At 45.5% G+C, this 108,144-nt stretch carries 74 protein-coding genes, 1 tRNA gene and 1 other RNA gene (1 of these 76 cut by a window edge); 33 read left to right on the forward strand and 43 right to left on the reverse strand.

The window, feature by feature from the left end:
• From P2W76_RS03585 to P2W76_RS03595, 3 genes are all read left to right on the forward strand, one after another.
• On the forward strand, window positions 1-191 hold the end of the coding sequence (locus P2W76_RS03585) for a hypothetical protein (protein WP_276346124.1). 340 nt of this gene lie to the left of the window's left edge; the window shows 191 of its 531 coding nt (coding positions 341-531); its start codon lies beyond the left edge, outside the window; its stop codon occupies window positions 189-191.
• A gap of 464 nt (window positions 192-655) precedes the next feature.
• Window positions 656-1,297, forward strand: a complete 642-nt coding sequence (locus tag P2W76_RS03590; protein ID WP_276346125.1) for a carbonic anhydrase — start codon at window positions 656-658, stop codon at window positions 1,295-1,297.
• Between the two features lie 121 nt (window positions 1,298-1,418).
• Window positions 1,419-3,353, forward strand: a complete 1,935-nt coding sequence (locus tag P2W76_RS03595) for a chloride channel protein (protein ID WP_276346126.1) — start codon at window positions 1,419-1,421, stop codon at window positions 3,351-3,353.
• Here P2W76_RS03595 and P2W76_RS03600 read toward each other — a convergent pair.
• From P2W76_RS03600 to P2W76_RS03620, 5 genes are all read right to left on the reverse strand, one after another.
• Entirely contained in the window at window positions 3,343-4,473 is a 1,131-nt protein-coding gene (locus P2W76_RS03600) for a DUF5009 domain-containing protein (protein WP_276346127.1), read from the reverse strand. The genes P2W76_RS03595 and P2W76_RS03600 overlap by 11 nt on opposite strands.
• Before the next feature lie 31 nt (window positions 4,474-4,504).
• Window positions 4,505-6,913, reverse strand: coding sequence for a hypothetical protein (locus P2W76_RS03605; protein WP_276346128.1), 2,409 nt, complete (start codon window positions 6,911-6,913; stop codon window positions 4,505-4,507).
• Between the two features lie 92 nt (window positions 6,914-7,005).
• Window positions 7,006-9,300 carry a c-type cytochrome gene (locus P2W76_RS03610; RefSeq protein WP_276346129.1) on the reverse strand — a complete coding sequence of 765 codons (2,295 nt, stop codon included), beginning with the start codon at window positions 9,298-9,300 and terminating at the stop codon, window positions 7,006-7,008.
• Between the two features lie 58 nt (window positions 9,301-9,358).
• Complete coding sequence (locus P2W76_RS03615) at window positions 9,359-10,750, reverse strand: Gfo/Idh/MocA family oxidoreductase (RefSeq protein WP_276346130.1); 1,392 nt, start codon at window positions 10,748-10,750, stop codon at window positions 9,359-9,361.
• Between the two features lie 132 nt (window positions 10,751-10,882).
• Window positions 10,883-11,938 carry a LacI family DNA-binding transcriptional regulator gene (locus tag P2W76_RS03620; protein WP_276346131.1) on the reverse strand — a complete coding sequence of 352 codons (1,056 nt, stop codon included), beginning with the start codon at window positions 11,936-11,938 and terminating at the stop codon, window positions 10,883-10,885.
• Window positions 11,939-12,266: 328 nt separating this feature from the next.
• Here P2W76_RS03620 and P2W76_RS03625 point away from each other — a divergent pair, with 328 nt between their 5' ends.
• The gene (locus P2W76_RS03625) at window positions 12,267-12,791 is read left to right on the forward strand and encodes a pyridoxamine 5'-phosphate oxidase family protein (RefSeq protein ID WP_276346132.1); all 525 of its coding nucleotides are present in this window, start codon (window positions 12,267-12,269) and stop codon (window positions 12,789-12,791) included.
• A gap of 155 nt (window positions 12,792-12,946) precedes the next feature.
• On the opposite strand, the gene P2W76_RS03630 is transcribed toward P2W76_RS03625, so the two are convergent.
• A complete protein-coding gene (locus P2W76_RS03630; RefSeq protein WP_276346133.1) occupies window positions 12,947-13,339 on the reverse strand; it encodes a hypothetical protein in 393 nt (130 codons plus the stop codon).
• Between the two features lie 134 nt (window positions 13,340-13,473).
• Here P2W76_RS03630 and P2W76_RS03635 point away from each other — a divergent pair, with 134 nt between their 5' ends.
• Together P2W76_RS03635 and P2W76_RS03640 are read left to right on the forward strand one after the other, a co-directional pair.
• A complete protein-coding gene (locus tag P2W76_RS03635) occupies window positions 13,474-14,121 on the forward strand; it encodes a sigma-70 family RNA polymerase sigma factor (RefSeq protein WP_276346134.1) in 648 nt (215 codons plus the stop codon).
• 250 nt (window positions 14,122-14,371) lie between these two features.
• Window positions 14,372-16,774: an ABC transporter permease gene (locus tag P2W76_RS03640; protein WP_276346135.1), complete on the forward strand. Its 2,403-nt coding sequence runs from the start codon at window positions 14,372-14,374 to the stop codon at window positions 16,772-16,774.
• A gap of 98 nt (window positions 16,775-16,872) precedes the next feature.
• On the opposite strand, the gene P2W76_RS03645 is transcribed toward P2W76_RS03640, so the two are convergent.
• A complete protein-coding gene (locus P2W76_RS03645; RefSeq protein WP_276346136.1) occupies window positions 16,873-17,796 on the reverse strand; it encodes an AraC family transcriptional regulator in 924 nt (307 codons plus the stop codon).
• A gap of 156 nt (window positions 17,797-17,952) precedes the next feature.
• Between P2W76_RS03645 and P2W76_RS03650 the strand changes: the two genes are divergently transcribed.
• Complete coding sequence (locus P2W76_RS03650) at window positions 17,953-19,008, forward strand: NAD(P)/FAD-dependent oxidoreductase (protein WP_276346137.1); 1,056 nt, start codon at window positions 17,953-17,955, stop codon at window positions 19,006-19,008.
• Between the two features lie 152 nt (window positions 19,009-19,160).
• Here the strand turns inward: P2W76_RS03650 and P2W76_RS03655 are convergent, their stop codons facing one another.
• Complete coding sequence (locus tag P2W76_RS03655; protein WP_276346138.1) at window positions 19,161-20,288, reverse strand: trypsin-like peptidase domain-containing protein; 1,128 nt, start codon at window positions 20,286-20,288, stop codon at window positions 19,161-19,163.
• Between the two features lie 248 nt (window positions 20,289-20,536).
• Window positions 20,537-20,610, reverse strand: a tRNA-His gene (locus P2W76_RS03660).
• 164 nt (window positions 20,611-20,774) lie between these two features.
• Between P2W76_RS03660 and rnhA the strand changes: the two genes are divergently transcribed.
• Window positions 20,775-21,242 (forward strand): ribonuclease HI, encoded by a 468-nt coding sequence (gene rnhA / locus P2W76_RS03665; RefSeq protein WP_276346139.1) that lies wholly within the window; start codon window positions 20,775-20,777, stop codon window positions 21,240-21,242.
• Window positions 21,243-21,565: 323 nt separating this feature from the next.
• Here the strand turns inward: rnhA and fbp are convergent, their stop codons facing one another.
• The 4 genes from fbp to purL all read right to left on the reverse strand — a co-directional run bounded on the left by fbp (window position 21,566) and on the right by purL (window position 26,179).
• A complete protein-coding gene (gene fbp, locus P2W76_RS03670; RefSeq protein WP_276346140.1) occupies window positions 21,566-22,636 on the reverse strand; it encodes a class 1 fructose-bisphosphatase in 1,071 nt (356 codons plus the stop codon).
• 21 nt (window positions 22,637-22,657) lie between these two features.
• Complete coding sequence (locus P2W76_RS03675; protein ID WP_276346141.1) at window positions 22,658-23,152, reverse strand: metallophosphoesterase family protein; 495 nt, start codon at window positions 23,150-23,152, stop codon at window positions 22,658-22,660.
• Between the two features lie 6 nt (window positions 23,153-23,158).
• Complete coding sequence (locus P2W76_RS03680) at window positions 23,159-23,872, reverse strand: methyltransferase (protein ID WP_276346142.1); 714 nt, start codon at window positions 23,870-23,872, stop codon at window positions 23,159-23,161.
• A gap of 84 nt (window positions 23,873-23,956) precedes the next feature.
• On the reverse strand, window positions 23,957-26,179 hold the full coding sequence (gene purL / locus P2W76_RS03685; RefSeq protein WP_276346143.1) for a phosphoribosylformylglycinamidine synthase subunit PurL: 2,223 nt from the start codon (window positions 26,177-26,179) through the stop codon (window positions 23,957-23,959).
• 325 nt (window positions 26,180-26,504) lie between these two features.
• On the opposite strand from purL, the gene P2W76_RS03690 reads away from it, so the two are divergent.
• Both P2W76_RS03690 and P2W76_RS03695 read left to right on the forward strand, forming a co-directional pair.
• Window positions 26,505-28,679: a glutamine synthetase III gene (locus tag P2W76_RS03690; protein ID WP_276346144.1), complete on the forward strand. Its 2,175-nt coding sequence runs from the start codon at window positions 26,505-26,507 to the stop codon at window positions 28,677-28,679.
• Between the two features lie 578 nt (window positions 28,680-29,257).
• Entirely contained in the window at window positions 29,258-30,439 is a 1,182-nt protein-coding gene (locus P2W76_RS03695) for an AIR synthase related protein (RefSeq protein ID WP_276346146.1), read from the forward strand.
• A gap of 77 nt (window positions 30,440-30,516) precedes the next feature.
• Here the strand turns inward: P2W76_RS03695 and P2W76_RS03700 are convergent, their stop codons facing one another.
• Entirely contained in the window at window positions 30,517-32,727 is a 2,211-nt protein-coding gene (locus tag P2W76_RS03700; protein WP_276346147.1) for a S46 family peptidase, read from the reverse strand.
• Between the two features lie 135 nt (window positions 32,728-32,862).
• Window positions 32,863-36,168 (reverse strand): carboxypeptidase regulatory-like domain-containing protein, encoded by a 3,306-nt coding sequence (locus P2W76_RS03705; RefSeq protein WP_276346148.1) that lies wholly within the window; start codon window positions 36,166-36,168, stop codon window positions 32,863-32,865.
• Window positions 36,169-36,522: 354 nt separating this feature from the next.
• Here P2W76_RS03705 and lpdA point away from each other — a divergent pair, with 354 nt between their 5' ends.
• From lpdA to P2W76_RS03720, 3 genes are all read left to right on the forward strand, one after another.
• Window positions 36,523-37,911: a dihydrolipoyl dehydrogenase gene (gene lpdA, locus P2W76_RS03710; protein ID WP_276346150.1), complete on the forward strand. Its 1,389-nt coding sequence runs from the start codon at window positions 36,523-36,525 to the stop codon at window positions 37,909-37,911.
• A 92-nt stretch (window positions 37,912-38,003) separates the two neighbouring features.
• Entirely contained in the window at window positions 38,004-38,333 is a 330-nt protein-coding gene (locus tag P2W76_RS03715) for a multidrug efflux SMR transporter (protein WP_276346151.1), read from the forward strand.
• A 1-nt stretch (window position 38,334) separates the two neighbouring features.
• Window positions 38,335-39,177, forward strand: coding sequence for an MBL fold metallo-hydrolase (locus P2W76_RS03720; protein ID WP_276346153.1), 843 nt, complete (start codon window positions 38,335-38,337; stop codon window positions 39,175-39,177).
• Between the two features lie 130 nt (window positions 39,178-39,307).
• On the opposite strand, the gene P2W76_RS03725 is transcribed toward P2W76_RS03720, so the two are convergent.
• Window positions 39,308-40,291 carry an aldo/keto reductase gene (locus P2W76_RS03725; RefSeq protein WP_276346155.1) on the reverse strand — a complete coding sequence of 328 codons (984 nt, stop codon included), beginning with the start codon at window positions 40,289-40,291 and terminating at the stop codon, window positions 39,308-39,310.
• Window positions 40,292-40,461: 170 nt separating this feature from the next.
• On the opposite strand from P2W76_RS03725, the gene smc reads away from it, so the two are divergent.
• From smc to P2W76_RS03740, 3 genes are all read left to right on the forward strand, one after another.
• On the forward strand, window positions 40,462-44,013 hold the full coding sequence (smc, locus tag P2W76_RS03730; RefSeq protein WP_276346156.1) for a chromosome segregation protein SMC: 3,552 nt from the start codon (window positions 40,462-40,464) through the stop codon (window positions 44,011-44,013).
• Window positions 44,014-44,148: 135 nt separating this feature from the next.
• Window positions 44,149-44,545, forward strand: an RNA gene (gene rnpB / locus P2W76_RS03735) — RNase P RNA component class A.
• 114 nt (window positions 44,546-44,659) lie between these two features.
• Window positions 44,660-46,039 (forward strand): sigma-54 dependent transcriptional regulator, encoded by a 1,380-nt coding sequence (locus P2W76_RS03740; protein WP_276346157.1) that lies wholly within the window; start codon window positions 44,660-44,662, stop codon window positions 46,037-46,039.
• Window positions 46,040-46,206: 167 nt separating this feature from the next.
• On the opposite strand, the gene P2W76_RS03745 is transcribed toward P2W76_RS03740, so the two are convergent.
• The 3 genes from P2W76_RS03745 to P2W76_RS03755 are packed head-to-tail and all read right to left on the reverse strand — an operon-like array spanning window position 46,207 to window position 49,110.
• On the reverse strand, window positions 46,207-47,616 hold the full coding sequence (locus P2W76_RS03745; protein ID WP_276346159.1) for an NAD(P)(+) transhydrogenase (Re/Si-specific) subunit beta: 1,410 nt from the start codon (window positions 47,614-47,616) through the stop codon (window positions 46,207-46,209).
• Window positions 47,617-47,652: 36 nt separating this feature from the next.
• Complete coding sequence (locus P2W76_RS03750; RefSeq protein WP_276346161.1) at window positions 47,653-47,961, reverse strand: NAD(P) transhydrogenase subunit alpha; 309 nt, start codon at window positions 47,959-47,961, stop codon at window positions 47,653-47,655.
• Window positions 47,962-47,973: 12 nt separating this feature from the next.
• Complete coding sequence (locus P2W76_RS03755) at window positions 47,974-49,110, reverse strand: NAD(P) transhydrogenase subunit alpha (RefSeq protein ID WP_276346163.1); 1,137 nt, start codon at window positions 49,108-49,110, stop codon at window positions 47,974-47,976.
• Between the two features lie 241 nt (window positions 49,111-49,351).
• Here P2W76_RS03755 and lepA point away from each other — a divergent pair, with 241 nt between their 5' ends.
• The gene (lepA, locus tag P2W76_RS03760) at window positions 49,352-51,139 is read left to right on the forward strand and encodes a translation elongation factor 4 (protein ID WP_276346166.1); all 1,788 of its coding nucleotides are present in this window, start codon (window positions 49,352-49,354) and stop codon (window positions 51,137-51,139) included.
• 83 nt (window positions 51,140-51,222) lie between these two features.
• The gene (locus P2W76_RS03765; protein ID WP_276346167.1) at window positions 51,223-52,101 is read left to right on the forward strand and encodes a tetrahydrofolate dehydrogenase/cyclohydrolase catalytic domain-containing protein; all 879 of its coding nucleotides are present in this window, start codon (window positions 51,223-51,225) and stop codon (window positions 52,099-52,101) included.
• Here P2W76_RS03765 and P2W76_RS03770 read toward each other — a convergent pair whose 3' ends face one another.
• A complete protein-coding gene (locus P2W76_RS03770; RefSeq protein ID WP_276346168.1) occupies window positions 52,102-52,434 on the reverse strand; it encodes a Rieske 2Fe-2S domain-containing protein in 333 nt (110 codons plus the stop codon).
• Window positions 52,435-52,515: 81 nt separating this feature from the next.
• On the opposite strand from P2W76_RS03770, the gene P2W76_RS03775 reads away from it, so the two are divergent.
• From P2W76_RS03775 to P2W76_RS03790, 4 genes are all read left to right on the forward strand, one after another.
• The gene (locus tag P2W76_RS03775; protein WP_276346169.1) at window positions 52,516-53,139 is read left to right on the forward strand and encodes a 7-carboxy-7-deazaguanine synthase QueE; all 624 of its coding nucleotides are present in this window, start codon (window positions 52,516-52,518) and stop codon (window positions 53,137-53,139) included.
• A gap of 168 nt (window positions 53,140-53,307) precedes the next feature.
• Window positions 53,308-55,203, forward strand: coding sequence for an OmpA family protein (locus tag P2W76_RS03780; protein ID WP_276346170.1), 1,896 nt, complete (start codon window positions 53,308-53,310; stop codon window positions 55,201-55,203).
• A gap of 44 nt (window positions 55,204-55,247) precedes the next feature.
• Window positions 55,248-56,207, forward strand: a complete 960-nt coding sequence (locus P2W76_RS03785) for a hypothetical protein (RefSeq protein ID WP_276346171.1) — start codon at window positions 55,248-55,250, stop codon at window positions 56,205-56,207.
• 4 nt (window positions 56,208-56,211) lie between these two features.
• Window positions 56,212-57,114: a TIM barrel protein gene (locus P2W76_RS03790; protein WP_276346172.1), complete on the forward strand. Its 903-nt coding sequence runs from the start codon at window positions 56,212-56,214 to the stop codon at window positions 57,112-57,114.
• A gap of 48 nt (window positions 57,115-57,162) precedes the next feature.
• Here P2W76_RS03790 and kdsA read toward each other — a convergent pair whose 3' ends face one another.
• Together kdsA and recQ are read right to left on the reverse strand one after the other, a co-directional pair.
• Entirely contained in the window at window positions 57,163-57,975 is an 813-nt protein-coding gene (gene kdsA / locus P2W76_RS03795; RefSeq protein WP_276346173.1) for a 3-deoxy-8-phosphooctulonate synthase, read from the reverse strand.
• Window positions 57,975-60,161, reverse strand: coding sequence for a DNA helicase RecQ (gene recQ / locus P2W76_RS03800; protein ID WP_276346175.1), 2,187 nt, complete (start codon window positions 60,159-60,161; stop codon window positions 57,975-57,977). Before recQ ends, kdsA begins: the two co-directional genes overlap by 1 nt.
• 92 nt (window positions 60,162-60,253) lie before the next feature.
• Here recQ and P2W76_RS03805 point away from each other — a divergent pair, with 92 nt between their 5' ends.
• The gene (locus tag P2W76_RS03805; protein ID WP_276346177.1) at window positions 60,254-61,219 is read left to right on the forward strand and encodes a KpsF/GutQ family sugar-phosphate isomerase; all 966 of its coding nucleotides are present in this window, start codon (window positions 60,254-60,256) and stop codon (window positions 61,217-61,219) included.
• A 106-nt stretch (window positions 61,220-61,325) separates the two neighbouring features.
• The gene (locus P2W76_RS03810; protein ID WP_276346178.1) at window positions 61,326-62,408 is read left to right on the forward strand and encodes a mannose-1-phosphate guanylyltransferase; all 1,083 of its coding nucleotides are present in this window, start codon (window positions 61,326-61,328) and stop codon (window positions 62,406-62,408) included.
• On the opposite strand, the gene rlmB is transcribed toward P2W76_RS03810, so the two are convergent.
• On the reverse strand, window positions 62,401-63,186 hold the full coding sequence (rlmB, locus tag P2W76_RS03815) for a 23S rRNA (guanosine(2251)-2'-O)-methyltransferase RlmB (RefSeq protein ID WP_276346179.1): 786 nt from the start codon (window positions 63,184-63,186) through the stop codon (window positions 62,401-62,403). The two genes, P2W76_RS03810 and rlmB, sit on opposite strands and share 8 nt — an antisense overlap.
• A 288-nt stretch (window positions 63,187-63,474) precedes the next feature.
• Between rlmB and dnaB the strand changes: the two genes are divergently transcribed.
• Window positions 63,475-65,034: a replicative DNA helicase gene (gene dnaB / locus P2W76_RS03820; RefSeq protein WP_276346180.1), complete on the forward strand. Its 1,560-nt coding sequence runs from the start codon at window positions 63,475-63,477 to the stop codon at window positions 65,032-65,034.
• Window positions 65,035-65,057: 23 nt separating this feature from the next.
• On the opposite strand, the gene chrA is transcribed toward dnaB, so the two are convergent.
• A complete protein-coding gene (gene chrA, locus P2W76_RS03825; protein ID WP_276346181.1) occupies window positions 65,058-66,260 on the reverse strand; it encodes a chromate efflux transporter in 1,203 nt (400 codons plus the stop codon).
• A 3-nt stretch (window positions 66,261-66,263) separates the two neighbouring features.
• Window positions 66,264-66,599, reverse strand: coding sequence for a tetratricopeptide repeat protein (locus tag P2W76_RS03830; protein ID WP_276346182.1), 336 nt, complete (start codon window positions 66,597-66,599; stop codon window positions 66,264-66,266).
• 44 nt (window positions 66,600-66,643) lie between these two features.
• Between P2W76_RS03830 and P2W76_RS03835 the strand changes: the two genes are divergently transcribed.
• From P2W76_RS03835 to P2W76_RS03850, 4 genes are all read left to right on the forward strand, one after another.
• On the forward strand, window positions 66,644-67,381 hold the full coding sequence (locus P2W76_RS03835) for an electron transfer flavoprotein subunit beta/FixA family protein (RefSeq protein ID WP_276346183.1): 738 nt from the start codon (window positions 66,644-66,646) through the stop codon (window positions 67,379-67,381).
• Window positions 67,382-67,418: 37 nt separating this feature from the next.
• The gene (locus P2W76_RS03840; RefSeq protein ID WP_276346184.1) at window positions 67,419-68,396 is read left to right on the forward strand and encodes an electron transfer flavoprotein subunit alpha/FixB family protein; all 978 of its coding nucleotides are present in this window, start codon (window positions 67,419-67,421) and stop codon (window positions 68,394-68,396) included.
• Between the two features lie 37 nt (window positions 68,397-68,433).
• Window positions 68,434-69,030, forward strand: coding sequence for a bifunctional nuclease family protein (locus P2W76_RS03845; protein WP_276346185.1), 597 nt, complete (start codon window positions 68,434-68,436; stop codon window positions 69,028-69,030).
• A gap of 81 nt (window positions 69,031-69,111) precedes the next feature.
• A complete protein-coding gene (locus P2W76_RS03850; protein ID WP_276346186.1) occupies window positions 69,112-70,359 on the forward strand; it encodes a nucleoside permease in 1,248 nt (415 codons plus the stop codon).
• A gap of 67 nt (window positions 70,360-70,426) precedes the next feature.
• Here the strand turns inward: P2W76_RS03850 and P2W76_RS03855 are convergent, their stop codons facing one another.
• From P2W76_RS03855 to P2W76_RS03875, 5 genes are all read right to left on the reverse strand, one after another.
• The gene (locus P2W76_RS03855; RefSeq protein ID WP_276346187.1) at window positions 70,427-71,713 is read right to left on the reverse strand and encodes a citrate synthase; all 1,287 of its coding nucleotides are present in this window, start codon (window positions 71,711-71,713) and stop codon (window positions 70,427-70,429) included.
• A gap of 181 nt (window positions 71,714-71,894) precedes the next feature.
• On the reverse strand, window positions 71,895-72,431 hold the full coding sequence (locus tag P2W76_RS03860) for a DUF3347 domain-containing protein (RefSeq protein WP_276346189.1): 537 nt from the start codon (window positions 72,429-72,431) through the stop codon (window positions 71,895-71,897).
• Between the two features lie 94 nt (window positions 72,432-72,525).
• Window positions 72,526-73,098, reverse strand: a complete 573-nt coding sequence (locus tag P2W76_RS03865) for a hypothetical protein (protein WP_276346190.1) — start codon at window positions 73,096-73,098, stop codon at window positions 72,526-72,528.
• Between the two features lie 105 nt (window positions 73,099-73,203).
• Window positions 73,204-81,762: a cadherin-like domain-containing protein gene (locus P2W76_RS03870; RefSeq protein WP_276346192.1), complete on the reverse strand. Its 8,559-nt coding sequence runs from the start codon at window positions 81,760-81,762 to the stop codon at window positions 73,204-73,206.
• A gap of 133 nt (window positions 81,763-81,895) precedes the next feature.
• On the reverse strand, window positions 81,896-82,117 hold the full coding sequence (locus tag P2W76_RS03875; RefSeq protein WP_276346194.1) for a VF530 family protein: 222 nt from the start codon (window positions 82,115-82,117) through the stop codon (window positions 81,896-81,898).
• An 85-nt stretch (window positions 82,118-82,202) separates the two neighbouring features.
• Between P2W76_RS03875 and P2W76_RS03880 the strand changes: the two genes are divergently transcribed.
• Window positions 82,203-83,144 carry a DUF2027 domain-containing protein gene (locus P2W76_RS03880; protein ID WP_276346196.1) on the forward strand — a complete coding sequence of 314 codons (942 nt, stop codon included), beginning with the start codon at window positions 82,203-82,205 and terminating at the stop codon, window positions 83,142-83,144.
• Between the two features lie 146 nt (window positions 83,145-83,290).
• On the forward strand, window positions 83,291-84,880 hold the full coding sequence (locus tag P2W76_RS03885; RefSeq protein WP_276346198.1) for a peptide chain release factor 3: 1,590 nt from the start codon (window positions 83,291-83,293) through the stop codon (window positions 84,878-84,880).
• Between the two features lie 36 nt (window positions 84,881-84,916).
• On the opposite strand, the gene P2W76_RS03890 is transcribed toward P2W76_RS03885, so the two are convergent.
• Window positions 84,917-86,680, reverse strand: a complete 1,764-nt coding sequence (locus tag P2W76_RS03890; RefSeq protein WP_276346200.1) for a L,D-transpeptidase family protein — start codon at window positions 86,678-86,680, stop codon at window positions 84,917-84,919.
• Between the two features lie 380 nt (window positions 86,681-87,060).
• Here P2W76_RS03890 and htpG point away from each other — a divergent pair, with 380 nt between their 5' ends.
• A complete protein-coding gene (gene htpG / locus P2W76_RS03895; protein ID WP_276346202.1) occupies window positions 87,061-88,947 on the forward strand; it encodes a molecular chaperone HtpG in 1,887 nt (628 codons plus the stop codon).
• Window positions 88,948-89,143: 196 nt separating this feature from the next.
• Here htpG and P2W76_RS03900 read toward each other — a convergent pair whose 3' ends face one another.
• Window positions 89,144-89,554, reverse strand: a complete 411-nt coding sequence (locus P2W76_RS03900) for a hypothetical protein (RefSeq protein ID WP_276346204.1) — start codon at window positions 89,552-89,554, stop codon at window positions 89,144-89,146.
• Window positions 89,555-89,815: 261 nt separating this feature from the next.
• Here P2W76_RS03900 and P2W76_RS03905 point away from each other — a divergent pair, with 261 nt between their 5' ends.
• The gene (locus tag P2W76_RS03905) at window positions 89,816-90,190 is read left to right on the forward strand and encodes a DoxX family membrane protein (RefSeq protein WP_276346206.1); all 375 of its coding nucleotides are present in this window, start codon (window positions 89,816-89,818) and stop codon (window positions 90,188-90,190) included.
• Between the two features lie 54 nt (window positions 90,191-90,244).
• Here P2W76_RS03905 and P2W76_RS03910 read toward each other — a convergent pair whose 3' ends face one another.
• From P2W76_RS03910 to P2W76_RS03960, 11 genes are all read right to left on the reverse strand, one after another.
• Complete coding sequence (locus P2W76_RS03910; RefSeq protein WP_276346208.1) at window positions 90,245-92,419, reverse strand: PQQ-binding-like beta-propeller repeat protein; 2,175 nt, start codon at window positions 92,417-92,419, stop codon at window positions 90,245-90,247.
• A gap of 34 nt (window positions 92,420-92,453) precedes the next feature.
• Entirely contained in the window at window positions 92,454-93,422 is a 969-nt protein-coding gene (locus tag P2W76_RS03915; RefSeq protein WP_276346210.1) for an amidohydrolase family protein, read from the reverse strand.
• Window positions 93,423-93,485: 63 nt separating this feature from the next.
• Window positions 93,486-94,061, reverse strand: a complete 576-nt coding sequence (locus P2W76_RS03920; RefSeq protein ID WP_276346213.1) for an RNA polymerase sigma-70 factor — start codon at window positions 94,059-94,061, stop codon at window positions 93,486-93,488.
• Window positions 94,062-94,372: 311 nt separating this feature from the next.
• Window positions 94,373-95,308, reverse strand: coding sequence for an RraA family protein (locus P2W76_RS03925; protein WP_276346215.1), 936 nt, complete (start codon window positions 95,306-95,308; stop codon window positions 94,373-94,375).
• Window positions 95,309-95,360: 52 nt separating this feature from the next.
• On the reverse strand, window positions 95,361-98,357 hold the full coding sequence (locus P2W76_RS03930; RefSeq protein ID WP_276346217.1) for an amidohydrolase family protein: 2,997 nt from the start codon (window positions 98,355-98,357) through the stop codon (window positions 95,361-95,363).
• 62 nt (window positions 98,358-98,419) lie between these two features.
• Window positions 98,420-99,472, reverse strand: coding sequence for a Gfo/Idh/MocA family oxidoreductase (locus P2W76_RS03935; protein ID WP_276346219.1), 1,053 nt, complete (start codon window positions 99,470-99,472; stop codon window positions 98,420-98,422).
• A 65-nt stretch (window positions 99,473-99,537) separates the two neighbouring features.
• A complete protein-coding gene (locus tag P2W76_RS03940) occupies window positions 99,538-100,821 on the reverse strand; it encodes an aminotransferase class V-fold PLP-dependent enzyme (protein ID WP_276346221.1) in 1,284 nt (427 codons plus the stop codon).
• 109 nt (window positions 100,822-100,930) lie between these two features.
• Window positions 100,931-102,505: a RagB/SusD family nutrient uptake outer membrane protein gene (locus P2W76_RS03945; RefSeq protein ID WP_276346223.1), complete on the reverse strand. Its 1,575-nt coding sequence runs from the start codon at window positions 102,503-102,505 to the stop codon at window positions 100,931-100,933.
• A gap of 46 nt (window positions 102,506-102,551) precedes the next feature.
• Entirely contained in the window at window positions 102,552-105,890 is a 3,339-nt protein-coding gene (locus P2W76_RS03950; RefSeq protein ID WP_276346224.1) for a TonB-dependent receptor, read from the reverse strand.
• Between the two features lie 209 nt (window positions 105,891-106,099).
• A complete protein-coding gene (locus P2W76_RS03955) occupies window positions 106,100-107,233 on the reverse strand; it encodes a FecR family protein (protein ID WP_276346225.1) in 1,134 nt (377 codons plus the stop codon).
• An 88-nt stretch (window positions 107,234-107,321) separates the two neighbouring features.
• Complete coding sequence (locus P2W76_RS03960; protein WP_276346226.1) at window positions 107,322-108,071, reverse strand: SDR family NAD(P)-dependent oxidoreductase; 750 nt, start codon at window positions 108,069-108,071, stop codon at window positions 107,322-107,324.
• Between the last annotated feature and the right edge of the window lie 73 nt (window positions 108,072-108,144).

Here is a 108,144-nt window from a genome sequence, read left to right on the forward strand (position 1 = left end):
CAGCAGTTACCCTGCCAGCTTCGGGTGGTACAGCAGCGACCATCGTTACAGCAACGTCATCCTCATGGAGCGGTGCTAACTCAACTAACAAGTTCAACGTTTCTTACCTGATCGGGGAAAACGGCGCATACGCCGGTAAAGCAACAGGTGTGAATGTTATCCCGGTTGTTTATACGGTAACGCAGCCTTAAATAAGTTGAAAGTGGAAAGGTGAAAGGTGAAAGCTGAAAACGGAAAACTGAAAACTGAAAGGAAGGTGGAAGGTGGATAAAGCAAACGTGAAAGAAACGTCAGGCGGAATAAGAATTAATTAAGGATTTCATAGGTAGGTTTCATAGGTTTAGAGGAAAGGGGTTCGGAAGGAGCCCTTTTTTGTTGGGGAGCGGAAACGGGAGATGGGAAATGGGAAATGGGAAATGGGATTCTTTCGGGGCGGATAGAAAGGCGAGATCCCTGCACAGCGTCTAGTTCACTTTCAGTTTTCCGTTTTCCGTTTTCAGTTTTCAGTTTTCCGTTCAGTTTGAGATCCCCGATTAAATCGGGGACGAGTCTCTCCGCCCGACTCATACATCCGACCTCACACCCCCGATCTCAAATTCCTCGCTCAAATTCCGCATAATTCACCTATTTTTATGGCGAAGGAAACAAACATCCCATGACATCTTATGAAGAACTTTTCGAGAATAACAAGAAATGGATCCAAAAGAAGACCGGCACTGACGCCGATTTCTTTAAGGAACTGGCGGGCAACCAGAACCCGGATTACTTATACATCGGTTGCAGCGACAGCCGTGTCACGGCTGAAGAAATGATGGGGCTCGGGCCCGGCGAAGCTTTTGTTCACCGTAATATTGCCAACCTGGTCAATAATGTCGACCTGAACGTGATGTCGGTGATTAACTATGCGATTAAGAATCTGGGCGTAAAACACATTATTGTTTGCGGTCACTATAATTGCGGAGGCGTAAAAGCGGCTTTGCAGCCTAAAGACATGGGGATCCTTAATCCCTGGCTCCGTGGCATAAGGGACGTCTACAGGCTCCACCAGGCGGAATTGAACGCGATCACAGATGAGCACAAGCGGTACGACCGCCTGGTTGAACTGAACGTGTATGAACAGTGTGTGAACGTGATCAAGACGGCTGTGCTGCAGCTGGCTTACATGCGTTCAGGTTACCCGATAGTTCACGGCTGGGTCTTCGATATTCGCAGCGGCAGGATTGTCGACCTGAATATAGATTTTGAAAATATCCTGAAAAATATTAAAGATATCTACAACCTTACAGGAGAACAGTAGTATCACACTTTAAACAAGGTCTCGTCTGATGCGCCTGAAAATGAGACGGGATCTTGTCATTTATCCATACTTTTGTGCTGAGGATAATTCGCATATCTTTATTTATGTCCTTACATTTTCAATGAAAATTTTCAAACAGGGAATACCAATTTCACCCTCTTTAAATTATTTAAATGAACCTGAGGAGGATGAAAAAAATGCTTACGGAGTAAAAAAACGTCTTTTACACATTTCAGCTATATCGGTGTTGGTGGCCATTGCTATCAGTTTGATAGCAAAAGTTTTGGTTCATCTTATCGATCTGGTTACAAATATCGCGTTTTTCGGACGCTTCGGTTTTCACTTCCAAAGCCCGGCGGAAAATCAGTTGGGCCTATGGGTCATAATCATTCCGTCTATTGGAGGCCTGATCATTGGGATCATGGCCTTATATGGTTCCAAGGCTATCAGGGGACATGGGATCCCCGAAGCTATGGAACAGATATTGGTTAACGAGAGTAAAATAAAACCGGCAATTACCTTTTTGAAACCTGTTTCTTCAGCTATTGCTATTGGTACAGGCGGCCCGTTCGGCGCGGAAGGGCCAATTATCGCAACGGGGGGTGCCCTGGGGTCCACGCTTGGGCAGCTATTAAAGATAACCCCTAACGAACGGAAAATTATTCTGGCCGCCGGAGCGACCGCTGGTATGTCGGCTATATTCGGGACACCCATTGCTGCTATCTTTTTAGCGATAGAATTATTATTATTTGAGTTTTCACCAAAGGCAATCCTTCCGGTTGCCCTTGCCTGTATAACAGGCGCCGCCGGGCATCATCTGCTGTTTGAATCAGGCTCTGTATTTCCGATGCCGGACCTAAGCACACCCGGCAACCTGGCTTTGAGTATTTATAGTTTTATCGGGCTTATTATTGGATTTCTATCCATGGGCCTCACTAAGGCAGTCTACTTTGTTGAAGATACTTTTGAAAAGCTACCCATACATTGGGCCTGGTGGCCTGCAATCGGCGGGTTGGCGGTGGGGTTAATAGGCTATTTTGTCCCGAATACCCTCGGCGTCGGATATGATAATATTGTAACCATACTTTCCGGAGATCTTTCCCTGACCTTGCTTCTTAGTTTGTGCTTTTTTAAATTCCTTTCCTGGGCAATTGCTTTAGGAAGCGGTACTTCAGGAGGAACGCTTGCACCCTTGCTAACCATAGGCGGCGCTTGTGGTGCGATAGCAGGAAGTCTTATACTCGCATTCTTCCCCGAATCTGAATTGAGCCTGCCGATGGCCGCGTTGGTCGGTATGTCGGCCATGTTTGCCGGTGCCTCCCGTGCCTATCTCACAAGCATTACATTTGCCCTTGAAGCTACCATGCAGTCCCACGCGCTGCTGCCGCTGTTAGGTGCTTGTACAGCATCGTATCTTGTCTCTGTTATCCTGATGGAGAACACTATAATGACTGAAAAAATCGCCAGAAGAGGGATATATACCCCGGATTCTTACGAACCGGACATTCTTAGAAAGTTATCGGTCTCGCAGGTAATTAAAAATGAGTCTTTGATCTTAGGATCCGAAAATACAGTTGGCGAGGTTAAGTCGTTCCTGGAGAATAACCCGATATCTGAAGGACATTTACTGGCAGTGGATGAAAATGGATTCTTTGAAGGTACTCTTGCGGTAGCAGATCTGTATAAAGCTAACCTGGATCAGGACTTATTAGTAACATCACTTATAAAGAAATCGTCTCTGTTTGTACGAAGCAATGACAGCCTGTCTAAAGCAGTTGAAATAATGGCGCAGGAAAATCAGGAACTTATTCCCGTGCTCTCGTCGACTAAAGAACGTACGCTTACGGGCGTACTGACCTACAAGGATATTCTGGCAGCCTATACTTACGCGCGAAAACGAAGCAGGAACAAATCTTTCGTTAAGGTGGCAAAGGCTAAAAATTATAATCAGGGGCAGGGCGCTGGTGAGAAAGAACAAGAAAAGCGCAACCTGAGTAATTTTAGTTGTATGAATTTTCTCATGGCATGTGCCAGCGAGTACATTATCAGATCTTAACGAATATCTTGTGCCGGTACAGAAAATAGAGAAGCAGCCATACCAGTGTTACTGCTCCCAGTGCTTCAAACACCTCGTGCCAGGGTTCAGGTGCAGGAGCATACAGTCCTGAAAACAAACGCTTTGATGTTTCCCCAAAATCAATGAAGCGGTATGCCAGGTAGACTGTCAGTGAGTTAAGGCCGATAACCTGGAAGAAGAAGGCCCACTTCTGATATTTTAATACATCGATGACCCAATAAAACAGGGTCATGAACAGAAATGCCATCCCTGCTGTAAGCATAATGAACGAACTGGTCCACAAGCGCTTTCCTATCGGGAAATGAAGGCTCCATAACAAGGCGATACCAATACAGGCTATGCCGGCCAGAGACATGATCCGGATCTTTTTGTTTTCCTTTTTATCTGAACGGAGGACATCGCCGGCAAGGGTGCCGAATACTGCAAGACATAGCGCCGGTAACTGAGTAAGCAGTCCAAGTTCATCATAGGTTTTTTGTAATAACCTTCCCGGGAGGACGGTACGGTCTATCCAGCCGACCAGGTTGCCCTCAAAGCTGAGGTTACCGGCCCCGTAGCCAGGCACCGGAACCAGGAACAAGAGAGCATAATAAGCCAGCAGTATCCCTCCTATCCATGCCAGGAGCCCCTTCCAGGGGAAATTAAGATAGAGCACCGTGGCCAGGAAGCCGGCAATACCAATACGGCCCAGGACACTTCCCAGCCTGATCTGGGCAGGATCGAAAAACGTGAACGGTACGTTCTTATCCAGTATCCCCAGGATGATCAGGATGATCATGCGCCAGAATGCCTTCCGGTACATTACCGCCTTTTCGACACCATTACGGATATCCCGGTTCAGTGAAAAAGCGATTGACACCCCCGATATGAAAAGGAAAAGCGGGAAAATAAAATCATAAAAAGTAAAGCCTATCCACGCGGGGTGCTCGAGCTGCCGGGCCAGGGTATCGACCCATGGCCAGCTGGTCTTGCCCTCCATCAGGACTATAAAGGTTCCCCCTCCGGAGATGAGGAGCATGTCGAAACCGCGCAGGGCATCGACTGACAGAAGACGGTTGGACTTGACAGCCCGCCCTTCAGATAGGTCTGTTTTACTCATAATGAATAGTATATCAGGTATGAATATACAATTAAATTACAACCGGTTCTAATTCGTGGTGTGCCTTCAGCATAGCAATAAAGGCCGGTGCGATCCTGACGCCCCTGGCCTTATAATGATTGAGAATATCGTTTCCTAAACGGGTGTTGATATGATTATAATAAACCGCTTTATTAAGCTGTAAAAAGCCGATCCTATCCAGGAGATCGGGCCGGGCCTTAGTGCCGACCCGCGGGGCCAGTACCAGGCAGTTTATAAAGCTGGTTCCCAGCTCCGCTGCCAGAAGGTAAAATGGCTTCCCAATGTCATTTACTAGTGCCTCAAACTTGCAATTGGTAAACGTAAGGGATCCCGGGAGTGTTCCTGTTTCGGCACCGGTAAAACGTACCACCTTGCAATGGTCGACCGTGATCTCTGCGATACTGCCGCCGATATGCGCGGCAAAGCCGTTACAGCGCGAAACTATGATCTCAGGGTACAGGGCGTGGTCGTCCTTATAAGCGGCGCCCTGTGCTTTTTTCAGCACCAGGTGCACATGCCCGGCAGACTGCGGGTCGTCTTCGTTAAGTGATTCGAGCTGGATATCTTCAAGGATGATCTTGCAGTTCGACTTCACCTGTACGCCATCATATGAACCCGTCTTTGCAAGGAGGTAATTCTGCGGGTCTGGAATATTAAGAAGACGCATTCCCTGTTCCCGCCCTTCCACAACAATGTTCCGGAACTCCACGTGCGAAGGGAAAAACACGCGGCCGCCATACGCTGCCTGAGAGAAGGTGGACATGCGCATTAACCAGGAAGTGCCCTTAGAATCGGGGACGGTGTTAAAATCGACCACCATATCCTCGATCTTTACCGTAGGGCCATAGCCCACAGGATATTTATAGTCGATATCGTCTGCAGCCATGCTTAAGAGGTACGTTTCGCCACGGCCTGTAGGGGCGTGCCTGCAATTGCGTATACGGATATCCCCGTCCCACTTAGCGCCAAAATCACGGCGGAAGCTGATAAAGCTATTGCTGCGGCAGATTGTATTTTCAACGAACAGGTCGCCGCCGCCGGTCACAGTTATGCCATTGGTACCCACCTTTGAATCTTTGATATACAGGTTCCAGCAATAAAAATGAACGTCTATTCGGTTTAGCATGCATTGCTCTACCCTGAAATTCTTAAAAAGATTGGTACCGAATACACCCCAATGAACAGGGCTTCCCTCAGCTGTCACGTTACGGAAGGTCGCATTAAGCGCATAATTGCCACCGATGCCATAAGTTCCGTTCGGGACGTCTTTATCTGTACCCGGGCGGTCCTTCTCCCATGGGATAAGCGTTACATTTTCAAGCAGTACATCATACACGTAGGAAAAGGAATAAAATCCGCTTCTGGGTGCCATGGCCACATCTGCCTTGCCTTTCTCCAGTCCCACCCACTGGTTCCTGATGACCGTCCGGCTCCGTGTAACCCTGAAGCCAATATTTACATAGCCTCCGCCCCCTGCATTTATACTTTCGCCGGAAAAATAAAAGGTGCCGCCCTCGATGATCAGGTAGCTATTGCTTCCGGGATATGCCATAATCTTTGTATAATCCTTAAAGCCCCATGCCAGATCGCCGAGGATACGACCGTGCTCCTCTACAAAGAAAAATTCCTCCCGTGCTTTCGTAGAACGCCCGCCGTAAACGGCACCGCTCCTTACCCCAATGCGGTCTTCATTATCAGTGACCACGATCAGGAAGTTTTTATAAGGAGCGAGTTCAGGAATGATAGTAACCCCCGGCTTCAATTGGTTAAGCAGGCTGGCTTTCGCAGCTCCGTCAAATTCCAGTGTAAGCGGCTCCTCGTGAGGCAGGACCAGAAAACGGTTCAGGGTCCGGGTATTGAATTTTTCATCGATGTGGAAGGCGGTATGACCCCATTGCACGCTGGTCAATATTTCAATGCCCACAGTTTCTTTGATCCAGAAATCGCCGTGCTGGTTGATCACCGGTATATTCATCCGGTTGGCATAGGCGTGTGCGGCCTTCATCTGCACACCATCATCATTCTGGCCGTCGCCGACTGCTCCGAACATCTTATAATTTACACTGGATACGTTGAAGAGCCTGGCGCTGAGCCCGCCGCCCACTTCGATATGGCCGGTCTGCAGTTCAGGCTCCTGCTTTACGATCATGTATTCGGCGCCCCCGCCATCCCCGGGCGTATAATAACCCAGAACACGCGCCAGGGTGCCTTCCTTCAGGGAGCCGTCCTGTTTCATCCCGGCGACGTTGTTATAGATCGTATACGAGGTCTTTTTTGGCGCAGCCGGCTCTTCCCGGGCAGCAAAAGCCGGGATTGAAGCCGCCGACATGGCGAGGCTTGCGAAGCTAAAGGCCTTGATGGCGTTTCTCCTGTTGAGGTTAAGGCTGTCGCCAGCTCCGGGATTTTGATCTTCGATCATGATAATATTGTTAAAGCCTGTTTCAAAAAAGCCCTTACACAAATACAAGCCGGGTCAGGAGCCTTCCCTAAACTACGGCAGGCACTGCCGTTTTAATTGCCCAGTTCCGACGCGGTAAAGGGAGTTTTGCGGTCAGCGAATTTCTTCCTGATGGCCATCACTTCCTCCCTGCTGATCTTTTCAGCGTCATTGCTCCATGATTTGCGAAGAAAGCTCGACAGCTGTGCGATATCCTCATCCACAATATCCTTATTGCTCCCGATGCCGGGCATATCACCATTAATTTCCGGCGCCTGGTACAATTTACCGTTCACTGTTACCGGCCCGGTCAGTCCGTGAAGAATAATCGCGATCAGCCTCGTTTTATCGCCCGTAACCCATTCCGACTTATTCAGTGGCGGGGCCAGTGAACGAACGCCATTTCCGTCAGCTCCATGACAAGGCTGGCAGGTAGTACGGAACAGGTTAGCACCTCTTGGGAACTGCTTGCGCAGCAGGTTTGCATCCGCATTGGCAGCATTACTCTTTATATCGTCTATAACCTTCCTGACCTGCTTATAGACCGGAAGATTGGTGTTGTGCTTAAGAGCTATAGCCTGATCTAAGAACAGCGATTCGCGGCCCTTTAGATTGCTGATCACAGCGTCGGCAACAAATTGATTTGATGGGTATTTGTCAGCCAATCCAAGGAGGATATTGCTTGCTGCGGCCTGGTCAAAGGCCTGAATGGTACGCACCTGGAATGCGACATACGGCGCGGTCAGCGTGTCGGCCTGCTTCGCCATTTTCTGTAAAACCGGAAGGTATTGCATGTAGGTATTTGAATTGACCACAGACGGGAAAGTACTCAGCGCCTGCGCCTTGATATTCCAGTCACTATGGTCCAGCATCGCCAGAACTTCCTCTGCGCGGAGCAGTCCCAGCCCCTCAAGGGTCCACAATGCATGAATGCTTGCCAGGCTTCCTGCAGAGTCTTTAACAATTGCCCGCAGCTGGGCAGCTGTATTTGTATGCTTGCCATCGATCAGCATCTGCTGCGCTTTATCACGCATCCAGCCGTTGGGGCTGCTGAGTAAGCCAACCAGCTTTTGCGGATCAGAAGGAATTGCCGTTTGCCGCGACGAGGCCCCTTTTGGAACGATCTTATAAATGCGGCCGCAGTTCACAAATTCCTCCAGGTTGCGCTTTTTGATCTCGCCCTTTAAATAATCGGTAAGAAAAGACTTATGCTGAATGATACCACGATACATATCCAGTATGTAAAGAGCGCCGTCAGGACCATTATAAAGGCTCACCGGGCGGAAGCGCTCATCCATACTCACCAGGAATTCCCTGCCTTCATAAGCCTGCTGACCTGATGTATAAAAGCCATTAGTTTTCAGCACATTGCGCTTAATCAGATTAGCTGCCGGTTCAGCAACAAAAACGTTGTTATAGTAGCTTTTCCCAAAGAGGTCGCTGCGGTACAGGGCCGGACCGCAGGCAGCGGTAAAGCTAGCGAGCTTCTTATTCGCGTCCAGCACATTATCCTTGTACCCGCGGTTCACACCCGGCGTGGGCCTGCCCGGGTAAACCCGGTTATCAGAAATGATCCTTTCATTAAAGCCCCTCACACGCTGCATATTGGCGTTGAAAGCACCGAGGCCCGGCAGAAAGTAGTCGCCAAGCAGGTTCTGCGAGTTATTATTGTAGAACAGCCTCCCCTGGTCGTCCTGCGTGATACCCCACTGCCCCCGTAAATGCGTGCGCTCCGTGATCCACTTATCGCCAGCCTTGCGGTAGCGCTTTTCAGAACCTCCGCTGTAGATCCAGTTGTCCATCGCACGGAACAAGCCATTGGCCTGGGCTTCTACATTGCCTCCCTCAGTATAAGCTTCGTCAATAAGCACCTTCTTACCCGGCTTATCGTTATTGATCTCGATATACCATAAGCGCGGCGGCTCTGCCACCAGGATACCGTTCTCTATCAGGCAAATAGCCCGCGGTAATACCAGAGAGTCCAGAAATACCTTCCCGCGTTCGACCTTCCCATCCATATTCCTGTCTTCCAGGATGACAATCTTGCCGTTCCGGTCGTTTTCTTCGGTACCGTCGATATTGGTCATGTAGCCATCCATCTCCACAACCCACATCCTGCCCCTGTTATCGAAATTCATTGCAACCGGGGTGCTGACCTGCGGCTCCGATGCAACCAACTTTACCTCGAAGCCATCCTCAACAATCATTTTGTTCAATGATTCCTGCGGGGAAACAAGCGGCGCTATGTCAAAATTCTCGTTTGCAGGATCTGGTTTAACATAAGCCTGATCCGCCACGGAACCCTTGCGGGGACGACAGCTGATCAGCAGACATGCAGATAATAATAAGAAGGAAAAAACTCTATTCATTTTGTGCAAGATATCAGCACTGGCTGATGATTTATTTAGTGAATTGATTATTAAGACCCTAAACTTTGAGCTCCCAGCCTGGCTGGTACTCCCGGGTCCATAATTTCATTGCCTTCTTATCATTAAGGATACGGCCATTTTCAGGATTGATATTCAGCACACGGCCTGAACGCAGCGCTATATTTCCCAACTGCATCAACAGGGTACTCTTATGTCCCTCAGCTATCTCTGAGTTTAGCTTTGCCCCGGTACGGATGCCGTCAAAGAAATTGCGGATGTGTATGGCATCCAGCTTTTGCGAGGGTGTCGACAGGCTGCGGACATCGTTCTCAACCGCTTCGCCTTTTACATGGCGCAGTAATTTCCCGGTGATATCAAATACTTTATACGAGGTACTGTCGCCGATAAGTACAGAGCCTTTTTCACCGTGGAACATCACCCCCGCGCCTGCCCCTTCTATTGGCTGGCGGTTGGCACTCCGTCCTTCCCAGCTGATCATCGTATTATTGCCGAATTCCATATTCATGATCTGTGTGTCCGGGGTTTCCCAATCGTCGGTAAAGTGATACCGCCCGCCGGAAGAACTTACCCTGACGGGGAAATCAACTCCCAGACCCCAGCGGGCCAGGTCCACTGTATGCGTTCCGTTATTAGGGCCCTCACCGGTGCCCCAGTTCCACATCCAATGCCAGTTATAGTGAATCAGGTTATCCTTATAAGGGCGGCGAGGTGCAGGTCCCTGCCATAACTCATAGTCGAGCCATGAAGGCACCTCTACAATCTTACCCACTCCTATCGGAGCGCGGTTATTTGTATACCAGGCTTTGGCCATGTAAGGTTTGCCTATAACACCATTTCTAATTTCTGCTATGGCACCTACAGAATTGGGCCAGGAGCGTCGCTGGTTTCCCATCTGGATCAGCTTATTGTATTTCCGGGAAGCCTCAACCACCATTTCCCCTTCCCGCGGACTGTGGCTAGCCGGCTTTTCCAGGTAGACATGCTTTCCGGCCTGAACTCCCAAGATAGCCGCTGTTGCATGCCAGTGATCCGGCGCGGCAACCATCAGGATATCCAGGTCCTTATCTTCGAGAGCCTTACGGAAGTCGGGCGCTTCTTTTGGCGCTTTGCTCTGTATTTTTCCTACCTCCGCCGTAAACTTGTCCGCGGCCCGCTTATCAACCTCACAGGTATATAATACTTCACAATCAGGCTGGTTGGCAAAATTCGTTCCCACGGCAAAGCCGCGGGCATTAACACCCATACAAGCTACCGTGAGCCGCTCGTTCGAGCCTATAATGCGTGAATAGCTTTTAGCGCTGAATCCTGGCAGAATACCGCCCGGCTGATCTTTAGTTAATCCTAAAAGCTCTACAGGCCCGAGCAAACTAACACCGGCACCGGCGAGGGCCGCAGATCTTATAAAGTCTCTTCTTTTATACTTTTCCATGAACCTCGTTTATATTATTTAGCAATTATGACGGTTGCGCACCCGAAACTATGTAAAATATTCACGTATCCAAATTTACGCGGTTATAAAACGCGCAGGTACAGGAAATTGTGACAAAGCCGGGGCGCGCTGTTAATTCTTATAGAACTTATAGTTCTCCCTGGTGATAATATCGATGGGCATAAACTGGATCTTTTCCGGCTGGGCGAAATTAACCAGGGTTTGATACAGCTGCATAATTCCTTTATAGGCTCCCTCCTGCGGTTTTTGACAGATCAGGAAATGTATAATATCCATTTCCAAATATTTAATATTCTGCTCCAGCAGATCATAACCGATCAGCATGACATTCTCTATCCCTGCCTCTTTAAAGTAGCGCGCAACAAATGAAACCCGGGAATTAGTCACGAAAACAACCCGGATATTTTCCTTCAGTACCCCGGAAAGCATTTTCCTGATCGAGGGATAGTCAGTTTTTGTCATATCCCTCTTTATTATGTTATTGGTCTTTTTATTATCTTTTAAATATGCACGGAATCCATCCTCTTTCCTGAGTAAGTGATGATGATTGCTCATTTCCCGCGAAATATTGAGGATCAGTATATCATCCCCGGGGCGAACGAGAAAACTAATCAGATGTGCGGCCAGATAACCGCTCTGGAACAGATCCGGGCCTATATATGACAGGCTTTGATTATCGGGAATATCTGAGTTGATGAAAACGTAAGGGATATTCAGGCTGTCGCATGCTTTTACAAATGTGACCGATTCCTGGATGAACGAGGGCGCGAGCAATACCCCATTATAATTACCCTTCAGTATCCGGTCAGCGCTTAGCACGAAGGATTGGGTGTCACTAAGATCAAAAAAGAACTTGTCGAGTTTAATTCCATACTTGGCTATAGTCTGTTCTGCTTCCTGGATGCCGTTCAAAGGCGCGGCCCAAAAGCTCGTTTCATCAGAGACCCTGGGAATGAGGGACGCGAAACGCATCGGTTTTAATGTTGCCAGCCTGCGGGCGTATATGTTAGGCTGGTAATTAACCTCCTTCAATATTTCCAGGATCTTCTCCCGGGTTTTTTTTGCTACACCCGTTCTGTTATGAATCACACGATCGACCGTAGCCATAGAAACATTAGCCTTGATGGCTACTTCCTTGATTCCAAATATCTGGGTATTCGCGTCCATACTGATCAGTTTGCGATTGCAATATAATTAATCTGTTAAAATTATTTCAGGTTTCGAATGGCTGGAGTGGCCGAATAAAAAAGGGCCGAATACAAGTATTCGACCCTACATCTACCTATGAAAAACATGCCCTTGGAGGGCATGTATATATATTCAAACGATATGCCAGAGCAAAAAACTTGCAAATAGTTATGGATTTGGCCTTATGTTAGCAATAGAATTCCCGATTTGTGGATTAAATACCCCAATGAGAGTTAAAATTTCTACAGCTGGTTAAATCTTATAAAACAACCTATCCTGCTAATGGTTATCATTGAAATATTTTACTATGGAAAACGCAGAAGACCACCTTAAGAACCTGGATGGTGCTGAGGCTAAAGCAAAGCTTAAAGAACTAGTGGAAAGGGCCGAGAATTGTTTTTTCTGCTCGGGTATAAAAACAGGATTGCCATTTTCAACACGGCCAATGTCTGAACAGCTGGTTGACGATAACGGAGGCATCTGGTTCCTGAGCCGCAAGGACAGCGCGAAGAACGCAGAAATAGCGCAGGATCCTCTCGTGCAGCTCCTGTTCCAGGCCGATAAACACTCCGGGTTCGTCAGCATTTACGGGATTGCGCAGATCATTGACGATCAGCAAAAAATAGACGAGCTGTGGCAGCCTATGTTCAAAGTCTGGTTCGAAAAAGGCAAGAATGACCCGATGATCAGCCTGATAAAGGTAGACCCTACGCAAGGCTATTACTGGGATACCAAGCATGGGAAAGCTGTCGCATTTCTTAAAATAGCGGCCTCGTTAATCACTGGGAAGGCAATGGATGACAGTATTGAGGGAAAACTAAGTATCAGCTGAGCGCTAAACGAAAAGAGGCTGTCTCAGCCTCTTTTTTATTTCTAAGGAAGAAACTACCGCGCAGCTCCAGTTGCGAACGAAGTGCTTCACCAACGGTTTGGGCACTCTGTGGCAACTTTCTTAACCTGTTTCCAATGCCCTGGCTATGTGACTGCTCACAGATGTTTTCCGGCCTTAACAATCTTTGAAATTCCCGCTAAAGAATATGCTCCTATTGCCATCACGATATCCCGTACAGCAACATCCAGGTATCTTCCTGAAGCGATTAATGTTAATGCTATGAGAACCAGCCAGACAGATACAAGATAGGCTCCTTTTTCAACATTAATTAATACTAATAAACCAGCGGCGATCTCAATTACTCCAACAATCATCATAAACGTTGCTGCACTAAATGGCAACATCCCCGCGACCGCAGGATTCAGGTAATCAGACCAGTTTGTCAGTAAATTTGTAAATTTATCTGCCCCGGCTACAATCGGAACCAGGCCGTATGTAAACTTTAAGATTGTTTGGATCTGACTTAATCCTGTTGACGTTTTTTCCATAATTGTATATTTTTTTGATTAAGTATACATCTTAGAGAGAGCCTGATAAAAAAGGGTTACAATATTTATTCCAGTATTATCTGTAACCTTTTATAAGCGAGACTACTCCATTATGTATGATCTTATAACAGACTATGACATCAAAAACCACAACTGATATCAGATTGAGCGACGAGGAGATCGTTGAACGCATTATCCATGGAGAGACCGTATTATATGAACTCTTAATGCGGAAATATAATCTCCGAATGTACAGAATCAGTATGTCGATCATCAATGATGACATGGAAGCAGAGGACATAATGCAAACTGCTTACCTGAATGCTTATCTGCAATTACAAAAATTTCAAAACAGGTCGAGTTTCGGAACCTGGCTAACGCGTATAGTTATTAATGAGAGCCTGCTGCATAAGAAAGAGAAAATAAAGATAGAGCAACTGGTCTCAAACAAGGATGAAGACATTACACATGACGAAACGCCATTAAAAGATCTTATGAATAAAGAATTGAAAGCCATACTTGAGAAAGCAGTTTCTGAACTTCCCGAAAAGTATAGAATGGTATTTGTTATGCGGGAAATTCAGGAAATGAGCACCAGGGAAACAATGGAAGTCCTTGACTTGGGCGAATCCAATGTAAAAGTCCGTCTTAACCGCGCCAAAGAAATACTGCGTGAAGAATTAAGCAGCTATTACAGATCAAATCAACTTATGGAATTTAACCTTATCCGCTGTGATAGAGTCGTAAATTTTGTGATGAACAGAATCAACTACTCCGGATGACCGGGATTGGGCGTTATCGGAGTGCCTGATCCTCACCTGCAGTTGGGACGACCCTTGGCACTGCGAAACTCAAGATGAGGAAAGACGTACGACACGGGTGATGATCTTTCAAACCTGTTCTAATACGCACAGTGACTGTTCGAATCTGAACACACGCACTCAGCAATCTAACGTAAGTATCTAAAAATCTGTATATTGAAGAATCGGCATAGATTTTATTTCCTATGTCCTTATATCTAATTTACACAGGATGGTAAAGAGCTACTTTAAGATTGCGTGGCGGAACCTTTCGAAAAACCGTCAATTTACGATGTTAAATGTATTAGGTCTGGCTACGGGCTTAGCATGTACACTATTAATCTATTTGTGGGTAGTTAGTGAGCTGCGTATTGATAAATTCAACACCAATGATGCACAGCTTTTCCAGGTGCTACAAAATATTCCACAGGGAGATGGCACGTTTACAACGATCGATGCTACGCCGGCATTACTGTCATCGGCGCTGGCAGAAAAAATGCCGGAGGTTGAGTCCGCTGCTTCAGTTATCCCCTCCTCATGGTTCTCCAGTAAAGGCATTATTTCTGTTGGAAACAAGCAGGTAAAGGCAAGTGAGCAATACGCAACGCGAAACTTCTTCACGATATTCTCCTATGATCTGATAGCGGGAAATAAGGAGTATGTGCTTGATGATAAATCGTCAGCTGTTATCTCTGACGAGACTGCGATTAAATTATTTCAGACCACTCAGAATGTCGTCGGAAAAACCATAACATGGAACCATAAAGATTCAGGTACCGATTTTAACGGCATCTACACCATATCAGGGATTTTCAAAAGACCTGTGAATTCTACAGCTCAATTTGATATTATTTTACCCTACCAGGCATTTATTGATAAACGCCCTAATGTCTTAAACTGGGGTAACAGTGATCCAAGCACGTATATAGTATTGAAACACGGCGTCGACGAAAAAGTATTTGGACAAAAGATCCGCGATTTCAACAAAGAAACTAACAGAACTCTTTATAAGGGTAAAAACATCGAATGGATCGGAACATTACAGCTTCAACGTTTCTCAGACAGATACCTATATAATCATTTTGAAAATGGAGTACAGGCGGGAGGCAGAATAGAATATGTAAAGTTATTCTCCATCATTGCCTTTTTTATACTGATCATTGCCTGTATTAACTTCATGAACTTATCAACGGCGAAAGCTTCAGGACGATTCAAAGATGTAGGAATAAGAAAATGTATTGGTGCGAGCAGAATAAGTCTCGTCATCCATTACCTGTCTGAGTCAATACTCACTACTTTCTTGTCGCTGATATTGGCATTTTTTATCGTACTTATATCTTTGGGGCCGTTCAATACCCTTACCGGCAAACATCTTGAATTTAATTTCGGTGCTGGTCTTATTTTCCCTGTTTTGGGGATCACTCTCCTTACTGCACTGATAGCGGGAAGTTATCCAGCCTTATACCTTTCAGGATTTAAGCCTGTCGTAGTACTAAAAGGAAAGCTTCATACTTCTGTTGCCCAAGTATTTATCCGTAGGGGTTTGGTCATATTTCAATTTGTTCTGTCAGCAGTGTTTATCGTCTCAGTTCTGGTCGTGCATCAGCAGATAAAGTTCGTGCAAACGACGAACCTGGGTTATAACAAAGACAATATCATTTCAATCAAAAAAGAAGGCAATCTGAATAAAGGCTTACAAACCTTCTTAGATGAAGTAAAAAAGATGCCCGGAGTGGTAGATGCGTCAAGCTTTGCACACAATCTTACGGGCGATCACGGCAGCTACTCCCTTGATTGGACGGGAAAGCAAGCAGATCAGGGAATTGAATTTGTAAATCTTGAAGTGGATTACGGTTTAATGGAAATGCTTGACCTTGAAATGAAAGAGGGCCGGGTATTTTCGGATGAGTATGGTTCTGATGCATCCAAAGTAATTTTAAATGAGTCTGCAATTGCTGCTATGGGCCTTAAAGATCCGGTGGGTCAAACTGTGAGCATTATGGGCGATAAGAAACAGATCATTGGAGTAGTGAAGGATTTTCATTTCGAGTCGCTTTATGAAAAGATAAAACCCTGTCTTCTGCAATATTATCCGAATGGTAATAACATCTTAATCAAGCTTGAGTCTCGTGCCCAAAAGGAGGCTTTGTTAAACATTGAGGCATTTTACAGGAGTTATAATTCCGGGCTTCCCTTTGAATATTCTTTCCTTGATGATGATTACCGTAAAATCTATGCTTCCGAGGAGCGTATTTCAACTTTATCGCGATATTTTGCGGGGATTGCGATTGTTATTTCATGCCTGGGCTTATTTGGCCTGGCTGCCTTTACGGCGCAAAGACGACAGAAGGAAATTGGCATACGCAAAATTACCGGCGCCTCGGTGAGTAATATTGCCATCATGCTGTCAACAGATTTTCTCAAAGTAATTGTGATCGCCTTGCTGGTAGCCACACCCCTAGCCTGGTGGGCTATTAACCAATGGCTTCAACGTTTTGCTTTTCGTGTCGATATAGGGCCTGGCATATTTCTTATCGCATCAGGTTCAATCATTCTAATCACGATAGTTACGATAAGTGTGCAAACAATACGAGCTTCGATTACTAACCCCGTGAAAAGTCTGAGGACGGAATAGTGAACGACCGCCTGATTGAATTTGCCGACTTTGGAAGATCGCATTTCACTATACAGCAAAGGTCTAACAATGGGCAGAGAGGAAAACAAATGGTACTTTCAGGAAACCGATTTTTTGAACTCCGACGGAGAAACGCCTGTGTATTTCTTAAAATACTTAACAAAATAAGAAGCATCGTCAAATCCCAAACGATACCCGACCTGATTGATGTTGAGATCGGAATACAGTAACAAACGTTGTGCCTCCAATATAATCCGCTCTTGTATCATTTGCGAGGGCGTTTTGTTCAGTTGCTGTTGCGTGAGATCTGACAAACTTCTGGAAGATATATGGAGTAAGCGGGCATATTCGGTTATACTGTAACCTTTTTTGTAGTTCTCATCTATGAGGTTTATAAACTTGACAAGCTGCATTCTTTTTTCATCCAATAACGGGGAAAGGTGGTTGGCAGATTTTTCAAATTCATTCCTTCTTCGTTCTATCTGGATAAGAAATGATTTCAGGTAGTTTCTTAATATCAGTTCTTTACCAAAGTTTTCCCTATTCTCCAACTCCTGTCTTACCTGCGAGATATATTCATCCAAAATATCGTCAATACCAGTACCTATACAGCAAGAGGGTTGTTGATAGGGATTATTAAATAAATTACAATTGAGGAAAAATTCTACCGGGGTTTGGTCCTGGACCAAAAACAGTTCGTTGAAATGAAGGAGAACGCCTTTATAATCGGTGTTCCCGTCAAAATAGTGTACCTGATTGGGAGCCACAAAAAAAATCGCGTTATCAAAAACATCATAGGTCTTGAAATCAACTGAATGTTTCCCCGTTCCTTTTTTAAACCATATCACTTGATAGAAGCTGTGTATGTGTGGTTTGACAGCCTGACACTGGTTAGTTTTCAGGTATTCGTTCAAATCATGAAGGGCAAATTGTGGTCTGTCGGGCTTGTGTCTGTTGAGATGATATTCGTTGATTATATTTGTTTTTTCCTTAACCATATTCACTACCAGAAACGTTGGCAATCGGCTAATTTACGAAAATTAGTAGTGTTGGATCATAGCTTTGGCTTCTGTGCCGCTTGTTTTGCGTATAAGTACCATAATCATTCCGATTTGTCCACTAAAAAGAAAATGGTAAAGGGGAAATTCGCAGAATAAAAAACAAGACATTAATAACAGATGAGGGATAACCAACGTATCATTATTATAGGCGGTGGATTAAGCGGATTGACTTCCGCTTATTTGCTGTCCAAAAGAAATATTCATGCTACCATCCTGGAGGCCTCGCCAAGATTGGGTGGACGAATACAGACCATAAAAGGAACTTTGCAGACACCTTTGGAATTGGGCGCAACCTGGTTCTCGGATATGCACCCGAATTTGCTGGCTCTGATTGACGAATTGGAATTGAAGAAGTACCCGCAGTTTTCCAAAGGCACATCGTTATTTCAGACCAAGTCGTTTGAACCGCCGCAAAAATTCTTTGTTCCCGAAGCTGAAAAACCCTCTTACCGGTTGGCGGGCGGAACGCAAATGCTGATAGATACACTGGCGGAAAAGTTACCCAAAGAAACTATTCTACTGAACACCAAAATTACGGCGATAAACGAAACCGCAGACGGGCTCTCAATAAAAACCGATGCAGGGGGAACGAAGGAAGCGGATAAGGTCATCATCTGCATACCCCCGCAATTAGCATCAAACAATATTACATTCTCACCTGAATTACCAGATTCGTTCACGGCCCTTTTACCCGCTGTACAAACATGGATGGCTGGCTCTTTAAAGTTTACATTGGAATATGACAGACCTTTTTGGCGAAACGAAGGCTATTCGGGAATGCTGTTCAGCCACGCCGGTATCATCACTGAAATGTATGATCATACCAACTTTGAAGAAAATAAGTTTGGCCTTACAGGTTTCCTTAATGCTGGCGCGGCCGCTTACACGCCGGACGTAAGAAAGGAATTAGTACTTAGTCAATTAGAAGAACTACTGGGTACACAGGCATTAAACCCCGCCGCCTATTTTGATAAGGTTTGGACAGACGAATTTGTCTTGTCGGGCAATCAGATTATCCAACGACCGCACCAAAATAACGGACATCCGCTGTTGCAGAAAAGTTATATGGACGGCAAACTATTTTTTGCTGCAACGGAAACCGCTGACGAGCATTCAGGCTATATGGAGGGCGCGATTATCGCCGCTCAATCCATCGCAGATAAGCTAGCATAGATAATTTTAGCCTCTCTATACCATTAGCTGGCTCGAACCAATAGGCGGCTTCTACTCCCACTAATCAATGCTTTAAAAATCAGTTAAAATAAAAAGGTCCCAGTTGAATTAAGAAAGTCCAGCAAGTATTTCAAAATAATGAATACAGCTCCCTACTTAATTTTTTCGAGTTCATCGTAAGCCTCATTTTCCTCGCTGTCATAGCTCTGAATAGACATCCTGTAAGATTTTAATGCTTCCTGTTTATTGCCGGCTAGCAATTGAGCCTTAGCTAATAGGTTGTAATGTCGATAAAATCTGCCTCTGGCTTTTATATTAAACTTTAAAATCTTAATCGCGTCCCGGTAACGTTTCATGTCAAGTAATCTTTGGCCTGTTTCAAAGAGGCCGTTTCTATTAGCGCTTCGCAAGTTATAGATATAGTAGTTGTCAGGGTTCTTAGTCAGCGACTTATATTGCAGTATGGCCCTTGCCGCACCATGTTCCATAGTTGTGTTAAAAATCAGTTCTCCATAGTCTTTCTTTGGCCTATTCAGCGCAGGTTTCTTATCCAGCACATCTTTTAAATACTCTGTAGAGATCGCTACTGCAACCTCGCCCACATCAATTGTTGTTCCGCTTGAGATAATTCCGATCAGATAACCATTCGCATCGATCACCGGAGAGCCACTGGAGCCAGGTTTCTGATGTCCCATGTTGTGGCGAATCAGGATATCCATTCCCAACTTGCGGTAAACGGTGCCATTATATACCGTAGACGCGCTGTCTTCATAAGCATTCGACAGAATATATACTTTTTCACCTGGTTTGACTGGCGTGTAGCGAGGTTTTAATGGGTAGAGCTTTGGTGAGCTTTTTTTCAGGCTAAAGATAAGCCAGTCGCGTTCCAGAATTGTAGAGGTGTTGCCTTCCAATCGTTCAGCAGTATCCTCATTTAAAAGCTTGTCGACCAGGGCGGAATCAGTGTGATTTCCCTTAGGAGTCATCACCCACCGATTAAGTTCGGCATTTACCTCGGTGCCGTTAACCTTCTTGTTTTTAGCTATCCATAAAATGTGCTTGGCTGTGGCTGCAAGTGTATCTTTTCCGTTTTCTATCAAAAAGCCGGTGCCGGCATACTTAAACGAAGGGTCGACATAGCGGTCACCATTTTTATATAAAACCTGGTTAATTAATGCTATCGGCGGCCAATCAGAAAGCGGTTTATTTATCCAGGGCTCTTTTACCTGGGCAAAAGTAATTAATGGGCACAGAAATAATAATGAAAGAGATTTATGCATATATACGGGGTATATGAATGAATAACTTATGACGAAGTTAGCACGTTATACTTCCGAAAACCGGTGATCAGTTGTAAATAAATGTAAAATGAAATGTAAAATCTACAATATGCCCGTTAAAAGGGGCGGATTAGCAGCGGGAAGCACATCAGGAGTAATTCTTACGAGTGCCGACTTCATTTGAAGACGCTTGAACTTCCAAATAAAAAAAAAGCAGCTCATCTCTGAGCTGCTCTTATCATTAACGGGGTGGCTGATGGGGCTCGAACCCACGACCCTCGGCACCACAAACCAATACTCTAACCAACTGAGCTACAGCCACCGTTTTTTGTGTATGCAAAAGTAAGAATTTAAGGATACTCTGCAAATTTTTTTCACGTTACCAATCGATAATTTCTGATCCTTTTAAAAAATACAGAATCCGCCGTCCCGCCCTGCATTGCTTAAAACAAAATCAGTATTATTGCCACTTATTACGACCAGGGAATGATTGAACTTTATACTGATGGTGCTTCAAGCGGTAACCCCGGACCCGGCGGTTACGGGGTAATCCTCCGTTCGGGGCAGCATTATAAAGAAATTTCAGAGGGTTTCCGCAAAACAACCAATAACCGCATGGAGCTCCTGGCGGTGATAAAGGGCCTGGAAAGCATTAAGAAGCCGGGCCAGGAGGTGATGATCTATTGCGATTCCAAATATGTGATTGATTCTGTAGAAAAGAAATGGGTCTTCGGCTGGTTAAAAACCGGGTTCAAAGGAAAGAAAAATAAAGACCTCTGGCTGCGCTTTCTTGACGTTTATAAATTACATAAAGTAAAGTTCACCTGGATACGCGGCCATAACGGTCATCCGGAAAATGAGCGATGTGATGAACTTGCCGTGCTGGCCGGGAAACAGAAGGAACTATTGGTTGATAAGGTCTTCGAGACGGAAGAATTGAAATTGGGAATTTAAGCAGGAAATCAGGAGCAAAGAGTAAGGAGTAAGGATGGACCGGCCTCGAATTCGATCCTGCTCCGGGGAGGAGATCCCCGATCAAGTCGGGGAAGAGCAGCTCCTACTTCATTACGATAATGACACAGTTAATCGAGTACTACCTGCTCTGGAGGAAATCCCCAGTCAAGTCGGGGAAGAGCCGCTCCTACTTCAGTACGATAATGACACAGTTAATCGAGCACTATCTGCTCTGGAGGAAATCCCCAGTCAAGTCGGGGAAGAGCCGCTCCTAACTCATTTCCGACCTCATACCTCATACCTCATACCTCATACTTCATACCTCAGTCAATCCCACCAATAACCCCCATTTGCTCCAGTTTCTTTTCAGCTTTCTCATCGGGGGTTAGCGCAGAATATTGCCGCATGAACTCTTCAGCTTTTAGCACCATATTCTCGGACCCTATAAAGATGGCAGAGCGCTGATGCAATGAACTGACTTCCTTTTCGCATATCCTGTTATAACCGTCTGTGGCCCGTCCGCCCGCCTGCTCTATGATAAAGGCCATGGGATTGCATTCGTACACAAGACGGAGCTTCCCGTTTGGCGCCCCCGACGTTGTCGGATAAATAAATATACCACCCTTGATCATGTTACGGTGAACATCAGCCACCATCGAGCCGATATAGCGGGAAGTGTAAGGCCGGGAGGTCTGCTGATCCTCAACCTGGCAATACTTCAGATATTTCTTAACACCGTCAGGAAAATGCACATAGTTGCCCTCGTTCAGGGAATAAATGGTGCCATCCTTTGGTATGGTCATGTTGGGATGCGACAGGCAGAACTCTCCTATGGATGGATCTAACGTGAACCCATTCACCCCCTTTCCGGTGGTATAGACGAGCATGGTAGAAGATCCGTAGATCACGTACCCCGCGGCTACCTGTTCGGTACCGTTTTGAAGAACATCTTCCAGCGTAGCCTTCCCGTCTGTAGACTTCCGGCGGTAAATGGAAAAGATCGTACCCACTGCCACATTTACATCTATATTGGATGAGCCGTCGAGCGGATCGATCGCAACGATATACTTAGCATTTTTAGAGACCTCGGCGTCGATAGGAACAAAGTCATCATTTTCCTCGGAAGCTACAATACAGCATTCTCCCCCGCTTGTCAGAGCCGAGATGAACTGCTCATTGGCAAACACATCCAGCTTTTTCTGGTTTTCACCCTGAATATTAACCGTGCCTACATCACCCAGGATATCCATCAGACCAGCTTTATTCACCTCGCGGTTCACAATCTTTGCGGCGATACCGATATCTCTGAGCAATCTTGACAGCTCCCCTTTTGCGTAAGGAAAATCACTCTGTTTTTCTATTATAAATTGGCCTAAGGTTAGAAGTCCCTGCATATACTTAGTGTACTTATTACATTATATCTTCGCTAATTCGATGACGTCTAAGTTATGTATTTTTTCGTCAGAAATGCAAAATCGAAGCAATGTACGGACTTTATGCCAACCGTATTTCCCGGCTGCGCCAGGATTTAAGTGTAAACAAGCAATATTTTTGTCGTACATAACCTTTAAGATATGGGAGTGCCCGCAAATAAATAAACCGGGCGGATCCTGATGGATCTCCTTCCTGATCTTCAGATCATATTTCCCGGGATAACCACCGATATGCGTCATCCATACTTTAACTTCTTCGCACCTGAATTTCAGGTGTTGGGGGTAGACTCTCCTGATATCCTGCCCGTCGATATTTCCATACACACCTTTAAACGGTTTAAAGCCGGCAAGTGCATCAGCCACCCTGATGTCGCCAAAGTCGCCTGCATGCCAGATCTCATCACAGCTTTCAAAATGTTTAAATACAGCATCGTCAAGGTAACCATGAGTATCTGAGATCAAACCAATTTTGGTCATACCGAATTAGAATATGGTCAGATAATCCTTTAACAAGCTGCGATATTCCCCGCTGTAGTTATTCTGGCTTTCATAAATAACGAATTTCTCGTCGATAGTTTCACCAGGCTCCGGACTTATAACCAAAATACAGCGGTAAGGTTTTGATTCAGGGAATGAATGAATGAAGATGTTCTTACTTACCTGCAGTTTCGTTTCTAACAGGAGCCGCTTTACCAGGTCGGCCGTATCCAATGGCAGGATCAGATACAGTTGCCCCCCTGTTTTTAAATGGCCGGATGCGCCCGAAATAAGACTGGAGAAAAAATCCTCGTTAGTATGCCTGGCCAATAGCTTCGATGGTTCCGCAGACTTCAGCGAATTAATAAAATACGGAGGATTCGAAACGATAAGGTCATACTTTTTATCAGCATTGGCCGACAAATGATCTTCAAAAGACGACTGTATGAGCTTCACCCGGTTTGAAAAGGGAGAATTGCTAATGTTTAAAGCAGCGGTTAAACCGGCACCTTCGTCTATCTCAACGGCATCAATGCGCGCGGCAGGGCTTCGCTGAGCAAGCATCAGTGCTATTACTCCAGTGCCCGTACCTATTTCAAGAATATCCAGGGCATTGCGCGTATCGGCCATCGCACCAAGTAATGCAGCATCGGTATTGACCTTCATTCCGCAATTGGTCTGATCAATGCTAAACTGCTTGAATTGAAATACCTTGCTCATCAAATTTCTGAAAGTTCAACCGGCAAGCTGCCAGACAATTCCCTAATACTTAGCCGACTTAAGCAGGACTTGCAGCAGGCGGCTTTAGTCGCCGAGGATATTATGCAATACGTTGTTGTATACTGACTGCGATCCGTTCACTTGTCCGAAGCTTGCCTGATCGACAAAAAGTTCTCCGGAGCTGACAGTTCCAAGAAGGCTGAATTCAGTCTCTGATGTCGCTAAAAGCTCGATAAACTCTTCCTGCTTCTCAGCTTTCACAGACACAACAACCCGGCCCTGCGCCTCTCCGAAAAGGAATGCGTCTTTGCGAAGGCTTGAATCAGTTTCGATATCGAAACCGAGGTTATTAGGCATCGATGACTCCAGCAAAGCGATATAGAGCCCGCCGTCAGACACATCATGAGCAGACTCAATCAGCTTTTGTCTGATAAGCTGTTTGATAACCTGGTGCATCGCATATTCCTTGTCCAGGTCGAAATGCGGCGCCGGACAGGCGGTTATATTATGGAACGAGGCAAGATATTGTGAAGAAGCGATATCGTTCACGCTCTCTCCTATCAGATAGATAAGATCGCCGGCTTGTTTAAAGTCGGAAGTCATAAACGTATCCAGGTTATCAAGCACTCCCAGCATGCCTATTGTTGGTGTAGGAAATACTGGTCCTTCGTCTGACGACTGGTTATAAAAACTCACGTTACCGCCGGTTACCGGGGTTTCGAATTTTGTACAGGCTGCGCCCATTCCTTTTATGGCACCCACAAACTGCCAGTAAACTTCCGGAACGTATGGATTTCCAAAATTCAGGCAATTGGTAATTGCTACCGGCTCGCCTCCGGCGCAGGTAATGTTACGCGCCGCCTCAGCTACTGCAATTGCGCAGCCTTTTTCCGGATCTGCATACACATAGCGCGAATTACAGTCTACAGTTAACGCTATAGCCTTATCAGTGCCCTTAACACTTACTACGGCAGCATCGCTTGGCCTGTTTGTCGTCATAGTAGCCGTACCAACCATTGAATCGTACTGATCGGTAACCCATCGTTTCGAAGCTATATTAGGATGAGCAACCAGGTGTTCGGCAACAGCTTTAAGATCTGAAGGTTCTTTAACATCGTCAATATTGAATTTAAGGTTCTCCTGGAAATATGCGGGTTCCTTAAATTCCCTTTTGTACACCGGTGCACCACCTCCAAGAACAAGGTCGTCAGCCGGTACGTCAGCTACAAGTTCGCCGTTCATAAAGTATTGGAGACGTTTGGTGTCAGTCACCTCGCCGATGATCACACAATTCAGGTCCCAGCGGTCGAATACTGCCTCCACATCTTTTTCCCTTCCCTTTTCAACAACGATAAGCATCCGCTCCTGTGATTCTGACAACAAGATCTCGAAAGGCTTCATGTTCTCCTGGCGCATCGGCACCAGGTCAAGATCTATTCTCATCCCATGCTCGCCCTTGGCCGACATTTCAGAATTGGAGCAAATAATGCCCGCAGCTCCCATGTCCTGCATACCTACTACTGCGCCTGTTTTGATCACATCCAGGGTTGCTTCCAGGAGAAGTTTTTCCTGAAAAGGATCTCCAACCTGAACGGCCGGCAGGTCATTTATTGAATCTTCAGTTATATTCTTAGAAGCAAATGCTGCACCGTGGATTCCATCTTTACCTGTTGAAGACCCTACGATATATACCGGGTTACCCACTCCGTATGAGGTTGCGGATACGGTTTCGCCTGGTTTAACGATCCCGGCCGACATCGCATTAACCAGGGGATTTACATTATAGCACTCGTCAAAGAACAATTCGCCGCCAACCGTCGGGATACCAAAGGCATTTCCGTAATCGCCAATGCCTTTAACAACACCTTTAATTAGCCATTTGGTACGGTCCTGCTCCGGATCACCGAAACGCAGGGAATTAAGCTGGGCAATGGGACGTGCTCCCATAGTAAATATATCACGGTTAATGCCCCCAACCCCTGTTGCAGCACCTTGATAAGGTTCCAATGCCGAAGGGTGATTATGGGACTCTATTTTGAATACACAGGCAATATTATCACCGAGGTCGACCATACCTGCGTTCTCTTCACCCGCTTTTGCCAGCATGCGCGGACCATCTTTAGGCAGTGTTTTAAGCCACGTAATTGAATTCTTATATGAGCAATGCTCGCTCCACATCACTGAGAAAATAGAGAGTTCAGTAAAATTCGGCGTGCGCCCTAAAATTTCTTTTATTCTGTCAAACTCGTCAGGAAGAAGGCCAAGATCTTTTGCGGTTTCTAAGGTAGTTAATTGCTGATTTTCCAAAGTATCGGTTTTTTGTTGGGAAGGTCAAAAGTAGGAAAAAGGAAGGAAAGTTATACGTTTTACGTTGTACGTTTTACGTTGGGGCACGGAAAGTCAAACGTGGTTAAGTTCTGAGCCCTGAGTTTTGGTGAGCAGCCTCGTTTTAAATCTCCCGTTATTGCTAAGCTTAGCAAACGTAAAACGTTACAACCTATAACTTACAGCTAGAAAATTATGTTTTTTTAACCAAAAAAGTTAAAACTTAACGAAAATTTCAATAATTAGCTTTCATTTTCACAGCAAAACACTATTTTTATCGAAAATTTAATTAAAACTGAGCAAAACGATGTCATCTTTAAGATTTCAAGCACTAAATGCAGTTCTTTCCAGAACAACTCCTGAAGTAAAGTGTCCTTCAGGCAAACCGTCTGATTATTTTAATGTAAACGTCTTTAATCTAAAGAAGATGAAAGACAGCTTATCGAAAGAAGCGTTCAATAGCATTGAGCACTCTATCGAATCTGGCACACCCATAGACAGGGCCATCTCAGAACAGGTTGCTACAGCTATGAAGTCATGGGCTATGTCTAAAGGAGCTTCGCATTATACGCATTGGTTTCAGCCCCTTACAGGATCGACTGCCGAGAAACACGATTCGTTTTTTGAGCCAGGATCTGACGGCCAAGGTTTAGATAAATTTTCCGGTGAGGCTTTATCTCAGCAAGAGCCGGATGCATCAAGTTTTCCTAATGGAGGTATCCGCAGTACATTCGAGGCTCGTGGTTATACAGCCTGGGATCCGTCATCTCCTGCTTTCATTATGGGAAGTACCTTATGTATCCCAACAGTTTTCGTTTCTTATACAGGCGAAGCACTCGATTTTAAAGCTCCTTTATTAAAGGCCTTAAGCGTGATGGACAAGGCAGCAGTTGGTGTTGCACAGTACTTCGACAAAGCTATTGAGAAAGTAAATGCATCCTTAGGTATTGAGCAAGAGTATTTCCTTGTTGATCTGGCCTTATTTAATGCCCGTCCGGATCTTTACCTGACAGGCAGAACCTTATTTGGTCACATGTCTGCTAAAAACCAGCAGCTGGATGATCATTACTTCGGTTCTATTCCTGACCGTGTTCTTGCTTATATGCAGGAGCTTGAGATCGAATCTATCAAATTGGGCATTCCTTTAAAAACCCGTCATAATGAAGTTGCACCATCTCAATTTGAGTGTGCTCCTATCTATGAAGAAATAAACCTTGCGATCGACCACAATTCATTGTTAATGGATCTGATGGATAAAGTTGCGCGCCGTCATAACTTTAAAGTGCTATTGCATGAGAAGCCGTATGCAGGCATCAATGGATCGGGTAAGCATAATAACTGGTCATTAATTACTAATACAGGTAAAAACCTTCTTGCACCGGGTAAAACTCCAAAAAACAACCTGATGTTCCTTACGTTTTTTGTAAATACCATCAGGGCAGTTTATGAGTATTCAGACCTGCTGAGGGCATCAATTGCGTCTGTCAATAATGATCACCGGCTCGGCGCTAACGAAGCTCCGCCGGCAATTATTTCCATGTTCCTGGGAAGCCAGCTGAACGACCTGTTAGATGAGATCGAAAGTTCAAGAGTAACTTCGAAGATGAAGCAGGAACCGGCATTATGGACCAGCATTCCAAAAGTTCCTCAGATCCTTTTAGATAATACCGACCGTAACCGTACGTCGCCCCTTGCCTTCACCGGCAACAAATTCGAGCTCCGCGCTGTTGGATCGTCAGCAAACTCTGCCAATCCAATGACCGTTTTGAATCTTATCGTTGCTGATCAGTTGAACAAGTTCAAAACTGAGGTGGATAAGCTTATCAAAAAAGGCGATAAAAAAGATGTTGCTTTAATGACGGTTATCAAACGCTATATTAAGGAATCTAAAGCCATCAGGTTTGAAGGAAACGGATATAGTGATGAGTGGGCACAGGAAGCAGAAAAGAGAGGATTGAGCAATATCAAAACTACTCCGAAAGCTTTAGACGTTCTGCTGGATCCTAAAACTGATAAATTATTTGAAGAAACAGGTGTATTCACTAAACGTGAGTCACATGCACGCCACGAGATCTTGCTTGAAAGCTATTTCAAGAAACTTCAGATCGAAGCAAGGGTTATGGGTGAGCTGGTTGATAACGTGATCATCCCGACCGCTATCAGATATCAGACCTCTCTTATCGAGAACGTAAAAGGTCTAAAAGATATCGGCCTCAGCGCAGACACTTACGAAGCACAGATGGGTATTATCAAGAAGATATCTGAGCACGTTAACTTTATTAAAACCAACAATAGAAAGATGATCGATGAGCGTAAGAAAGCCAACAACATCGAAGATGTCAGGGATAAGGCTATCGCTTACGATGAAAACGTAAAATCTTATTTCGACCCTATCCGTTACCACGTTGACAAACTGGAGCAATTGGTAGATGATGCTAAATGGCCGTTACCGAAGTTCAGAGAGCTGTTGTTTATTAAATAGTATCAAGAGTCAAGAATCAAGACAGGCCCCGCTTCAAAGCGGGGCTTTTTTGTTGGCTAACTATGTTTCCAGCCTGTGTTAAGTATATACTTATCAGAGATAAAAATTTATTCTATTTTCTAAAACGATAAAATTTGATTACTTTCGTTTAACGAAACTCAGGAAGAGTCCTCTTCCTCATTTTACCAAAAAATCAATCTTAATTTTCCAGGCACGGGCTTCGAGACTCGGGGCAGAATCGTTCGTATCTGGTTCTATAAGGATCAGCGAAAGATCCGGGAAAGATCCGGGACACATTCGATGATTTCCCGAAGCCTTCCCGGAACTGTCTCGGAACTTTCCCGGAACTGTGTCGAACCAAATACGAAGGAATCTCCTAGCGTTCCCGAAGCATTGGTAAAGAAGCTAAAGTTAAAATAAGGGATGGATTAAAACCAACAAATGATTGCTGGATAAATTAACTTAAAGTTAATTGACTGCGGGATGATTCACCCGGGAAATGAAATTGAAGATAGAAATTTTTATGCAATTTTCCAAATTCAGTGACAACTAACAACATTTCACTAATTTTGCACCCGATGTCCAATCTCAAATACAACCAGCGCGGCGTTTCTGCTGATAAAGAAGATGTGCACAATGCCATCAAGAACATAGACAAAGGAATTTTCCCAAAGGCTTTTTGCAAGATCATACCTGACATATTGGGTAAGGATGATGCGTATTGCAATATTATGCATGCAGATGGCGCGGGCACAAAGTCCTCACTGGCTTATGTGTATTGGAAAGAGACCGGAGATATTTCTGTATGGAGAGGAATAGCACAGGATGCTATTATCATGAACCTGGACGATCTTCTTTGCGTTGGGGCCACGGATAACATTTTATTGTCGTCTACGATTGGCCGTAACAAGAACCTTATCCCGGGGGAAGTTATTGCCGAGATCATTAATGGAACCGAAGATATTTTAAAAGACCTTAGAGAGCTCGGCATCGGTATTTATTCTACGGGCGGTGAGACTGCTGATGTCGGTGACATTGTAAGAACGATCATCGTAGATTCTACTGTGACCTGCCGGATGGAGCGCTCGGAGATCATTTCGAACGATAAGATCCAGCCGGGTGACGTGATAGTCGGATTATCTTCATACGGGCAGGCAAGCTATGAAAACGAATACAACGGTGGTATGGGTTCGAACGGGCTTACTTCTGCCCGGCATGATGTTTTCCATAAATATGTTGCCGAAAAATATCCTGAGAGCTATGACCCTGCGGTACCTTATGAACTAATATTTGCTGGCGGCAAAAAGCTGACAGACGAAATAAGCATACGCGGAGCAGGTGCCGTTACAGCGGGAAAACTGGTCTTGTCTCCTACCCGCACCTACGCGCCGGTTGTAAAGAAGATACTGGATAAATACCGTTCAGAAATACACGGAATGGTTCATTGCAGCGGCGGTGCGCAGACAAAGATCCTGCACTTCATCGATAACCTTCATATTATTAAAGACAATCTCCTGCCTGTCCCGGAACTCTTTAAGCTGATCCATGACCAATCCGGCACGGACTGGAAGGAAATGTATAAAGTATTTAATATGGGGCACCGGATGGAATTCTATGTTCCTGAGAAGATTGCGCAATATATTATTGATACCTCACAGGATTTCAACGTAGAAGCGCAGATTGTAGGAAGAGTTGAGAAAGCAGAGAAGAAACAGGTGACGATAAGATCGGAGTACGGGGAGTTTGTTTATCAGTTTTAGTAATTAGTGTTCAGTAACCAGTGTTCAGTTCCCGGTCTGGAAAGACTAGGCGTCTGATTACTGGTCACTGGTCAAGATCACTTCTTCTTCATAATCAGCTTATCCTTAGGTACCGGTAATTTGTTCCTTCTGATATCCAATTCGTTGATGATATTTTTAGCGCCGCCAAGAACATCGATACACCAAAGTACGAACCTTGCATCTACAGAAATAGTTCGTTTATACTGCTTATCGAACGCAATATCGCCGCTCATTGCTTCCCAGTTACCGTCAAATGCCAAACCTATCAGTTCGCCATCGCCGTTCAATACAGGCGATCCGGAGTTTCCGCCGGTAATATCGTTATTGCTGATAAAACCAACGATAAGGGTACCATTTTCGCCGTACTCCCTGAAATCGCGTTTCGCGTAAGCGTCAAGAAGCGATTGAGGTAGGTCAAATTCATCATCACCCGGCTGGTATTTGGCGATCATGCCATCGATGGTAGTAGTCACATTGTAGGTAATGCCGTCTTTGGGGCTATAGTTCTGTACCTGGCCATAGCTGATCCGCATGGTGGAATTGGCATCAGGATAGATCAGTGCGCCTTTATTTTTCTCAAGCAAGGCTTTGAGGTACAGGTTATCGAGGCGTGTTTTTGTTGCCTGGAAATCGCTGAGCACAGTGCCGAAGTTATTTTTTACATAATCTGCCGGCACCAGGTTGACTGCATACTTGTAGCCCGGATCTTTTTCCAGCGCTTCCAGGGAAGGATTATTCAGGAATGCCCTCAGCTTAACGGGGTCAATCAGGTTGCTGTTCTTCCATAAGTAATCTGCATAATTCTCGAAAGTTGCCTGCGGTGAACCTTTCCAGTAATCTTCCACGATCAGGGTAATGAACTTAGGATGCTGAGATTTAGGCACGTCCGTATAAAAACCGGTCAGCACCTGTGCAAAGATCTTCTTATCTGCGCTCTCGAGATAAGTCTTTTCGTAGTTACTGACCATATTATTCAGATTCGTACTTACCTGTTTAATATAGGCGGCATCGTCCTTGCGGGAATTCATAGCGTTGATCAGTGCGCCGAACTGGGAAGCATTCCTGACCCACGGAGAGGCTAATAAACCTTCGTTGACGTAAGTATAGTGCACCGCGTAAGGATCATACGCATCATAAGCTGTCTTATATTGCGACATCAGGTTAGCGATCTCCGGATTGGAAGCGGCCCATGCTGTAAAAGCAGCTTCTTCCTTTTGTTTACTTTCATAGATCTTCAGCCGCTTTAACTGTTCCGTCTGTCCGATATAGTATTTCCAGTAATTAGCAATGCTTGCATACTGGGAAGACATCTTAAGACGCACATCAACGTTTTTGTCCATCTCTTCTTTCCATGCTTTCAGGCGGATGTCGCGAAGCTTTACAATCGTAGGGTTCGACCGTTCTGTAGCAGTCTGAACACCATAGGATGTCAGGTAGCGGTCGGTACGGCCCGGAAAACCATAAACCATTGCAAAGTCGCCGTTCTTTACCCCCTTGATAGAAACAGGAAGAGATTTTTTGGGTGTATAGGGTTTATTGCTTGCAGAATATGCAGCCGCTTTGTTGTTAGCGTCAGCGTATACACGGAAAACCGAAAAATCACCGGTATGACGCGGCCACTCCCAGTTATCTGTATCGCCGCCGAATTTTCCTATCGACTGCGGCGGGATACCCACGAGGCGGATATCATTGAAGCGTTCATAAACGAAGAGTAAAAACTGGTTTGCTTTGTACACATCACGCACATCAGCTTCCATTGTAGTCCCTGCCGTGACATCGGCTGATATCTGCTTGCTTATTTCAGCGATCTTTGCTGCCCTGCCCTTTTCGTCGACACCAGCAAGGGCGGCCATCACTTTCGGGGTTACATCTTCCATACGTACCAGGAAACGAACAAATAAGCCGGAAATAGGCTTTTCCTCCTGGTAAGACTTCGCGTAAAATCCATTGTCCAGGATGTTATTCTCAGGAGTTGAATTAGAGGCGGCGGCATCGTATCCGCAATGATGGTTAGTAAAGATCAGGCCGTTCTTTGAAACGATCTCGCCGGTACAAAAGCCTCCAAAGGAAACTATGGCGTCTTTTATACTTGCTTTATTAACGCTATAGAGGTCTTCAGGCGTTAACTTAAATCCCTGCTTTTTCATCTGCTCATAATTCTTACCTATGAGCATGGGCAGCCACATTCCTTCATCGGCTTTTGCCAGGTTAGTTAAACCCATAGCAAATACCAACAGCAATGCTACCGCGTATTTTAATCTGTTCATAAAATTGATTTATTAATTGGTTGCCGCAAATATAAGCGACAGGAGAGCTAAATGTTTCACAATGAGGCTAAAATTTTGGATACAAAAAAACCCACCTTGCGGGTGGGTCTTTTTGTAAAATTGATCCAGGCTTCTTTATTGGAAACTATAACGGAAACCGAACTGCATGTAATAGGTCGACAAAAAGCTTTGAGTAGTTCCAAAAGAACTATCTACAAGTTTATTATCAAACACGTTCATCTGGAATGTAGGGCGTACTCCTGTCGGAGTTAAAGCTGACACGTTTGTAGGGATCAGGATACCGGCAGATTTGGTAAAATTAACATTACCCCATGCGCTGTTTAAAAGATTTCCGAAATTCAGGATGTCAAGAGTGAACTGAACGGAATTCTTTGTCTTTCCAAAATCTTTGAATATTTCCTGTGCGATACGAACATCTACCTGACTTCTCCATGGCTGTATACCGGCATTACGCTCAGCATACTTACCTTTATTTTTCCTCAGGTAATCATCCTGTTCGATGTAAGCAAAGAACGCGTCACTTTGCTGCTGTGCAGTATATGCAGGTGTCGCACCTGAAGCATTACGGGCAACAAAAGTAATCTCGCTGGGATCTTTAGGAATGTAGATCAGGTCATTAGGCTGGCCGTCGCGGTTAAAGTCAGTTGAATAGGTGTAAGAGAATCTGCCCTGGTGCGCTGCTTCAAAGAATAGCGAAATGTTTGTAGCGAAATTCTTAACATATTCTTTTCTCAAGGAGACACTTCCAATCACACGGTGAGGAAGACTGTTTAACCCTGGTGCCAATCCAGGATCATTTCCTGTGTTGGAGTTATTGTTTAATGACCAGGTATTAAGAAGTTGATCTCCCTGTCCGTCGTAAAGCTTACGGTCTTCACTTCTGGTGTACGATGCCGTTGCATAAAGGCCGCGACCAAAGTTCTTGCTAAGCGTTGCTGTGATGAACCATGAGTGGCCTTCATCAGCATTGCTAAGATATATCGGGTTAAATGCACCGGTTGCAGTAGCGCTTGGCTGTCCTGTAGAAGTAAGCTTGTTAATGTACCTATCGACGTTTGCATTTGGATAGATCGGGCGGTGATCCGGGTAGCCGGCAATATTCAGGGCCGTAGGAGCTACAAGGTTAACGTGAATACCCTTAGCAATATTCAATTCCCTGTTGTAAAGTCCTTCAAGCGTTCCGGTAATACCCCACGGCAATGTCGCGTCTACCGCTAAACTGCTTTTCCATGTTTTCGGGAATCTGAAACTAGGATCCATTGCACTCAAAGTAGCTGGTATGGACGTTCCGGCTGATGGCGGCGTTGCCGGAAGGTACTGCCTGATGTTCGGGCTGAACACGCCAGGAGTATTTGCAGTTCCGTTATAAGCCTGCGTAAACTGGATCAGACCAGCATCCCCAGATTGGGCAACGATCCATACAAAAGGAACCTTTGTGGTGAAAATACCGGTACCACCTCTGAATTGTAAAGAACGGTCTCCCTTAACATCATAGTTGAAACCAAAGCGTGGCGACCAAAGAATACGTTGGTCAGGTAATACTCCCGTGTCGTATTTTACACCATTTGCGAAAGTAAGCGGAGCTACCAAAGGATGAGTCTTAATTTCAGGAACATCCGGGTAAGTGGTCAGTTCTGCACGCAGTCCGGCAGTTAATTTTAACTTTTCACCCACGTTAAAGGCATCCTGAAGGTAAGCGGAATATTGCTGGTACTTAAACGTTGGGAACGCCTGTGCATAACCCGGAGATAGTGAATATGTTATTGCATAATCGTTTGGTTTTGCTCCGTTTACGAAATCAGCCCATGAATTGTAGCGATATGCACCAGTTCCGAAACGCTGGAATCCGTTCTGTGTAGTGCTGAAATCTGCCTGCGCTCCTAAAGTAAGTTCGTGAGCACCAAGGTTGAGCGTTAAGTTATCGGTGATTGAAGTTGTTTTTACATCCCTAAGGTTGCCGTAGGTAAAAGGCTCATAACCAAAGGTTGTAAACGCCATACCATCCTTCATGATATCAACTAAAGGGAATACCTCACTATCAGAGCTTCTTGGGTCGTTCTGATGAGTAAAACTGGCCCTTAAACTGTTTGACACTTTAGAGCCAAAAGAAGAAGTCAATTCACTTGCCAGGGAATATTGGTTGGCATCCTGGTAATAAGTTGAATTACTGAAACCCAAATGCTGAATAGATCCGCGGCCGCCGTTGTTCGGGAACGTCCAGCCGGTACCGGTTGTTGAAGTACTGGTTGGGTTGGATGATTTACTTTCCACCTGGTTATAACGGATGTTAAAACGGTGATTATTGTTAATGTTCCAGTCCAAACGGGCCAGGAACTTATAATTGTTTGCTTTATTACTATATCCCTGGTAAACACCCGGATTGTAACCGTAAGTATTAATTAAATAATTCCGGATGGCGTCGAGCTCGCCTGCGGTAGGTCTTGCAACGTTAGTATTCGTACCTCCGAAAGGTGTTGATGCTGTTGCTGCGACACGTGTGGAACCCGGGGTAACCTGATCCTGACGTTCAACATTGGCGAAGAAGAAAACCTTGTTCTTGATGATCGGACCACCAAAACTGGCGCCCACCTGTCTTACGTCGATCGAGCCCAGAGTTATCCTGTTGCCATCAACTTTATCTCCCTGGTAGCCTTCATTTCTGAAGTTAAGGAAGGCACCACCGAAGAAATCATTTCTACCCGAACGGGTTACTGCATTGATCGATGCACCTGTAAAGCCAGATAATCTCACATCAAAAGGGGCAACACTGATAGCAATCTCCTCGATAGCGTCCAGTGAAATTGGAGAACCGCCCGCCGGAAGGTTACCGCCGATACCAAACTGGTTATTAAAGTCTGAACCATCTACCGTAAAGTTATTCTGACGATAGTTACCACCACCTATTGAAGGACCATTCGAATTGGTTGAAGATGCCTGAGGGGTAAATTTAGTCAGGTCATTCAATCCCCTGGAAATAGTTGGCACTGATGCGATCTGTGCCCTTCCAAGGTTAGTTGTAGCGCCAGTTCTATCTGCATTTAACACAGAATTCGGATCAGAAGCTGTGATCACTACTTCCTGCAGTTCCCTGCCGGAGGCAGTCATAGTAACATTAAGCTGATAAGGCTCTCCCAGTTTTAACATCAGACCGCTGAAAGATTCTGTTTTGTAACCTACGTACGTGATATCGACTGTATAAGGTCCACCAACACGCATATTGGGAATATTAAACCTGCCATCCGCGCCCGTAGAAGAACCGTAAACAGTTCCTGTAGGGAGGTGCGTAGCTTTAACGGTTGCTCCTATAAGTGTTTCCTGTGAATCACGAATAGTACCCGTTAAACTACTCGTTGTTACCTGTGCATCTGCGCTTAACGCACCAAGCAATACAACAAGTGTAAAGAGTAAAAACTTCTTCATAAATTTTCCTTTAATGTGAGATTGTTTTAATTGGTTATTGAAATCGCCGCAAAGATAATGAGCATTTTCTGTTCTGTAACATTTTCAATGTTAAGATAATATTAAATATGCTGATTTACACATTCCTATAATAATGGGTGCTGTAATTTTTTTCCACATTTTGGGTTATGGGCTGTGGGTTGTGAGCTGTGAGCTTCTTGAAAATGACTATACTTCAGCATTAGTAATGATGCAGCGAAAAAGCCCATGACTCATTGCTCATTGCTCGTTGCTCATAGCTCATTTCCAATTGCCCATATAAAACAAATTATCTAAGTTTGCCATGGATTTGTCTATACATCACAAATAAGAAATATGAACTACGACATTATAATCATAGGAAGCGGCCCGGGGGGGTATGTAGCTGCGATTCGCGCATCACAATTGGGACTAAAAGTTGCAATAGTTGAACGTGAATCTCTTGGGGGTATTTGCCTGAACTGGGGTTGTATTCCAACAAAGGCTTTGCTAAAAAGTGCCAATGTTTTTGAATACATCACACACGCCGCTGATTATGGCATTAAAGTTCAGGGGTCGGAAGCTGACTTCGAATCTATTATTAAAAGAAGTCGTGGTGTAGCTGACGGAATGAGTAAAGGTGTTCAGTTTCTGATGAAGAAGAACAAGATCGAAGTGATCATGGGAACCGGCAAGATTAAAAAAGGCAACAAGGTTGAGGTTAAAGGCGCTGACGGAAAAGCAGCCGAGTACACAGCAAAGCATATTATTCTGGCTACGGGAGGGCGTTCAAGGGAATTGCCGAACTTAAAGCAAGATGGTAAAAAAGTTATCGGGTACCGCCAGGCGATGTCTCTGCCTGAGCAGCCCAAGAGTATGGTCGTTGTTGGATCCGGAGCGATTGGAGTCGAGTTCGCCTATTTCTACAATGCCATAGGTACTAAGGTAACAATCGTTGAATATCTGGACAATATTGTTCCGGTTGAAGACGAAGATGTATCAAAACAGTTGCTTCGCAGTCTTAAAAAAGCCGGTATCAGTATTATGACGGGTGCCAATGTGGAGTCCGTTGATTCTTCGGGCAAAACATGCAAAGTGCAGGTTAAGTCGGCCGCCGGAACAGAAATGATTGAATGTGATATCGTACTTTCTGCAGTTGGCGTTACCCCGAACATTGAAAATATAGGTCTTGAAGAAGTGGGCGTAAAAGTTGATAAAGGCCGCGTGACCGTCGACGATTTTTATAAAACAAATATCGATGGGGTGTATGCAATCGGGGATATTGTGAAAGGCCAGGCCCTGGCACACGTAGCCTCTGCAGAAGGGATCATCTGTGTGGAGAAAATTGCCGGACACCACCCTGAGCCGCTAAACTATAATAATATCCCCGGATGTACTTATTGCTCACCGGAGATCGCCTCAGTAGGATATACTGAGAAAGCGGCGAAAGAAGCCGGATATGAAGTCAAGGTGGGTAAATTCCCATTCTCAGCTTCAGGAAAGGCCAGTGCAGCCGGCGCCAAGGATGGCTTTGTAAAGGTGATCTTTGATGCCAAATACGGAGAATTCCTCGGAGCGCATATGATCGGCGCCAACGTTACCGAGATGATCGCCGAAGTTGTCGTAGCGCGTAAGCTGGAAACGACAGGTATGGACATTGTTAAAACGGTTCACCCTCACCCTACTATGAGCGAAGCTATCATGGAAGCAGCCGCTGATGCTTATGGGGAGGTAATTCATTTATAAATAACTGAAAGCTGAAAACTGGAAACTGAAATATTAGACGCCTACCCTTCAGTTTTCAGCTTTCAGTTTTCAGTTTTCAACTCTCAACTCCTATGCCCTGGATCTATCTCATAATCGGCGGACTTTTCGAAGTAGCCTTTACCAGTTGTCTGGGTAAAGCAAAGAATGCTTCCGGCACGGAGTTCTGGCTGTGGATATTGGGGTTCCTGATAAGTGTTTCGGTAAGCATGTACATGCTTTTTCTTGCGTCCAAGACATTGCCTATGGGAACCTCTTATGCTGTATGGGCAGGTATTGGTGCAGTAGGCTCTGTCGTTGCCGGGATAATTCTTTTTAAAGAGCCGACGGATTTCTGGAGAATGTTCTTTCTTTTTCTGTTGATATCATCAATTATTGGACTTAAGGTTTCGACCAAGCACTGATATGGAACTATATACTATAAATGCCGGATACTTCAAATTGGATGGCGGTGCGATGTTTGGCGTTGTTCCTAAATCTATCTGGCAAAAAACCAATCCTGCAGATGAAAATAATCTGTGCACCTGGGCGATGCGCTGTCTTCTTATTAAGGATGGCGAGCGCCTGATACTTGTGGACAACGGCATCGGTGAAAAGCAGGATGAGAAGTTTCTCAAGCACTACTATCTGCACGGTGATGATACTTTAGAGAAGTCTCTGGCCAGCCACGGTTTTACAAAGAACGACATCACTGACGTTTTTCTAACGCATCTGCATTTTGACCATTGCGGAGGATCTATTGAGAGAGATGCTGATGGAAACTTGTCCCCTGCCTTCAAAAATGCCACCTTCTGGAGCAACCGTGCACACTGGGAGTGGGCTATATTACCTAACGCAAGGGAGAAAGCGTCTTTCCTGAAAGAAAATATACTCCCGATCCAGGAGAGCGGGCAATTGAAATTCGTCGATAATGAGGACGGCGTTACATTCACAGATAATATTTCTATCCGGTTTGCCTACGGCCACACCGACGCTATGATGTTACCGCAGATCAGCTACAAGGGCCGAACCGTCTTGTACATGGCCGATTTGTTGCCCTCGGTAGGTCATATCCCCCTGCCCTACGTAATGGCCTATGATATGTTCCCGATGAAAACGCTGGATGAAAAGAAAAAGTTCCTGGAAGAAGCGGTAAAAAACGACTATATTCTGTACCTGGAGCATGACCCGGTAAACGAATGCTGCACACTTCAGGACACAGAAAAAGGCATCCGGGTTAAGGATACCTTCAGGTTGGGGGATATTTGAGTTGTACGTTATACGTTTTACGTTATAAGTCTGGGCGGTCAGCGTATGGCTTATAGATATTTGGTAACCTGGCAAGTTTCCTAATACCCTATACCTAACACCTAACACCTAATACCTAATACCTAACACCTCATACCGCCACTGCCTCCGGCTTCGTTCCCGTGATCCGGTCAATTTCCTGCATAAGCTCATCGCTTAACAGCGGAACAATATCCAAGGACGTTAACGTTTCTTTTAACTGATGCGTTTTCGATGCACCGAGAATAACGGTACTTACGTTCGGATTCTTTAAACACCAGGCTATAGCAAGTTTTGGCAGGCTTGTACCGAGCTTATCGGCCAGCATCTTGAGCTGCCTGATTTTGTTCAGATTCTCCTCTTTAAGCCAGCGGTCTCTTAGCCATCCCAGGCTTTCCATTTTAAACCTGGTATCAGTTGGGTCAGCGTCCAGATATTTCCCCGAAAGCATACCTGACGCCAGGGGGCTCCAAATGGTAGTACCCATCCCGAAATTCCGGAAGAGAGTCAGGAAATCTCTCTCGAGCTTATCTCTCCATAGCATGCTGTACTGGGGCTGCTCCATTACCGGTGCAATAAGATGATTCTTTTCAGCAAAATAATGTGCTTCCATAATCTCTGCGGCACTCCATTCGGAAGTACCCCAATAAAGGGCTTTACCCTGCATGATGATCTGATGCATCGCCCAAACGGTTTCCTCGATAGGCGTCTCGGGATCTGCCCGATGACAGAAAAGCAGATCGAGATGATCCAGCTGCAACCGTTTAAGAGCATTGTCCGTTCCTTCGAACAGATGTTTTTTGGAAAGGCCGATCATGTTCGGTTTCTTTTCTTCTGCACCAAAATAGATCTTGCTTGAAACAATATAGGAACTGCGATCCCAGTTTTTCTTCTTTAAAATATTTCCCATCACAATTTCCGACTTGCCTCCGGCGTAACCCTCGGCATTGTCGAAGAAATTCACCCCGCTGTCATAAGCAAGGTCCATAAGTTCTTCTGCGATCTTATCCTCTATCTGATTACCGAATGTAAGCCAGCTGCCAAGAGAAAGCGCGCTTACCTTTAAACCGGATCTACCTAAACGTCTGTATTCCATAGTTTTGCAAATTGAATCGTGTATTGTTCTGATTTCTTAAAATTAGTGTTTGTATTCTGAATAAATAATAGTTCCTCATCTTCATTCAAAAACTTTACACAGGTCTGTATATTTTTATAAATTAAGCCCTTTAATCAAATGCCTGTCTGCGGAAGGCAGAAACCAGCAACATGCAGCTTACCCAACTGGAAATCAAAGGCTTTAAAAGCTTTGGCGACAAGATCACCATCAACTTTCACGATGGTGTGACCGCTATTGTCGGGCCCAATGGTTGCGGGAAATCAAATGTTGTTGATGCGATCCGGTGGGTGCTTGGCGAACAGAGTACGAGGATGCTTCGCTCGGAAAAAATGGAGAACATTATTTTCAACGGAACCAGGACGCGCAAGCCCTCCAACCTGGCTGAAGTTTCCCTGACCTTTGATAACACCCGGAATATACTCCCCACCGACTTTTCGAAAGTAACGGTCACACGAAAACTATACCGCTCCGGTGATAGTGAATATCGGCTAAACGATGTGCAATGCAGGTTAAAGGATATTACCGATCTTTTCCTTGATACTGGAATCGGCTCCGACTCCTATTCTATTATCGAATTGAAGATGATAGATGAGATCATCGCAAATAAAGACAATTCGCGAAGGGCCCTGTTTGAAGAAGCTTCGGGTATTTCTAAATATAAGCTGAGAAAAAAGCAGACCTTCAGCAAACTCAAAGAAACTGAGGCCGACCTGAGCCGGGTGGATGACCTTTTGTTTGAGATTGAAAAAAACCTCAAAACACTGGAGAACCAGGCGAAAAAGGCCGAACGTTATTACCGGCTTAAAGAACAATATAAGAACCTTAGTATTGCTTTAGCCTCCTTCCGGATAGCCGGGTTCAGTGAGTCGTTAACCAGGCTGGAAGATCAGGAACAGCAGCAGTTGGTGGATAGCAGCGGGATCAGCACCGCGATAAGCAATTTAGAAGCACTGCTTCAGCAGCAGAAACTGGACAGCCTTAACCTGGAAAAGAACCTGTCTGTACAGCAGAAAGCCACTAATGAGTTTGTTGCAAAGATCAGGGCGTATGAAAGTGATAAAAAACTAAAGAACGAGCAACTCCGGTTTCTCGAAGAAAAGAAGAAAAGGCTTAGCGATGAGCTTGAAAAAGACAAAAATCAACTTAATCATATTTTCTATAATCAGAAGCGATTGAACGAGGAGCTGGTTCAGGAATCTGAAACACTGGAAATAGTCCGGGCTTCAGTAAAAAATCAGCATGCAGATCTTGAAACCTTAAGAGCTGCGCAACTGAAATCCAGGGCAGATCTGGATATACTGAACCGTGAGAACAGCGAGTTACAAAACCAGCTTTATAAACTTGAGAAAGATATCGCCATCCTGAATATCCAGAAGGAAGCCCTTCACCAAGAAAGCAGCCGTAATGTAGCTGATACCCAATCGAAAGAAACTGAGCTGAACGAATTCAATAAGGTAATTGCCGAATTGCAGGTTAATCTGGAGGCCAAGCAAAAGGATCTTAATACAGGCAAAGAGCGAGAGGAAGAACTTCAAAGGCAGATAAGCACTATAAATGAACAGCTTATTGAGGAAAAAGAGCTCCTAAACCAGGAAAGCAGGAAACTGGATTCAAAGCAAAATGAATACAACCTGACGAAGTCTATGGTTGACAACCTGGAAGGATTTCCTGAATCTATCCGTTTCCTGAGGAAGAACGCTGGCTGGGCTAAACAGGCTCCTCTTTTTTCCGACATTCTTTTCTGCAAAGAAGAATACAGGATCGCTGTTGAAAATTACCTGGAACCTGTTATGAACCACTATGTTGTGGAAAACCATACCGAGGCAGTGCAGGCGATAAAACTATTGAGTGAAGCGTCGCGTGGCCGGGCAAACTTCTTCATCCTGGACGCTCTTAAAGATAGTAAACCAAAACCTGCGCCAGCAGTGATTGATAAGGACCTTATCCCGGCACTGGACGTTATTGATACGGACGCAAAATATCGTCCACTCTGCCAGATACTGCTACAAAACGTGTTTTTAGTGCAGTCTTCTGAAGAAGACGAATTAAAAAAAGACCTGCCAGCAGAACAAATAGTCTTACTGGGAAAATCCGGCATGTTCTCCAAAACGCGGACAGGTATGTCTGGCGGCTCTGTCGGACTGTTTGAAGGCAAACGTATTGGCCGGGCTAAGAATATCGAGAAATTAGCGAAAGAGATCAGTTCGGGGCAGAATACGATCTCGAAGCTGAAAGCAGCCATTGATGAACATAGTGTAAGGCTGGAAAGTCTTAAGGCTTCTTCGCAAAATGATCACATCCAGCAAGTCCAGTTTGAGATAAACCGGCTAAACAATGAGCTTACTTCCGTTAAAACAAAACAGGAACAATACCTCGCCTTTATAGAGAACAGTCAGAACCGGAAACAGGATATCGAGGCCAGGATTGCCGGTATAACAGACGAGCTTCTGGCTGCAGAACCCCGGATCGTTGAACTTAAGGCAAGCAAGGAGGCCAGGCAGGTACAGCTTGTATCCGATCAGCAAAATTACAACGGGCTGGCCGACCAGGTAAACAGTATGTCGGCTGCCTATAACCAGGAAAACATCAAGTTTCATCAGCAGCAAAATAAAGTTGCCGGCATTGAGAAAGACCTCGAATATCGTGAAAGCCAGCAAAACAGCCTGGAAACAAGAATCAATGCTAACAGCGCGGAACTTGAGACTGCTCAGATCGGTATCATGGAAGCGCTCCTGCATTCAGACCATTCAGATGATGATCTGATCGCCATGTACGCACAAAAAGAAGAGTTTGAACTGGCGGTGCAGGAAGCCGAGCAAACCTACTACGCTTCAAGGGGAGCAATCACCGAGTCGGAAAGCAATATTGCCACATTAAGAAAAAATAAGGAGCAAGCTGATCTCATAGGCAGCGAGATCAAGGATCAAAAAACTAATATCAAGCTGGAGTTAAATGCATTGAAGGAACGTTTGTCGGTGGAGTTCTCCGTCGACATTTCCACCTTGCTTGATGAGGAAAATACTAATCAGTACCAAACCGAAAGTGAGCAGGACACGCGGGAAAAAACCGAGCGTATCAAACGCCAGCTTGATGACTTCGGCGCCATTAATCCTATGGCAATGGAAGCCTATAAGGAAATGGACGAGCGTTATACTTTTATTCAACAGCAGAAAAAAGACCTCGCAGAAGCCAAATCATCCCTTTTGCAAACAATTAAGGAGATCGATGATACAGCAAAGGAAAAGTTCATGGAAGCTTTTGTCAAGGTCAGGGAGCATTTTATAGAAGTGTTCAGGTCCTTGTTTAACCAGGAAGACAGCTGCGACCTTGTTTTAGTTGACCCGTCCAACCCACTTGAATCAGATATTGATATTCTGGCCCGGCCTAAAGGTAAACGGCCGCTTTCTATCAATCAGTTGTCCGGGGGTGAGAAAACACTTACTGCCACGGCAATTCTTTTCTCGCTGTATCTTTTAAAACCAGCGCCATTCTGTATTTTCGATGAGGTTGATGCACCACTGGACGACACTAACATCGACAAGTTCAATAACATCATTCGGGAATTTTCGGGGCAATCCCAGTTCATCATCGTATCTCATAATAAACGGACGATTGCCAGTACGGATATCATATATGGCGTGACCATGGCAGAACAAGGTGTTTCGAGAGTGGTAGCGGTTGATATACGGGAAGTTGCGTAGCGGAGGTGTGAGGTGTGAAGTGTGAGGGAATAGGGATTAGGGAATAGGGATTTCCGACATCGATAGGTACAGGTGTCTGCCACGTTCAGACCTCCGATTTCAGACTTCAGACCTCAAATAATTCCGTATCTTTGCAGAGCAAGCTGTTCTATCGCTGTCCGCCATGAGCGGAGAGAGGAAAGTCCGGGCAACACAGGGCATCCTGCTTCCTAACGGGAAGGTCCCGCGTCATGCGGGAACGGAAAGTGCTACAGAAAACAAACTTCCTCCAACCCTTAGGTTGGTGGTAAAGGTGAAAACGTGAGGTAAGAGCTCACGGTCTTCCCGGGCGACCGGGATTACGGTAAACCCCAGGAGTTGAAAGACCAAATAGGTTCCGGAAGCGAAGCGGCCCGCTTACTTTTCCCGTACGTACGGGATTCTCCGGAATGGGTAGGTCGTTAGATCACGTGAGCAATTGCGTGGCCAGATAAATGATAGAAGTCCCGCTAATGCGGGAATACAGAACCCGGCTTACAGGCTTGCTTTTAAAAAAGAATCAGACCCCGGATTAAATCCGGGGTTTTTTTCAAACATTTACATATGTTCAAACAATCGTTATATTCGCGGGTTATGTTCGCAGAATAAACGAGGATCAAAACACCCTATGGCTAAAATTTTGATAATTGATGATGAGAAGGCAATCCGCAATACTTTACGGGAGATTCTCGAATACGAAGAATACCAGGTAGAAGATGTTGATAACGGACCTGATGCTCTTGACCTAATTAAAAAGAATGAATACGATCTGATCCTCTGCGATATTAAAATGAATAAAATGGATGGTATGGAGGTCCTTACTGAGGGACTTACAATACAGCCAGATCTTCCGTTTATCATGATTTCGGGACACGGAACCGTTGAAACTGCCGTGGAAGCAAGCAAGAAAGGTGCATTCGATTTTATTTCCAAACCACCGGATCTCAACCGTTTGCTTATTACCGTCAGAAATGCGCTGGAACGCAAGAACCTCGTTACTGAGACCAAGGTATTAAAACGCAAAGCAAGTAAAGTTCGCGAGATGCTGGGTAATTCGGCAGCGATAGACCGCATTAAAGATACGATCGAACGGGTAGCTCCTACAGATGCCAGGGTATTGATTACCGGCGCCAATGGCAGCGGCAAGGAACTGGTAGCCAGGTGGCTTCATGAGAAATCCAACCGTGCGAACTCCCCCCTTATTGAAGTTAATTGTGCTGCCATTCCCTCAGAGTTGATTGAGAGTGAATTATTTGGTCATGAAAAGGGTTCTTTTACATCGGCTATAAAACAGCGGATAGGGAAGTTTGAGCAGGCCAGCGGGGGTACTCTATTTTTAGATGAGATAGGCGATATGAGCCTGTCGGCTCAGGCAAAAGTGCTGCGTGCTCTTCAGGAGAATAAGGTAACTCGTGTTGGTGGGGAAAAAGAGATCGATGTTGATGTGAGGGTGATCGCTGCTACTAATAAGGATCTTTTGAAAGAGATAGAGGCCGGTAATTTCAGGATGGACCTTTACCATCGCCTGAGTGTGATTCTGATCCATGTACCTCATCTTACAGAACGTAAAGACGATATACCCCTTATTGCTCAGAATTTCTGTGACGAGATCTGCCAGGACTATGGCATGCCGGTCAAAAAGATCAACGACGCAGCAATGGAAGCGCTTCAGGCAATGCCCTGGACAGGTAACATACGTGAACTCCGCAATATGATAGAGCGGCTGATTATTCTGAGCGATAAAGTCATCACTGACAAGGATGTAAAAACGTTTGCAAATCCTTCCTCTGCAGCTCCGGTAACGGAAAACGGATCCGCACCCGCTACGACAAATTTTGATCAGTTCACCAATTTCCAGGAATACAAAGACTTCGCCGAACGGGATTATATTAAGTATAAGCTTGAGAAGAATAACTGGAATGTCTCAAAAACGGCAGATGATATTGATATCCAGAGAAGTCATTTGTATAGTAAAATTGAGAAGTACGGGTTGAAGCGAGCGGAATAGAGTTGTACGTTATAAGTTATACGTTGTACGTGCAAAACGGACATATGCAACTTATAACGTATCACGTAAAACTTACAACGTAGGGTACGTATGCAAACTTATAACGTACAACGTATAACTTACAACGTTTAGGTACATATGCAAACTTACAACGTATCACGTATAACTTACAACGTTTTAATCTCAGCAACCAATTGCTGCAGCACTGATTTCGCGTCGCCGAACAACATGGATGATTTTGGCTGGAAGAAGAGCTCGTTTTCAATTCCGGCGTAACCGGGATTCATGCTTCTTTTATTGATTATCACTAACTTAGCCAGTTCCACATCAAGTACAGGCATCCCATAGATAGGTGATGAAGCATCTGTTTTGGCTGCAGGATTTACTACGTCATTAGCTCCCAGGATTAATACCACATCCGTGGAAGGAAATTCCTCATTGGCCTGTTCCATTTCAAGCAGGCTCCCATAATCTACATCGGCTTCTGCAAGAAGAACGTTCATATGGCCGGGCATGCGGCCTGCTACCGGGTGAATGGCATAGGTCACTTCTACTCCCTTGTCCGTCAATAACTTTTCAAGCTCGTGACAGACATGCTGCGCCTGGGCTACTGCCAGTCCGTAGCCCGGGACTATAATAACTTTTTTAGCATAGCTCATCACTACGGCAGAGTCGCTGATGGAAATTTCCTTGTATGAGCCCTGGTCTTTATTTCCTGCAGAACCTGAAACCCCGCCGCCAAAGGAACCGATCAATACGTTGCTAAGCGGCCTGTTCATAGCTTTGCACATTAGAATGGTGAGGATTGTTCCTGCGGAGCCCACCAGGATACCTCCTGTTAACATGACCGGATTATTATATAAGAAGCCGCCAAAAGCAGCGGCTACTCCCGTGAACGAATTTAACAGGGAGATTACAACCGGCATATCGGCGCCCCCTATCGGAAGGACAAAAAACAATCCATAAACGACTGACAATGCAAGCACCAGGTAGAAGAGATTTGCCGCTGCAGCATCTCCCGAAATAATTAAATACCCGGATAGTACGATAATAGCTCCGAAAATGATCAGATTAACAATATGCTGACCTTTAAATGAAAAATCTTTGATGCTCCCGTTCAACTTGCCCCAGGCTATCATACTGCCGGCAAATGAAATCGTTCCTATAATCAAACCCGCGAAAATTATAAGGAGTGTGCCTCCACCGGCAGCCTGCCCCACCCTCGTTTGATGCATGAGATGTTCAAACTCTACCACCGAAATAAGAGCTGCACAGGCTCCGCCCATTCCGTTGAAAAGACTTACCATCTCTGGCATGGCAGTCATTTTAACTTTCTTTGCAGCTAATGTCCCCAACAGCGTGCCGATCAGCAAAGCTGCAAATATCCAGGTGTAATTTCCCAAACGCAAGCCTTGCTCTTCGTATAAGAATATGGTTCCGAGAATAGCTATTGTCATGCCGCCGGCAGCAATCAGGTTTCCCCTGCGGGCAGTTTCCGGGTGACTTAACATTTTCAAACCGATGATAAACGTTACTGAGCCGATGAGATAACAGAGAGTGAGGATATTCAATTCCATAGAGGGCCGGTATATATTATTTTCTGCTTCAAATAACTATTTCTTCTTTTTGAACATCTCCAGCATGCGATCTGTAACGACAAAGCCTCCCACCACATTCAGTGTTCCTAATAAGACTGCAAGAAAACCCAGGATCAGCGCAGCGTAATTGCCTTCTTCGGCTTTTCCCATAACAATTATTGCTCCTATTATTACTACCCCGTGAATAGCATTTGCACCACTCATCAGCGGCGTATGAAGTACACTTGGAACTCTGCCGATAACTTCAATTCCCAAAAAAACACTGAGTATAACAATATATATTATTTGCTGATGAAGCGTGATCCAGTCTAATGCAATTTCCATATTTGTTGTTTTTTAGTTGTCAGACATTCGTAACTCCCCCCTAACTCTTTCATTGCAAACCTCCCCGTTGTAGGTAATACAGGTGCCCTTAACCAGGTCGTCCTCAAAGTTGAGGTTTAACTGTCCTTCCGGTCCAATGATCAGTTGGAGGAAGTTTAAGATGTTCTTGCCGTATAACTTACTTGCATCTGCAGGCATCGTGCCCGGAAGATTAGAATTTCCGATGATCGTAACGTTCTTGTAAACCACAGTTTCCCCATCCTTGGTCTGCGAGGTATTTCCACCGGTAGCAGAAGCAAGATCAATGATCAGGGAACCTGCTTTCATTGAATCTAAAACACTGTCAGGCAAAAGTACAGGAGCCTTTCTACCCGGGATCTGCGCCGTAGTAATAATTACATCGGCCTTAGCAGCAACTTCAGCAATGCGCTGTTGTTGTTTTAGCTTGTACTCTTCCGTTTGTTCCACCGCATAGCCTCCGGCTCCGGGTGCATCTTGTGCGCCCTCGACTTCAATAAACTTAGCCCCCAAACTCATAACTTCTTCTTTTACAGCAGGACGGGTATCAAAAACTTCCACCACCGCCCCCAGCCGCCTGGCTGTTGCTATCGCCTGCAGGCCCGCTACACCGGCGCCCAGTATCATAACCTTGGCAGGAGGAATACTTCCCGCTGCTGTCATAAACATTGGAAAGTATTTTGGAAGTTGCATGGCGGCAAGCAAGACCGCTTTATACCCAGCTATATTAGCTTGTGAGCTAAGGACATCCATACTCTGTGCCCGGGTAGTCCTTGGAAGCATGTCCATGCTAAAGGTTGTCAAACCTTTCGTTGCCCATTGATTAATTAAATTCGGCTGTGCTAAAGGATTATACAAACCCATAATAACAGCCGTGCTTTTTGCAGATGCTAAATCGGTTTCAGCGATCGCATGGATGGAAAGTAAAATGTCTGATCTTCTTAAAATCTCTTCCCGTGAACTTATTTCTGCTCCCGCTTGTTCGTATAAAGAATCCGGAGCAAATGCCTGTAATCCAGCATTGGTTTCCAAAAATACATCTATATTATGCTTCCCTAGCAATGCAATATGCTCCGGAAGCAGAGAAACCCGCGTCTCAATCGAAGGTTCGCGCAATATACCGACTGTCATGAATTGTGTAGCTGCTTGATGGTTATTTCCTAAAATAGCTAAAAGAATGCTTTGGTTTGCAGCGCATCAAAAAAAATACATTAGGAAGTAATAAGTTATACGTTTTACGTTGTAAGTCTGGGGCAGATAGGAAGGCTTCTTGTTTGAGGAAGTCCCGTTCTAAAAAAAAATTCTGTTCACTAGCTAAAAGTTCTAACGTACAACGTATAACTTACAACGTAAAACGTATCTTTGCGCCTCGATGAAGCACATACGTAATTTTTGCATAATAGCACATATTGATCACGGTAAAAGCACTTTAGCTGACCGTCTTCTTGAGTATACCAATACCATAACCCAGCGCGAATCACAGGCCCAGTTACTGGACGATATGGACCTTGAACGTGAGCGTGGTATCACCATAAAAAGCCATGCCATTCAAATGGATTACATCCTGGATGGGCAAGCTTACGTATTAAACCTGATCGATACCCCGGGACACGTTGATTTTTCTTATGAAGTTTCACGATCCATTGCCGCCTGCGAGGGTGCGCTATTGATTGTTGATGCATCACAGGGAATCCAAGCGCAGACTATCTCTAATCTTTATCTCGCCCTGGAGCATGATCTTGAGATCATTCCGATATTAAACAAAATGGATCTTCCGGGTGCTATGCCCGAAGAAGTTAAGGACCAGATCATCGAGCTGATAGGCTGCAAGCGTGAGGAGATTATCCCCGCTTCCGGCAAAACCGGAATGGGTGTAAATGATATATTAAAAGCTATAGTTGAAAGGGTGCCTGCGCCTAAGGGAAATCCTGATGGAGAGTTGCAGGCGCTTATTTTCGATTCTGTTTTTAATTCGTTCCGCGGCATAGTAGCCTATTTCAAAGTACTAAATGGTGAGATCCGCAAGGGTGACAAAGTTAAGTTTGTTGCTACCGACAAGGATTATATAGCTGAAGAAGTTGGTACGCTAAAACTTACTCAGAAGCCAAAAGATGTGATCAAAACGGGCGACGTGGGTTATATTATTTCAGGCATTAAAGAAGCCCGCGAGGTTAAGGTCGGCGATACGATAACGCACAAAGAAAAGCCAAGCAAGGAGCCTATCAAGGGATTTGAAGAGGTGAAGCCAATGGTTTTTGCCGGGATCTACCCGGTAGATACGGATGAATACGAAGAGTTGCGTGAGAGTATGCACAAACTTCAGCTCAACGATGCATCGATCGTGTTTGAACCTGAATCTTCGGCTGCCTTAGGGTTTGGCTTTCGCTGCGGTTTCCTGGGAATGCTTCACATGGAAATTATCCAGGAGCGGCTGGAGCGTGAATTCGACATGACGGTTATCACAACTGTTCCAAACGTTTCATACAAAGCATTTACTTCGAAGGGCATTGAGATCGATGTTCACAATCCTTCAGACCTGCCGGATCCAAGTAAACTCGATCATGTTGAAGAACCATACATCAAGGCAAACATAATTACCAAGTCGGAGTTTGTCGGTCCGATCATGTCGCTGTGTATACAAAAGCGTGGTACGATCATCAACCAGTCTTACTTGACCTCCGATCGTGTAGAGCTTATCTTCGAGATGCCAATGGGTGAGATTGTATTTGATTTTTATGATCGTTTGAAAACAATCTCTAAAGGTTATGCATCCTTCGACTATCACCAGATAGGATACCGGCAGTCAGACCTGGTCAGACTTGACATTCTGCTGAACTCCGAACCGGTAGATGCCTTGTCATCCTTAATTCATCGCACCAATTCATATACTTTCGGCAAGAAAATTTGCGAAAAACTGAGAGAGCTTATCCCGCGTCAGCAATTTGAAATTATTATACAAGCATCTATCGGGGCGAAGATCATTGCCAGGGAAACAGTAAAGGCTTTGCGAAAAGATGTTACGGCAAAATGTTACGGCGGTGATATTTCCAGAAAACGTAAGCTCCTGGAAAAACAAAAGAAAGGTAAAAAGCGCATGCGCCAGGTGGGCAACGTGGAAATACCACAAACAGCCTTCATGGCAGTACTAAAGCTTGATTAAACCACTATTATTTATTTCGCGAAATGCGAATATACGGTGTTCAAAACTCAATAAATGTTAATAACGTACGATTTAAGACAATAATGCAACTACTTGACGGAAAATTCGTTTCGGAAAAATTAAAATTAGAGATCGCAGAAGAAGCAGCTCTGGTCCTTAAAGACACAGGACGTAAACCTCATTTGGTTGCCATATTGGTTGGGCATGACGGTGGTTCTGAAACCTATGTTGCCAGCAAAATAAAGAATTGTGAAAAGGTGGGCTTCAATTCTACCCTTTACCGTTTCGAAGATAACATTACCGAAGATGAGCTGCTGGCAAAGATCGAAGAAATAAACGGCGATCCTGATACGGACGGTATTCTTGTTCAACTTCCTTTACCAAAACATATCTCGGCTGATAAGGTAACCGAACGCATCTCTCCGGAAAAAGACGTAGATGGTTTTCACCCGGTGAACCTGGGCCGCATGCAACGGAACCTTCCTTCCTTTTTGCCAGCTACACCTTACGGAATACTATTGATGCTCAACGAATACGGTATTGATACGGCGGGCAAGCATTGTGTTGTGGTAGGAAGAAGTAATATTGTGGGTTCTCCAATGAGCATCCTGATGGCACGTAACGCAAGACCAGGTAACTGTACAGTCACAGTTTGTCACAGCAAAACTCCTGACATAAAAAAATTCACGCTTGACGCCGACATACTTATAGTTGCAATTGGTAAAAAGAACTTCATCACTTCGGACATGGTTAAAGAAGGTGTGATTGTTATTGATGTTGGCATGAACCGTGAAACTTCAACCTCAACTAAGTCAGGTTACAAACTATACGGCGATGTCGACTTTGAGGGAGTTGCTCCGAAATCATCCTGGATCACGCCGGTTCCGGGCGGCGTGGGATTAATGACCATTGTGGGGCTGCTAAAAAATACTCTGGCTTCAGCAAAAAAGGAGATCTATTAATTATCCCCAAAACTGCCACCAGCTTTTTTTCAGTCCTACGTAAATTCCATCGCCGCGGGCTTCGACTGGATAATGATTCAGGTAGTTACCCTGCCCTGCTTTACCCCTTCCCGTTTCCAGATTAAATTCATGGCGATGATATGGACAGATGATATTTCCATTGCTGCACCAGCCCTGGCTCAGCTCAGCACCAGCATGCGGACATTTATTCTGAACGACAAATAAGCGATCGCCGGTTTTTACTGCACATAGTTTCTTCCCCGAGACATTGATCTTTTTTATAAAGTCTTCGCCATCCAGAACCTCTGCAGGAAATATTTTAATCCAAATCATTTTTCTGTCACCGGGATGTCGCAATACTGATAAATAGCAAACGATAGGCGAAACTAAGTATATTTGCATTCAAATTAAAAAATGGCACATCAAATCCCACCCGACGGCACCCTGTTACCTTTAATGGAAGAATTTTATACCATCCAGGGAGAGGGATTCCATTCAGGTAAAGCAGCATACTTCATTCGCCTCGGCGGATGTGATGTGGGATGTCACTGGTGCGACGTTAAAGAAAGCTGGGATGCCGAATTGCATCCTCTTACCAGCGCAGACCAGATCGTCCGGAATGCCGAACAATTTCCGGGCAAAGCAGTCGTGGTGACTGGCGGTGAACCTCTGATCTACAACCTGGATTACCTCACTGGCGAACTTCAAAAAAGAGGAATTAAAACGTTTATAGAAACTTCGGGTGCTTATCCGCTTTCAGGTTCTTGGGATTGGATTTGCCTCTCTCCCAAGAAGTTCAAGTCGCCGAGGCCAGAGATCAGCCCGGTTGCAGGTGAGTTGAAAGTGATAGTTTTTAACAAAAGTGATTTTGCATGGGCCGAGGAACACGCCCGTCATGTTTCGGAAACCTGTAAACTCTATCTTCAGCCTGAGTGGTCAAAATCGGCTGAGATGACTCCTTTAATAATCGAATATGTGATGCAGAATCCCAAGTGGGAGATATCCCTGCAAACGCATAAATATTTGAACATCCCCTAGAAATCGCGATAAATTCCTTTAAGGGCCGGAACAAAACGAGTCTTCTGCTTGTCTGCGGGGCATACTCCTGCATTGAATCAGCCGTTAATGTTCAAAACAACATTCTATTATGGCCAAACTTTTCAATTCATTGAGGGATATTTTCTAACTTCACGTTCCGGCCGATCTATGTATAGACTACTTCTTATATTTTTTTGCCTGCTGCCTGCAGCGGGTTTCGGACAGAAAATAACGTCTTCAACAAACAGGCTTGCGCAGAAGCATTACGAGCAAGCCAATCAGGCTATTGGCGGTAAAACCTACAACAAAGCTATTACTGAATTAACTAAGGCAATCGCTGAGGATGATCGCTTTGTGGCGGCTTATCAGCAGTTAGCCGATATTTACCGCCGGCTTAATGACTATCCTAAAGCCCTGGTCAACTATAAAAAAGTTCTTGAGATTGACCCTGAGTTTTACAATCTCACCTATTTTGGTATTGCTGAAAGTGAATTAAACACTGGTGATTATACAAATGCCTTAATCCACTTCAAGAAATATGCATCGTTTCCGGGGCTTAGTGATGAAAGCAAGATACGCACAGCAAAATATATTGCAGACTGTGTCTTTAGTATTGAAGCCGTAAAAAAGCCGGTCAGCTTTAAGCCTATAAGCCTGGGAAGCGGAATAAACTCTAACCAGGACGAATATTTACCGGTAGTTACCGCTGATGAGGAAACGGTCATATTTACAAGAAAAGTAAACCAAAACGAAGATTTTTACACGAGTGTTAAGAATCAGGATAAATGGCTTGCAGCTAAATCCTTAAGCGCAAATATCAATACATTTGAATTCAATGAAGGTGCCCAGTGCATTTCTCCGGATGGAAATTATCTCTTTTTTACGGGATGCAATCGTCCGGATGGTTTAGGAAGATGTGATATCTATATCTCGAAATGGGAAGGTTCGGAATGGAGCAAACCCTTTAATTTAGGAGCCCCCATAAATACGCCGGGATGGGAGTCTCAGCCCTCCATCAGCGCAGATGGCCGCACGCTCTATTTTGTCAGTACGCGCAACGGCGGCAGAGGGGGTTACGATATCTGGAAATCCGATCTGGGAACAGAGGGTTGGAACACACCTGTAAACCTCGGACCACAGATAAATACTGCATATGATGAACAATCTCCCTTCATTCACCCGGACGATGAAACACTTTACTTTTCGTCGAATGGTTGGCCCGGCCTGGGTAATAAAGATCTTTTTATAACCCGCAGGAAAGAAGGAACAGGCTGGGAAAAACCTCGGAATTTAGGCTATCCGATTAACACCTTCAGAGAGGAAAGCGGACTAAGCCTGAACAGCAGCGGCAGCCTTGCTTTCTTTGCATCTGATAAAGAGGGTGGCTCCGGAGGATTTGATGTCTATTCGTTCGAGATGCCTGACAACCTGAGGCCAAATGCAGTGACCTATGTTAAGGGAATGGTCTATGATAAGAGCACTAAGAAACCTCTTGAAGCAAAAATTCAAATAATTAATCTACGGAGTGGAAACTTTGCATTTGATGATGTCACTGATCCCGTAGAGGGGGAATTTCTTGCAACCATGGCCCCGGGAAACTCTTTTGCCCTGAACGTCTCAAAACCCGGTTACCTTTTCTATTCGCAAAACTTCACTCCCAACCTTCAGCAGGCAGTAAAACCTTATATGATAGAGGTTCCCCTTCAGAAGATTGAGGTGGGCGGTTTGGTAATACTGAACAATATATTCTTTGACACCAATAGTTTTGAGCTTCTGCCTGAGTCAACGACTGAGCTTGGCCAGCTGATCTCATTTCTAAAGGAGAACCCGTCTGTATCTATTGAAATTGCAGGGCACACGGACAATGTCGGTGATGATAAGTCAAACTTAACACTTTCGGAAAATCGGGCGAGGACAGTTTATAACTATCTAACATCAAAACAGATATCTCCGACAAAACTTAGCTTTAAAGGCTATGGAGAAAGTATGCCGGTAACGGATAACAGCACTGAAGAAAAGAGGCAAAATAACCGGCGGACGGAATTTAAAATTATGAAAAAGTAAACGTGCCATGCAGGAATGTTATATTCGGTTCAACAAATAGTATTATGAAGGTCGTATTAATAGCCGCCCTGGTGTTGCTATGTGGATTAAATGGTCTGGCGCAATATCCTGCCGCGTCCATTTCTAATGGTTTAATAGAGGCAGACCTTTATTTACCTGACGCAACACATGGGTTTTATCGCGCAACAAGATTTGATTGGGCCGGCATTGTTTCGAGTTTAAGATACAAGAATCATGAGTTTTTCGGTCAATGGTATGATAAGCATGACCCGATGATACATGACGCTGTCCAGGGACCTGTGGAAGCATTCGATCCAATAGGATATGATACTGCCAAACCGGGAGAAACCTTTCTTAAGATCGGTGTTGGTATACTTCGTAAACCGAACACGAATCCCTATCGCTTTTCCAGCCAATTCGATATTGTTAATGGGGGGAGATGGAAAGTTAAAAGGAAAAAAGACAGAATAGAGTTTACTCACAAGCTGAATGACGCCAGTGGTTTCAGTTATATCTATAGAAAAACTCTCAGACTGTCTAAGAATAAGCCGGAACTGCTTTTAGAACACAGTCTGAAAAATACCGGCAAAAAAGCAATTGCTACTAATACATTTAATCACAATTTCTTTATGATCGATAAGCAAACAACAGGGCCGGATCTTACAGTTACGCTGCCGTTTGAAATCACCAACCAGTCGGCGGGGAAAAACCTGATTATTTTTGAAAAAAATCAACTAAAGTATTTAAGGGAGTTAAATAAGGGCGAAAGCACAATGGAATACCCGAAGGGTTTTACCGGCGACAGAATAGAGGATTATAACTTCACCGTAGCCAATTCCAAAACCGGAGCGGGTGTGAGGATAACGGCCGACCAGCCATTGTCTGCCTTTATGTATTGGTCTGTGCCAACTACTCTTAGTCCCGAACCTTTTATTAAAGTGAATGCTAATCCGGGAGAAAAATTCAACTGGAACATCAAATACGAATTTAAAAGTAAAAAGTAAACAAATGGCGAATAGAAGATCATTTTTAAAAACTTCAGGAGTGATGGCTCTGGGCAGTATGCTGCCCGGCTGGGCTCTGGCTAATTCAATGACTTCCAGGGCGAACTACCCTTCCCCCGGCCTGCAGGTATACACATTATCGGCTCTTCTTAACGCCCCCGGAGCAGATATATACGCGGTTTTAAAGCAAATTGCCGGCATTGGAATTAAAGAATTGGAAACTGCGACTGGCGGTAATGGTCTATACTATGGTCATAAACCAAAAGTGTTTGCGAAAATGGTAAATGATGCAGGCTTGAAATGGATTGGAAACCACATTGGCGGGCTTCCGCGTACTCCGTCTGCGGCATCATCAGCAGCCCGACCAAGAAACCTGAGAGATAACGTCCGGGAAATTGTTGATGATGCAGCTGAAGGAGGCTGTAAATGGGTGGTATGTTCCAGTTCATCCATTTCCACGCTGGATGAGATCAAACGTACCACTGAAATATTTGTAGTTGCCGGCGATCTGGCTGCAAAGAACGATATGAAGTTCGCCTATCATAACCACCAATCGGAATTTCACAAGATAGAAGGTGTAAGCGCGTTTGATTACGTGTTGACCAACACCGACAAGAAGAAGGTCTTTATGGAACTTGATCTGGCCTGGGCCACTGCCGCCGGCCAGGACCCTGCCGCTTTATTTAAAAAGTATCCAAACAGATTCCCATTATGGCATGTAAAAGATCTGGATAAAACTACAGGCAGGCCGTGCCCGGTTGGAACGGGAAAAGTCGACTTTAAGCACATTTTTGCAAACTCGAAGCTGTCGGGTGTTGAGCATACCTTCATTGAGCAAGATGGTGCAAAAACAATAGATGATCCGGCTTCCAGTGTCAGGTGGCTGAAAAGCAATATCTATATCTAAGGAGTTAGGGCTATGCTCCTGGCCGCTTCCGGCATTGTTAAGAACGACTTATAAAATTGCTTCCCGTACCCGGATGAGCTTTGTCATTAGTCCTTCAAGCAAGTCCAAATTAAGCATATTTGCGCCGTCGGATTTCGCGTTTGCCGGATCGGGATGCGTTTCGAAGAAAAGGCCGTCTGCGCCTACAGCGATAGCAGCCTTTGCAATTGTCTCGATGAGCGCCGGCTTCCCCCCTGTTACCCCGCTTGCCTGGTTGGGCTGCTGCAATGAGTGCGTGCAATCCATGACCACAGGAACTCCAAAAGCACGCATTTCAGGGATTCCGCGATAGTCTACGATAATATCCTGGTATCCGAAAGTATTTCCGCGATCAGTAAGGATAACGTTTGGGTTTCCGGATTCGGTTATTTTATCAACCGCCCACTTCATGGAACCCGCAGAAAGAAACTGACCCTTCTTAATATTGACAACCTTCCCCGTTTTTGCAGCTGCTATAAGCAGATCAGTCTGCCGGCATAAAAAGGCCGGTATTTGAAGCACATCGACAAATTCGGCCGCCATTGCCGCTTCATCACTCTCGTGGATATCAGTCACACATGGAATATCAAATTCCCGGCTTACTTTAGCCAATATCTTCAAAGCCTTTTCATCACCAATTCCGGTAAAAGAATCGAGTCTCGAACGATTAGCTTTTCGATAAGATCCTTTAAAAATAAGTGGGATCTGGAGTTTGTCGGCAATTGCTACTACTCTTTCTGCAATTCGAAGAACGATCTCTTCACCTTCAACTACACATGGCCCAGCCATCAGGAAGAAATTACTCGATTGAGAATGTCTGATCCGGGGAATATTATTAATCATCAATTTCCTAGTTCCGATAAAAATTTAATTCGCATTAATTGCACCTCTTCACGGGTATAATCATCATCTCCCAGCTCAGCCAGCGCATTGTCAATAGAATCGACCTCCGATCCCCTGAAATAATCAAACACCTCATCCTGGCGGTCTTCTTCAATTAATTCATCAATGTAATAATTCAGATTCAACTTAGTTCCCGAATTGACGATTGTTTCAAGCTCCTTGAGTATGTCATCATAAGATATACCCTTTGCCGAAGCGATATCTTCAAGAGCTATCTGCCGGTCAATATTCTGAATTATAGAAACTTTCAGTGCCGATTTATTGGCGGCACTTTTAATAACCAAATCTACCGGCCGGTCAATATCATTTTCATCGACGTATTTTTTAATCATGTCAATGAATGGCTGGCCAAACTTCATCGCTTTGCCTGAGCCTACACCCTGAATTTGCTTGAGTTCATCGACAGACACCGGATAATGGGTACACATCTCTTCTAAAGACGGATCCTGGAAGATGACAAACGGAGGCAGGTTCTTTTGCTTAGCGATCTTCTTTCTCAGGTCTTTCAGCATTTGAAGCAGCACCGCGTCCAGGGCTCCTCCCTGATGTTGCGCCTCTTCCACCTCGTCTTCGGCATCAGCCATTAAATAATTCAGGATAAACTTTAATGAATGAGGATTATCAATAAACGCCTTTCCGGATTTTGTCAGCTTTAAAAGCCCATAATTATCGATATCTTTCTGAACAAAGTTATTTAGCACAGCCTGACGCAACAAGGACTTCCACAGTATTTCTCCCTGATCTTTTCCCGAACCAAATAAAGGATGCTTATCATGCTCGTATGACGATATCTGGGAATTCTCCATGCCCATCATAAAGTTGATAATATATTGGTCATCAAACTTCTCACCGAAGTCCTTTATTAAGGTTAGTACCTTTCGCAACGGAGCTTCTGCATCAAAATATTTTTTTGCATGGCGGCAATTATCGCACATATTATTACAGCCGGTTTCATTGAAATTCTCACCAAAATAATGGAGGATCTGTTTACGGCGGCATACGGAAGATTCGGCATAGTCAATAACTTCCTTTAATATCTGGGTTCCGATTTCCCGTTCAGAAACGGGCTTATCTTTCATGAATTTGGTAAGCTTGTCTATATCCTTTTGCGAATAGAAAGCTACGCAGATCCCCTCGCCTCCATCCCTGCCCGAACGGCCGGTCTCCTGGTAATATCCCTCCATACTTTTTGGAATATCATGGTGGATCACATATCGAACATCCGGCTTATCTATTCCCATCCCAAAAGCAATAGTAGCCACTATGACATCTACATCCTCCATCAGGAAAGCATCCTGAGTTTCTGCTCTGGTTTTGGGATCAAGACCTGCGTGGTAAGGCAAAGCTTTTATACCATTCAGTTTTAGAGACTCGGCAACTTCCTCCACTTTTTTGCGGCTGAGACAGTAAACAATCCCGGATTTACCTGAATTCATCTTGGCATACCGGACGATTTCCTTAATAACGTCGCGTTTCGCCCGCACTTCATAAAAAAGGTTGGGTCTGTTAAACGAAGATTTAAAAAGTGAAGCACCTGTCATTTGAAGGTTCTTCTGAATATCCTGCTGAACCTTCGGCGTAGCCGTAGCGGTCAGAGCGATGATAGGGATATTATCGCCGATATTATCAATAACCTGCCTTATTTTTCGGTATTCCGGTCTGAAATCATGGCCCCATTCCGAAATACAGTGAGCTTCATCGACAGCTACGAATGATATTGCTATCCCTCTTAAAAAATCTATGTTCTCTATTTTAGTAAGAGACTCAGGGGCTACATACAATAATTTTGTCGCTCCGCTGGTAACGTCTTCCTTAACGCGGGTGATCTCCGACTTGTTTAACGATGAATTCAGAAAGTGAGCAATACTGTCAGTTCCGCCAAAAGCTCTGAGCTGATCGACCTGATTTTTCATCAAAGCTATCAAAGGTGAGATGACGATAGCTGTGCCGTCGCTCATTAATGCAGGCAGCTGGTAACAAATAGACTTGCCACCGCCTGTAGGCATAATAACGAATGTATCTTTTTTCTGAAGTATGCTGGTTATAATCGCTTCCTGGTCGCCCTTAAAGTTATCAAACCCAAAAAAGTTTTGGAGATTGTCGAATAACGATTTGTTTATTTCCATTGCTTAGCTGGAAAAATTAAAAATGGGTCATAATAATATTCAAAATAACATAAATTTGCCATAAATTATCTTTTTCGTTAAAAAATAATCTATTGAAAAATTCCCGGGAAATAATAGAAATAGCCAAAAAAACTCTGCAAATAGAAGCAGATGGTATTACCCGTATTTCTACACAACTAAACGACGATTTTCCCGAGATAGTACAACAAATCTTATACCTAAATGCCCGGGTTATTGTAACCGGCATCGGAAAAAGCGCAATTATAGCACAAAAGATTGTTGCAACGTTTAATTCCACCGGAACGCCCGCAATTTTCATGCACGCAGCAGACGCGATACACGGCGACCTTGGCATGATACAACAAGATGATTTGATTATCTGCATTTCAAAAAGCGGGAATACTCCTGAGATTAAAGTACTCGTACCCCTACTGAAACAGTCTGATAATAAACTTGTTGCGATGGTCGGGGATACAGATTCTTTTCTCGCGCGGCAAGCGGACTGGGTACTTGACACATCGGTTGATATTGAGGCATGCCCTAATAATCTGGCTCCCACAACTAGTACGACTGCCCAATTGGCGATGGGTGACGCATTGGCAGTCTGCCTGTTAGAATGCCGGGAATTCACTTCAGCAGATTTCGCAAGATATCATCCGGGAGGTGCTTTAGGTAAGCGTCTGTATCTAAAGGTAGGTGATCTGGCCGCATTGAACGAAAAACCGGAAGTTTCTTCAGACACTACCGTAAAAGAGGTTATTGTTGAAATAACAAAAAACAGATTAGGTGCGGTTGCTGTTGTGGATGATAGGCAGCTGAGTGGCATCATTACTGATGGCGATATCAGAAGAATGCTTGAAAAATATGATCGCATTGACAGCCTTCGGGCAAAAGATATAATGAGCACATCTCCAAAGTATATAGATAAAGATGAACTGGCAGTAAATGCGCTTGAGGTCTTAAGAACAAATAATATAACCCAGATACTTGTTGGTTCCAAAACCAAATTTGAAGGATTTATTCATCTGCACGATCTGTTGAAAGAAGGTATCATTTAAAAACATTAACAATCTTATGAAACCTGCACGGGCTCGCCGCTCACAAAAAAAACATAAATATAAGTTCGTGCAAGTTTCATAGCCGCCAAAAAACAATTATATTCTAATGAAAAACAACTACGCCTTAATTATGGCAGGTGGAATTGGCAGCAGATTTTGGCCTATAAGCCGCACTGCGCATCCAAAACAATTTATAGATATTCTGGGTACTGGAAAAACCCTTATTCAGCAAACCTACGATCGCTTTCTTAAAATCTTACCGGCAGAAAATATCTTTATACTGACAAACGAGATCTATTGTGACCTTGTATTGCAACAAATCCCCTCGATGGACAAGAGCAGGATACTTTGTGAACCAGTTATGAGGAATACGGCTCCATGTATAGCTTATGGCTGCCATAAAATCGAAAAGTTAAATCCTGAGGCTGCTATAGTCGTTGCACCTTCGGACCATTTGATCCTTGACACAGAAGAATTCGTAAAAAGCATTCGCAAGTCATTGGAAACAGCCTCTGAAAACGACTGCCTGATAACACTGGGGATAAAACCTTCACGTCCGGATACTGGTTATGGTTATATCCAGTATAACACAAAAAAGATAGATGAGGATTTTTTTAAAGTAAAAACCTTTACAGAAAAACCAAATGTTGACTTAGCCCGGACGTTTATACAGAGCGGGGATTTTTTATGGAATGCCGGAATTTTCGTTTGGTCTGTTAAAAACATCCTTAATTCATTTAAAAAATATTTGCCCGAGATAAACGATATCTTCAACGAGGGCGCTCAGCTGTATAACACCGATAAAGAGACAGAGTTCATACAGGCGGCATTTACCCAGTGCACGAATATCTCGATCGACTACGGCATCCTGGAAAAAGCCGATAATGTCTATGTCTTGCCTTCAGAATTCGGTTGGTCGGATCTGGGCACATGGGCGTCGGTATACGAATTGTCGGATAAGGATTATGTTGGCAATGCTGTTATTCCATCAGAGCGCGTAATAATGTACGATTCATCCAATTGTATGGTGAATGTACCAGAAGGAAAACTGGTGGTGCTACAAGGTTTACACGATTTTATTGTGGTGGAAGACAATAATACTTTGTTGATCTGTCCGCGCGATCAGGAACAGGCGGTTAAACAGATCGTCACAGATATCAAGCAACGTTTCGGAGCGGACTTTATTTAGCACTCATTTTCTGTCTCACAGCTTCATATAATAATACTCCGGCCGAAACAGATACGTTGAGTGATTCAATCTCACCGAACATTGGGATCTTAGCCAGGTGGTCTGAAATACGTATCAGATCGGTAGAAATTCCGGTATCTTCTGAACCCATTATTACCGCGGTCGGAACGGTATAATCAGGCTGGTAGATGTATTCAGTAGTTTTTTCGGTACACGCTACCAGCTGCAAACCTGATTCCTGAAGGAACCTGGCTGTTTTGACGAGGCTCTCGTGCCGGCATACCGGAACCTTATAGAGCGCACCTGCAGAAGTTTTGATTGCGTCCGGATTGATCTGCGCAGATCCTTTGGCAGGTACGATAATGGCATGCACCCCCGCGCACTCAGCGCTGCGTGCGATAGCGCCAAAATTCCTGACGTCGGTAATGCCATCCAGCATCAAAACAAGTGGCACTTCTCCCCTTTCGTAAATAGCCGGAATTACATTCTCGATCTTCTCGTAAGTGATTGGTGAGATAAAGGCTACCGCGCCCTGGTGGTTCTTGGGCGTAAGCCTGTTTAATTTCTCAATTGGTACAAGTTGAAACACGATGTCATTTTCCTTCAGCATGCTCCGCAATTCCAGCATAATTCCGCCAGTTAATCCTCTCTGAAGAAAGAGACTTTCTATTTCCTTTCCGCTTCTGATCGCCTCAATGACTGCACGGATACCAAAGACCATTTGATTAGACTCATGAGAAGACGGATCCCGTCTCCGGTTGAAAGAGTTAGTGTTCATTTATACTTTTTTTTGATGGCACCAAGGTAGATATAATTTCTATTTCGGCATTAGAGCGAACAAATTAAGCAAACCCTTTTTTGACTTATTAACATCCGAAAAAGTTATAAACATATTGAATCTGATATTTCAAAAAGCAAACGCGCTTGAATATCCATACTTTCCTAACAGTCAATGTTAACAGGAACACGTTTGAATCAGGTGGCGGCTAATAGTGTGTTTTGCTAAAAATATACGTTGTGAAAAACTAAAAACTTTGACGATCCTTTTTTGCATATTTTTGTTGTCATGAGTTTAGATAACGAACAGGATTTTAGCAGAGGGAACAAAAACACACTGCAGGGCGACCGGAGAAACAGGCTAAGTACCATAGTCAGCGGCCTGGGAAAGTTACCGCCGCAGGCCCTGGATCTGGAAGAAGCAGTACTGGGAGCATTAATGCTCGAGAAAGATGCTCTTTCGGCTGTCATCGATATCTTGAAACCTGATGTTTTTTACAAAGACAGTCACCAGAAGATATTCGAAGCAATACAGTTTCTGTTTCAAAAGTCCTCACCTATCGATATTCTTACCGTTACGGCTCAACTGCGCCAACAGGGTGATCTTGAAATGATCGGTGGCGCTTACTACATCACCGAACTCACGAATCGTGTAGCTTCTGCAGCAAATATCGAATATCATGCAAGGATCATTTCGCAAAAGTTTATTCAGCGTGAGCTTATCCGGATCTCGACTGAGATCATAAGTAACGCATATGAGGATACGACGGATATTTTCGATCTTCTGGACCACGCTGAGAAAAACCTCTTCGACATAGCTCAAAATAATCTGCGCCGAGATTCGAGAAAAATGGACGATATCATACGTGAATCGCTGGAAAATTTGGAGAAGATAAAAGATAAAGTTGACGGACTGACGGGGGTCGCTTCAGGCTTTACGGCGCTGGATAGGATGACTTCCGGATGGCAGCCCTCAGATCTGGTAATCATTGCGGCGAGACCGGCGATGGGTAAAACAGCCTTTGTTTTAAGTTGTGCGAGGAACGCCGCGGTTCAATTCGGGAAACCCGTTGTGTTCTTCTCTCTCGAAATGTCGTCGGTGCAACTGGTTAATCGTCTGATTTCCGGTGAAACTGAAATCGAACAGGAAAAGATCCGTAAGGGCCATCTGGCAGAATGGGAATGGCAACAGCTCCATTCGAAAATAGGTAAGCTTACCGAGGCCCCTCTGTTCATCGATGACACGCCCGCGCTCAATATTTTTGAATTCCGGGCAAAATGCAGACGTCTGAAAGCTCAGTACGATATTCAGATGATCATCATTGACTACCTGCAGCTGATGCACGGAAAAAGTGATGGCAAAGGTGGAAACCGTGAACAGGAGATAGGTAGTATTTCAAGAGCTTTGAAATCTGTCGCCAAAGAACTTAATGTCCCTGTTCTGGCCCTTTCGCAACTAAGTCGTGCCGTGGAAAACAGGCCCGGAGGCAGTAAGAAGCCCATGCTTTCGGATCTACGGGAATCGGGATCTATTGAGCAGGACGCTGACATGGTCCTTTTTCTATATCGCCCCGAGTATTATGGTTTGACCGAAGACGAACAAGGGCGCTCGACCGTTGGTATCGGTGAGGTCATCGTAGCAAAACACCGTAATGGCGAGACCGGAACAGTGCCACTTCGCTTCGTCGGAAAGTTTGTGAAATTTTTAGATCTCGAAGAAGATTTCTCTGTTTCTTCCAATCCGAATCCTTTTGCAGGAATAGCGCCTTCCCAGGATTTCGAAAAGCCTAATAATTTTATCATCCGCCCATCCAGGATGGATGACCTGGATGATGAGCCGCCATTCTAATAAGGCTAGTGCCACTTCAGCAGTTATAAGAAAAGGCCCAGCAGGATACCTGCGAGGATCAGGAATGGTGTTCTGACCCTGGTAAATAATAGCAACAGGAAGGTAATAACGACTATACCTACTGTCATCAGGCTTATCCCGAAAGGTTGTAGCAGTAAGAGGAATGCTGCCCCCATAAATCCTACTGATACGGCATTTATTCCCGACAGAGAGTTTTTAATCCTGGTAATCTTTCTCAGATCGTTCCAGAAGGGGACAATAAAAAGAATAAGTATCAAACCAGGCAAATTTATCCCCAGAACAGCGATCAGGCCGCCTGCAACCTGTCCGTAAAAATCGTAGCCCGCATTTTTTAATGTCATTCCGCCTACAAAGGAAGTAAACGCAAAGGTTGGGCCTGGAAGTGCCTGCTGCAAGGCATAGCCAGACAAAAACTGGTCAGAGGTCAGGTAATCCTTCATACCGACAAACTCTGTATACATGAACGGGACTAATACCTGCCCGCCGCCGAAGATCATTATGCCATTGCGATAAAAGTTCTCGAACAAACGTATAGGCAAGCTAAACGGCGAAGTCCGGTTAATTAAAGCACCAAGTCCTGCAAAAAAGAGCAGTACACCAATAAAATATGCAATTTTCCTGGGATTGATCTTCGCAAACAGCTTACTTCTGATCTCCGTTTCTTCTAGTGGTGTGTCTATTGCCGACGAGATTATACCCGCAATAAGTATTATGATCGGAAAGGCGTATGCGTTTCTGAGAATAAGAGTGGCGATAAGTGAGGCGCCGGCAAGCCAGAATGCTGTTTGAGTTTTAAGAATTGAACGGCCAATCTTAAAAGCAGCATAGCCCACTATACCCACTGCAACGGGCTGTATGAACTCAAGCACCCGGGCAAACTTCTCCTTTTGGCCAAGCATCGTATAACTAAGCACTGCAACTGTCATAATGGTAGCTGAAGGGATTATCCAGATTAAAAACGCTGTAATCGCAATAGGTAATCCCCCTACCTTGTAAGCAATTCCAACCAGTGTCTGAGTGGACGAGGGACCTGGCAAGACCTGTGTCAGCGCATTGAGCTCCAGCAGTTCGCTTTCAGAAATGTACTGCCGCTTATGAACAAAGTTCTTCAGCATCATTCCCAAGTGCGCAGTAGCGCCACCGAATGCTGTGAAGGTAAACCATACCACATCACTTAAAAATAACAGGTGGCGTTTACTGGGCATGACTTAATCGTCTTCGTAATCTAAGCCCATGATCGAATTATAAACACCCTGCAATTCTGAGAAAGCGTGCATATCCCTTGCACCCCGGGCGATCTCCATTCCTTTCTTATAGGTAGATATAGCGTCGGCTTTACGGTCTATTTGTTCGTAAAGCTTTCCTGCATGATAGTATGTGCCTACGTAATCCGGATGATTATTCAGAAGATCTTCATAATAGATTATGGCTTTCTCCCACTCATTTGAGTTCAGATATTCCGTTGCTATCGCATATTTCAAAAATGGATCATTAGGTTCATTTTGCAGGAAATTCAGAAGCTTTTCTAATCGTATATGGTGCATTTTATTTTAGCTTTTTTGAGTAGATTTGTAAAAACCGAATCTATATGAAGATATTAGTTTGTGTCAGCAACGTACCGGATACAACAACAAAAATAACTTTTAGCAGTGATAATACCCAATTCAACACAGCAGGGGTTCAATATATACTGAACCCGTATGATGAGATCGCTTTAGCCCGTGCCATCGAGCTATCCGAAGGCGGTAAAAGCACAGTCACTGTTATTCATGTAGGCGAATCATCTTCTGAGCCGACGATAAGAAAAGCGCTGGCCATTGGTGCAGATGATGCGGTACGTATAAATGCATTTCCGCGCGATGCCTATTTTGTGTCTTTCCAAATCGCAGAATATGCTAAGTCAAATGGGTTTGATCTGATCTTAACCGGCAGAGAGTCGATAGACTATAATGGCTCGCAGGTTGCTGCCATGATCGGTGAGTTTCTTGACATTCCATCCATTTCCATTATTAAAAAACTAAACACCGATGGAAATAGTTCATCCATAGAGCGTGAGATAGAAGGCGGAAAGGAAATGATAAAAGTTGATTTTCCCTTTATTGCAAGCTGCGCCGAAGGTGTTGCTGAACCAAAGATTCCTAATATGCGAGGTATTATGTCGGCAAGAACTAAGCCCCTGCAGGTTTTAGAAGCAAAGGAAATAGAAAAGCTGGTTTCATTTAAATCTTACTCCACTCCTGCCCCCCGCGGTTCTGTAAAGATGTTAACACCGGATGAAACAGAAAAGCTTGTTGAATTATTACATACAGAAGCAAAAGTCATTTAATACAATATTAATTTCCCTCAGGGGGTAAAAAGCGAATATGTCAGTTCTAGTATATGTAGAGAATGCGGAAGGCAAGTTTAAGAAATCTACGTTTGAAGTAGTTTCTTATGCCAAAGCTATTGCAGATCTTTTAAGCACGGATCTTATTGCAGTATCAATCGGAACCGTAGCACAGGACGAATTAAATGTCCTGGGAAAATACGGGGCATCAAGAATACTTAATATAAGCGACGACAGACTGAAAACATTTGTTAACCAGGCCTATGCAACGGTGATTTCTGAAGCCGCGGAAAAAGAAGGGGCAGATGTTGTCGTATTGGCGAATTCATTTAGCGGCAAAGGACTCGCTCCGCGAATTGCAGTTAAATTAAAGGCCGGGCTTGCGGATTCGGCCATCGGGCTGCCTAACTTGGAAAACAACAGTTTCACCGTCCGGAAAACAGCATTTTCAGGCAAAGCCTTTGCGCTTGTTGAGCTTAGTTCAGCAAAAAAAGTGATTGCATTAAATCCCAACTCTCACCAGCTCAAAGAAATCGCGGCTGAAGGAAAAATTGAAGCATACCAGCCAGAAATAAAGGAAAGCGACTTGCGCATCAAAGTGACCGATGTTGTACGTGCTACCGATAAAATCGCTCTTCCGGATGCCGAGCTGGTTGTGTCGGCCGGCCGGGGATTAAAAGGCCCTGAGAATTGGAAGATCATAGAAGATCTGGCGGAAGCGCTCGGAGCGGCCACTGCTTGCTCAAAGCCTGTGTCAGACGCTGGGTGGCGTCCGCATGAAGAACATGTTGGCCAGACCGGGATTGCCGTAAGCCCTAATCTATATATTGCTGTTGGAATTTCAGGCGCTATACAACACCTTGCTGGCGTCAGCTCATCTAAAACTATCGTGGTAATTAATAAGGATCCGGAAGCACCATTCTTCAAAGTTGCAGATTATGGCATAGTTGGTGATGCATTTGAAGTAGTACCTAAATTAACAGAAGCTGTAAAAGCTTACAAATCACATTCCTAATAGCGATGGTGATCTGCGTACATGTTAAGCTTTTTTAATGAAGAAGATAAAATTAGATATAGTTGGGTTATCTTATAGTCAGACACAGTCAGGTGCTTATGCCTTGGTCCTTGGCGAGGTAAACGGCCGAAGAAGACTACCGATTATTATTGGAGGGTTTGAGGCTCAGGCAATAGCGATTGAGATTGAAAAGATGACTCCGAGCCGGCCACTTACACACGATCTTTTTAAGTCAGTCGCCGAAGCTTATTCCATCAATGTGCAGGAAGTCATTATCTACAACCTCGTAGATGGAATCTTTTACGCTAAACTTATCTGCAGTGATGGCAAAAAAACAACAGAAATAGACGCGCGTACGTCTGATGCTATAGCTCTGGCAGTAAGATTTGAATGCCCGATCTATACGTATGAATTTATCCTGGCAACAGCCGGGATCGTCATAGAAGGAAACGAATTTGTATTTCTCGAAAATATTGAGCCGCAACCGGAAGAAAAAACTCCTTCGGCAACAATAAGTTACAGCTCGCTGAGTGATGCAGAGCTGAAGACAAAACTCAAGGAAGCCCTTTCTGATGAAGCTTATGAAAGAGCCGCGAAAATACGTGACGAGCTTTCAAGGAGAAAATCTTCTTAGCAGATCATCCTGCAGTTTTTATAACGCATTGGTTTATATTTAAATTAGTCCTATCTTTTGTTATAAATATAGCTGCTTAATATGAATATAAAACTGCGTCTGATCACCCTTAACTTCCTTCAATTCTTTATCTGGGGTTCCTGGTTAATATCTCTTGGCGGGTATATGATCGTTACCCTGCAGTTTACGGGAGTTGAAGTAGGCAGCATATTTGCCACAATGGGAATCGCCTCTTTATTTATGCCGGCGGTTATGGGAATTATTGCGGACCGTTTCTTTAATGCCGAGCGCGTATTGGGAGCCTGTCACATCGCTGGTGCGTTGCTGCTGTTTCTTGCAGCTCAGATAAAGGATTATCCGTCCTTGTATATTATAATGCTGTTTTATTGTATGGCTTATATGCCTACTATAGCTTTAGCGAACACCGTGTCCTATAATGCTCTGGAAAAGAGCAACATGAATATCGTAAAGTCTTTCCCTCCTATTCGTGTCTGGGGTACGATAGGATTTATAATTGCTATGTGGGTTGTTGACCTGCTTAACCTTACGAAAAGCCCGCTACAATTATATGTAAGTGCTGCAGCCTCTCTGCTTCTGGGACTTTATGCTTTTACAATGCCACCCCGCCCGCCTTTAAAATCCGGCGATGCACGGAGTTTTTCTTCAACATTGGGACTGGACGCACTGGTGCTCTTCAAATCGCGGAAGCTCGCCATATTTTTTATTTTCTCTATGTTCCTTGGCGCCGCGCTTCAAATAACAAACCTATTTGGCGGTTCATTCCTTGACGATTTCAAAACCACTTATCCCGATTCATTCGGTGTTCAGCATCCAAACCTGCTGTTGTCTATTTCTCAGATCTCAGAAACGCTGTTTATTTTAACGATCCCCTTTTTTCTTCATAAGTTCGGTATCCGTAAAGTAATGTTATTTAGCATTATAGCGTGGGTATTACGCTTTGCGCTATTCGGCATCGGTAATCCGGGTGATGGCTTGTGGCTCCTCGTGCTGTCCATGGTAATCTACGGGATGGCATTTGATTTCTTTAATATTTCAGGCTCCCTATTTGTAGAAAGGGAATCGGATCCCGCTATCCGGGCAAGTGCACAGGGTCTGTTTATGTTAATGACAAACGGACTCGGAGCATTCTTTGGTGGAATATTAAGCGGCTGGGTTGTTGATTTTTTCACGGCTGGCGGCATTCGCGACTGGCAAAGCATCTGGTTCACGTTTGCCGGCTATGCGCTGATACTGGCAGTTATATTTCCAGTGGTGTTCAAATACAAGCACTTGCCTGATCAGTTAGAGGCAGTGAAAAATGAGCTGTGAGTATTGAGATGAGCTATGGGCGGTGAGAAATGAGCTCATAGCCCAATGCCCATAGCTCATCTCAATACTATCTATTTTTCAACTCAACGTAATCACGAAGCGTTTCACCCACATAAATTTGTCTCGGGCGACCGATCGGCTCCTTATTTTCACGCATCTCTTTCCATTGTCCGATCCAGCCTGGTAAACGTCCAAGAGCAAATAAAACTGTAAACATATCTGTTGGGAAACCTAAAGCACGATAGATGATCCCTGAGTAGAAGTCTACATTCGGATACAATTTTCTCTCTACAAAATACGGATCATTCAGGGCTGCAGTTTCCAATTTCTTAGCAATATCAAGAACTGGATCACTAATACCCAACTTGTCCAATACATCATCACAAGCCTTCTTTATAAGCTTTGCTCTCGGGTCAAAGTTTTTATAAACCCGGTGACCGAATCCCATCAAACGGAAAGGATCATTCTTGTCTTTTGCTTTATTGATCCATTTATCTGTATCGCCGCCATCATTTTTTATTTGCTCCAGCATCTCGATCACGGCCTGATTTGCTCCACCATGTAAAGGGCCCCACAAGGCCGAAATCCCGGCAGATATTGACGCATACAGATTACACTCAGACGAACCAACCATTCTTACTGTAGATGTTGAACAATTCTGCTCATGATCGGCATGAAGAATGAACAATACATTCATCGCCGACACAAATACAGGATCTATTTCTACGTCTTCGGTCCTCTGACCGAATGTCATATTCAGAAAATTGCTTACATAATCAAGCTTGTTCAGCGGATAAATTACCGGGTGACCTAAAGACTTTTTATAGATCCAGGAAACAACCGTTGTCATTTTGGCCAAAAGCTTAATAATAGTTTGATTTTGTTCCTCTGCCGACTGCCTTGAATTAAGAGATTCAGGATAAAAAGCTGACAATGAGCATATAAGAGAAGACAACTGACCCATTGGGTGAGACTTAGAAGGAAATCCATCAAAGAATTTCTTCATATCTTCATGAACCAGGGTATGTTTAGAAATATCAGTTTGGAACGCATCCAATTCACGCTGTGTTGGTAATTCTCCGTAGATCAGAAGATAAGCAACTTCAAGAAATGTTGATTTTTGGGCAAGCTCCTCGATCGCGTATCCACGGTATTTTAATATTCCCTCTTCGCCGTCCAGAAAAGTTATAGCACTTTTTGTAGCACCCGTATTTTTGTAACCAGAATCCAGGGTAACATAGCCGCTTTGATCGCGAAGTTTTGAAATATCAACTGCTTTTTCCCCTTCAGTACCTTCAATGATTGGTAATTCGTACGTTTTATCTCCTATGGTTAGGGATGCTGATTCAGACATATTGGTTTATAGTAGTTATTAGACAAAACTAATAATTATGGTGGTTTATGTGGTAATTTTCAGGAAAGGTTTTGCAATATTTTTGTTAGCGGAATGTAATTCGCGCTAATCTCCAACTATTTAATGAAAATCAAAGAGCTCTAAAAAGGTATTTTATATAATTCCAGCTTAAGCTTCCGGCCTATTTTGCGCCGAGGGTGTCTTTGACTTCACCACAATTCAGCATTTCGTCACCATAGTAAGGATTCATGACTTCCTTCTCAGCGGAAAGCCAATAAGCTCCTTCGCCTTCATTTGCCATTGGGCAATATTGAACGAACAACGTTCCTGAGTTTACATCTGCATGCTTCATCAGAGCAATCACGTCAGAACTTAATGCTGTAAAATGAACGCGTTGTTCTTTTAAATCTTTAGCATTTGAAATTTTACCAGCCAGAGCTGCCGTATTCTCGCAACCATCAACCTTGGAAAGTGCAAAGGCTAGTTCTTTTGCAGCCTCTTTCGCAGCAGGGAAGTCGGAGGAAACAAGCACGTCTTTCAATGTTAGATAGTGGTTATACACCTGCTGTGTGTTCTCATCTTTAATATCAGCAATTGACGTTGAAGAAACTGAGGCAGAATCGGCTGTGTTCTTCTTATTTGAATCGGCAGTCTGGTTACAGGAAACAGATGCACATGCGATAATTAATCCGGAAACAATTAGTTTTACTTTCATCATGGTTCGTTTAATTTTCAAATATCGGTAATTATTGGTAAACGAGATCAAAAAACAGAAAGTCCCGTAAATACGGGACTTTCTGACAGATCTATGATCACAAACTAAACCCGTAGGCTAATCGCAAAGCAACCTGCCCCGGGTTCTTGAGCGACAATAAATTTGCGCTGCCGGTCATTCCTTCATAGCGCAATCCGACGTCTATGCCTAAGTTCGTTCCAACCCCTATCCCCGGTGCATATACAAAAGCCGTCTTTGCTCCATCACGCATAGGAAAGGCTGCTCCAACCTCACCGGAAAAGTAAAATCTCTGTACCGGGAATACTTTAAGACCTACCTTTACCGGGATGTAGTCCAAATTATCAACTATCTCGCCGGCCGGGGTTACAGCTGAATAAATTTCAGAGTCTACGGAGAAGGTATTATATCCTACCGACAATAATCCTGAAACGTTACTTGTAAAGTCCTTTTGTAATCTAAGATCCCCGCCAAATGCAAATTTATACCCGTCGGTAGTAGGGATGCCAGCATTCAGGCCAATTCCCAAACGTGTGGCTTTAGAATCTCCATCACTCGCAGGTGCATTGGTTTGCGCGTTGGAGTTAGATGATCCGATAAGAATAGCAACCGCAGCTGCTGCAGATGCAAATAAAAATTTAGTCTTGTTCATAAGGTACTGTTTAGAGTAATAATTAAACTCATGCCCTTCTAAACAAGGTCTGTGCCAATAATTGCCCCTACGCCAGTTCACAGTGACTGCCGTCCATGCGGGCGATCACCGCTTAAGTATCAAATATCCTTTATTCACCTGTTTGATCCTTTCGTTGCCCACTGTCCGGTAAGTATATATTACATAGAAATAAACCCCATCGGTCAGAGGCAGCTCCGAGTTAACCAACATGCCTTTGTTGGCGAAGCCTTTAAAACTCCTGTCGCTATTATTATAGTTTTTTAATGCAAAAAGCTCATTTCCCCAACGGTTAAAGATCAGAACCTCGTTATCTGGATAAAGCTCTACGTTTTGTATCGTAAAAAATTCATTGCCATTCCCGTCGTTATTAGGCGACATCAACGGATCAGGAATTATCGCATTGTTAACAGGCTCGTCCTGCGGTACATCGGTGGTTGGCGGAGGAGGATATATGTCATTTATTATTACAACAGCAGCATTTCCTATATGCACATCCGGATTTGAAACCGTCCTGATCTTCAAAATGATATCTTCATCACCCTCCTCAAAGCCGTCGTTCAAAGCAGCTATTGTTATCTTTTCTGTTGTCGATAAGGCTCCTTTTGGAATTTTCAAGCTCATATCCTGGTCTAAAACCAGATAATCCCGTTCCCGTTGAGCTTTACCGTTATAATCAACGGTTATAACCACATCCTCCGGGAATGGGCGAAGCAGTCGCGCGGTTACGGCAATTTTATTTCCTTCTCTTACGGACGACAGTACCGGCGTTAAATTAACGGTAGTATATGCATTTACATTTATCGTAACCTTCGCTTCGTCACATTCGCCGGAAGTATTGCATACCCTATATGTAAACTCAGCAATGCCTGCAAAATCCCTATCTGGCGTAAAAGTAAATTTCCCATCCTCTTCAAAGGTAATCTTGCCGTTTTGAGGACCGGTTAATTTGGTAAAGGTTAATTTATCAGACTTAGGATTGCTATCGTTCGGAGCTACATCTCCCATTAAGAGCTTGTCCTGGTCAATATTAAAACTATCGTTCTTCGCCAAAGGCAAACATGCTGCTGGCATAACTTCAGCTTTGACGCTAATTGTACATCCTGCCGCGTCCGTTACAAGCATTTCATACGTTCCGGCAGCTACGTTTTTCAGCTCCGGATCCGTTGCAGAGATGCTTCCTGACCATGAGATCTTATATGGTGTGACTCCCCCGGTTATTTTGCTGACAATAGAGCCGTCATTGTTCAGACAGCTAGCATTTTTCGCGGATAATGTTGCACGTAAGGGCTCGGGCTGACTTATACTCACATCTGCACTGGCCGTGCAATTCGCTGCATCGGTTACAATAACCTTGTAGTTTCCTGACGCCAATAGTGTTAGATCTTTTGTCGTCTGGCCGTTGCTCCAGGCGTAGGTATACGGAGCTGTTCCGCCTTTTATACCCAGAGAAATTGCGCCTGTATTTGATCCGCTGCATGAAACATCTGATTTACTTACAGCAAGTTCAAGCTTCGGGGGCTGCGATATCGTAATTGCTGATCTGGCAATACATCCATTTGCATCGGTAATGGTTACAGTGTAATTCCCCGCTGCAAGGCCTGTTGCATTCTGAGTCGTCTGGCCGTTACTCCACAGGAAGGTATAAGCTCCTGTTCCGCCACTGACTGTCAAGGCTGCAGAGCCTGTGGAAGTACCAAAGCAGTTTGCTGGTGTAGCAACGGCAGTAGCTGTGATCTCTGTTGGTTCGGTGATCGTAACCGGTATGGTTTTCTTGCAACTATTTGCATCGGTGATGGTTACTGTGTAATCCCCTGCCGCAAGGCCCGTTGCATTCTGAGTCGTTTGGCCGTTGCTCCACAGGAAGGTGTAAGCTCCCGTTCCGCCACTAACCGTCAGGGTGGCAGAACCTGTGGATGCTCCAAAGCAGTTTGCTGGTGTAGCAACGGCAGTAGCTGTTATCTCTGTCGGTTCGGTAATGGTAACCGGTATGGTTTTCTTGCAACTGTTTGCATCGGTGATGGTTACTGTATAGTTACCTGCAGTCAAACCTGTCGCATTCTGGGTCGTCTGTCCGTTACTCCACAGGAAGGTGTAAGCTCCCGTTCCACCACTAACCGTAAGGGTGGCAGAACCTGTGGATGCTCCAAAGCAGTTTGCTGGTGTAGCAACGGCAGTAGCTGTGATCTCTGTTGGTTCGGTGATCGTAACCGGTATGGTTTTCTTGCAACTGTTGGCATCGGTAATGGTTACCGTATAATTTCCTGCCGCAAGGCCGGTTGCATTCTGAGTCGTTTGGCCGTTGCTCCACAGGAAGGTGTAAGCTCCCGTTCCGCCACTAACCGTCAGGGCAGCGGAACCTGTAGATGTGCCATAACAGTTTACTGGGGTTGGGGCAATACTAGCGATAATCTCTGTTGGCTCAGTAATGGTAACCGGTATGGTTTTCTTGCAACTGTTCGCATCGGTGATGGTTACTTTGTAATCCCCTGCAGTCAAACCTGTTGCATTCTGGGTCGTCTGACCGTTACTCCACAGGAAGGTATAAGCTCCTGTTCCACCACTAACCGTCAGAGCAGCAGAACCGGTAGATCCCCCATAGCAGTCTACAGCGGTTGGGGTAACACTGGCAATGATTTCTGTTGGTTCAGTGATCATAACCGGAACTACCTTCTCACAGCCATTGGCATCGGTAACGGTTACCGTATAATTCCCTGCTGCAAGACCCGTCGCGTTCTGAGTCGTTTGACCGTTACTCCACAGGAAGCTGTAAGCGCCCGTTCCACCGCTAACCGTAAGGGTTGCAGAACCTGTGGATCCTCCAAAGCAATTTACCGGGCTGGCAACGGCTGTAGCTGTAATCTCAGCTGGCTCGGTAATGGTAACCGGAACTACCTTCTCACAACCATTGGCATCCGTAATGGTTACCGTGTAATTACCTGCTGCCAAACCTGTTGCATTCTGGGTGGTCTGACCATTACTCCACAGGAAAGTATAAGTTCCTGTCCCACCACTTACCGTTAAGGTTGCAGAACCTGTGGAACTACCAAAGCAGTTTGCCGGGGTAGCAACGGCGGTAGCGGTAATCTCAGTCGGTTCAGTGATCGTAACAGGTATAATTTTCTGGCAACTGTTTGCATCCGTAATGGTTACTGTATAGTTGCCTGCAGCTAAACCTGTTGCATTCTGAGTCGTCTGACCGTTACTCCACAGGAAAGTGTAAGCGCCTGTCCCGCCACTGACTGTCAGGGTTGCAGAACCTGTGGACGTGCCATAACAGTTTACAGGGGTAGCAACGGCGGTAGCGGTAATTTCAGTTGGTTCAGTGATCGTAACCGATATGGTTTTCTGGCAATTGTTTGCATCCGTAATGATTAACGTGTAATTCCCCGCAGCCAAACCTGTTGCATTTTGAGTCGTCTGGCCGTTACTCCAAAGGAAAGTATAAGCCCCCGTTCCGCCACTAACTGTCAGGGTTGCCGAACCTGTTGACGTGCCATAGCAGTTTACAGGAATAGCAACGGCGGTGGCTGTAATCTCAATTGGTTCGGTAATCGTAACAGGTATGGTTTTCTGGCAACTGTTTGCATCGGTGATGGTTACCGTATAGTTCCCTGCAGCCAAACCTGTTGCATTCTGAGTCGTCTGACCATTGCTCCACAGGAAGGTATAAGCTCCCGTTCCACCACTGACGGTCAGGGTTGCGGAACCTGTGGATCCTCCAAAGCAGTTTACAGCGGTTGGGGTAATACTGGCAAGTATTTCTGTTGGTTCAGTAATCGTAACCGGAACTACCTTCTCACAACCATTGGCATCGGTGATGGTTACCGTATAGTTCCCTGCAGCCAAACCTGTTGCATTCTGGGTCGTCTGGCCGTTACTCCACAGGAAGGTATAAGCTCCCGTCCCACCACTGATCGTTAAGGTTGCAGAACCTGTGGAACTACCAAAGCAGTTTGCCGGGGTAGCAACGGCGGTAGCTGTAATCTCAGCTGGCTCGGTAATGGTAACCGGAACTACCTTCTCACAACCATTGGCATCCGTAATGGTTACCGTGTAATTACCTGCTGCCAAACCTGTTGCATTCTGGGTGGTCTGACCATTACTCCACAGGAAAGTATAAGTTCCTGTCCCACCACTTACCGTTAAGGTTGCAGAACCTGTGGAACTACCAAAGCAGTTTGCCGGGGTAGCAACGGCGGTAGCGGTAATCTCAGTCGGTTCAGTGATCGTAACAGGTATAATTTTCTGGCAACTGTTTGCATCGGTAATGGTTACGGTATAGTTCCCTGCTGCAAGGCCTGTTGCATTCTGAGTCGTCTGACCGTTACTCCATAGAAAAGTGTAAGCGCCTATCCCACCGCTAACCGTCAGGGTTGCGGATCCTGTGGACGTGCCATAGCAGTTTACCGGGGTAGCAACGGCGGTAGCTGTAATCTCAATTGGTTCCGTGATCGTAACCGGAACAACCTTCTCACAACCATTGGCATCCGTGATCGTGACCGTATAGTTCCCTGCTGCAAGGCCTGTTGCATTCTGAGTCGTTTGACCATTACTCCATAGGAAAGTGTAAGCTCCTGTCCCACCACTGACTGTCAGGGTTGCAGAACCTGTGGAACTACCAAAGCAGTTTGCCGGGGTTGGGGTAATACTGGCAAGTATTTCTGTTGGCTCTATGATGCTCACCGGTATAATTTTCTGGCAGCTGTTTGCATCGGTGATCGTAACGGTATAGTTGCCCGCCGCAAGGCCTGTTGCATTCTGGGTGGTCTGACCATTGCTCCACAGGAAGGTATAAGCTCCTGTCCCGCCGCTAATCGTTAAGGTTGCAGAACCTGTCGATGTACCGTAACAGTTCACAGCGGTTGGGGTAATACTGGCTATGATTTCTGCTGGCTCAGTGATGCTCACTGGTATGGTTTTCTGGCAATTGTTTGCATCCGTAATGGTTACCGTGTAATTCCCCGCTGCAAGGCCTGTTGCATTTTGAGTCGTCTGGCCGTTACTCCACAGGAAGGTATAAGCGCCCGTTCCGCCACTAACCGTTAAGGTTGCAGAACCTGTGGATGTACCAAAGCAGTTTGCCGGGGTAGCAACGGCTGTAGCGGTAATTTCAGTTGGTTCAGTGATCGTAACCGGTATGGTTTTCTGGCAACTGTTTGCATCGGTAATGGTCACAGTGTAATTCCCTGCAGACAAACCTGTTGCATTCTGGGTCGTCTGACCATTGCTCCACAGGAAGGTATAAGCGCCCGTTCCGCCACTCACCGTCAGGGTAGCAGAACCTGTAGCCGTTCCAAAGCAGTTTACCGGGGTTGGGGTAACACTAGCAATGATTTCTGTTGGTTCAGTGATCATAACCGGAACTACCTTCTCACAGCCATTGGCATCCCTAATGATTACCGTATAGTTCCCTGCAGCCAAACCTGTTGCATTCTGAGTCGTCTGACCATTACTCCACAGGAAGGTATAAGCGCCTGTTCCGCCATTGACTGTCAGGGTTGCAGAACCTGTTGAGATGCCAAAGCAGTTTACAGGGGTAGCAACGGCTGTAGCTGTAATCTCAGTTGGTTCAGCGATCGTAACAGGTATAATTTTCTGGCAACTGTTTGCATCGGTAATGGTTACTGTATAGTTCCCTGCAGCCAAACCTGTTGCATTCTGGGTCGTCTGACCATTGCTCCACAGGAAGGTATAAGCGCCCGTCCCGCCACTAACCGTCAGGGTTGCGGAACCTGTGGAACTACCAAAGCAGTTTGCCGGGGTAGCAACGGCAGTAGCGGTAATCTCTGTTGGCTCAGTGATACTCACTGGTATGGTTTTCTGGCAGCTGTTTGCATCGGTAATGGTTACTGTATAGTTCCCTGCCGCAAGGCCTGTTGCATTCTGGGTGGTCTGGCCATTACTCCACAGGAAGGTATAAGCTCCCGTCCCGCCACTCACCGTCAGGGTTGCAGAACCTGTGGATGTTCCAAAACAGTTTACCGGGGTTGAAGTAACACTGGCAATGATTTCTGCTGGCTCAGTGATGCTCACTGGTATGGTTTTCTGGCAGCTGTTTGTATCCGTAATGGTTACCGTGTAATTCCCCGCTGCAAGACCAGTGGCATTCTGGGTGGTCTGACCGTTACTCCACAGGAAGGTATAAGCTCCTGTCCCACCGCTAACCGTCAGGGTTGCGGAACCTGTGGAACTACCAAAGCAGTTTGCCGGGGTTGGGGTAATCGTAGCTATGATCTCGGCTGGCTCGGTAATGGTAGCCGGAACAACCTTCTCACAACCATTGGCATCGGTAACGGTTACTGTGTAATTCCCTGCCGCAAGGCCTGTCGCATTCTGGGTTGTCTGACCATTACTCCACAGGAACGTGTAAGCCCCAGTCCCGCCACTAACCGTTAAGGTTGCAGAACCTGTGGATGTCCCATAACAGTTTACAGCGGTTGGGGTAATCGTAGCTATGATCTCGGTTGGCTCGGTAATGGTAATCGAACCTACCTGTACACATCCTTTCGAATCCGTAACAGTAACCGTGTAACTACCCGCCGCAAGACCTGAAATATCTTCCGTTGTCTGTCCACTATTCCAGTTGTAGGTATATGGAGCGACACCGCCGCTTACGCTGAGGTTTATTGAACCGCTCGCTTCTCCAAAACACGATACATCAGTTTTAGTACTGGTCAGGCTAACGGTCGATTTAGTAACGAGGATCTCATCCGTACAGCCCCCATAGTCAGAACGCAATCTAAATCGGTAAATACCATCTGCTGTAAGTCCGGCAACTGCACCCGTTGCCGGATCTATAGTTGCAGCAGCCGGGTTGCCGCCAACAAGCTCCCATTTATACCCCGTTCCTGCGTCCGCCAGTTTAACCGTAGTTGCCGGGGAGCATACTATAACATCGGCACCGGCGCTTTTAACTTCATCCCTGGTGACGCTGATCATATCGGAACAGCCAACTGTATTAGACAGCTGGAATTTATAGATACCATTAACGGTCATTCCCGAAATATTCCCCAACTGATCTATTGTAGCCGGAGCAGGATTCCCCACAACAACAGACCAGGTCTCGCCCGCACCGGCCGCCGCCAGCTTGGCGGTTGTAGCCGGATTACAACCGGTAATATCCTCACCGGCCACAGGAATATTGAAGGTAGACACTGTGATCACCTTATCGGCTGAGACATTGCAGCTTGTGCCCGTAAGATTGTTTATATCTGTAGCAACCTTAAGCCGGTAACGGTATCCATCCATTGAAGGCTTTATTGGAATATCGCCATATACAGCCTGGTATTCATACGTATTGAGCGTCGCATTATAGACCGGGCTTCCTATTTTTGCGCTACCCATATCAATCCATGTTTGTCCGCCGTCAATACTGTTTTGAAAGATATAAGCCGAATAGGTGTTTATGGAAGCTTTAATATCGGCCTTTAAGGGCAAAACACCGTAGGAGCAGAATTTCGCGGTCAGATCGATATCGGGATAGGTAATATCCGGGCCGCAAATAGCCAGTGAGATATCGTCCAGACCAAGATCATTTCCGCCGGCTACAACTGTTGCATTATCAATTCTTAATTCTACGGAGGTGGTATTCGGACCAGAGTACCAAAGTCCACCCACTTTTACCCATTGAGGAACGTAGTTTACCGAAGCATCCGAGTAAGCGATAGGGCCCGACGTGGATACCAACTGATCGTTTATATAAAAGCTAATATTCGGTTCGGTACCTGCTTTTGCAGCAGAATGGTCTCCGGGCAAAACATTTATTACATATGCAGAGAATTCGTATAGTGTATTCGGGCAGACAGAAATTGATTTAGCCTGATAAAAGGTTTTCCCATAGGTGGTCGTATTAGGCGAACCATTAACGATCATGGCATATCCCCCGTCCCCGGTATGGTCCGATGCTACCCAATCTGTCTTAATGCAATTACGGTTGCTCATCGTCCCAAGTGTTTTGAGAAACGAGTAGGTACCCTCGGGGCCGAGACTACCCTCCGTGGAAGCGTAGGTGTATTTCGTCTGGTCTGGTTTATCGATTCCCAGATTACCGGTCGGTGCGGCGGCAGACAAACCATTATTTATACAATTGGTCACTGACGTATTAGGGGTAATATAAGGAGCGCTAAATGTTCCTGAAGGTCCTAGAATGTTTGTTCCCAATCCTGTTCCACTGCAGACAAGTAGCGCCGTATTGTTTGTCACCGGGATGGTAAACGTGGCAGGAGTGTTATCGCTGGAATTTTCATTATCAATTACAGTATAAGTAAAGCTGGCAGTGCCTGTAAAACCAGACTTCGGCTCGAATTTCAGTTGCTTCGCTTGTGCTGGCGTTAATACCTGGCCGTTTGCAACCTCTACGCCATTTAACATCAGCCGGCCCTGAGAATTGGCGTGTGGCCTTGCAATAATTTTAAATTCCTTTATCGACCCATCCGAGTCCTTACCAACAAGAGGAAGGATCTGGAAAGGCTCATTAATACTTTGCAGATAAAAATTCTTTACATCGATCGCCTCAGGCGGGATATTCGCTATGGTGATTTTAGACCCGGGGATAGATGAAGCAGCAAAGACTGGCAGACAACAGAGGAGGCACCACAAAGAAAGAAAGCGAAATCGCCTGAACAGCTGTGTAACAATAGCCATTATATCTGATCCCCCTGCATGAGTTTTTCTACGGAAAAACACAAAGAAGGTTTCAAAAAAATGCCATAATACTATACAGAAGGCACTTTCTTTTGCATTTCCTCCTTGCGGTCAACGGAAAATAAATTTTGAATTAATTTCCTCTGCTTCTAAGAAAAAGCTCCTCTACCTTCTTCCTTGCCCAGGGAATTTTCCGCAGAAATTTAAGCGATGATTGTATACTCGGATTATCCGTAAAACATTTTACCGGGATCAGCCGGCCGAGCTTTTCAAATCCGTAATAATTTACCAGCTCAACCAGGATGCTTTCGAGAGTTTTGCCGTGCAGGGGATTATTGGGCTGTATGATTGGCATATCACCACAAAGATATCAATTAAGTCATTGCGAGCGTAGCTGGGCAACCGATCTAATTACCTAATTTTGCTGCCTGATCATAACTATGAAATACAAACTAGGAGAATTCGTGCGCTTCGTTGAAGAACGCCGTGAAGGATATATTACCCGGATAATTAACGATACAACCATTGCTGTAACCGATGAAGATGGCTTTGAGATCCCGGTTTTGGCCAGCCAGGTAACCCGGGTACATGGCCAGGACCCTGTTGATGAGCTTGCTGCTCCCGATCATGTGCAGGTTTCCCAATCAGAATTTATCGCCAGCGGAATATTCCTGGCCGTAGCAGCCGATAAGAAGGCTGGCTCAGTGGTACATCTGCACATCGAAAACACCACTTCTTACCAGCTTCTGCTTACGCTTACCACTGAAAAAGGACATAAATTCAAAGGCGAATTTAACGGCATCATCAAGCCTGAGTCGGCCGTGGCTTTGTATTCGGCATCCCTTAGCGAACTTGATCAATGGCCTAAATTTCATTTCCAGATCCTCCTTTTTGCTGGCCGGGGAACTGAATTAAAAAAACCCCTGGAATTCTCTGAGAAATTTCGTGCAAAAGATTTCTCGGGCGCGAAAAGTAAGTCGCACTACCTCGACCAGCCAGCCTGGCTTATTCAATTAGACTCACATGAACCGGTTATTGATCCGCAAAAGTTAAAAGAAAGCTTTTTCAAACCAGCCGCCGAAAAATTACAGGTCGAGAAACCGGGCAAAGAAATCGATCTTCATATAGAGAAGCTCAGGGATGATCATCAATTCCTCAGCAGCTCTGAGATACTCGACATCCAGCTAACACATTTTAGAAAAAGCCTCGATGCAGCTATCGTACATAAAGTCCCTTCAGTTGTCTTTATCCACGGCAGCGGCAACGGGACGCTCAGGAATGAGATCTACAAAATAATCAGCAAACATGCCCAGGTTAAGACATTTATGGATGCACATAAAGAGAGATTTGGATATGGAGCTACAGAGGTATATTTCAAATAGTGTCAGTTTCATTCACTATCTATTCACTAAGGGTTCACTATCCGTTCAGTTAAAATTTACAAGCGCCAAAATTTATTACCTTTGCCTTTTTGCAAGTCAGCCCTCATTTGATCAGATCAATTTCAAGTAGATTTCCCATAAGTACCATGCTCAATCCTGAAATAGAGAAACGAAAAACCTTCGCAATTATTAGTCACCCTGATGCCGGAAAAACCACGCTAACGGAGAAATTCCTTCTATTTGGAGGAGCTATTAACACTGCAGGGACAGTTAAACGTAATAAGGCTAACCAGAGCAATACGTCCGATTTTATGGAGATCGAGAAACAACGGGGCATCTCTGTAGCGACGTCTGTAATGGGTTTTGAATACCAGGGCAAAAGGATCAATATTCTGGATACACCAGGCCACAAAGACTTTGCCGAAGACACCTATCGCACACTCTCCGCTGTGGATAGCGTAATCCTCGTTGTAGACAGCGTAAAAGGGGTTGAGGAACAAACTCAAAAGTTAATGGACGTCTGCCGGATGCGCAATACCCCGGTAATTATTTTTATCAATAAACTCGACCGTGAGGGTAAAGATACTTTCGATCTGCTGGACGAGCTTGAAAACAATTTGAATATAAGCGTTTGCCCGCTTTCCTGGCCAATTGGTCAGGGCCACAACTTTAAAGGCGTTTATAATATCTTTGATAACTCGCTTAATCTTTTCAGGCCCGATAAATCAAAGATTTCCGAGTCTCTTATACAGGTAAAAGATCTTAACGACACAACGCTTAACGAGCATCTTCAGGAGAAGGAACTGCAAACTTTAAAAGATGACCTGGAGCTTGTTGAAGGTATTTATGGGACGGTGGATAAAGATCTGTATCTGGACGGCCTTCTTGCCCCTGTCTTTTTTGGGTCCGCAATTAACAACTTTGGGATTCGTGAACTGCTGGATACTTTTGTTTCAATAGCACCCAGCCCCAAAAGCCGCGAAGCCAATGAGCGCATGGTTCTCGCTACTGAAAAAGCTTTCACAGGCTTTGTATTTAAGATCCATGCTAACCTTGACCCAAATCATCGCGACAGGATAGCCTTCCTCAGGATCTGTTCGGGCAAATTTGAACGCAACAAATTCTACTTTCATACCCGGCAGCAGAAGAAACTTAAGTTTTCGAACCCGATGGACTTCATGGCAAATGAGAAAAGCCTGGTGGAAGAAGCCTGGCCGGGTGATGTTGTTGGCCTGTACGACAGCGGAAATTTCAAGATCGGCGATACATTGACCGAAGGAGAACAATTGCAATTCAAGGGTATCCCAAGTTTCTCTCCTGAGATCTTCAAGGAGGTTGAAAACCGCGACCCGCTTAAATCAAAGCAGTTGGAGAAAGGCTTGCAACAACTCACAGAAGAGGGTGTGGCTCAGCTATTTGTGCAGCAGCCAGGTAACCGTAAGATTATTGGAACAGTTGGTGAACTGCAGTATGAGGTTATAGCTTTCCGGCTTCAGCATGAGTACGGTGCGAAGTGTGCATTCCGCCCGCTTACCTTCCGGAAATCAAGCTGGATGACCTCAAAAGACAAGAAGAATCTCAATGAAATAATACAGCGCCGCCATCATCATATCGCTACTGATAAGGATGGAAACCCGGTGTTTTTGGCCGACAATGACTGGACCTTAAACCTTGCCAAGAGGGACTTCCCTGACGTAGAATTTCATACTACTTCCGAGTTTAAGAAACAAGCGTGATACCAGGTAAACCGTATCACAGCCGACTGACGGGTTCTATAATTTCGATTTCCTGCTCTCTTTAGGCTGCAAATTCGCCGCGCTGACTTCACTAAAATACTCTTTCGCCAGTGTTTGATCGTGGCCATAAATGTCGTCCCTAAAATGCATGTTACCATTTTCGTCCGCCCAGGCGGTAAAATAAACCAGGTAAACCGGCAGAACCTGCTTTAATTTTACATACTTCTCTTTGCCTTCAGCAATTGTGCTCTGGATCTTGCTCATGTCCCAGCCTACCGGCCTCAGCAGATATTCCGCCAACTGCAACGGCTTTTCGACACGCACACATCCATGGCTGAAGTTTCTTTTAGATTGACTGAACAGTTCATCGTGCGGGGTATCGTGCAGATAGATGTCATTGGTATTAGGAAAGATAAATTTTACATCGCCAAGGTCGTTCCTGGGTCCGGGTTTCTTCCGCAAGGTATATTTCCAGTTCTCCCTGGTTACCGACCCCCAGTCGACCTGAGACGGACTAACCTGGTTGCCTTTCGAGTCTATCAGCTCCATGTTACTCCGTGAGAGATAACCAGGATCACTTGCTATTTTAGGGCCCAGCTCTTCTCTCACTATACTTGCGGGCACATTCCAATACGGCGCCAAGACCACATTTTCCATCTTGTCGCTAAATACAGGCGTGCTGTTCATTGTCTTACCTACGATCACATTCATAGCCAGCCGCTCCTCGCCCTTCTCATAAACACGAAGCCTGAACTCCGGGATATTAACGATCAGGTAATTGGGCTCAAAGCTTTTCGGGATCCACCTCCAGCGTTCCATGTTCAACACTATTTGCTTAATGCGCTGTTCTACAGGGACATTCAAAAGTTTAACGGTTTCAGCTCCCAGGCTGCCGTCAGGTTTTAGTCCCTGGTCAGACTGGAATTTCTTAAGTGCATCTACAGTTCCTGCATCGAAGATGGAATCGGTACTACTTAGGCCAAGTCGCTTTTTAAGGGCAGAAACTACGGAGGCGCTTTGCCCTTCTTTTAATTTCGGGCTTACAGTAACCTTTGGCCACCCACCGGCCGCCTGAATGCCACGATAGGTTTTCAAAGCTGATTTAAGCCTGGCATAATCTGGATGCAGGGGACTAAAACTTGCATAAGAATATTTACTCTCCCGTTCTTTCAGAACCGTCATTAACGCTTTGTGAAGCTTAATCTTATTTCGCTTTACGTCCCATTCAATCTCCTCGTTTTCACGGGGAATGACCACACCACGATAATAATCGGAAGCCCAGACAAAATAAGTCGCAGAAAGTGCAACGTCTATCTCTTTTTGGATCTCGGTAAACTTAGCTGAATCGCGCTTTGCTGCCTCCAGGTTAGCGAACATTGTATTGAAATCCTTAAACTGGTACTTCTTAGGATCCAGCCCCTCCTCATCAGCCTTATTGATTACGCTCAGCATTTCCTTCGCCTGAGGCACGATTTCATTATTCTTAAACCATCCCAGTTTAAAGCCGCGCTCACGATAGAACTTCTTCGCCCAGTCCGTATGTTCTTTCAGCAGGGGATCATTATTCATGTAGTTGATGTAATACATGCTGTCCAGGATCGGCTGCGGCTTACTGGCAACCTGGCGTTCCTTCTTTTTACCGCCGCAGGAAGAAAGGAGGATAATGCTTAGCCCGGCTACCAGGAGAATATACTTTTTCAGGGACGAAAGTGGTGTCCTAAAATAACGGCTGCTATTACTGTTGCGCGAGAGGCTTTTACACATGTACAGGTCTGAGGCTGGCGTATTTATTTTTTGCATAAAATTTATTATCAATAAGTTAGCAATAATATTGGCTTTTTGATTCGCTAGTGTCATCTGTATTATGCAACAAATGTGCCGTTCCCGGATTATTATTTTCACCTTAGAGTTATAGCTAAATCTTCTCATGAGGGATTCATGGAATAAACCAGATTTATTTTCTTCAACCGGGACCCGGCTTTGATCTGCTTTTCCCTGGCGATCGCATCATGTATCCATTGAAAACACTGCACAGAAACCATCTCATCATTGCGAGCGAAGCGAAGCAACCTCGCGCGAAGCAACCCCAACATATTATGTCAACTTGACACCTCCCCGACCTTTGGAACATCCTTTGTTACACCCCATACATCTAAAACACTAAAATCAATCAAGAAAAAATGCAAGAAAAAGGAACCATTTCGATCCACACGGAAAACATCTTTCCGATCATTAAGAAGTTTTTATACTCCGATAACGAGATCTTCCTGAGAGAGCTGGTAGCTAATGCAGTGGATGCTACGCAAAAAATAAAACGTCTGTCTTCCTTAGGAGAATACAAGGGTGAGCTCGGCGAGCTTAAAGTCTCCGTTTCATTTGATGAAAAGAAAAAGACCATCACCATTTCCGATAACGGCTTGGGAATGACTGGCGAAGAGATTAAAAAATACATCAATCAGATCGCATTTTCGGGCGCTACCGAATTTGTAGAAAAGTTCAAAGACGCAAAAGATGCCAATGAGATCATTGGTAAGTTTGGACTGGGTTTTTACTCTGCCTTTATGGTGGCCGACCAGGTGGAGATCCAGTCGCTTTCGTATAAGGAAGGTTCTGAACCGGCACGCTGGATCTGCGATGGAAGTACAGAATTTGAGATCAGCGAAGGCAGCAGGACAGAACGCGGTACGGATATTATCCTGCACGTTAATAAAGAATCTAAGGAATTCCTCGATAAGGGGAAACTACAGGGCATCCTGGATAAATATTGCAAATTCCTTCCAATACCGGTTGAATTTGGCACCCGATCTACCTCCGAACCTGATGGCGAAGATGCAGACGGCAAACCTAAATATAAGACGGTCGAGGTACCGAATATCATTAACAATACCTCCCCGATCTGGACTAAATCCCCGGCTGAGTTAAAGGATGAGGATTACCTGGCATTCTACCGGGAACTTTATCCATTCTCTGACGAGCCTTTGTTTTGGATCCACCTGAATGTAGATTATCCTTTCAACCTGACCGGGGTGTTGTACTTCCCTAAAGTGAAGAACGAGTTTGAAATGCAGCGTAACAAGATTAAGCTGTTTTCAAGACAGGTATTTATCACTGATGAAGTAAAGGATGTTGTTCCCGAATTCCTGATGCTGCTTCATGGTATCATCGACTCACCGGATATCCCGCTTAACGTGTCAAGAAGCTTCCTTCAAGCCGACAGCTCGGTAAAAAAGATCAACACATATATCACTAAAAAGGTGGCCGACAAGCTTTCGTCTTTATTCAAAGCAGACAGGAAAGCCTACGAAGAGAAATGGAGCGATATTGGCCTGTTTGTGAAATACGGCATGATCAGCGAAGAGAAGTTCTACGAGAAAGGAAAAGACTTTGTATTACTGGGCAACACCGGCAAGGAATTCTTTACCATTGAGGAATACAAAGAAAAAGTGAAAGCCAACCAAACTGACAAGGACGGCCAGCTTGTAATGCTTTACGCCACGGATGCAGCCAAACAGGACAGCTTTATCCAGTCGGCTAATAAAAAAGGCTACGATGTATTATTGATGGACTCTCCGATTGATACTCACTTCATCAGCCAGCTGGAGCAGAAACTTGAGAAGACATCATTAAAACGCGTCGACGCCGCTTCCGCTGACAAAATCATCAGCAAGGATGAGAACATTGTCGCGGTTCTGAACGACGAAGAAAAAGAAAAGGTGAAAGCCATTTTCGAGAAGGCCGTTTCCAAACCGAATATGAAAGTCGACGTTGACAGCCTTAACCCCGACGAGTTACCTGTGATCGTTACCATGGACGAATTCATGCGCCGTATGAAAGACATGGCGGCAATGGGCGGCGGGGGAATGAGCTTTTACGGCAATTTGCCCGACAGCTATAACGTAACCATCAACGGAAACCATAAGCTGGTTGGCAAGATCCTGCAAACCAGCGACGAGGGTGAGCAAACCCAATTAGCGAAACAGGCGTTTGACCTGGCTTTGCTTTCGCAGGGAATGCTGACAGGCGCTGAGTTGACGGAATTTGTGAATCGGAGTGTGAGTTTGATATAAATGAACTGTCAGCTGTGAGCTATTAGCTTACTAAACGCTTTAAATAAAAAATCCTTTCCGTAAATGGAGAGGATTTTTTTATGCCGTTACCGTAGCGTATGTTCGGAAGTCTTGGTTCTTGTATATCTGTTTTGCGAGGCCATCGATAACCCGCACATGCCCGCCAACTTCAGCGAAGGAGAAACCGGTTATCAGCTTAGCCTTTCCCGCCAAGTTTAACCCCTAACCATGCCATGGGGAAATAAGCAACTACCAGATCCAATACTGAAAACCATACAGGAGAAGATAGCATCATAACAGCTGAACAGCCGCCGATAAAGAATAACAAGCCGGTAACCATTCCCATGGCTAAATGACTGCTGGCGGCGATCTTTACGCAAACGAATGCTCCTGTAAGAGTCCCTATGGCGTGGGAAAGGAAAGGCATTATAAAATGTTTCGGTTCAAAAAGATGAATGGATGCCTGGAGTCCCTCCATAGTTGTGATGTCCGCACCCTCTGGAGGTGGGATAATGTATGCACTAAGCATGATCAGGCAGTAGTTTACCACTGAGCCGAGTACAAACCCGGCGATTATTGCGAGAATGTTTTTGAAAATAGGGTTCATTTGTTTAGAATTATGTTTAGTATTAGCTTACAACTAATTTAATAAAAATCTGACTGACAATGGGCCTCCATCCGATGAGTACTTTAACTTACCTTTCAAGGATTGGTCAAATTATTGCTGCCATACTCAGGTTGTTCGAGCCCCCTATAAATCTTTTGAAAACAACCCGTATCGCATCATTCCACAAGAAATCTGAAAGAATTGTTGCATTTAAAGTAATACTAAACCAACCTAATAATTAAACACCTTAAATCCCTAATTATGAAAATCGTCAAACTAGTTCTCTACATCCTCTTCGGACTAATGTTTGTTAATGCCGGCCTTAACAAATTTTTGAATTACATGCCTATGCCGGAGCTGACTCCCGTACAAATTAAATTCTTTACTGCTTTTGCTTCCATTTCCTGGATGATTCCGCTGATTGCCGTAATCGAAATTATTGGCGGAATACTGGTCATGATACCTAAAACCCGTGCGCTGGGAGCAATCGTCATCCTGCCGGTAATGGTTGGAATTTTGGTACATCATGCTACTATAGACACAAGCGGGCTTGTTATTGCCCTGGTATTGATGGCGATTAATGTTCTGGCGATAGCGGATAATTGGGGAAAATATCAGGCATTGATACGCGATTAAGCTGAAAGACGACAGTTGAAAGGTGAAATAGGCGGGATGGCGTGGCTCTCGCGCCTATTTCACCTTATCCGGAAGGCTAAACGCCACATAGGTGTCGCCCGACTTCGTTTTCATTCGTCCGCCCCCACATGCAATGACAACATATTGCTTCCCATCAACACTGTAAACAGCTGGGGTAGCATAACCGGCAGCAGGAAGGTCTGTTTCAAACAACAGCTTTCCTGTAGTCTTATTAAACGCACGGAATTTTTCATCCCTCGTCGCTGCAATGAATACCACCCCGCCAGCAGTAACAACCGAACCGCCCCAATTTTCGGTTCCCGCGTGAATTCCTTTAGCCTTAAGCTCAGGGTAATCGCCCAGCGGGTTTCTCCAGACCAGTTTACCGGTCGACAAATCTATGGCGCTTAGGGTTCCCCATGGCGGTTTAATACCTGGATAGCCTTCAACCGTTAAAAATTGCTTGTAGCCTGCAAAACGATACGGTGACCGGTAAAAAGGTTTAACTTCTTTAGCAACCGGTTTAAAGCTGCCCCCTTGTTTCGATTTGATATCAAGCAAGTACGAGGCGAGAGCCGTCCTCTCTTGCTCAGAGAACTGCTTAAAAGCTGGCATCATTCTTACTCCTGATGTGATGATATCCTTGAACTGAATCTCATTATATTTCTTTTTCAGATCTACCAGTGAAGGAAAGCTGCCCGCCCCTTTGAGATCAGCTCCGTGGCAGCCGCGGCAGCTTTTAAGGTAAATGCTCTTTCCTGCCTCCAGGTTGGTTTGTGCGCTAACAGGAAGCTTCTCCTTTAAGGTATCGATCATTGTCCCGATCCAGGGCATTTCCGTAGCGTTGATATAAAGAATTCCGGACGAGGGGTCGAAGGATGGGCCGCCCCACTCTGCGCCACCTGTGTAACCCGGAAACACCATGGAGCCCTCAAGACTTGGCGGAATAAACATTCCTCCTCTTTTATATTTCAGGAATCTCTTTTTCAGCTCCTCATAAGATGATTTTGAAACGAGATCGTTCAGATCAGATTCATTAAACTCCTGCCTGGCAAACGGCGGTAAAACCGTTGGCACCGGCTGAGTTGGCGAGGTCTGCTCCCCCGCCAGATCAGAGGCCGGAAATGGCTTTTCGACAATGGGATGCACCGGCTTGCCGGTTTCCCTGTCAAGCATATAAATAAACCCTTGTTTGCTAACCTGCACAACGGCATCAACTTTTCTGCCATCTTTTTTGATGGTAACCAGTACGGGTGCTGTTGGAAAGTCATAGTCCCAAAGATCATGATGCACGCCCTGGAAATGCCACTTGTAGGTACCTGTAGCCGCGTCCAGCGCCAGCACACTGTTTGAAAACAAATTGTCACCTTTCCGCTTACCGCCATAAAAGTCAGGTACTGCGGATCCCGTTGACGCAAATACCATCCCGCGTTCTTCATCCACGCTGAGACCACCCCAGGCATTGGCACCGCCAACAAATTTATAAGCCTCCGGATCTTCCCAGGAGTCATACCCAATCTCACCCGGCTGTGGTATTGTACGAAACATCCATTTCATCTCTCCCGTGCGCACATCATACGCCCTTATATTCCCCGGAGCCGATTCTTCAGATTCTGAAAGGCTTGTGCCTAATATGATCAGGTCCTTGTAAATTACCCCCGGTGAGGTAGATGTAACCCTCAGGTTTGTAATATCACGGCCCATTTCTAATCCGTCGTGCAGTGGTACGCGTCCCTCCTTGCCGAATGTTGAAACAATCTGTCCCGTTTTACTATTCACACAGAACAGCGATGAACCTACTGTATAGTACAAAAGATGCTCGCCATTTTTCTCTTTAAGAAGAGCAATTCCCCTGCATGCATTCATGCCATAACTCTGACGGTTCTGATTATCGATCTCCATCATCGGAACAGGGTCAAATTGCCATTTCTCCTGGCCGGTGGCCGCATCTGCGGCAAATAACTTAAGCTTGGGCGAAACTCCATAAAGCACCCCATCAACGATAAGCGGGTTAGCCTGGATCTGTCCCGAGGACGCTTCCCCGTCACGTGTATGGTAAGTCCATGCAACCTTTAACTGGTCCACATTGCTGGTATCTATCAAATCTAACGCAGAGTATTGAATGCGCTCCTTGCTCCCGCCGTAAACGTCCCATTCTCCCTTGTCTTTATCTTTACAGGAAACGACCAGGAGGGCCATAAATATCCAATAGATCGAAAGTCTCTTCATGTTTAAAATTCAAAGTCGGTTTGTGGTTTACTTATCAGGTTGTAATTCTATATAGTCTGACAGCGTTATCATGGAATAATTTCTTCTGATCAATAAATGATCTCTTAGACACTACGGATTTAAGAACGCCTACCCAGGTTTTAATATCTGTAGCTCCCAGACACCAGGGCCAGTCTGAAGCAAACATAACCCTATCAGGCCCAAAAATATCAAGGCATTGATTGATCGCCGGGCCCAGGTTCTCCGCGGTGACCGGGAGCCCTTTGACCCGGGTTGCAATTCCGGAGATCTTTAGAGCTGTATTTTTAAGCGACGCAAGCGCAGTCATATTTTTCACCCATTCACCGGCGTCATGACTTGCCTTACCATAAGCATCAGTTTTTAAAAACGCTCTGGGATCTACATTTGCGCAATGATTTATCATAAATGCGGTACCGGGACAAGCTTTCGCCAATTCGTAAATTGCCGGAAGCCAGGATGGCATCAGGGTAAAGTCCATGCTCATATTCATCTCGCCCAGGGCCTTCACATTTTTTATAAGCTGATCAGACATCAAGGATTCCTGTGAGCTGAAAGAAGGCCGGATACCTTTGATGCAGGGTGAAGTCTTAAACTGCGACATATAATTTACAAATCCAGGATCGTAAATATCAGCCTTGATGACCGCACCTGCAGTTATTATAGAATTGTCTTTGCACATCTCTATTGCGTACAGTGCTTCCTCGTGACGTTTTTCGGTTGGCACTGCTACTTCCACGTACACAGCCTTAACAAAATTAAGTCCGCTTGTTGCCTCCCGGTATTCTGCAATACCATAGTTTCCACGCACCGGCGGGCGCGACCAGCTTTCACCGAAGCGCTTTACATCCACAAGATGCTGATGCGTATCTACAATAGGTAGGCGCCTTGCCGGTTCAGCGAGGGCTGCATTTAATAATGAGCCCCCTTTAACTGACGCGATTGTCACAACTGAGGCAGCCATTAAAAATCTCTTTCTATTCATAACAATAATTTAAAAGCAATATACTCGAATGGAACCTTATTTCAGCATAAAGGGGGTGTATTACTACTGAAAAAGACAGGTAAGAAGTAATAAAAGGCTCAAACGGATTCGCAGCACACGCAGGGCTTTCTTTATCTGGTTTGAGACCGTTTGCTCGGAGATGTCCATCGCAACAGCAATTTCCTTGTAACTAAGGAAGTTACGCCGGCTAAGTATAAACACTTCTCTCATCCTGGGCGGCAATGCATCAATCTCCCTTTCTATCATCACTTTCAGATCATGCTCGCGAATAAGAAAATCAGCAGAGATCTCTGCATCATCAATAAAATTCTGAAGGGAATCAACATACCTGGATTCAACTTTCTTATGCGAGAAAAGATCCAGGGCCCTGTTTCTCACAGCTGTAAAAAGGTATGACGCAAGAGAGCGTTCTAATCTAAACTCGAACCGCTTGTTCCAGAGGGTTATTAGTACGTCCTGAACGATATCTTCAGACTCTTGCCTGTTATATAATTTCTTATTCGCATAGATGTATAGCAAACTATGGTAACGCTCATAAATTTCGGTATATGCCATATCATCCCCCTGGCTCAAAAGCGAGCTCAACTCCTGATCGGTATACCTTTGATAAGCGGACATTTGTTAAAAGCGAACAACCGAATATAATGAAAACTTTTTGGTTTTAAAGTAGTTAAGCATTCTGAAATTCTGGTATTATCTTTCAAATTTTTATCACTCAGCTATGACGAATAGAAATGAGAACGCGCCCATGACAGGCATTGCCTGTACTACAAAATTCATCCTGTATGATCAGACGTCCAACCGACCCCGAAGGTGGTCGTATATTTATAGAAAGCATTCATAATAATTTATCGGACCAGAATCAAGTTCTATAAACATTTGACCCGTTCGGGGTCATTACAATGCTTTTTAAACTAATAGCGGTGTGTTTACCACGTCCGGTCCTTCAACAGCTCCTGCATCTCTTCTTTTGAAAACGGCAGCTTGCCAGGATTAGCGCTTATCCACTTCGCAAAATCGGCTTCAATTTCCGGTGTCCAACGGGCATCTACCTGGCCGGACGTATATTTACCTTCTTTAAGTCTTATCTGACCGAACTCGTCGCGCACCAAAACCAGCTCTCCCGTCTTCACAACCCGTTCTACAACATGCGGCGGGATAAATACCACACCATCCAGGTGACCGAGCACCACATCGCCCGGCAGCACCGTGACCGGTCCGATCCGGATCGCGACATTGACAGCTTTAAGCATCATCTCCTGCTGGTATGAAGGGTGGTCGCCACGTACAAAAGATGTAAAGCCCGGCATTGCCTCAAGGTCCCGTAGATCCCGAACCGCCCCATTGAACACCACGCCATTACCTGATTTAGAAAGAATAGCAGTCCCAAGGTTACTTCCAATGATCGGACCGTTGTCTATTTTGCCATACGAATCGGCAACGTATACATCTCCCATTGACAGCATATCTATCGGCCAGGACACCATATCGCCTTTGCGGCCTGCTTTCGCACCTTGTTCTTCCAGCTTCTCCCGCACCTCAGGCCTCAAAGGCATGTACTGTGCTGTCAGGGCCCGGCCAACCAGCACTTCCCCTTCGCGGATGTTCTTCCAGTTTTTCTCATACTGGTGGGTATAGCCCTCAGCCCTGAGAACACCCCAGGCCTGTTCTAAAGGCACCCGTTTTAAACGCTTTAATAAATCGTCAGAAACCTTAGGCCGGCCATCCGGGAAGCGCTCACCCTTCCATTTCGGAGTCAGGTCGAGCATCTCCTGGCGGCTAAGCGTCAGGTTCTGTGCGTGCAGTAACGGTGAAATAAGTAAGAGGATGGCAATCAGCCGGAATTTAAAAACACTTGTATTCATACTTTATTCAGTAAATATTTAAAATCATCAACTTATTCGTCGCAGGAACATATTAATTCTTCAGCCAATCCCGGATAGTATAGATCTTTCCATTCTTGATCACCTGGTTCACCTTCATCGCATCCTGAACCCGCTTCAATGGGTCGCCGTCGACAACGATAAGGTCGGCAAGCTTATTTTCCTCTATGCTCCCAAGGTCCTTTGCTACGCCGACAGCTTCTGCAGCCCGGATAGTTGCCGATTGCAATGCCTTAAATGGCGAGATGCCAGCTTCGGCATACACCCATATCTCCGCATGAAGACTGCTTCCAAAGGGCGCAAAGGGCGCATCGGTCCCGGCTGTGATCCGGCCACCGGCATCCGAGATCTGCTTGAGTGTTTTCAAAAGCGCCTTATAGTTCTCGTCTGCCCTGGGCGTCCGCGCTGAGTCATACTGGTTTGCCTGGGTATGCAAGCCCCGGAGAAACTCCGGTGTCAGGAACTTCCTGTTCCGGTCGTCGTCCAACAGCTCATCATATTTTTTAGCCAGGCGCGGATACCCGGTTCTCAGGCAGGCTGTAGGCGTAACATTAATGCCCGACCTTACGATCAGCTGCACTACATCCGAATAGCTCCTGAAGTTAGCATCAAGCAACAGGGAATAGCCCCTGCGGCTTGTTCCCGAAAGATGTTCTATAGCGTCCACATTATATTTAGTTGCAGGATATAGTTCGTGCGAAGACAGGGGGATACCCAGCTGGTGTGCGCCGGCTGTGAGCACCTTCTGTATTGAATCCGGCATCCTCACATAGGTCTTGATCAGGTCGTAATTCAGGCGCTTTGCGCGGTCCAGCTCCATGCGGATATGGTTCTTCTCCGTCACGCTGTTTGCAAGACCGTATGCAACCCGGGTGCCCTCGGTTAACCCCCCGGTAAAGAACAAACGCGGCCCCGGACGCACGCCGCTTTCCCAGGCCTCCTTGCGCTCAAGCGCATCATACGGATCTGCTCCCGGTTCTCTTACGGATGTGATGCCGTAAGACAGCCAGATCTTCCCAAGCTTTTCGCCCACATTGGAGCTCTGGTGGGAATGCATTTCAAACAGACCCGGCATAACTACCTTTCCGGATGCATCCACCACCCTGACACCTCGCTGATGGCTGCTATGCGGCCTTATCCCGGCTATACGGTTACCTTTAATATAAATGTCGACATTGCTTTGGTAAGAATTATCTATGCCGTTAAAAAGCTTGCCTGCGTGAACGATATACTCATCTGCCGGAAGAGAGCTCTTCCAGTTAAGGTTTACGGGAATATCCGAGATCTTGCCTGTAACAACGTCGATCTTCTTTAGCCTGTCGGTAGCGATAAATACGATATTTCTTGAATCGCCCGTCCAGCTTAGATTATCGGCAAGCTCGTTCGTCAGCTTTTTCTCTTCACCATTGATCCTGCCATCAGGCGTTACGGGAATCATCCAGAGGGTTCCATCTTTAACGTAAGCCATGCTCTTTCCGTCGGGCGACCATGCCGGACCGCCCTGGTTACGCACGCCCAGGGGTTTATCAGGGTCGGGACTCACTATTGCTGACGACTGGTCTTTTACAGACACCAGCATAAATGCATTAAAGCCTTCACGAAACCTGGTTGAATGAGGCTTCAGAGCCATAAGGGCTAATTTAGTACCGTCAGGCGACCAATCGGCCTTGCTGGGAACTGCAACTGCCTTATTTACTACGCGGTACTCCCCGCTTTCCACATCCGCCACATTCAATATCGCCGGGCCCCATTTCTTCATGTAATGCATTGTATAAAATGCAATTGTCTTACCGTCCGGCGACCAGCTTGGGAAGGAGGTGTCTTCTTTCAGTTCCGGACTAAGCTGACGGCTTTTGTTGGTTTTGAGATCATGCAGCCAGATACTCATAAAGCCCTCCCGGTCAGATATATATGCGAGAGTTTGTCCGTCGGGCGACCATTCCGGCTCAAGATCAACAAAAGGATCATTTGTCAGCTGAATGAGCTTCCCGTTTATTTCTTGTATATAAATATTACCCAGGGCTCCGAACGCTACCTTCGATCCATCCGGTGAAACCACGGGTCCGGCAATTCCAAGCGCCTTTTGGCTGGAAGTATTATCGAAATCGTATTTCTTCCGGGGATAAGATCTTCGCCCCAGTGAAAATGTGGCTTCAAACGGGATTACCGAAGTAGTGTTTACCGACAGACTTCTCTGTTTGATCTTCCCATCTCCCGAATAGATGATTTTGTCCGTGCCTGTCCAATTAGGCCTGAACGGGAAAAGGTCCTCGTCTCCTTTAGATACCTGTTCCAGTTTTCCGCTCCCGGCGTCGGCCACGTACAGGTAACTGGTATTACGGTCGTCGAAAAGCATGGACTTGCCTGTAAAAGCAACAAAAGCCAGCGATTTATCATCGGGGCTCCAGGAAGGCGCAGCGATTCTTAAGTCACTGGATATTAACAGCTTTTCGACTGCATTCTCAAGAACATATACACCAGCCTTTTCACGCTGAGAAACGAATGCGACCTTTCTGCCGCTGCGGGAGTATGCAGGATTCGAATCATTTGCAGGATCAGTGCTAAGTTGTTTTAACCTGCCGCCTGACAGTTCAATTTCCCAGATATCGTAATTACCGCTTCTATCTGACGAAAATACTACAGATCGGCCGTCGGGCGACCAGTCCGGCTCGCGGTTATCAGACAGGCCGGATGTAAGCTGTTTCAAGCCGGTGCCATCTTTCCGTATTGTCCAGATATGATAATTACCATCACGGTAGGAATGAAAAACAATCTGCTGGCCATCCGGCGACCAGGCGGGTTCCTGGGAATCGCCCATTTCGTCAGTAACAGTCCTGGCCTTTCCGCCCTTTGCGGGAATCGTCCAGATCGTGCCCTGAAGGGCTATTGCAATAGTAGCTTTATCAGGTGAAAGTGCAACAGCCATATTTGTGCCTTCTGTGACCGTGACCATGACGTCGCCGTCCTGGGCAGGTTTATATGACAAACTCAACAAGGCGAGTAACAGCAGGATTATATTTTTATACTTCATTCCGGATCAAATAGTTTTAGTAAATGTTGGTATCTTATAGTCTTAAATTCTTTTCGAAAGCGCTAGCCGGACCTTGCTTTTGTAAGCACTTCTTCCATACTGACAGGTAATCCACCCCTTCTCTTGCTTTCGTCGGCAGCTTCCATAAAGACATGAATTGCCAGCGTTTCCTCCAGGCTGACAGGCGAAACTCCAGTGCTGAAAAACTTGAGCATATCTCTTACAAGAGGCCTGTGGCCTACATCATTGAAAGATCCCGCAGGAAGGATTTCGTTTGCCCCGTAGACAATGCCGCTATGCGTAACCTTACCTTTCCGGATCCCCCTGTAAGTGCCGAGCCGGTCATTATCCCAAGTCCCGATCACTATATCGGTGTTTGCCGTGTTCTTTCGCTGAACGGTCCTGCAATCCTTGCCCATGATGGTGAACAATATTTCCACCCCGTGAATGCCATACCAGTAAAAATCGGGGTGAGTAGGCTCCAGGGGTGCACCGCTATACGAATCAGCGCCAAGCACCTCTCCCGCCGCACCGCTCCGGGCTGCCTGCGCACCCTTAAGGTAGCGCGTTGGCGAAGAGGAAAATATGGGCGTCCTGTATTTTTTAGAAGCCTCCATAATCGATATCACATCTTTCAGCGATGCCGCAAAAGGCTTATTAACGAATAAAGGCTTACCAGCCTTAAGCACCTCGATCGCCTGCTCCAGCCTGGAATGCCCGTCAAAGGTCATCAGCATCACCGCGTCGACCTCTTTTAAAAGCTCCGCGATTGAGCCGGCCAGCCTGATCCCGTTCTCCTTCATTTTATTGATGTAGAACGGGATCTGCTTCATGCTGGATTCGATTTTACGGCTGCCATACGGATACGCTGCCGTCACCCTGAAACCTTCAAAACTACTATCCCACTCGGGCTGAACTACATCGTAGCCCGGACCCGGGATGTTATTGATATGGCTTAATATCATTGTCACCTGCGAGGTATCCAGGCCAATGATGCCGATCCTCATATTCTTGCTGAGACTGCTGCCAAAAGCAGGCGCAACGGCCAAAGCGCTCATGCCAATTCCGCCAACAGCCAGGTCACTGATAAATTTCCGCCTGTGAATTACTTTCATTCTCATAGTTCCTGGCTCACAGCCCATAACTCATAGCTCATAACCCATAGCTCATAACCCATAACTCACGAAAGAACCTCCAGTAACCTGTCAATATCAGCAAGGTTATTATAGATCGAAGGCGAAATCCGGAGCTTGTTCCCGAAACGCATGGCCACATGAATTTTGGCCGCCCGCAGCTTCTTCATCGTCTCATCCGGGTTTTTAGCTATGAAAACAATTATCGGGCTCTTATTTCCCTCTGGGGTGATGGTTTGATAACCCAAACGCGGCATCTCTTTCGCAAGCTTACTTGTAAGCGTGCGATTGTGATTTTGGATATTGTTAACCCCCAGTTCGTGGATATATTTTAAGGATGCGATGGCACAGGAAACGCCCTCATAAGACGGATAGCTCACCTCGTACATACCAGGCCCGGTTGTCGGTTTAAAAATGATCTCTGGCAGATTGGGATCAACCTTATCCGTCCATGGTGCGTAATTATAGGTTATACCGCCATTATGGTGAGTAGTGCGAACCACGGTATCCTGCAGGTCTTTACGCACATACATGAAACCGAAACCTTTGCTTCCCATCAGCCATTTAAATGTTGAGCAGGCTGCAATATCGATGCCCATTGCTTTAACGTCAACTGGAACAGCGCCGACACCCTGGATAAAATCCACATAGAGTATCGCACCGTTAGCATGAGCCAGGTCGCTGATAGCTTTCACATCTTCTACAACAAAGCCGTTAACGTTCGATACCAGCGTAATCGCGACAAGCTTCGTATTCTTGTCAATCACACCCTCGAAATCCTTGACGTTAAATTTCCAGTCATTGTGCTTAATTATTTTAACCTTCAAGCCGTCGCGTTGCTCACGCATCTTGAAACTATATAGGCTCGCCGAATAGTGCAGGTCGGTAGTAACCAAATTTCCGCCTTTGAAATCCATCCCGTTAAGGATATTGTTTTCGGCCTCTACCGTCGTGCGGGCAAAGGCAATCTCATCAGGATCGGCGTTGATCAGCTTGGCAAAACTAGCCTTACAGTCAAGCCGCGTGTCATTCCATAGCGGCCACCAGGGCTCGCCAACCTCGTTCTTAGCCCATTCAGCGTAACGGTGCAGTGCCGCGGCTGTGTAAATGTTTATAGGATGCGTGGAAGCATTGTCCATGTAAATTTCTTGCTTAACACGCGGGAAGTCCTCCCTTATACGGTTAAAATCTGGTGCCGGACCCGAAATATGGGCCGGCATTACGTCGGGGTTTATGCCTGCTGTTTCTTCAGGTTTAAACGAAAGGGATCCCAGACCCAGGGAGGCTACCCCTGCGCCGGCAATAGATTTTAAAAAGGCTGATCTTTCCATAGTTAATAATTTGTCCAAAATGCCTTTCGGCACAGTTTTAAGTTAAACACTCTTGTTAGGTCCCTGCAAAGGGAAATATGGGAGTGCCTGGACACTCCCTTTAAATTTATTAATATCCTGGATTCTGAGTCATTTTAGGGTTCACATCAATTTCAGATTGTGGAATTGGCAGGAGGTATTTCCGTGCCGGGTAAAAAGTCCTGTTTTCAACCACAATATAACCATTCCCCCAGGTAACTTCACCGGTAGTTGTATTTACAGTTCCCAGGCGGCTTCCCTGGTACGGACCGGCCATAACGGTGGGTCCCAGATCCCAGCGCTTAATATCGAAATACCTCAATCCTTCGAACGCAAGCTCTACGCGTCTTTCGCGGCGAACCAGCTCCCGGGTCAGCGCTGTAGCCTTGATATGTCCGGCACGCGTTCTCAGCCTGTTCAGGTACTCCAGGCCAAGTACCTGGTTCTTCCCAGCCTCAACCGCTGCCTCAGCATAGGTTAAATACATTTCCGCCAAACGGATCACCATGATAGGCGCATCAAAATTCTGACGTTCAGCATTCTGGATCAGCGGGTCGAGATATTTCCTGGACATCTGCCCGGCTTTAGACCCGTCGTTCAGGTAATAATCCGGGTTAGAAGCACCATTGATCTGCGGGTTAAGCGCAGTATAGATACGACCGAACCACATTGAACCCGGGTAAGCTATAGACATTGCCAGTCGCGGATCCCTGTTTTCAAATGGTTTGTCCGGATTGTAAGCAGGGTCCTGTGTGATCGGAAGCCCGTTGCTTGTTTCAAAAGCGTCAACCATGCTCCTGGAGACTGCATTTTCAGCGTACCCCCCTTTGAAAGACGGCAGGCGCTGCCAGGGAATACTGGTGAAATAATCATTTTGGATGTGCTGGATCTCGGCGATCGACTCCTTATTGTTCGCCTTATTCTGGCGATAGAACAGCTGCTCAAAATTAGGATATAGTTCATATACCCCCTGGTCGATCACTGCTTTTGACGATACCATTGCATCATCATATTTTCCCATGTAAAGTTCCAGCCTCGCCTTTAGCGCCAGCGCTGCGCCGGCAGTAATATGACCCTTTGAGGTAATTACATTCTGCACCGGCAGTATCTTGCTGATCTTATCGAGCTCGTCCAGGATAAAAGCCTGGATCTGGGCCGCAGGAGTGCGGGCAGGGAGCTCAGTAGAGGGAATTACGGTAGTAATAAGCGGCATATCCCCAAAGAACATTACTTTAAGGAAATAATCATAAGCACGCAGGAAACGGACTTCTGCTTTAAGCTTGTCCTTTAAAGCCTGATTCAGGTTTGTCTGGTCTACATTTTCAAGAAAGCTGTTGTATTTACGGATCTGCACGTAGCTGAACGCACGCAGGCCCGTACCTACCAGCACATTTTGCGGAGAAACAGTGCCGTTACCCACCTGCTGATAACCGGTAACTGCCAGGTGACTGTAATCGTTGTCGGTCATGGCATCGCCCATAACGATGTTCATTCCATTTTCCCAGCCTCTGTAGGCGCCGGCAAGAGCCATATTTACGTCGTTCTCGGTTTTCCAGAACGTAGGCCCGCTGAGCTGATCATTGGGCACAGCATCCAGAAACTTATCGGTGCAGGATAACCCGCAGCCAACAAAGATCATCAGGACTATATATTTTAGATTTTTCATGATTTCTATCTTTTTAAATTTAAGATTGCAGTTCATTTCTGTTCCTTTAGAAATTGACGTTAAGGCCTACAGTATAAAATTTAACCTGCGGATAGCTCCAGCCTGAAGCACCGCCAAACACGTGGCCATGGAATGGCGTGGTATTAGCCTCCGGGTCGAAGCCGTCCGGGAATTTAGTGGATGTGAACAGGTTTTCCCCGCTGACATATACCCGGGCACGGGATAGAAATATCGATTTGGTCAGTGATGATGGTAATGTGTACCCCAGCTGGATATTCTTCATCCTGAAATACGAGGCATCATGAATGGAGAAGCCGCTTGAAACCACGTTCTTGCCCCCTGCACCCCCTTCGAGAAGAGTTTTTGGAAAGTATCCTTGCTTAACAACTGCCCCGTTCTGCACGATCATCCGGTCAAGGTGCATGCGCAGGGCCTTGCCATTACGCATAAAAGGCATATAGCCACGCACCCTCAGGTACCGGCTTACCTCTTCAACACCATGGAAGAACGTAGAGAAATCGAGTCCTTTATATTTGAAACCAAGATTAAAGCCATAAGTGTATTTTGGGACTGTATTGCCCAAAACAACGCGATCCTGCCCGTCTATCTTGCCATCTGCATTCTGATCTTTAAACCTTAGGTCGCCGGCACCCACATTAGGATTATGCACCGCCAATGTTTTGGCCTCAGCATCTGTCTGGAAATAACCGATCCACTCGTATCCTATATAAGAATTCCATGGAGTGCCCTTTTCACGGACGATACCGCCACCTTCACCTCCTATTTCAAAGATATCGCGGCTATGGTACTTCTCCACGTTATTCTTGTTGTAGGAGCCGTTAAGCGAAACATTGTATTGGAAGTCGCCAATCGAGTTCGAGTATCTCATCTCCGTCTCGATCCCTTTATTGCTCATCGCGCCGGCATTAACAGTTGGTGCAGGAAGCCCGAAGGTGCCGGACACAGGTACCACGGTCAGGATGTCATCCGTATAGCGGTCGTACAGGTCCAGGCTCATGGATAGTGAGTTCTTCAGGAACTTAAAATCAAAACCGAGATTTTTCTCTGTTGTTGTTTCCCAGGTGATGTCCGGGTTATTGGCAATAGTTTGTGCCGCGCCGCCCGCTACCGCGCCGCCGAAAGAATAGTTCTGGCCAAGGGTGATCAGCGGTGTATAAAGGAAGTTAGCTATACGGTGGTTACCGAGCTGGCCCCATGATGCCCTGATCTTCATAAAGTTCAGCCATTGGGAATCCTTCAGGAAATTCTCATCGGTTACTACCCATCCTGCAGAGAATGATGGGAACCAGCCCCAGCGCTTGCCGCTGGCAAACTTAGAAGATCCGTCGCGGCGGATATTAGCTTCAAAGAGATATTTCCCTTTGAAATCATAATTCAGGCGCGCAAAGTATGAGCCCAGGGTTGCGCGGTTATTCGTACCGCCATTCCGCAGGCCTGCAGTGCTTCCTGCATTGATCGCAGTAAGGTCGTTCGAGGGGAAATCAAGCCTGTAGGCCATAGTTCCGCTGAAACGCTCTGCACGGCTTGAGGTACCTACTAATCCTTTAAAGGAATGGCTACCTAGGCGCTTGTCGTAAGTTAGCAGCGACTCCAGGTCGATGATGCTGAAGCGATTTACATCCTCCTGGTTTGATGCAGGCCCGGAAACCTGCCCGCCGCCATAGGTAAACTGCGAAATATGATTGGTGATCTCATAAAACGTATAGTCAATACTTGCCCTGTTCCGCCATGAAAGACCTTCAACGATCTTAGCATCAGAGAAAAGTGTAGAGACCAGCTTGCTTTCCTTGGTCTTTCTTAAATTCCCGTTATCGATCCAGGCGGCAAAATTGCCCAAAGGATATTCTCCCGACCAGGAGCCGTCTGCCAGGCGTATCTTTTGTGTTGGCGGGACATGCATCACAGAATTATAGAATTGCTGAAGGTCGCCGCCTCTTGTCAGCTCAGGACCAGTCAGCGGTATCGTGTTCACGGCATAAGACGCAGCACTGTTGAAGCCTACGTTCAGCCACTTGGTCATCTTGTTATCAAGGTTTAAACGGAAGTTTCCCTGGTCGGCATCAACTGATTTTATAACTCCTCTCTGCTGGTTGTATGCCATCGAGATATTATATCGTGTTTGCTCTGTACCGCCTGAAAAATCAAGGCCATGGTACTGGGAAGCGCCGGATCCGGAATAAAGTTCGGCCATCCAGTCGCTGCTTGGAAAATTAGGATCATTACCTGCTGCGTATTTGGCTATGGCGTCGGCTGTAAACGTCGGCGCCAGGCCGGCATTCTGCCTGGCTTCATTATGCAGGGTCGCGTAATCCGCTGAGCCGAGAAAATCGGGTACCGAGGTAGGCTTCTGGTTCGCAAAATAAGTATTGTAGCCAACGCGGATAGGTCCCGCCTTACCGCGTTTGGTGGTTACCAGCATGACCCCGTTCGCAGCACGGGTGCCATAGATCGAAGCAGATGCAGCATCCTTCAGCACACTGATGCTTTCTATATCGAAAGGATTGATGTTATCCATAGACGATTCCATTCCGTCGATGATGACCAGCGGCTGGGAATCGCCCATACTGCCCTGCCCGCGGATAAGGATATTCATCCCTTCGGCGCCGGGCTGCCCGGAGTTCTGGTGTACAAAAACGCCGGACACCTGCCCTTCAAGCAGCGCAGCTACGTTAGTGGCAGGGCGTGAAGACATTGCTTTGTCCACATCGACCGTAGAAACAGAACCGGTCAGGTTGGCCAGATTAGAAGTTCCGTAACCAATAACAACCACTTCACTGAGGGCAGTGTTGGCTTCTTCGAGCTGAATATTGATAGAAGTGCGATTATTAACGCTTACCTCCAGTGTGTTATAACCAATGTAGGTGAACACCAGCACAGCGGAATTCTCCGGAATGGTCAGGGTATAGTTACCGTTAAGATCTGTCGACGTTCCGGCATTACTGCCCTTAACTTTAATACTTACCCCGGGCAAGGTTACACCCGATTTGTCGGTCACCCGCCCAGTGATGGTCACCGGAGGAGCTTCTTCGATCTTCGAGAAGATATCCGCTTTAGGCTTAACAAAAAGCGTCTGCTTCTTTTTCACGATCACCGTATTGTCGGTAATGAAATAGGTCAATGGCTGGTCCTTAAAGCTTTTCGCAAGAACCTCCTCGAGCGTCGAATTCCTGAACTGTGCATTTACCGGCCGGGCCAGCTTCAGCATTTCAGCGTCGTAAACGAATTCGTATTTACTCTGGCTGCTGATAGACCAGAATAGCTGCTCCAGGGAGACGTTTTTCTGGGACAAGGTAATCTTTTGAGCATACCCCACAGCACTGGCCTGAAGAATCGTGGTGACCAATATGATAAGAGTAAGTTTCATAATCACTAGTAGTTTATAGGGTGTGGAAAAATGTTCCCTATGCATCCTATGAGGAGAAAGTTTCATATATTTGCTTCGTTTAGGTTTAAAGTTTGTCGATATCGCATTATTTATAAGCGGGTAAACCTGACACCTGTCATTGAGACAGAAAGAGCCGGTGGCGTTCGTAGCGCTCCGGTTTTTTTCATGGCACCCGGGTGAGTAAAAGTTCAGGGCATAACGATCAACCTCCTTTCTTTTCCTTGCTCACCAGGAATGAGCTTAAAATGTATAGAACCCGTTGACTCGAGTAATTTCAGCACTTCTGAAACCTTCCTCGAACGGGATATTTTTCCGCCGAACACCTTTCCCATGTCCACCCCCTCGTATTCTACCTTCACCTGGTACCAGCGTGATATCTTTCGCATGATACTGCCGATCTCTTCAGCCTTGAAAATAAAATAACCGTTCTTCCAGGCCGTTGCCCCGTCTATATCCGCTTCTTTAACACTAATATTGTTCTTGCTCACAGAAGATTGCTGACCGGGTTTGATCACTTTACTCCCGTCGCCGCCGCTAACCCGCACCGAGCCCTCGATAAGGGTTGTGTTGGTTGCAAGCTCATCGTCATAGGCCATGATATTAAAACTGGTTCCTAAAACCTCGACCGTCTGCCCGCCGCTGACCACCCTGAAGGGCCTGGAGGCATCGTGACTAACCTCGAAATAGGCTTCGCCCGTTATTTCAACCTTGCGCTCACTTCCGGCAAACTGTACAGGATAACGGAGAGAGGATGCAGAATTTAACCACACCATGCTCCCGTCGGGCAGGTTAACCTGGTATTGACCGCCTACCGGGGTCTCAATTTTATTGTAGGATGCAGGCTGTGCCGGTTGGTTTGTGCCGCTGACCGTATAAACCACCTGCCCGTCCGAGGTCTTTACGATGGATATTCCGGACTCTTTCGCCAGTTCGCCGTTCTGCGCGTCAGTGAGACTGATCTTAGTGCCATCCGCCAGGGTGAGGGTCGCCTTGTTCCCCCCGGGAGCCAGGTCATTCTCCTGCTCCGTTTTCACCATCGTTTCAGGCTCGCCGGGATCGCGGAACAAATAAATTCCTGCTGCAGTAACGATAAGTACCGCAGCAGCAACCAATAAGCGCTGCCACAGGTTTACCCCTTTATGCTTCAGCATCGGTGCGACAGTACGGCGAAATGTGTCTTTCGATTTTAAAAGATGTGCTGCGTCAAGATCGGTAGGCTGGTTTTCATTCAGGTGATGGAACCACTTTTCCACAAGCATCCTTTCCCTGGGGGTGCATGTGCCCGCCTTATATTTCTCAAGTAGTTTTTCTGCGTCTTTCATAAAAGCGGAAAAGTCCTTTCTTTTCTACAACTAAGACGGTCAAACCTGAGGCGGGGGGTATGTGCCCCGAAAATAAATTAAGGCCGCGCTAATACGTTGCCCGCCCGCCCGAAAGATCGAAAGTAAAACCTGTAGTAAAGCTGCACTCCGGTGAAACGATAAAAGCGGCAATGGACGCAGCCTCTTCAAGCTGTCCGCAGCGCTTCATCGGTATCTTATCGGTCATATATTTGACCGTCTCCGCAGGGAGCGCATCCACCATGGCGGTTTGAATCACTGCCGGAGCCAGGGCGTTGACCGTGATTCCCATTTCAGCATACTCCTTACCCTGTACTTTCGTCATCCCGATAACAGCGGCCTTCGAAGCCGAATATGCCAGCATCCCGGCGTTCCCCTCCTTGCCTGATATAGAAGCGATATGCAGTATGCGTCCGAACTTATTTTCAACCATCAAAGGCAGCACGTATTTTGAAGTGAGGAATGAACCGACCAGGTTTACGTCGAAAACGCGGCGAAGGTCTTCCAGGCTTACGTCGTGACTTAAAATATTAGTGCGTCCGGTAATACCCGCGCAATTGATCAGTATATCGATCCTTCCGAAACCGGCAGCAACCTTCGCGATCGCCGATGCAACATCAGCTTCGCTGGTGATATCAAGCGCATAAGCAGCCGCTCCTGTCGTCAGGGTTTTCCTTACGCGCTCCAGCCCCTCCGCATCCCGGTCAAATAAAGCAAGATGCTTAATACCCATTGATGATAATCTGACAGCTATTTCAGCTCCTAATCCCGATGCAGCACCTGTAATTACCGCTACTTGTTCTGTAAACTTTGTTCCCATTTATTATTTGTTCTTAATTCTTTTATTCCCTACCCTCTGTTCTTTACCCATTCCCCGTATCCGGTCCTCGCAC

Origin of the sequence: Daejeonella sp. JGW-45, assembly GCF_029360805.1 — a bacterium.
Taxonomy (GTDB): Bacteria; Bacteroidota; Bacteroidia; order Sphingobacteriales; family Sphingobacteriaceae; genus Daejeonella.

Excerpts from the sequence above, each read along its gene's own strand:
- P2W76_RS03590 (WP_276346125.1), top strand. The coding sequence starts at position 656 with ATGACATCTTATGAAGAACTTTTCGAGAATAACAAGAAATGGATCCAA.
- P2W76_RS03595 (WP_276346126.1), top strand. The coding sequence starts at position 1,419 with ATGAAAATTTTCAAACAGGGAATACCAATTTCACCCTCTTTAAATTAT.
- P2W76_RS03600 (WP_276346127.1), bottom strand. The coding sequence starts at position 4,473 with ATGAGTAAAACAGACCTATCTGAAGGGCGGGCTGTCAAGTCCAACCGT.
- P2W76_RS03605 (WP_276346128.1), bottom strand. The coding sequence starts at position 6,913 with ATGATCGAAGATCAAAATCCCGGAGCTGGCGACAGCCTTAACCTCAAC.
- P2W76_RS03610 (WP_276346129.1), bottom strand. The coding sequence starts at position 9,300 with ATGAATAGAGTTTTTTCCTTCTTATTATTATCTGCATGTCTGCTGATC.
- P2W76_RS03615 (WP_276346130.1), bottom strand. The coding sequence starts at position 10,750 with ATGGAAAAGTATAAAAGAAGAGACTTTATAAGATCTGCGGCCCTCGCC.
- P2W76_RS03620 (WP_276346131.1), bottom strand. The coding sequence starts at position 11,938 with ATGGACGCGAATACCCAGATATTTGGAATCAAGGAAGTAGCCATCAAG.
- P2W76_RS03625 (WP_276346132.1), top strand. The coding sequence starts at position 12,267 with ATGGAAAACGCAGAAGACCACCTTAAGAACCTGGATGGTGCTGAGGCT.
- P2W76_RS03630 (WP_276346133.1), bottom strand. The coding sequence starts at position 13,339 with ATGGAAAAAACGTCAACAGGATTAAGTCAGATCCAAACAATCTTAAAG.
- P2W76_RS03635 (WP_276346134.1), top strand. The coding sequence starts at position 13,474 with ATGACATCAAAAACCACAACTGATATCAGATTGAGCGACGAGGAGATC.
- P2W76_RS03640 (WP_276346135.1), top strand. The coding sequence starts at position 14,372 with ATGGTAAAGAGCTACTTTAAGATTGCGTGGCGGAACCTTTCGAAAAAC.
- P2W76_RS03650 (WP_276346137.1), top strand. The coding sequence starts at position 17,953 with ATGAGGGATAACCAACGTATCATTATTATAGGCGGTGGATTAAGCGGA.
- P2W76_RS03655 (WP_276346138.1), bottom strand. The coding sequence starts at position 20,288 with ATGCATAAATCTCTTTCATTATTATTTCTGTGCCCATTAATTACTTTT.
- rnhA (WP_276346139.1), top strand. The coding sequence starts at position 20,775 with ATGATTGAACTTTATACTGATGGTGCTTCAAGCGGTAACCCCGGACCC.
- fbp (WP_276346140.1), bottom strand. The coding sequence starts at position 22,636 with ATGCAGGGACTTCTAACCTTAGGCCAATTTATAATAGAAAAACAGAGT.
- P2W76_RS03675 (WP_276346141.1), bottom strand. The coding sequence starts at position 23,152 with ATGACCAAAATTGGTTTGATCTCAGATACTCATGGTTACCTTGACGAT.
- P2W76_RS03680 (WP_276346142.1), bottom strand. The coding sequence starts at position 23,872 with ATGAGCAAGGTATTTCAATTCAAGCAGTTTAGCATTGATCAGACCAAT.
- P2W76_RS03690 (WP_276346144.1), top strand. The coding sequence starts at position 26,505 with ATGTCATCTTTAAGATTTCAAGCACTAAATGCAGTTCTTTCCAGAACA.
- P2W76_RS03695 (WP_276346146.1), top strand. The coding sequence starts at position 29,258 with ATGTCCAATCTCAAATACAACCAGCGCGGCGTTTCTGCTGATAAAGAA.
- P2W76_RS03700 (WP_276346147.1), bottom strand. The coding sequence starts at position 32,727 with ATGAACAGATTAAAATACGCGGTAGCATTGCTGTTGGTATTTGCTATG.
- P2W76_RS03705 (WP_276346148.1), bottom strand. The coding sequence starts at position 36,168 with ATGAAGAAGTTTTTACTCTTTACACTTGTTGTATTGCTTGGTGCGTTA.
- lpdA (WP_276346150.1), top strand. The coding sequence starts at position 36,523 with ATGAACTACGACATTATAATCATAGGAAGCGGCCCGGGGGGGTATGTA.
- P2W76_RS03715 (WP_276346151.1), top strand. The coding sequence starts at position 38,004 with ATGCCCTGGATCTATCTCATAATCGGCGGACTTTTCGAAGTAGCCTTT.
- P2W76_RS03720 (WP_276346153.1), top strand. The coding sequence starts at position 38,335 with ATGGAACTATATACTATAAATGCCGGATACTTCAAATTGGATGGCGGT.
- P2W76_RS03725 (WP_276346155.1), bottom strand. The coding sequence starts at position 40,291 with ATGGAATACAGACGTTTAGGTAGATCCGGTTTAAAGGTAAGCGCGCTT.
- smc (WP_276346156.1), top strand. The coding sequence starts at position 40,462 with ATGCAGCTTACCCAACTGGAAATCAAAGGCTTTAAAAGCTTTGGCGAC.
- P2W76_RS03740 (WP_276346157.1), top strand. The coding sequence starts at position 44,660 with ATGGCTAAAATTTTGATAATTGATGATGAGAAGGCAATCCGCAATACT.
- P2W76_RS03745 (WP_276346159.1), bottom strand. The coding sequence starts at position 47,616 with ATGGAATTGAATATCCTCACTCTCTGTTATCTCATCGGCTCAGTAACG.
- P2W76_RS03750 (WP_276346161.1), bottom strand. The coding sequence starts at position 47,961 with ATGGAAATTGCATTAGACTGGATCACGCTTCATCAGCAAATAATATAT.
- P2W76_RS03755 (WP_276346163.1), bottom strand. The coding sequence starts at position 49,110 with ATGACAGTCGGTATATTGCGCGAACCTTCGATTGAGACGCGGGTTTCT.
- lepA (WP_276346166.1), top strand. The coding sequence starts at position 49,352 with ATGAAGCACATACGTAATTTTTGCATAATAGCACATATTGATCACGGT.
- P2W76_RS03765 (WP_276346167.1), top strand. The coding sequence starts at position 51,223 with ATGCAACTACTTGACGGAAAATTCGTTTCGGAAAAATTAAAATTAGAG.
- P2W76_RS03770 (WP_276346168.1), bottom strand. The coding sequence starts at position 52,434 with ATGATTTGGATTAAAATATTTCCTGCAGAGGTTCTGGATGGCGAAGAC.
- P2W76_RS03775 (WP_276346169.1), top strand. The coding sequence starts at position 52,516 with ATGGCACATCAAATCCCACCCGACGGCACCCTGTTACCTTTAATGGAA.
- P2W76_RS03780 (WP_276346170.1), top strand. The coding sequence starts at position 53,308 with ATGTATAGACTACTTCTTATATTTTTTTGCCTGCTGCCTGCAGCGGGT.
- P2W76_RS03785 (WP_276346171.1), top strand. The coding sequence starts at position 55,248 with ATGAAGGTCGTATTAATAGCCGCCCTGGTGTTGCTATGTGGATTAAAT.
- P2W76_RS03790 (WP_276346172.1), top strand. The coding sequence starts at position 56,212 with ATGGCGAATAGAAGATCATTTTTAAAAACTTCAGGAGTGATGGCTCTG.
- kdsA (WP_276346173.1), bottom strand. The coding sequence starts at position 57,975 with ATGATTAATAATATTCCCCGGATCAGACATTCTCAATCGAGTAATTTC.
- recQ (WP_276346175.1), bottom strand. The coding sequence starts at position 60,161 with ATGGAAATAAACAAATCGTTATTCGACAATCTCCAAAACTTTTTTGGG.
- P2W76_RS03810 (WP_276346178.1), top strand. The coding sequence starts at position 61,326 with ATGAAAAACAACTACGCCTTAATTATGGCAGGTGGAATTGGCAGCAGA.
- rlmB (WP_276346179.1), bottom strand. The coding sequence starts at position 63,186 with ATGAACACTAACTCTTTCAACCGGAGACGGGATCCGTCTTCTCATGAG.
- dnaB (WP_276346180.1), top strand. The coding sequence starts at position 63,475 with ATGAGTTTAGATAACGAACAGGATTTTAGCAGAGGGAACAAAAACACA.
- chrA (WP_276346181.1), bottom strand. The coding sequence starts at position 66,260 with ATGCCCAGTAAACGCCACCTGTTATTTTTAAGTGATGTGGTATGGTTT.
- P2W76_RS03830 (WP_276346182.1), bottom strand. The coding sequence starts at position 66,599 with ATGCACCATATACGATTAGAAAAGCTTCTGAATTTCCTGCAAAATGAA.
- P2W76_RS03835 (WP_276346183.1), top strand. The coding sequence starts at position 66,644 with ATGAAGATATTAGTTTGTGTCAGCAACGTACCGGATACAACAACAAAA.
- P2W76_RS03840 (WP_276346184.1), top strand. The coding sequence starts at position 67,419 with ATGTCAGTTCTAGTATATGTAGAGAATGCGGAAGGCAAGTTTAAGAAA.
- P2W76_RS03845 (WP_276346185.1), top strand. The coding sequence starts at position 68,434 with ATGAAGAAGATAAAATTAGATATAGTTGGGTTATCTTATAGTCAGACA.
- P2W76_RS03850 (WP_276346186.1), top strand. The coding sequence starts at position 69,112 with ATGAATATAAAACTGCGTCTGATCACCCTTAACTTCCTTCAATTCTTT.
- P2W76_RS03855 (WP_276346187.1), bottom strand. The coding sequence starts at position 71,713 with ATGTCTGAATCAGCATCCCTAACCATAGGAGATAAAACGTACGAATTA.
- P2W76_RS03860 (WP_276346189.1), bottom strand. The coding sequence starts at position 72,431 with ATGATGAAAGTAAAACTAATTGTTTCCGGATTAATTATCGCATGTGCA.
- P2W76_RS03865 (WP_276346190.1), bottom strand. The coding sequence starts at position 73,098 with ATGAACAAGACTAAATTTTTATTTGCATCTGCAGCAGCTGCGGTTGCT.
- P2W76_RS03870 (WP_276346192.1), bottom strand. The coding sequence starts at position 81,762 with ATGGCTATTGTTACACAGCTGTTCAGGCGATTTCGCTTTCTTTCTTTG.
- P2W76_RS03875 (WP_276346194.1), bottom strand. The coding sequence starts at position 82,117 with ATGCCAATCATACAGCCCAATAATCCCCTGCACGGCAAAACTCTCGAA.
- P2W76_RS03880 (WP_276346196.1), top strand. The coding sequence starts at position 82,203 with ATGAAATACAAACTAGGAGAATTCGTGCGCTTCGTTGAAGAACGCCGT.
- P2W76_RS03885 (WP_276346198.1), top strand. The coding sequence starts at position 83,291 with ATGCTCAATCCTGAAATAGAGAAACGAAAAACCTTCGCAATTATTAGT.
- P2W76_RS03890 (WP_276346200.1), bottom strand. The coding sequence starts at position 86,680 with ATGCAAAAAATAAATACGCCAGCCTCAGACCTGTACATGTGTAAAAGC.
- htpG (WP_276346202.1), top strand. The coding sequence starts at position 87,061 with ATGCAAGAAAAAGGAACCATTTCGATCCACACGGAAAACATCTTTCCG.
- P2W76_RS03900 (WP_276346204.1), bottom strand. The coding sequence starts at position 89,554 with ATGAACCCTATTTTCAAAAACATTCTCGCAATAATCGCCGGGTTTGTA.
- P2W76_RS03905 (WP_276346206.1), top strand. The coding sequence starts at position 89,816 with ATGAAAATCGTCAAACTAGTTCTCTACATCCTCTTCGGACTAATGTTT.
- P2W76_RS03910 (WP_276346208.1), bottom strand. The coding sequence starts at position 92,419 with ATGAAGAGACTTTCGATCTATTGGATATTTATGGCCCTCCTGGTCGTT.
- P2W76_RS03915 (WP_276346210.1), bottom strand. The coding sequence starts at position 93,422 with ATGAATAGAAAGAGATTTTTAATGGCTGCCTCAGTTGTGACAATCGCG.
- P2W76_RS03920 (WP_276346213.1), bottom strand. The coding sequence starts at position 94,061 with ATGTCCGCTTATCAAAGGTATACCGATCAGGAGTTGAGCTCGCTTTTG.
- P2W76_RS03925 (WP_276346215.1), bottom strand. The coding sequence starts at position 95,308 with ATGAATACAAGTGTTTTTAAATTCCGGCTGATTGCCATCCTCTTACTT.
- P2W76_RS03930 (WP_276346217.1), bottom strand. The coding sequence starts at position 98,357 with ATGAAGTATAAAAATATAATCCTGCTGTTACTCGCCTTGTTGAGTTTG.
- P2W76_RS03935 (WP_276346219.1), bottom strand. The coding sequence starts at position 99,472 with ATGAAAGTAATTCACAGGCGGAAATTTATCAGTGACCTGGCTGTTGGC.
- P2W76_RS03940 (WP_276346221.1), bottom strand. The coding sequence starts at position 100,821 with ATGGAAAGATCAGCCTTTTTAAAATCTATTGCCGGCGCAGGGGTAGCC.
- P2W76_RS03945 (WP_276346223.1), bottom strand. The coding sequence starts at position 102,505 with ATGAAAAATCTAAAATATATAGTCCTGATGATCTTTGTTGGCTGCGGG.
- P2W76_RS03950 (WP_276346224.1), bottom strand. The coding sequence starts at position 105,890 with ATGAAACTTACTCTTATCATATTGGTCACCACGATTCTTCAGGCCAGT.
- P2W76_RS03955 (WP_276346225.1), bottom strand. The coding sequence starts at position 107,233 with ATGAAAGACGCAGAAAAACTACTTGAGAAATATAAGGCGGGCACATGC.
- P2W76_RS03960 (WP_276346226.1), bottom strand. The coding sequence starts at position 108,071 with ATGGGAACAAAGTTTACAGAACAAGTAGCGGTAATTACAGGTGCTGCA.